Origin of the sequence: Paenibacillus rhizosphaerae (assembly GCF_014192015.1) — a bacterium.
Taxonomy (GTDB): Bacteria; Bacillota; Bacilli; order Paenibacillales; family Paenibacillaceae; genus Paenibacillus_AQ; species Paenibacillus_AQ rhizosphaerae.
On record NZ_JACHXJ010000003.1, the window covers coordinates 1,011,844 to 1,107,339 of the forward strand.

General features: G+C 54.3%; 103 protein-coding genes, 16 tRNA genes, 1 rRNA gene and 1 pseudogene (1 of these 121 only partly in view). 39 read left to right on the forward strand and 82 right to left on the reverse strand.

Going from position 1 to position 95,496, the window contains the following annotated elements; all coding sequences use genetic code 11:
- From ku to ligD, 3 genes are all read left to right on the forward strand, one after another.
- On the forward strand, window positions 1-275 hold the final stretch of the coding sequence (ku, locus tag FHS19_RS21490; RefSeq protein WP_183583800.1) for a non-homologous end joining protein Ku. Its footprint begins 634 nt before the window's first position; the window shows 275 of its 909 coding nt (coding positions 635-909); the start codon falls outside the window, past its left edge; its stop codon occupies window positions 273-275.
- Window positions 276-297: 22 nt separating this feature from the next.
- The gene (locus tag FHS19_RS21495) at window positions 298-1,239 is read left to right on the forward strand and encodes an ATP-dependent DNA ligase (protein WP_183583801.1); all 942 of its coding nucleotides are present in this window, start codon (window positions 298-300) and stop codon (window positions 1,237-1,239) included.
- Between the two features lie 93 nt (window positions 1,240-1,332).
- A complete protein-coding gene (ligD, locus tag FHS19_RS21500) occupies window positions 1,333-2,235 on the forward strand; it encodes a non-homologous end-joining DNA ligase (RefSeq protein ID WP_183583802.1) in 903 nt (300 codons plus the stop codon).
- A gap of 51 nt (window positions 2,236-2,286) precedes the next feature.
- Here ligD and FHS19_RS21505 read toward each other — a convergent pair whose 3' ends face one another.
- Entirely contained in the window at window positions 2,287-3,111 is an 825-nt protein-coding gene (locus FHS19_RS21505; protein ID WP_246426764.1) for a YitT family protein, read from the reverse strand.
- Window positions 3,112-3,369: 258 nt separating this feature from the next.
- On the opposite strand from FHS19_RS21505, the gene FHS19_RS21510 reads away from it, so the two are divergent.
- The gene (locus FHS19_RS21510) at window positions 3,370-3,693 is read left to right on the forward strand and encodes a YnfA family protein (protein ID WP_221224018.1); all 324 of its coding nucleotides are present in this window, start codon (window positions 3,370-3,372) and stop codon (window positions 3,691-3,693) included.
- 29 nt (window positions 3,694-3,722) lie between these two features.
- Here the strand turns inward: FHS19_RS21510 and cls are convergent, their stop codons facing one another.
- Window positions 3,723-5,159, reverse strand: a complete 1,437-nt coding sequence (cls, locus tag FHS19_RS21515) for a cardiolipin synthase (RefSeq protein ID WP_183583804.1) — start codon at window positions 5,157-5,159, stop codon at window positions 3,723-3,725.
- A gap of 198 nt (window positions 5,160-5,357) precedes the next feature.
- Between cls and FHS19_RS21520 the strand changes: the two genes are divergently transcribed.
- Together FHS19_RS21520 and FHS19_RS21525 are read left to right on the forward strand one after the other, a co-directional pair.
- Complete coding sequence (locus FHS19_RS21520) at window positions 5,358-6,353, forward strand: M23 family metallopeptidase (protein ID WP_183583805.1); 996 nt, start codon at window positions 5,358-5,360, stop codon at window positions 6,351-6,353.
- A 33-nt stretch (window positions 6,354-6,386) separates the two neighbouring features.
- Window positions 6,387-6,806: a bactofilin family protein gene (locus FHS19_RS21525; protein WP_183583806.1), complete on the forward strand. Its 420-nt coding sequence runs from the start codon at window positions 6,387-6,389 to the stop codon at window positions 6,804-6,806.
- A gap of 95 nt (window positions 6,807-6,901) precedes the next feature.
- On the opposite strand, the gene FHS19_RS21530 is transcribed toward FHS19_RS21525, so the two are convergent.
- The 5 genes from FHS19_RS21530 to FHS19_RS21550 form a co-directional block, all read right to left on the reverse strand.
- Window positions 6,902-7,681 (reverse strand): ABC transporter permease, encoded by a 780-nt coding sequence (locus FHS19_RS21530; protein ID WP_183583999.1) that lies wholly within the window; start codon window positions 7,679-7,681, stop codon window positions 6,902-6,904.
- Window positions 7,674-8,585: an ABC transporter ATP-binding protein gene (locus tag FHS19_RS21535; RefSeq protein WP_183583807.1), complete on the reverse strand. Its 912-nt coding sequence runs from the start codon at window positions 8,583-8,585 to the stop codon at window positions 7,674-7,676. Before FHS19_RS21535 ends, FHS19_RS21530 begins: the two co-directional genes overlap by 8 nt.
- Before the next feature lie 479 nt (window positions 8,586-9,064).
- A complete protein-coding gene (locus FHS19_RS21540) occupies window positions 9,065-10,021 on the reverse strand; it encodes an LCP family glycopolymer transferase (RefSeq protein ID WP_183583808.1) in 957 nt (318 codons plus the stop codon).
- Window positions 10,022-10,081: 60 nt separating this feature from the next.
- A complete protein-coding gene (locus FHS19_RS21545) occupies window positions 10,082-10,762 on the reverse strand; it encodes a sugar transferase (RefSeq protein WP_183583809.1) in 681 nt (226 codons plus the stop codon).
- A gap of 213 nt (window positions 10,763-10,975) precedes the next feature.
- Window positions 10,976-11,407 carry a hypothetical protein gene (locus FHS19_RS21550; RefSeq protein ID WP_183583810.1) on the reverse strand — a complete coding sequence of 144 codons (432 nt, stop codon included), beginning with the start codon at window positions 11,405-11,407 and terminating at the stop codon, window positions 10,976-10,978.
- A gap of 219 nt (window positions 11,408-11,626) precedes the next feature.
- Between FHS19_RS21550 and FHS19_RS21555 the strand changes: the two genes are divergently transcribed.
- On the forward strand, window positions 11,627-11,995 hold the full coding sequence (locus FHS19_RS21555; protein WP_183583811.1) for a helix-turn-helix domain-containing protein: 369 nt from the start codon (window positions 11,627-11,629) through the stop codon (window positions 11,993-11,995).
- A 231-nt stretch (window positions 11,996-12,226) separates the two neighbouring features.
- Here FHS19_RS21555 and FHS19_RS21560 read toward each other — a convergent pair whose 3' ends face one another.
- The 6 genes from FHS19_RS21560 to thpR all read right to left on the reverse strand — a co-directional run bounded on the left by FHS19_RS21560 (window position 12,227) and on the right by thpR (window position 20,755).
- Window positions 12,227-12,382 (reverse strand): hypothetical protein, encoded by a 156-nt coding sequence (locus tag FHS19_RS21560; protein WP_183583812.1) that lies wholly within the window; start codon window positions 12,380-12,382, stop codon window positions 12,227-12,229.
- Between the two features lie 336 nt (window positions 12,383-12,718).
- Complete coding sequence (gene gltB, locus FHS19_RS21565; protein WP_183583813.1) at window positions 12,719-17,317, reverse strand: glutamate synthase large subunit; 4,599 nt, start codon at window positions 17,315-17,317, stop codon at window positions 12,719-12,721.
- A gap of 387 nt (window positions 17,318-17,704) precedes the next feature.
- Window positions 17,705-18,190 (reverse strand): ferritin-like domain-containing protein, encoded by a 486-nt coding sequence (locus FHS19_RS21570; protein WP_183583814.1) that lies wholly within the window; start codon window positions 18,188-18,190, stop codon window positions 17,705-17,707.
- A 95-nt stretch (window positions 18,191-18,285) separates the two neighbouring features.
- Window positions 18,286-18,969, reverse strand: a complete 684-nt coding sequence (locus FHS19_RS21575) for a metal-dependent hydrolase (RefSeq protein ID WP_183583815.1) — start codon at window positions 18,967-18,969, stop codon at window positions 18,286-18,288.
- A gap of 55 nt (window positions 18,970-19,024) precedes the next feature.
- Window positions 19,025-19,882 (reverse strand): cell wall hydrolase, encoded by an 858-nt coding sequence (locus tag FHS19_RS21580; RefSeq protein ID WP_183583816.1) that lies wholly within the window; start codon window positions 19,880-19,882, stop codon window positions 19,025-19,027.
- A 255-nt stretch (window positions 19,883-20,137) separates the two neighbouring features.
- On the reverse strand, window positions 20,138-20,755 hold the full coding sequence (gene thpR, locus FHS19_RS21585) for an RNA 2',3'-cyclic phosphodiesterase (protein ID WP_183583817.1): 618 nt from the start codon (window positions 20,753-20,755) through the stop codon (window positions 20,138-20,140).
- Window positions 20,756-21,157: 402 nt separating this feature from the next.
- On the opposite strand from thpR, the gene FHS19_RS21590 reads away from it, so the two are divergent.
- Window positions 21,158-22,129 carry a D-2-hydroxyacid dehydrogenase gene (locus FHS19_RS21590; RefSeq protein ID WP_183583818.1) on the forward strand — a complete coding sequence of 324 codons (972 nt, stop codon included), beginning with the start codon at window positions 21,158-21,160 and terminating at the stop codon, window positions 22,127-22,129.
- A 308-nt stretch (window positions 22,130-22,437) separates the two neighbouring features.
- On the opposite strand, the gene FHS19_RS21595 is transcribed toward FHS19_RS21590, so the two are convergent.
- The 5 genes from FHS19_RS21595 to glpK form a co-directional block, all read right to left on the reverse strand.
- Window positions 22,438-23,388 carry a TRM11 family SAM-dependent methyltransferase gene (locus FHS19_RS21595; protein ID WP_183583819.1) on the reverse strand — a complete coding sequence of 317 codons (951 nt, stop codon included), beginning with the start codon at window positions 23,386-23,388 and terminating at the stop codon, window positions 22,438-22,440.
- Window positions 23,389-23,529: 141 nt separating this feature from the next.
- Complete coding sequence (locus FHS19_RS21600) at window positions 23,530-24,468, reverse strand: LLM class flavin-dependent oxidoreductase (RefSeq protein ID WP_183583820.1); 939 nt, start codon at window positions 24,466-24,468, stop codon at window positions 23,530-23,532.
- Window positions 24,469-24,496: 28 nt separating this feature from the next.
- The gene (locus FHS19_RS21605) at window positions 24,497-25,906 is read right to left on the reverse strand and encodes a deoxyguanosinetriphosphate triphosphohydrolase family protein (RefSeq protein ID WP_183583821.1); all 1,410 of its coding nucleotides are present in this window, start codon (window positions 25,904-25,906) and stop codon (window positions 24,497-24,499) included.
- A gap of 323 nt (window positions 25,907-26,229) precedes the next feature.
- Window positions 26,230-27,894, reverse strand: coding sequence for a glycerol-3-phosphate dehydrogenase/oxidase (locus tag FHS19_RS21610; RefSeq protein ID WP_183583822.1), 1,665 nt, complete (start codon window positions 27,892-27,894; stop codon window positions 26,230-26,232).
- A 56-nt stretch (window positions 27,895-27,950) separates the two neighbouring features.
- Window positions 27,951-29,441 carry a glycerol kinase GlpK gene (gene glpK / locus FHS19_RS21615; protein WP_183583823.1) on the reverse strand — a complete coding sequence of 497 codons (1,491 nt, stop codon included), beginning with the start codon at window positions 29,439-29,441 and terminating at the stop codon, window positions 27,951-27,953.
- Between the two features lie 96 nt (window positions 29,442-29,537).
- Between glpK and FHS19_RS21620 the strand changes: the two genes are divergently transcribed.
- From FHS19_RS21620 to FHS19_RS21645, 6 genes are all read left to right on the forward strand, one after another.
- Window positions 29,538-29,759 (forward strand): hypothetical protein, encoded by a 222-nt coding sequence (locus FHS19_RS21620; protein WP_183583824.1) that lies wholly within the window; start codon window positions 29,538-29,540, stop codon window positions 29,757-29,759.
- A gap of 102 nt (window positions 29,760-29,861) precedes the next feature.
- Window positions 29,862-30,227: a hypothetical protein gene (locus tag FHS19_RS21625; RefSeq protein ID WP_183583825.1), complete on the forward strand. Its 366-nt coding sequence runs from the start codon at window positions 29,862-29,864 to the stop codon at window positions 30,225-30,227.
- A 14-nt stretch (window positions 30,228-30,241) separates the two neighbouring features.
- Complete coding sequence (locus FHS19_RS21630) at window positions 30,242-30,418, forward strand: hypothetical protein (protein ID WP_163882478.1); 177 nt, start codon at window positions 30,242-30,244, stop codon at window positions 30,416-30,418.
- Window positions 30,419-30,802: 384 nt separating this feature from the next.
- Complete coding sequence (locus tag FHS19_RS21635; RefSeq protein ID WP_183583826.1) at window positions 30,803-31,324, forward strand: stalk domain-containing protein; 522 nt, start codon at window positions 30,803-30,805, stop codon at window positions 31,322-31,324.
- A gap of 423 nt (window positions 31,325-31,747) precedes the next feature.
- Window positions 31,748-32,008 (forward strand): hypothetical protein, encoded by a 261-nt coding sequence (locus FHS19_RS21640; protein ID WP_183583827.1) that lies wholly within the window; start codon window positions 31,748-31,750, stop codon window positions 32,006-32,008.
- A gap of 15 nt (window positions 32,009-32,023) precedes the next feature.
- Window positions 32,024-32,200: a hypothetical protein gene (locus FHS19_RS21645; RefSeq protein WP_163882478.1), complete on the forward strand. Its 177-nt coding sequence runs from the start codon at window positions 32,024-32,026 to the stop codon at window positions 32,198-32,200.
- On the opposite strand, the gene FHS19_RS21650 is transcribed toward FHS19_RS21645, so the two are convergent.
- The 21 genes from FHS19_RS21650 to FHS19_RS21750 all read right to left on the reverse strand — a co-directional run bounded on the left by FHS19_RS21650 (window position 32,184) and on the right by FHS19_RS21750 (window position 47,216).
- On the reverse strand, window positions 32,184-32,501 hold the full coding sequence (locus FHS19_RS21650; RefSeq protein WP_183583828.1) for a hypothetical protein: 318 nt from the start codon (window positions 32,499-32,501) through the stop codon (window positions 32,184-32,186). The genes FHS19_RS21645 and FHS19_RS21650 overlap by 17 nt on opposite strands.
- An 88-nt stretch (window positions 32,502-32,589) precedes the next feature.
- Window positions 32,590-33,333 carry a glycoside hydrolase family 73 protein gene (locus tag FHS19_RS21655; protein WP_183583829.1) on the reverse strand — a complete coding sequence of 248 codons (744 nt, stop codon included), beginning with the start codon at window positions 33,331-33,333 and terminating at the stop codon, window positions 32,590-32,592.
- Entirely contained in the window at window positions 33,330-33,599 is a 270-nt protein-coding gene (locus FHS19_RS21660) for a phage holin family protein (RefSeq protein ID WP_183583830.1), read from the reverse strand. The genes FHS19_RS21655 and FHS19_RS21660 overlap by 4 nt, the downstream gene beginning before the upstream one ends.
- Window positions 33,600-33,619: 20 nt before the next feature.
- A complete protein-coding gene (locus FHS19_RS21665; protein ID WP_312887285.1) occupies window positions 33,620-33,910 on the reverse strand; it encodes a hemolysin XhlA family protein in 291 nt (96 codons plus the stop codon).
- 201 nt (window positions 33,911-34,111) lie between these two features.
- Complete coding sequence (locus FHS19_RS21670; protein ID WP_183583831.1) at window positions 34,112-35,062, reverse strand: hypothetical protein; 951 nt, start codon at window positions 35,060-35,062, stop codon at window positions 34,112-34,114.
- A 16-nt stretch (window positions 35,063-35,078) separates the two neighbouring features.
- Entirely contained in the window at window positions 35,079-36,146 is a 1,068-nt protein-coding gene (locus tag FHS19_RS34615) for a hypothetical protein (RefSeq protein ID WP_204797552.1), read from the reverse strand.
- 16 nt (window positions 36,147-36,162) lie between these two features.
- Window positions 36,163-36,516, reverse strand: a complete 354-nt coding sequence (locus FHS19_RS21680; protein WP_183583832.1) for a hypothetical protein — start codon at window positions 36,514-36,516, stop codon at window positions 36,163-36,165.
- 15 nt (window positions 36,517-36,531) lie between these two features.
- Window positions 36,532-37,110 carry a YmfQ family protein gene (locus FHS19_RS21685; protein ID WP_183583833.1) on the reverse strand — a complete coding sequence of 193 codons (579 nt, stop codon included), beginning with the start codon at window positions 37,108-37,110 and terminating at the stop codon, window positions 36,532-36,534.
- A complete protein-coding gene (locus tag FHS19_RS21690) occupies window positions 37,103-38,221 on the reverse strand; it encodes a baseplate J/gp47 family protein (protein WP_183583834.1) in 1,119 nt (372 codons plus the stop codon). The genes FHS19_RS21685 and FHS19_RS21690 overlap by 8 nt, the downstream gene beginning before the upstream one ends.
- Window positions 38,221-38,679 (reverse strand): DUF2634 domain-containing protein, encoded by a 459-nt coding sequence (locus FHS19_RS21695; protein ID WP_183583835.1) that lies wholly within the window; start codon window positions 38,677-38,679, stop codon window positions 38,221-38,223. The genes FHS19_RS21690 and FHS19_RS21695 overlap by 1 nt, the downstream gene beginning before the upstream one ends.
- The gene (locus tag FHS19_RS21700) at window positions 38,672-39,082 is read right to left on the reverse strand and encodes a hypothetical protein (protein ID WP_183583836.1); all 411 of its coding nucleotides are present in this window, start codon (window positions 39,080-39,082) and stop codon (window positions 38,672-38,674) included. Before FHS19_RS21700 ends, FHS19_RS21695 begins: the two co-directional genes overlap by 8 nt.
- A complete protein-coding gene (locus FHS19_RS21705; RefSeq protein WP_183583837.1) occupies window positions 39,075-40,052 on the reverse strand; it encodes an XkdQ/YqbQ family protein in 978 nt (325 codons plus the stop codon). Before FHS19_RS21705 ends, FHS19_RS21700 begins: the two co-directional genes overlap by 8 nt.
- Window positions 40,049-40,684 (reverse strand): LysM peptidoglycan-binding domain-containing protein, encoded by a 636-nt coding sequence (locus FHS19_RS21710; protein ID WP_183584001.1) that lies wholly within the window; start codon window positions 40,682-40,684, stop codon window positions 40,049-40,051. Before FHS19_RS21710 ends, FHS19_RS21705 begins: the two co-directional genes overlap by 4 nt.
- Window positions 40,685-40,726: 42 nt before the next feature.
- On the reverse strand, window positions 40,727-42,382 hold the full coding sequence (locus FHS19_RS21715; RefSeq protein ID WP_183583838.1) for a hypothetical protein: 1,656 nt from the start codon (window positions 42,380-42,382) through the stop codon (window positions 40,727-40,729).
- Window positions 42,383-42,397: 15 nt separating this feature from the next.
- Window positions 42,398-42,541, reverse strand: coding sequence for a hypothetical protein (locus FHS19_RS21720; protein ID WP_167372919.1), 144 nt, complete (start codon window positions 42,539-42,541; stop codon window positions 42,398-42,400).
- Window positions 42,542-42,555: 14 nt separating this feature from the next.
- Window positions 42,556-42,990 (reverse strand): phage tail assembly chaperone, encoded by a 435-nt coding sequence (locus FHS19_RS21725; protein WP_076175084.1) that lies wholly within the window; start codon window positions 42,988-42,990, stop codon window positions 42,556-42,558.
- Window positions 42,991-43,301: 311 nt separating this feature from the next.
- A complete protein-coding gene (locus tag FHS19_RS21730; protein ID WP_076175086.1) occupies window positions 43,302-43,709 on the reverse strand; it encodes a phage tail tube protein in 408 nt (135 codons plus the stop codon).
- 74 nt (window positions 43,710-43,783) lie between these two features.
- Window positions 43,784-45,244 carry a phage tail sheath subtilisin-like domain-containing protein gene (locus FHS19_RS21735; RefSeq protein ID WP_183583839.1) on the reverse strand — a complete coding sequence of 487 codons (1,461 nt, stop codon included), beginning with the start codon at window positions 45,242-45,244 and terminating at the stop codon, window positions 43,784-43,786.
- A gap of 3 nt (window positions 45,245-45,247) precedes the next feature.
- Window positions 45,248-45,457, reverse strand: a complete 210-nt coding sequence (locus FHS19_RS21740; protein WP_183583840.1) for a YqzN/YkzM domain-containing protein — start codon at window positions 45,455-45,457, stop codon at window positions 45,248-45,250.
- 11 nt (window positions 45,458-45,468) lie between these two features.
- Window positions 45,469-46,308 (reverse strand): hypothetical protein, encoded by an 840-nt coding sequence (locus tag FHS19_RS21745; RefSeq protein ID WP_183583841.1) that lies wholly within the window; start codon window positions 46,306-46,308, stop codon window positions 45,469-45,471.
- 431 nt (window positions 46,309-46,739) lie between these two features.
- Window positions 46,740-47,216, reverse strand: coding sequence for an ArpU family phage packaging/lysis transcriptional regulator (locus FHS19_RS21750; RefSeq protein WP_183583842.1), 477 nt, complete (start codon window positions 47,214-47,216; stop codon window positions 46,740-46,742).
- A 267-nt stretch (window positions 47,217-47,483) separates the two neighbouring features.
- Here FHS19_RS21750 and FHS19_RS21755 point away from each other — a divergent pair, with 267 nt between their 5' ends.
- The 3 genes and pseudogenes from FHS19_RS21755 (at window position 47,484) to FHS19_RS21765 (ending at window position 50,322) form a co-directional block, all read left to right on the forward strand.
- The gene (locus FHS19_RS21755) at window positions 47,484-47,942 is read left to right on the forward strand and encodes a helix-turn-helix domain-containing protein (protein WP_183583843.1); all 459 of its coding nucleotides are present in this window, start codon (window positions 47,484-47,486) and stop codon (window positions 47,940-47,942) included.
- Between the two features lie 39 nt (window positions 47,943-47,981).
- Window positions 47,982-48,395: an ImmA/IrrE family metallo-endopeptidase gene (locus FHS19_RS21760; protein ID WP_183583844.1), complete on the forward strand. Its 414-nt coding sequence runs from the start codon at window positions 47,982-47,984 to the stop codon at window positions 48,393-48,395.
- A gap of 104 nt (window positions 48,396-48,499) precedes the next feature.
- Window positions 48,500-50,322: pseudogene (locus FHS19_RS21765) on the forward strand (5'-nucleotidase C-terminal domain-containing protein).
- 153 nt (window positions 50,323-50,475) lie between these two features.
- On the opposite strand, the gene FHS19_RS21770 reads toward FHS19_RS21765, so the two are convergent.
- Window positions 50,476-51,624, reverse strand: a complete 1,149-nt coding sequence (locus FHS19_RS21770; RefSeq protein ID WP_183583845.1) for a transglutaminase domain-containing protein — start codon at window positions 51,622-51,624, stop codon at window positions 50,476-50,478.
- Between the two features lie 39 nt (window positions 51,625-51,663).
- The gene (locus FHS19_RS21775) at window positions 51,664-52,119 is read right to left on the reverse strand and encodes a hypothetical protein (RefSeq protein WP_183583846.1); all 456 of its coding nucleotides are present in this window, start codon (window positions 52,117-52,119) and stop codon (window positions 51,664-51,666) included.
- Between the two features lie 365 nt (window positions 52,120-52,484).
- Here FHS19_RS21775 and FHS19_RS21780 point away from each other — a divergent pair, with 365 nt between their 5' ends.
- From FHS19_RS21780 to FHS19_RS21790, 3 genes are all read left to right on the forward strand, one after another.
- Entirely contained in the window at window positions 52,485-53,642 is a 1,158-nt protein-coding gene (locus tag FHS19_RS21780; protein ID WP_183583847.1) for an MFS transporter, read from the forward strand.
- 107 nt (window positions 53,643-53,749) lie between these two features.
- Entirely contained in the window at window positions 53,750-53,920 is a 171-nt protein-coding gene (locus FHS19_RS21785) for a hypothetical protein (protein ID WP_183584006.1), read from the forward strand.
- 176 nt (window positions 53,921-54,096) lie between these two features.
- Entirely contained in the window at window positions 54,097-54,456 is a 360-nt protein-coding gene (locus tag FHS19_RS21790) for a toprim domain-containing protein (protein ID WP_183583848.1), read from the forward strand.
- Window positions 54,457-54,513: 57 nt separating this feature from the next.
- On the opposite strand, the gene FHS19_RS21795 is transcribed toward FHS19_RS21790, so the two are convergent.
- The gene (locus tag FHS19_RS21795; protein WP_183583849.1) at window positions 54,514-55,125 is read right to left on the reverse strand and encodes an SCO family protein; all 612 of its coding nucleotides are present in this window, start codon (window positions 55,123-55,125) and stop codon (window positions 54,514-54,516) included.
- Between the two features lie 225 nt (window positions 55,126-55,350).
- Window positions 55,351-56,286: a heme o synthase gene (cyoE, locus tag FHS19_RS21800; RefSeq protein WP_183583850.1), complete on the reverse strand. Its 936-nt coding sequence runs from the start codon at window positions 56,284-56,286 to the stop codon at window positions 55,351-55,353.
- A 279-nt stretch (window positions 56,287-56,565) separates the two neighbouring features.
- Here cyoE and FHS19_RS21805 point away from each other — a divergent pair, with 279 nt between their 5' ends.
- Entirely contained in the window at window positions 56,566-57,549 is a 984-nt protein-coding gene (locus FHS19_RS21805) for a metal-dependent hydrolase (RefSeq protein ID WP_183583851.1), read from the forward strand.
- A gap of 235 nt (window positions 57,550-57,784) precedes the next feature.
- On the opposite strand, the gene FHS19_RS21810 is transcribed toward FHS19_RS21805, so the two are convergent.
- Complete coding sequence (locus FHS19_RS21810) at window positions 57,785-58,000, reverse strand: alpha/beta-type small acid-soluble spore protein (RefSeq protein ID WP_094595154.1); 216 nt, start codon at window positions 57,998-58,000, stop codon at window positions 57,785-57,787.
- Window positions 58,001-58,119: 119 nt separating this feature from the next.
- On the opposite strand from FHS19_RS21810, the gene FHS19_RS21815 reads away from it, so the two are divergent.
- Window positions 58,120-58,305, forward strand: coding sequence for a hypothetical protein (locus FHS19_RS21815; RefSeq protein WP_183583852.1), 186 nt, complete (start codon window positions 58,120-58,122; stop codon window positions 58,303-58,305).
- 31 nt (window positions 58,306-58,336) lie between these two features.
- Here the strand turns inward: FHS19_RS21815 and trpS are convergent, their stop codons facing one another.
- A complete protein-coding gene (gene trpS / locus FHS19_RS21820; RefSeq protein WP_183583853.1) occupies window positions 58,337-59,326 on the reverse strand; it encodes a tryptophan--tRNA ligase in 990 nt (329 codons plus the stop codon).
- A 451-nt stretch (window positions 59,327-59,777) separates the two neighbouring features.
- Here trpS and FHS19_RS21825 point away from each other — a divergent pair, with 451 nt between their 5' ends.
- Window positions 59,778-60,758: an aldose 1-epimerase gene (locus FHS19_RS21825; RefSeq protein ID WP_183583854.1), complete on the forward strand. Its 981-nt coding sequence runs from the start codon at window positions 59,778-59,780 to the stop codon at window positions 60,756-60,758.
- A 200-nt stretch (window positions 60,759-60,958) separates the two neighbouring features.
- The gene (locus FHS19_RS21830; protein ID WP_183584002.1) at window positions 60,959-61,198 is read left to right on the forward strand and encodes an alpha/beta-type small acid-soluble spore protein; all 240 of its coding nucleotides are present in this window, start codon (window positions 60,959-60,961) and stop codon (window positions 61,196-61,198) included.
- Window positions 61,199-61,463: 265 nt separating this feature from the next.
- Here the strand turns inward: FHS19_RS21830 and FHS19_RS21835 are convergent, their stop codons facing one another.
- The 3 genes from FHS19_RS21835 to FHS19_RS21845 all read right to left on the reverse strand — a co-directional run bounded on the left by FHS19_RS21835 (window position 61,464) and on the right by FHS19_RS21845 (window position 63,768).
- Window positions 61,464-61,871 (reverse strand): O-methyltransferase, encoded by a 408-nt coding sequence (locus FHS19_RS21835; RefSeq protein WP_183583855.1) that lies wholly within the window; start codon window positions 61,869-61,871, stop codon window positions 61,464-61,466.
- Window positions 61,872-62,246: 375 nt separating this feature from the next.
- The gene (locus tag FHS19_RS21840; RefSeq protein ID WP_183583856.1) at window positions 62,247-63,182 is read right to left on the reverse strand and encodes an anti-sigma factor; all 936 of its coding nucleotides are present in this window, start codon (window positions 63,180-63,182) and stop codon (window positions 62,247-62,249) included.
- On the reverse strand, window positions 63,145-63,768 hold the full coding sequence (locus FHS19_RS21845) for an RNA polymerase sigma factor (RefSeq protein ID WP_183583857.1): 624 nt from the start codon (window positions 63,766-63,768) through the stop codon (window positions 63,145-63,147). The genes FHS19_RS21840 and FHS19_RS21845 overlap by 38 nt, the downstream gene beginning before the upstream one ends.
- A 257-nt stretch (window positions 63,769-64,025) precedes the next feature.
- Between FHS19_RS21845 and FHS19_RS21850 the strand changes: the two genes are divergently transcribed.
- The 3 genes from FHS19_RS21850 to FHS19_RS21860 are packed head-to-tail and all read left to right on the forward strand — an operon-like array spanning window position 64,026 to window position 67,253.
- A complete protein-coding gene (locus FHS19_RS21850; RefSeq protein ID WP_183583858.1) occupies window positions 64,026-65,189 on the forward strand; it encodes a COG1470 family protein in 1,164 nt (387 codons plus the stop codon).
- Window positions 65,190-65,191: 2 nt separating this feature from the next.
- Window positions 65,192-66,202 carry an ABC transporter ATP-binding protein gene (locus FHS19_RS35855; RefSeq protein WP_183583859.1) on the forward strand — a complete coding sequence of 337 codons (1,011 nt, stop codon included), beginning with the start codon at window positions 65,192-65,194 and terminating at the stop codon, window positions 66,200-66,202.
- Window positions 66,168-67,253, forward strand: a complete 1,086-nt coding sequence (locus FHS19_RS21860) for an ABC transporter permease (protein WP_376771937.1) — start codon at window positions 66,168-66,170, stop codon at window positions 67,251-67,253. The genes FHS19_RS35855 and FHS19_RS21860 overlap by 35 nt, the downstream gene beginning before the upstream one ends.
- A gap of 234 nt (window positions 67,254-67,487) precedes the next feature.
- Here the strand turns inward: FHS19_RS21860 and FHS19_RS21865 are convergent, their stop codons facing one another.
- Window positions 67,488-69,287 (reverse strand): M3 family oligoendopeptidase, encoded by a 1,800-nt coding sequence (locus FHS19_RS21865; protein WP_183583861.1) that lies wholly within the window; start codon window positions 69,285-69,287, stop codon window positions 67,488-67,490.
- A gap of 136 nt (window positions 69,288-69,423) precedes the next feature.
- On the opposite strand from FHS19_RS21865, the gene FHS19_RS21870 reads away from it, so the two are divergent.
- Both FHS19_RS21870 and FHS19_RS21875 read left to right on the forward strand, forming a co-directional pair.
- Window positions 69,424-69,594 (forward strand): YycC family protein, encoded by a 171-nt coding sequence (locus tag FHS19_RS21870; protein ID WP_183583862.1) that lies wholly within the window; start codon window positions 69,424-69,426, stop codon window positions 69,592-69,594.
- Window positions 69,591-69,821 (forward strand): hypothetical protein, encoded by a 231-nt coding sequence (locus FHS19_RS21875; RefSeq protein ID WP_094595147.1) that lies wholly within the window; start codon window positions 69,591-69,593, stop codon window positions 69,819-69,821. The genes FHS19_RS21870 and FHS19_RS21875 overlap by 4 nt, the downstream gene beginning before the upstream one ends.
- 83 nt (window positions 69,822-69,904) lie before the next feature.
- Here the strand turns inward: FHS19_RS21875 and FHS19_RS21880 are convergent, their stop codons facing one another.
- Window positions 69,905-70,606: a DUF2225 domain-containing protein gene (locus tag FHS19_RS21880; protein ID WP_183583863.1), complete on the reverse strand. Its 702-nt coding sequence runs from the start codon at window positions 70,604-70,606 to the stop codon at window positions 69,905-69,907.
- Window positions 70,607-71,172: 566 nt separating this feature from the next.
- Here FHS19_RS21880 and spoVV point away from each other — a divergent pair.
- Window positions 71,173-72,405, forward strand: coding sequence for a dipicolinic acid transporter SpoVV (spoVV, locus tag FHS19_RS21885; protein ID WP_183583864.1), 1,233 nt, complete (start codon window positions 71,173-71,175; stop codon window positions 72,403-72,405).
- Between the two features lie 83 nt (window positions 72,406-72,488).
- A complete protein-coding gene (locus FHS19_RS21890) occupies window positions 72,489-73,292 on the forward strand; it encodes an NAD kinase (RefSeq protein WP_076175238.1) in 804 nt (267 codons plus the stop codon).
- Between the two features lie 33 nt (window positions 73,293-73,325).
- Here the strand turns inward: FHS19_RS21890 and FHS19_RS21895 are convergent, their stop codons facing one another.
- Together FHS19_RS21895 and lipA are read right to left on the reverse strand one after the other, a co-directional pair.
- Window positions 73,326-73,637, reverse strand: coding sequence for a YutD family protein (locus FHS19_RS21895; RefSeq protein WP_076175150.1), 312 nt, complete (start codon window positions 73,635-73,637; stop codon window positions 73,326-73,328).
- Between the two features lie 45 nt (window positions 73,638-73,682).
- Window positions 73,683-74,564, reverse strand: a complete 882-nt coding sequence (lipA, locus tag FHS19_RS21900; protein WP_221224020.1) for a lipoyl synthase — start codon at window positions 74,562-74,564, stop codon at window positions 73,683-73,685.
- A gap of 189 nt (window positions 74,565-74,753) precedes the next feature.
- Here lipA and FHS19_RS21905 point away from each other — a divergent pair, with 189 nt between their 5' ends.
- Window positions 74,754-75,845, forward strand: a complete 1,092-nt coding sequence (locus tag FHS19_RS21905) for a M23 family metallopeptidase (protein WP_246426712.1) — start codon at window positions 74,754-74,756, stop codon at window positions 75,843-75,845.
- A gap of 46 nt (window positions 75,846-75,891) precedes the next feature.
- Here the strand turns inward: FHS19_RS21905 and yunB are convergent, their stop codons facing one another.
- The gene (gene yunB / locus FHS19_RS21910) at window positions 75,892-76,731 is read right to left on the reverse strand and encodes a sporulation protein YunB (RefSeq protein WP_183583865.1); all 840 of its coding nucleotides are present in this window, start codon (window positions 76,729-76,731) and stop codon (window positions 75,892-75,894) included.
- 244 nt (window positions 76,732-76,975) lie between these two features.
- Here yunB and FHS19_RS21915 point away from each other — a divergent pair, with 244 nt between their 5' ends.
- The 5 genes from FHS19_RS21915 (at window position 76,976) to FHS19_RS21935 (ending at window position 81,332) form a co-directional block, all read left to right on the forward strand.
- Window positions 76,976-77,671, forward strand: a complete 696-nt coding sequence (locus FHS19_RS21915; RefSeq protein WP_183583866.1) for a sigma-70 family RNA polymerase sigma factor — start codon at window positions 76,976-76,978, stop codon at window positions 77,669-77,671.
- Between the two features lie 37 nt (window positions 77,672-77,708).
- Window positions 77,709-78,296, forward strand: coding sequence for an ATP-dependent Clp endopeptidase proteolytic subunit ClpP (clpP, locus tag FHS19_RS21920; RefSeq protein WP_183583867.1), 588 nt, complete (start codon window positions 77,709-77,711; stop codon window positions 78,294-78,296).
- Window positions 78,297-78,597: 301 nt separating this feature from the next.
- Window positions 78,598-79,272, forward strand: a complete 675-nt coding sequence (locus tag FHS19_RS21925; protein WP_183583868.1) for a GntR family transcriptional regulator — start codon at window positions 78,598-78,600, stop codon at window positions 79,270-79,272.
- A 121-nt stretch (window positions 79,273-79,393) separates the two neighbouring features.
- Window positions 79,394-80,494 carry a mannonate dehydratase gene (gene uxuA, locus FHS19_RS21930; RefSeq protein ID WP_183583869.1) on the forward strand — a complete coding sequence of 367 codons (1,101 nt, stop codon included), beginning with the start codon at window positions 79,394-79,396 and terminating at the stop codon, window positions 80,492-80,494.
- The gene (locus FHS19_RS21935; protein ID WP_183583870.1) at window positions 80,478-81,332 is read left to right on the forward strand and encodes an SDR family oxidoreductase; all 855 of its coding nucleotides are present in this window, start codon (window positions 80,478-80,480) and stop codon (window positions 81,330-81,332) included. The genes uxuA and FHS19_RS21935 overlap by 17 nt, the downstream gene beginning before the upstream one ends.
- Before the next feature lie 140 nt (window positions 81,333-81,472).
- Here FHS19_RS21935 and FHS19_RS21940 read toward each other — a convergent pair whose 3' ends face one another.
- A complete protein-coding gene (locus FHS19_RS21940) occupies window positions 81,473-82,270 on the reverse strand; it encodes a TrmH family RNA methyltransferase (RefSeq protein ID WP_183583871.1) in 798 nt (265 codons plus the stop codon).
- A gap of 78 nt (window positions 82,271-82,348) precedes the next feature.
- Window positions 82,349-83,011: a potassium channel family protein gene (locus FHS19_RS21945; RefSeq protein WP_183583872.1), complete on the reverse strand. Its 663-nt coding sequence runs from the start codon at window positions 83,009-83,011 to the stop codon at window positions 82,349-82,351.
- Window positions 83,012-83,225: 214 nt separating this feature from the next.
- Here FHS19_RS21945 and FHS19_RS21950 point away from each other — a divergent pair, with 214 nt between their 5' ends.
- The gene (locus FHS19_RS21950; protein WP_183583873.1) at window positions 83,226-83,459 is read left to right on the forward strand and encodes a small acid-soluble spore protein SspI; all 234 of its coding nucleotides are present in this window, start codon (window positions 83,226-83,228) and stop codon (window positions 83,457-83,459) included.
- A gap of 94 nt (window positions 83,460-83,553) precedes the next feature.
- Here FHS19_RS21950 and FHS19_RS21955 read toward each other — a convergent pair whose 3' ends face one another.
- The 3 genes from FHS19_RS21955 to FHS19_RS21965 all read right to left on the reverse strand — a co-directional run bounded on the left by FHS19_RS21955 (window position 83,554) and on the right by FHS19_RS21965 (window position 87,750).
- Window positions 83,554-85,137, reverse strand: a complete 1,584-nt coding sequence (locus FHS19_RS21955; RefSeq protein ID WP_183583874.1) for a peptide chain release factor 3 — start codon at window positions 85,135-85,137, stop codon at window positions 83,554-83,556.
- A 147-nt stretch (window positions 85,138-85,284) separates the two neighbouring features.
- Window positions 85,285-86,835 (reverse strand): glucose-6-phosphate dehydrogenase, encoded by a 1,551-nt coding sequence (gene zwf, locus FHS19_RS21960; RefSeq protein WP_183583875.1) that lies wholly within the window; start codon window positions 86,833-86,835, stop codon window positions 85,285-85,287.
- Between the two features lie 183 nt (window positions 86,836-87,018).
- Window positions 87,019-87,750: a YwmB family TATA-box binding protein gene (locus FHS19_RS21965; RefSeq protein ID WP_183583876.1), complete on the reverse strand. Its 732-nt coding sequence runs from the start codon at window positions 87,748-87,750 to the stop codon at window positions 87,019-87,021.
- 208 nt (window positions 87,751-87,958) lie between these two features.
- Between FHS19_RS21965 and FHS19_RS21970 the strand changes: the two genes are divergently transcribed.
- Entirely contained in the window at window positions 87,959-88,285 is a 327-nt protein-coding gene (locus FHS19_RS21970) for a hypothetical protein (protein WP_183583877.1), read from the forward strand.
- A 109-nt stretch (window positions 88,286-88,394) separates the two neighbouring features.
- Here the strand turns inward: FHS19_RS21970 and FHS19_RS21975 are convergent, their stop codons facing one another.
- The 24 genes from FHS19_RS21975 to FHS19_RS22090 form a co-directional block, all read right to left on the reverse strand.
- The gene (locus tag FHS19_RS21975; protein WP_145137197.1) at window positions 88,395-89,042 is read right to left on the reverse strand and encodes a response regulator transcription factor; all 648 of its coding nucleotides are present in this window, start codon (window positions 89,040-89,042) and stop codon (window positions 88,395-88,397) included.
- Complete coding sequence (locus tag FHS19_RS21980) at window positions 89,023-90,105, reverse strand: sensor histidine kinase (RefSeq protein ID WP_183583878.1); 1,083 nt, start codon at window positions 90,103-90,105, stop codon at window positions 89,023-89,025. The genes FHS19_RS21975 and FHS19_RS21980 overlap by 20 nt, the downstream gene beginning before the upstream one ends.
- A 15-nt stretch (window positions 90,106-90,120) precedes the next feature.
- Entirely contained in the window at window positions 90,121-90,768 is a 648-nt protein-coding gene (liaF, locus tag FHS19_RS21985; RefSeq protein ID WP_183583879.1) for a cell wall-active antibiotics response protein LiaF, read from the reverse strand.
- 173 nt (window positions 90,769-90,941) lie between these two features.
- Window positions 90,942-91,646, reverse strand: a complete 705-nt coding sequence (locus tag FHS19_RS21990) for a PspA/IM30 family protein (RefSeq protein WP_183583880.1) — start codon at window positions 91,644-91,646, stop codon at window positions 90,942-90,944.
- A 3-nt stretch (window positions 91,647-91,649) separates the two neighbouring features.
- The gene (locus FHS19_RS21995) at window positions 91,650-92,138 is read right to left on the reverse strand and encodes a PspC domain-containing protein (RefSeq protein WP_183583881.1); all 489 of its coding nucleotides are present in this window, start codon (window positions 92,136-92,138) and stop codon (window positions 91,650-91,652) included.
- Window positions 92,139-92,142: 4 nt separating this feature from the next.
- The gene (locus FHS19_RS22000; RefSeq protein WP_183583882.1) at window positions 92,143-92,817 is read right to left on the reverse strand and encodes a PspA/IM30 family protein; all 675 of its coding nucleotides are present in this window, start codon (window positions 92,815-92,817) and stop codon (window positions 92,143-92,145) included.
- A gap of 74 nt (window positions 92,818-92,891) precedes the next feature.
- Window positions 92,892-93,197 carry a LiaF transmembrane domain-containing protein gene (locus tag FHS19_RS22005; RefSeq protein WP_183583883.1) on the reverse strand — a complete coding sequence of 102 codons (306 nt, stop codon included), beginning with the start codon at window positions 93,195-93,197 and terminating at the stop codon, window positions 92,892-92,894.
- A 524-nt stretch (window positions 93,198-93,721) separates the two neighbouring features.
- Window positions 93,722-93,801: transfer RNA gene (locus FHS19_RS22010), tRNA-Leu, on the reverse strand.
- 18 nt (window positions 93,802-93,819) lie between these two features.
- Window positions 93,820-93,896, reverse strand: a tRNA-Arg gene (locus FHS19_RS22015).
- A 12-nt stretch (window positions 93,897-93,908) separates the two neighbouring features.
- Window positions 93,909-93,982 (reverse strand) — tRNA-Cys (locus FHS19_RS22020).
- Window positions 93,983-93,991: 9 nt separating this feature from the next.
- Window positions 93,992-94,066: transfer RNA gene (locus tag FHS19_RS22025), tRNA-Gly, on the reverse strand.
- A 6-nt stretch (window positions 94,067-94,072) separates the two neighbouring features.
- Window positions 94,073-94,147, reverse strand: a tRNA-Gln gene (locus FHS19_RS22030).
- A gap of 22 nt (window positions 94,148-94,169) precedes the next feature.
- Window positions 94,170-94,245: transfer RNA gene (locus FHS19_RS22035), tRNA-His, on the reverse strand.
- Window positions 94,246-94,277: 32 nt separating this feature from the next.
- Window positions 94,278-94,351 (reverse strand) — tRNA-Trp (locus tag FHS19_RS22040).
- A gap of 10 nt (window positions 94,352-94,361) precedes the next feature.
- Window positions 94,362-94,447, reverse strand: a tRNA-Tyr gene (locus tag FHS19_RS22045).
- Between the two features lie 3 nt (window positions 94,448-94,450).
- Window positions 94,451-94,526, reverse strand: a tRNA-Thr gene (locus tag FHS19_RS22050).
- A 22-nt stretch (window positions 94,527-94,548) separates the two neighbouring features.
- Window positions 94,549-94,624: transfer RNA gene (locus FHS19_RS22055), tRNA-Phe, on the reverse strand.
- 57 nt (window positions 94,625-94,681) lie between these two features.
- Window positions 94,682-94,758: transfer RNA gene (locus FHS19_RS22060), tRNA-Asp, on the reverse strand.
- Window positions 94,759-94,797: 39 nt separating this feature from the next.
- Window positions 94,798-94,871, reverse strand: a tRNA-Met gene (locus tag FHS19_RS22065).
- Between the two features lie 35 nt (window positions 94,872-94,906).
- A tRNA-Val gene (locus tag FHS19_RS22070) sits at window positions 94,907-94,982 on the reverse strand.
- Between the two features lie 93 nt (window positions 94,983-95,075).
- Window positions 95,076-95,150: transfer RNA gene (locus FHS19_RS22075), tRNA-Glu, on the reverse strand.
- Window positions 95,151-95,159: 9 nt separating this feature from the next.
- Window positions 95,160-95,251 (reverse strand) — tRNA-Ser (locus FHS19_RS22080).
- 4 nt (window positions 95,252-95,255) lie between these two features.
- Window positions 95,256-95,331: transfer RNA gene (locus FHS19_RS22085), tRNA-Asn, on the reverse strand.
- A 72-nt stretch (window positions 95,332-95,403) separates the two neighbouring features.
- A 23S ribosomal RNA gene (locus FHS19_RS22090) occupies window positions 95,404-95,496 on the reverse strand; the annotation flags it as partial.

Sequence of the window (95,496 nt, forward strand, 5' to 3'; positions counted from 1 at the left end):
ACCGCGAGCGTCTGCTCGATCTGATTGAGCACAAGGTGGCGGGCGAAGAGATCAAGATCGCTCCGGCGAAGCAGGAGACGAATGTCATCGACTTGATGGCCGCCCTGCAGGCCAGCATCGAAGCGGCCAAGCCCGTGGCGACCGACCCGGGCCCGGCCAAGAAGACCGCCAGGGGCAAAGCCAAAGCCAATCCGGCGGAACCTGCCGCCGCAGCCGGCGAAGGGCCCAAGCCGAAACGCCGCAAGACGGCCAAGAAAAACGAAACCGTCTCGTAACGGTTAGATCGGAGGATCATCGATGCCGTTTACCCCGATCATCCCTTTCGAACCCATCATGACGGACCTCCTCCCTTCCGGAGAGCAGTGGATCGCCCAGATCAAATGGGACGGCGTCCGGATGATCACCTATTACGACGGCGAGGAGGTCCAGCTCGTGAACCGCAAGGGGAACAACCGGACGCGCCAGTATCCCGAGCTGCTGGATATCGCTTCTTATTGCCGTGCCGATTCGGTCATTCTGGACGGCGAAATCATCGCCCTGGTAGACGGGGTGCCTTCCTTTCATCAGGTTATGAAACGGGACAGCCTCCGCTTAGAGCAGCAAATCAAAGCCCGCGTCCAGCAAGTGCCGATCGTCTATATGATCTTCGACATCCTGTATTACAACGGCGAATGGGTAACCGGGCGTCCGCTGCGCGAGCGTCAGGAGCTTCTTGCGGAAACCGTGATCCCCAGTGGACACATCCAGCTCGTGCCAAGCTATACGGACGTCCCGCTGCTGTATGACGTGTCGGTTCAGCACCGGCTTGAGGGCATCGTCATCAAAGACGTTAACAGCGTCTATGCCCTGGGCGGCAAGGACAAGCGGTGGCAGAAGCGGAAGAACATCCAGGATGTGAACGCCGTGGTCGGCGGGGTGACGTTCCGGGACGGCATCGTGAATGCGCTGCTGCTCGGCCTGTATGCCGGCGACGGGAGGCTGGTCTATATCGGCCATGCCGGAACGGGCAAGCTGAAGGTGGCCGACTGGCGCAGCATCACCGAGCGGGTCGCGGACATGGCGGTGAAGGAGCGCCCCTTCGTCAATCAGCCGGAGCGGCAGAAAGGGGCGGTCTGGATCCGTCCCGAATGGGTGGTTAAGGTGAATTTTCTGGAGTGGACCCCCGGCGGCACCCTGCGTCAGCCCAGTATTCAGGCGTTTGTGGATGTTTCCCCCGCGGACTGCCGGCTGAATCCGTAGCTTTCAAAGGATCACTGTGACAACCTAAGCCCGTGACGTTCCATCATGCAGGCCAGAAATGGCATCCCGCCTAAAAGTATTGGAGGTAACCGTATGCCGCGAACCGTGAAAGGCACGATTTCGATCGAGGGACAAGACATTCCCATCACCAATCCCGACAAGCCGCTCTGGCCGGAAATGGGCATTACCAAGGCCATTTATTTGCAAAAGCTCGCAGCGCTCGCTCCCTATTTGCTGAAGTACTGCCGGAACCGGCTGCTCACGACGATCCGCTATCCGCATGGGGTGCCGGGCGAATTTTTTTATCAAAAAAATGCGCCGGAGCCGCTGCCTCCCTTTGTGCAGACGGCCGAGAAGGACGGCATCAACTACATCCTGCTGAACGGCCTGCCTGAACTGCTGTGGCTTGGCAACCTGGCCGCGCTGGAGTTTCACCCGTCCCTCCATTACGCAGGTAGCACGCTCCCCTGCGAATGGATGATTGACCTCGACCCCTCGCGGGAGGTCGAACCGCGGATCATGGAAGCCGCGTCCATCGTCGGCAAAGTGCTGAGCTCGCTCGGACTGCAGTCGGTGCCGAAGACGTCCGGGGCGACGGGTATTCAGATCATCGTGCCGATCAATGAAGGCATCACGTTCGACGAGCTGCGCACGGTCGGACATTTCGTCGGCATGTTCGTGACCGAGAAGCACCCGGAGCTGTTCACCCTGGAGCGGCTCAAGAAAAACCGCGGCGATAAAATCTACTTCGATTACCTTCAGCACTATCAGGGAAAAACACTCGCCGCTCCTTACACCCCTAGGGCACGTCCGGGCGCAACAGTGTCAACCCCGCTGCACTGGGAGGAAGTGGACAGCAATGTTGCCCCGACCGATTTTCACCTGCTTAACATCGAAGAGCGGCTCGCCCGCCACGGCGACCTGATCGCCGCGCTTGCCCCGCAGCCGATCGAACAGGTTATCCGCCATTTAAGCGCAGCAAAGCCCGGAAGATAACCTTCCGGGCTTTGCTGCATTTCACGGGTCAGTCCAGATGCTGCTGCCCCGCTAATGAATATCTTTTTTCTTGAAACGGCCGCCCTTAACGTCATGGATATTACCAACCGCAAGGAAGGCATCCGGATCCCAATCACCGACGATGGCCTTCAGCTTGGCCTCTTCCAGACGGGTAATGACCACGAAGATCACTTTTTTGCTGTCCCCGGAGTAGGCTCCTTCCCCTTCCAAATACGTAACGCCGCGTCCCAGGCGCTGGGTGAGGGCATCACCGATGTCCTTGTATTTATCACTGATGATCCATACGGATTTGGACTGGTCGATCCCTTCGTTGGTGATATCAATCACTTTAAAGGCGATAAAGTAGGCGATCAGCGAATACATCGCGTTATTCCAACCGAAGACAAAGCCCGCGCTCGTCAGGATAAAGAAGTTGATAAACATGATGATCTCCCCGACGGAGAACGGCGTCTTTTTGTTGATGAGAATCGCAACAATTTCGCTGCCGTCCGTGGAACCCCCCGCCCGAATTACCAGGCCGACGCCCGCACCAAGGATAACACCTCCGAAGATGGCCGCGAGCAGCGGGTCGAACGTAATGGGCTTAACGGGTGCCAGTAATGCGGTGCCGACCGACATCACCAGGACAGCCGCCAGCGTGGAGAAGGCAAATGTCTTGCCGATTTGCTTGTAACCCAGAAACAAGAAAGGAATGTTGAGAACCGTAAGAAAAATACCGAGCGGCAGATGAAAAAGGTGGGAGAGCATAATGGAAATGCCCGTTATCCCGCCGTCAATGATGTTATTGTTTACGAGGAATACTTCCAGTGCAACAGAGACCAAGCCGGCTCCGATCAGCATGACCAGGATGCGCATGAACACTCTGGCTTTCGAGGTCGGCGCCTTGAGCGGCTGCAAATCCTGCGGCAGGTTTGGTCTATCCGTGGATTGCGGGTTTGAAGGTACAGCCATCGAATCCCCCCGATTCTATAGATTGTTGTAGCATAAAGGGACATGAAACGCCCGGGTAGCATCGTATACAGCCTTAGAAATCTGGACTTCCGTGATTATTCCCTTACTTTATTATATCATAGTTTTTAGCTGTATATTAATCAGGATGGGAGTTTTTCTATCATGAAATCCTTATTATTATTCATTGCAGCCGGGCTGGCTGAGATCGGCGGCGGCTACCTGGTGTGGCTGTGGATCAAGGACGCGAGGCCCTGGTGGTTCGGCGCGGCTGGCAGCCTGCTCCTGATCCTGTACGGGATCATTCCCACCCTGCAGAATTACCCTTCTTTCGGCCGCGTCTATGCTGCATACGGGGGCATCTTTATCGTCCTGGCCCTGCTGTGGGGCTGGTGGATCGACAAAAACACGCCCGACGCCTACGACTGGATCGGAGCGGCTCTGTGCATGGCCGGCGTATCCGTCATTCTATGGGCTCCACGGCACTAGGCTTGGAAGCATCATCAGGATCGCGCTGGTCATAGCAGCGGGGACAGCATCCGGCACAGAACTTCCGCCAGCTTGTGCCGAAACGGCCGGGCCTGAAACTCCTCGGTTACGATTTGATGGCTCTGGCGCATATCATCCTTGAAATCTTTCACCAGCCGGTCGATCGCGGATTGCTCGAACATCGCCGCCGTCAGCTCAAAATTGCAGAAAAAGCTCCGCATGTCCATATTAGCGGTACCTACCGAGGCCATCAGGTCGTCGACGATCATGACCTTGGCATGAATGAAGCCTTTCTGATATTGATAGAACTTCACTCCGGCCAGCAGCAGGTCTTCAATATAGGATAGCGAAGCCAGATGCACCAGCCTGGAATCAGCTTTGAGCGGAATGATGATCCGCACGTCCACTCCGCTGACCGCAGCGGTTTTAAGTCCTTCATAGATGCCCTGATCGGGAATAAAGTAGGGCGAGGTGATCCAAATCCTTTTTTTCGCGACTGTAATCGCGCCAAAGCACATCTCCTGGATGGCATTCCAATCCTGATCGGGTCCGCTGCTGACGATTTGAACCTGTTCATCGCTTTCGCATTGATGCTCGGGAAACAGGGCGGGGTCCGACAACCGCTCGCCTGAAGCAAGCTGCCAGTCGCTTAAAAACACGTTTTGCAAAAAATAAACGGCATCTCCTTCAATCTCCAGATGCGTGTCGCGCCAATACCCCATTTTCTGATACTTCCCCAAATAGTCATCGCCAACATTCAGCCCGCCGACAAAGCCTTTGGTTCCGTCTACGACTATAATTTTGCGGTGGTTGCGGTAGTTGATCCTTCGGTCGATCATCGCCAGAAGCGGCGGCAGGAAGAAGTGAAACTCCACGCCCGCTTCCTTCAGCTCCTGAATGAACCCGCGCCTGCGGCCAAGCCGGTAGCTGCCGAAGCCGTCGCAGATCAGCCTCACCTTGACCCCGGCTTTCGCCTTCCGCACCATGATGTCCTTGAACCGGTTCCCGATATCGTCGTCCCGGAAAATGTAAAATTGAATATGTAAGTGATCTTCTGCTTTATCCATGGCCGCGAGCATCGCGCCAAAGGTATCCTCCCCGTCGGTCAGCACCCGGCTCTTGTTGCAGCTCGTAATCGGGCTTTCGGACAGGTGGGACAACAAATTAAACAAGCGCTCCTGATGCTGAAAATCCTTGCTGTGCATATCCCCGGCACGCTTTACCAAGGACGCCTGACTCCATATCAAGGGACGAATCTCTTGAAACAGGCGCGACCCCTGCGTCCGGACCTTCTTCCTCGCCTTATAGTCTTGGGCCACAAAATAATAGACGACAAAACCGATCAGCGGGCAGCAAAATAAAATAAACAGCCAGGCGACCGTCTTGTAAGGATTGCGGAATTCCAGAAGCAGAATCGTTGCCGCTTGAAAAATAAATACGAGTAGTGCGATAAGCAGCCACAGCATACGTCAGCCTCCTTGCGGGTCAAAAGCAATCTGTATGTTCAGGATTGACCACTTTCAGCCTGCTTTATTCAGTATTTACCCGGATCGGCCTGGTGCAGACGCAGCGGCGGCAAAGATCACATTTTTGACATGTTTTAAGAGATCAGAGAATACATAGAAGATAAGACAAGTACAATCAAGCCGAGGAAAGGAGCCGCCATGAAAAATGCCAAAGCCAACGGGCGGGTGACGCTCCTGGTCATGCGAGACGCCCAGCATTCCGTCAAACAGCTGCATCTCTCCAAGCCCTTGATGATGGCCGTCCCCGCCGTGGCCGTTCTGTCGTTGTCCGGACTCGTTCTTGCGCTGCAGGCCCACTCGTCCCAGGTAATCTCCCAACTGGAGCAGAAGGTCACCGCCGAAAGCCGGAAGAACGTCCAGATGCAGCGGACGGTGAACAGCCGGGAACAGTCCATTGAGCGTCTGCAGAACGAAATCGTTAACCTGTCGAGCCAAGCCAAAGATATGAAGCAGAAGATGGATCGCGTGGATGAACTGGAGCACCAGCTGCAGCAGTTCATTGACAAGCACGGGACCACCAGTATGGCCGAGCCTGCTTCCGGGGCTAAAGCGTCTTCCCTGTCCTGGGATGCCTCGCAGCATGTCGGTGGCGAATATATCGCCGTGCATGAGAACGATATGCTGGACCTGGCCCAGGAGACGAAAGACGACTTTCAGGAAATGCAGACACTGCTGAAGTCCATGGAGAACCAGATCCCTTCGACCTTGAAAAAAGCGGAGGAAACGCAGGATCGGATCTCCGGGCAGCCCGACCTGTGGCCGACTGAATCCCGGGTGACGACCTCAAGCTTCGGCTATCGGACGGACCCTTTTACCGGCAGAGCGTCCTTCCATGCGGGGATCGACATTGCCGGGGATAACGGAAGTCCCGTGTATGCGGCGGGAGCGGGTACGATCGTGACGGCGGAAGATAGCGGCGGCGCGCGGGGACGGTATATCGTCATTGAGCATCCGAACGGCCTGCAAACCTGGTATATGCACCTCAGCAAAATCCAGGCCGATGTCGGCCAAACCGTCGAAAAAGGCGAACAGATCGCCGAGCTTGGCTCGACCGGGCGAAGCACCGGCCCCCATCTTCATTTTCAGGTCGTAAAGAAGGATAAGCCCGTTAACCCGCTGCCCTATATTCAGTAGAAGGATTTGATCGACAAAAGGAGGTTTTGCATAATGAGCAGATCCAAAGCGAACCGGCACCAGGCTGCAACGGACACTTTGATCGGCAAAGGGACGGAAATCGAAGGAACGCTGGCCTGTGAGGCCAATCTGCGCATCGAAGGCAAATTTAACGGCGTCATTGAGAGCAAAGGCAGCGTCATTGTCGGGGAGCAGGCGGTAGCCAGATCCCACATTCATGCCAAAGAGGTCATCATTGCCGGAAAAGTTTACGGCGATGTGACGACGCTCGGCCGGTTGACCATCACGGCGACCGGGCAGATGTTCGGGGACGTGCTGGGAGCGACGTCGCTGGTCATTACCGAGGGCGGCATTCTCCACGGATCCAGCAAAATGGAGCTGAAGGACGCCCCGGAGGAAATGGAGCAAGAGACCGCCTCCCCCCCGCGGTATTTGGAATCGGAAGCCGGCTGATGCGGCGGCTCATGACATGGTGAAAAAAACGCAGTCGCAAGCGAACGGATCACGTTCACATGCACTGCGTTTTTTGGCTTTACGATCGTGACAGGTCAGGCTGCGACGTCCCGTTTGCCGAACACGGTCCAGGCGATGGCCAGAAACAAGACATAGTAGACCGCCAGGATCAAAATCGAGAAGCCGAGCGTCACGCCTCCAGGTCCCACCGAAGAGGCCAGATACTGCGACAGGTCCATGTGCATGAACGGCAAAAATTTCGCCCAGCTGTATCGCTCGGGATTGAACAGCATATTAAAGATGCCCTTCGCAAACATGATAAACAGGGACAGCCCGATGGCGAGCCCGCTTGCCCGGAATACGGCCGAAAGCATGAAGGCCAGCGCCACGGTCATAAACAGGTCTACATAATCGCAAAGGATGATCAGCAAGTAATACCGAGGCCCGATGCGTTCGCCCATCATGGTCCCGCCCATTCCTCCCGAGAAGAATATAGCGGAGACCCCGTAAGACACGATGATCAGGAGCACCGTGCACAGCAGGCTGAACAGCACGACGGCAATATATTTGGAGAGCAGAATTTTCGATCGGCTCCATGGGCGGATCAGCAGCAGCTTGATGGTGCCCCAGGAGAATTCGCCTGCAACGGAATCCGAGGCGACCACGACCGAAAATATGGTGCATAGAAAAAAAGTAAACGCCCCGGTCTGAAGCGCGCTTTCCCACAGGCTGATATTGCCTCCGCCATCCGCCAAGTGGAACAGGATCGGCATCAGAAGGTTGACAATAGTCAGGATCGACAGCATGATCCACGTCCGGGCTCTCCGGTATATTTTCATATTCTCGTTCTGCACGAGACGGATAAAGCTACCCAATCTGATCACTTCCCGTCATTTCCAAGAATTGGTCCTCCAGCGACCGGGTTACCTTCTGAATCCCGTACACCTTGAACCCGCTCTGGACGAGCCGGGCATTCGTGTCGGCTATGCCATTCCGGTCGAGCCGGACGATGAGCAGTCCATCGCGCACCGTACCGCCCCCAAGCAGCTCCTGAGCCTGCTCCGGGCGGTCCAGCGCAAATGCCGTGTCCACGGTCGTCTCCTGCGCTCCCTCGACACCCGCCAGGGAGCGGACGTCGATCAACCGTCCGTTCTGGATAATCGCCACGGCGTCGCACATCAGCTCCATCTCGGACAGCAGGTGGCTGGAGACGAATACCGTCGTCCCCTCTTCCCTGCACAGCCGGCGCAGGTAGTCCCGCAGCTCACGGATCCCTTGCGGGTCCAGCCCGTTGGTGGGCTCGTCCAGGATCAGCAGCTTCGGACGGTGCAAAATCGCCTGGGCTACGCCCAGGCGCTGCCGCATGCCCAGCGAATACGTCCGCACCGGGTCCTGAATCCGGTTGCTCAGCCCCACGAGCTGAACCACTTCACGAATGCGCTCCTCGGTAATCCCTGACATCATCCGGGCAAAGTGCCGCAGGTTTTCATACCCCGTCAAGAACTTATACATCTCCGGGTTTTCCACGATCGCCCCTACATGGACGATGGCCTGCTCAAAATGATCCTTGATGCTGTAGCCGCAAATTTTAATATCTCCCTTGGTGATCTTGGTCAGCCCGACCATCATGCGGATGGTGGTCGTTTTTCCGGCCCCGTTCGGACCGAGAAAACCAAAGACCTGCCCGGGAGGGATGTCCAGCGTAACATCTTCAACCAATGTTTTGGATGAGACTTTCTTCGTGACACCTTCCAGCCGAACCACCGGTTCCTGCTGCATTTCTATCACCCCTTCTGCCCAAGTCTCGCCCCATTGTAGCATATTCGCCTTGCAGATGCCCATCATATGGGAAATCTGCCTCTGATTGTGTCTGCGAATAACATAGGGTACAGCAGCCAAGGGGAATCACTGTGCGGTAAAATCCCGTTCGGAACACAAGTGCCGTGTCCGGCATAGGGATGATCTGCTCACATCGCAAGCAGAATACGGATAGCTGACTGTTCAAGAGAATCGACTTCCCTTCCATGAAGTGTGTCTTTGCGCTTAAAAATTATGACCACCGACTTATCATAGATACATTCTGTAACATGCACACCAAGAAATCTACATGAATCTGCATTCTTTGTCAAGGAAACTGACGGTTTTCGTCGAAAAATAACCCCACAACGTGGGGCTTATGAATCACTTCGGGTTCAGAGACGCCGTCAAGGACAACGGAAATGAAAAAAGCAAGCGTGACATCAAGCCACGCCTGCCTCTTATTGTAAATGCTCTTTAATGACCTTATGGATTCGCTGCCGCTCCGCATCGCTGACCATGTAATACCAAATCCCGTTAATCATCTTGCCCTGGCCCTTGATCTCCACCTGCTCGATCTTCTTCAGGTCGGAACGGTAATCGGTCACGAATGTCTTCATATTGTCGAAGGTGATGTCGGTTCTAACGCTGTCGCCCACCTGGTTCAGGAGGGATTCGATTTTTACGACATTGGATATTTTGAGGGCATTATTGATCACCTGCTCCAAAATTTCCCGCTGCCGTGCATTACGCCCCAAATCCCCGCGCGGATCGTCATACCGCATCCGGGAGAAGGCCAGCGCCTCCGAGCCGTCCAGCTTCAAGTCGCCCTGCTTGAAATCATAACCTTCATACTGGAAGGCAAACGGATTATTCACTTCCACCCCGCCGAGCAAGTCAATGATTTTGGCGAAGCCCTCCATATTGACCTTGATGTAATAGTTGACCGGGTAACCGAGGAAGTGCTCTACCGTGGCAACCGACATGTTGACGCCGCCAAAGGCGTAGGCATGGTTGATCTTGTCGGTCGTTCCGTGGCCGACGATTTCGGTTCTTGTGTCGCGCGGAATGTTGAACATCAGAATGCTCTGCTTGGCTGGATTTACCGTAAGCAGGATCATTGAATCCGAGCGGCCCGGGTCATCCTCGCGCTGATCCACACCCATGACCAGAACGGTAAACGGCTCCCTTTCATTCAGATGAACCGCCGGCGGGTTTTCGGCGCTCTTGGACGTATCCGCCTGGCCGCCGGTCTTGCCGTCCGAGCTGACGGTCACCGGTACAACGGACGGTTCCCGCTTTTCGTACATTTCGTTAGCCGTCGCTTTGACCGAATTGTAAATATACAATCCGTATCCCGCGGCGCCGACCACCAGCACCGATACGACGGCGATGGTCGTCACGACCCATTTTTTCATGATGCATCTGCCACCTTCCTAATGGACACGGCTGCCCCTGCGCACTTGGACACTCAGCGATTAGTACGCATTATCCGCGCCGAACAGCACCTTGACCGTTTTACAAATGATGATCATGTCCATCCATATCGACTGCTCGTTTATGTATTTGAGGTCCAGCTCGACCATTTCCTGAAACCCCACATGATTCCTTCCGCTGACCTGCCACAAACCCGTACAACCCGGGACAACAAGCAGCCTCTGCATATCGTAGGAAGTATAGTCGCTTACTTCCCGCGGCAAAGGCGGTCTTGGCCCGACCAGGCTCATATTTCCTTTCAGCACATTCACAAGCTGGGGCAGCTCATCCATACTCGTTTTGCGGATGAACCGGCCGACCCGGGTGACCCGAGGATCGTTTTTCATTTTGAACATCGCTCCGGTCACATCGCTTTGCTGGATCAAATTGCCGAGCATCAGCTCGGCTCCGCTGACCATCGACCGGAATTTGTACATCTTAAACAGCTTGCCCCCGCAGCCAACGCGGATCTGGGAGAAAAACACCGCGCCTTTAGGATCCTCCAGCTTGATAAGCAAGGCGACGGCGAGAAATACCGGACATAAAAAAATCAGCCCTATAAGCGATAAGCTAATATCCAGGGTTCGCTTGGCCCACAGGTACAATATCCGGTCTTTCCGGGGAGTGATCGGGAGGGGCTTGCCGACGTCCACCGTTTTGTTCAGCGGATTTATGCTGCTCATGAGTGAACATCCTCGTCCCTTTGAAGCACCTGCATCCGGAAATCCAAGGTCAACGTATGTCCCATGACTGATCCATCCCCCGCTTTCAATATAAGTCCAACCGGACGATCAACTGACTGGCGTATACTTCAGCCTTTTTAAAGCAAAGCACTATGCAGCCCTTTGATAAATAGTGTAAAATGTCTGTATCCCATTACGAAAAAACGTAAGATTTTATGCTTTGATATCAAAATGATGTCCTGGGCCGGGGAAAGAATCGTGGTCGCAGGGACTTTCATACGGTGTGGAGGCCGCTCGGCCGCCTCGTTGCTGGCGGTTGTGGTGTTTTGTCATGCGCTCCGGCTCCTGATGCGGGGATTCGATACGAATGCCGTATTGGTGGGCCTTAAAGGAGATGCTGCTTTCTTTCCAGATCACTCTGCCGTACACCTGACGGGCCGGGGCATTAGGAACGTGGATGATGAACCCCAGCCTGAGCTCGGGCGCGACGGGGAGATCCAAGTCACTGATAATCACCATGCGGCTTGGCTCGTATTCCCATAGGATGACAGGACGGGTCCGATGCAGAAAAACCGTCTGGTTCCCGACCTGATGGATATACATATACGTTTGAAGATGTATGCCATGTGCTGTTAACATATTCATCGGATTATTCCTGCCTCATGGTATGAAAATCGGGATAACGCCTTATACTGCTAAGGGATACGATCCGTCTCAACTATTGATACAAAAGGTATCATTTCCAATTTTCACTTTACGATACATTTTGTAACTAGTCAATACTTTTTTCCTATATGAATCTATTTTTGCGACAATTTGTTTCTAATTTTATGTATTTTCCAGGTAATCGGAGGAGGTTAATTCATGAATCACGGTAATCGCATCGCAGAACTGCGGGACCAACGCGGCTGGACCCAGGAGGAATTGGCCCAATCCATAGGCATTACGCGAGCCGCACTTTCCCACTATGAAAAGAACCGCCGTAAACCTGATTTTGAGATTCTGACCAAGCTGGCTGACAAATTTGAGGTTTCCATCGATTATCTGATCGGCCGTACGAACCAGCCGAAGGTTGTCATGGATCCGGAGGTCCGGGATTTTGTGGATCAACTGGAGCTTTCGGACGAGGACTTGCTGGAGAAGTTCAATTTGACGATTGACGGCCGCCGCTTGTCTGAAGAAGAGGCCAAACGTTTTATCGCTTTTGTGCGGATGGAACGGTCCATGAAATAAGCAAACTTTCCTAAGAGACTGCTCAAATTAAAAACCTCAGCTTTCCTTGAAATAAGGACGGCTGAGGTTTTTATGGGTTCGGTTACCGTAATTCGACCGAATCCCCTTTCGGAGCATAAGGAAGACGGCTGCTGCAGGGTGGCCTTCCTGTCTAAAATCGGAATGATAATACGTTTTCTGTCCCTCCTTGTCGTTTTATGCTTAACCTTCGGACACGATAAACGGAACTTGCTATTCGTTCCCCTTCTCCATCTTTTGAACAAAGCGCTTCCAGTTGTCAGGATGAATCCCGCATTGCTCCAACACTTTCATGATGTCCAAATGGGTTTGCTCCGGAAGTTCTTGGTTGGACCGGGCCTCGGCACCGAACTTTCTCTCATCTCTCATCGAAGATACCCTCGCTCCACTCAACATATTATCCAAAATGATTTCCACGGCTACTCTTTTATTGACAATGCTACGTCTGCTCCAACTATGAATGTCAAAAATCAGCCAAGTGACTAGGTCTTTTTTATTATATCCCAAGCCTCTTCTGGATGTTGTCGTCTAATGGGACAATTGCTTTTTGAAGCAGGTTCTATTTTTGTCGAAAAAAATGGGCATACGATTTATGTCTCCAATTGAAAACATTTCGTATGCCCTTTCCAGCAAATCTTGCACAAATATGAAAATTTCAACCATGTTGATAGGAATTCTCTCTATATAACATCCCGTTTTGATGAACTAGTTGTTTCCTGCTCTCGCGAGCTCACGCATGTTAGCTTCGAACGCTGCCAGCAGCGCGGCTTCGCCGCTCAGTCCATTCTCCTGAACCTTGCGGATTTGCTGTGTCATCCGCTTGTAGTCCTTCGGAATGACGCGGACAAACTGGCCGAGGCTGTTCTCCCAATCTTCCAGCACGCGCTCGCCAACGGCACTTTCCGTGTAGTTGACGTGCTTCTCGATCATGCTCTTCAATTCGGCGGCTTCCCCTGCATCTTCAACGCGCTCCAGAAGAATCATTTCCAGGTTGCAGCGGTCGATAAACGTACCCTGCGGATCATAGACGTAGGCAATGCCGCCCGACATGCCGGCGCCAAAGTTACGCCCCGTTTCCCCAAGGATGACGACGCGGCCGCCTGTCATATATTCGCATCCGTGATCGCCAACGCCTTCAACGACGACATTCACGCCGGAGTTACGGACCGCAAAGCGTTCGCCCGCGATGCCGCGGATGTACGCTTCGCCGCTAGTCGCGCCGTAGAAAGCCGTGTTTCCGATAATGATGTTCTCTTCGGCCTTGAACGTCGACTTCGGCGACGGCTTCACGATCAGCTTCCCGCCGGACAGCCCTTTGCCGGTGTAGTCATTCGCGTCCCCAACCACGGTCAGCGTGATGCCCTTCGGAACGAAGGCGCCCAAGCTCTGGCCGGCCGTTCCTGTAAAGGTCAGCGAAACCGTATCTTCCGGCAGGCCGGCTGCCCCGTACTTCCGCGTGACTTCGCTGCCGAGGATCGTGCCTACGGCGCGGTCCACGTTCGTAATCGGAAGCTCGCCGGTCACTGGCGTTCCGTCTTCCAGCGCCGGTGCCGCCAATTTCAGCAGCTCGCGCATATCCAGCGTCTCTTCGAGACCATGGTTCTGGGTCTTCGTGCGGTAGCGCGTGCTTCCTTCCGGAAGCTCCGGTGTGTGCAGCAGAACGGACAAGTCGATGCCTTGCTTCTTCCAGTGGCCATTCGCCTCTTCCGCATCCAGGCAGTCCGTGCGTCCGATCATTTCTTCGATGGTACGGAAGCCAAGCTCGGCCATAATTTCACGCATATCTTCGGCCACGAATCTCATAAAGTTCACGACATGCGCCGGATCGCCCATGAAGTTCTTGCGCAGTTCCGGATTCTGGGTAGCTACCCCGACCGGGCAGGTATCCATCTGGCAGACGCGCATCATGATACAGCCAAGAGCCACGAGCGGAGCCGTGGAGAAGCCATATTCTTCGGCACCCAGCAGCGCTGCGACGGCCAAGTCGCGTCCGTTCAGCATTTTGCCGTCCGTTTCCAGGACGACGCGGTCGCGTAGGTTGTTCAGGATGAGCGTCTGGTGCGTTTCCGCAACCCCCAGCTCCCATGGAAGACCCGCATGGCGGATGGAGCCCTGCGGCGATGCGCCGGTACCGCCGTCATATCCGCTGACGAGGATAATGTCGGCACGGCCCTTGGCTACCCCGGCCGCGATCGTTCCGACGCCAACCTCGGACACGAGCTTCACGTTGATGTTCGCGCGCGGATTGGAGTTCTTCAGATCATAAATCAGCTCCGCCAAATCCTCGATGGAGTAAATGTCATGGTGCGGCGGCGGAGAAATCAAGCCCACGCCCGGCGTAGAGCCGCGTACTTCGGCAACCCATGGATACACTTTGCGGCCCGGAAGCTGCCCGCCTTCACCCGGCTTCGCTCCCTGCGCCATCTTGATTTGAATCTCGTCGGCGTTCACCAGGTAGTTCGACGTCACGCCAAACCGGCCGGAAGCCACCTGCTTGATTGCGCTGCGGCGGGAATCGCCGTTTGCATCCGGAATGTAGCGCGCCGGATCTTCGCCGCCTTCACCGGTGTTGCTCTTGCCGCCGATGCGGTTCATCGCAATCGCGAGGCTTTCATGCGCTTCCTTACTGATGGAACCGAAGGACATGGCACCGGTCTTGAAGCGTCTCATAATGGACTCGATCGGCTCGACTTCCTCAATCGGAACCGGAGCTCCTACCGGTTTCAGCTTCAGCAGCGAGCGGATCGTCAGATGCTTCTCGTTTTCACCCTGAACGAGCTTCGCGTACTTCTTGTACACCTGATAATCGCCGGTGCGTACGGCCTGCTGGAGCAGGTGGATCGTCTGCGGGTTGAACAGATGCTCTTCCCCGTCCTTACGCCATTGATAGTCGCCGCCGGAATCGAGCACTTTGTCGCTTCCGTCCTTGTCGGTAAAGGCGCGGTCGTGATGGGCCAGCGCTTCGGCCGCCACTTCTTCCAGGCCGATGCCGCCAATGCGGGACGGCGTACGGGTAAAGTACTTCTCGACAAATTCCTCTTTCAGGCCGACGGCTTCAAAGATTTGCGCGCCGCGGTAGGATTGGATCGTCGAGATGCCCATTTTGGACAAAATTTTCACCACGCTCTTCGTCGCGGCTTTGATATAGTTCTTAACGGCTTTCTCGTGCGTCACGCCGCGAAGCAGCCCCTGCTGGATCATGTCGTCCAGCGTTTCGAACGCCAGGTACGGGTTGACGGCGCTCACGCCGTAACCGAGCAGCAGCGCGTAGTGATGCACTTCACGAGGTTCGCCGGATTCGAGCAGAATGCTGACTTTGGTCCGCGTTCCCTGGCGGATCAAATGATGATGCAGGCAGGATACGGCAAGAAGCGCCGGAATCGCCGCATTTTCTTTGTCCACGCCGCGGTCGGACAAAATCAGGATGTTGTGGCCTTTCTTGATGACGCGGTCAGCCGCTTCGCACAATCCGTCAAGCGCCTTGCGAAGGCCTTCCGCTCCCTCATCTGCAGGGAAGAAGATCGGAATCGTCATCGACTTGAAGCCGGGACGGTGCACGTGGCGGATCTTCGCAAAATCCTCGTTCGAGAGAACCGGCGTGTCCAGACGGATCTGACGGCAGCTCTCAGGCTCCGGATGCAGCAGGTTGCGCTCCGGTCCGATGGTTGTTCCGGTCGCGGTGATAATCTCTTCGCGGATCGCGTCGATCGGCGGGTTGGTCACCTGCGCGAACATTTGTTTAAAGTAGTTGTACAGGCGCTGCGGCTTGTCGGACAACACCGCCAGCGGCGCGTCGTAGCCCATTGAGGCTACCGCTTCCTGGCCGGTCGAAGCCATCGGCTCCAGCACCTTGCGCAGATCCTCGAACGTATAGCCGAACGAGAGCTGCAGCTGCTGCACGTTGTCATGCTTCGGATTCGGCAGCTCCGGCGCGTCCGGAAGCTCATCCAGATTGACCAGATGCTCGTCGAGCCACTCGCGGTACGGCTGCTCGGCAGCAATCTGGGCTTTCACTTCCTCGTCGGAAATGATCCGTCCTTCCTTCGTATCCACGAGCAGCATTCTGCCCGGACGGAGACGGTCCTTGTACAGGACATCCTCAGCAGGAATGTCGAGCACGCCGGCTTCCGAAGAAAGAATGATCAGGTCGTCCTTCGTCACATAGTAACGGGACGGGCGGAGTCCATTCCGGTCAAGGATGGCGCCGATCTGGACGCCGTCGGTGAACGCCATGGCCGCCGGTCCGTCCCACGGTTCCATCAGCGTGCTGTGGTATTCGTAGAACGCTTTTTTCGTTTCGTCCATGCTTTCATGGTTGTTCCAAGGCTCCGGCACCATCATCATGGCGACATGAGGAAGGGAACGTCCGCTCAGGTACAGGAACTCAAACGTGTTATCGAACATGGCGGTGTCCGAACCGTCCGGATTGATGACCGGCTTGACCTTCTCCAGGTCGTCGCCAAATATATCGCTCTTGAACAGCGACTGGCGCGCATGCATCCAGTTCACGTTGCCGCGGAGCGTGTTGATCTCCCCGTTGTGAATCATGAAACGGTACGGGTGCGCCCGCTCCCAGCTTGGGAAAGTGTTCGTGCTGAAACGGGAGTGGACGAGGGCGATCGCCGTCTCCACCAGCTCGTTTCTCAGGTCCAGATAGAACTGCCCCACCTGATTGGTGGTCAGCATTCCTTTGTATACGATTTTCCGGCACGAAAGGCTGGAAATATAGAAGGAGTCCGCCTGCGGAGTGTCGCCATAACGGATGGCCAGCTCGGCGCGTCTGCGGATGATGTACAGCTTGCGTTCGAAGTCCATATCGTCCTTCACGTCGATGCTGCGTCCGATGAAAATCTGCCGTACGTACGGCTTGGCTTCCTTCGCGGATTTGCCCAGCATCTCGTCAAATGTCGGAACGTCGCGGAAGCCCAGGAACTGCTGTCCTTCTTCCCGAATGATGTCGACGAGCCGGCTCTCATGAGCCTCCCGAACGGCTTCGTCGTGGGAAAGGAACAGCATGCCTACGCCGTATTGCCCCGGTTCAGGCAGTTCGAAGCCGATCCGGGCCGCTTCTTCCGCAAAAAAACGGTGAGGAATTTGCAGCATAATCCCGGCGCCGTCACCGGAATTGGGCTCGCTGCCCTGTCCGCCGCGGTGCTCCATATTCTCGAGCATCGTCAGAGCCTGGCCTACGATCTCATGGGAGGCCCGGCCTTTGATATGAGCGACGAAGCCCATGCCGCAGGCGTCTTTCTCAAACTGCGGATCATAAAGTCCCTGCTTAGGGGGAAGTACCGTATGTCTCATGGAAAGCAACCTTTCTATCTTCAGAATAAAATAAATGCACGTAAATCCAGATACATCAAAATAAACCAGTACGAAGACGACATTGGCTACAAGAATAATGCTTCATGCTCACTAGGGGAATGGGGTATGCGATAACGGCGGAAATCCTCGTTGCATGGGGGAATGGTTTTCTTTTTGTTATAAAACGTCGATAATTATTCAAAATGAATTGGTTATATTATTTTAACACCCACTAAACCTCTTCGCAATTTAAACTTTTTATGAATGTGATAAGAAATGTTTTGCAGTGAAGCATTAAAGCGGCATGTTGTAATTAACCTGAAAAGTGTATGATTATTCATTTCAACTTGGTTTTTTCCAATATACAGAAAAACAGCCTCCCTCATCTCAAGAGGGAAGCTGTTTGTCGGCGATTCCGATGGTGCCTTTGTGCTTCATGCCGCCGTTTTCGTGGAAATAGTTGCTGTACAAAAACTGCAGCCGGCTGACCCAGCGCATTTCGCTATTCATCGCGCGCAGCATCAGCTTCTGGATCTTCGGGTCCGTAGCCGTCAGCATCAGGTCCGAATAATTCCACGCGGCTTCAAGTGCATCATCAACGGTCGCTTTCAGGCCGGATACATACGCCCTGGGCGTTTCAACCTTGCTGAAGACCGGGTAGCAGCCGGTATGCTCATAATAGATACGGGTCAGCTCGGCAAGGCGGCCCTGCCGCTCCTCCTCGACCACGCGGCTGAAATAGATCCGGTGGTCCGGGGGCGCCAGCTCCTGAAGCCTTCGTCCCTTACGGATCGCTTCGTACTCGCCCTGTACGGCTTTCTGGAGCTCGCCTGCCGGTAAATACTCGTTATGTTCACTCGTTCGGTAAAACAATCGACCCCCGCCTTTCCGATAGGCTAATGTTACGATACTGTATGCCCGGATACGGCAGGGGGTGTCATTTGTCAGAGCCACCGCTACATCAGCGGTTAAATCTCAATGCTCTCTCCCGGCTTGAGCGCGTGTCCTTCAATGCCTTCCTGATGAAGACGGTCGCAGAAGAGCGTACCATTCTGATCAATGGCAGGGAAAGTGTTGTAATGCACCGGAATGACGCGGTCCGCCCGGAGCCATTTGGCTGCCAGCAGCGCATCGTCCGGTCCCATCGTCAGCACGTCGCCGATCGGCAGCGCGGCAGCGTCGATCTGATTCATTTCACCGATAAGCCGCATGTCGCCGAACAGCGCCGTATCTCCCGCATGGAAGAACGTTTTGCCGCCCATCGTGAGCAGGATGCCTGCAGGTTCTCCGGCGTAGACCAGCGCGTCGCCGTCCTGTACCGCGGAGCTGTGGAAAGCCAGCGTGTATTTGACCTTGAACCCGTCGAACTGGTGCTGCCCCCCGATGTTCATAGCGAAGGTTTTCGCGCCCTTCTTGCGGCAGAACTCCGCCAGTTCGAACACAGCGACAATCGGACAATCATTTGCTTTGGCGATCTCCAGCGCGTCGCCGAAATGGTCGGAGTGCCCATGGGTCAGCAGCACCGCATCCACGCGGATATCCGCCGGCGCCATGCCCGATGCCGGATTCCCCGACAGAAACGGATCGATGATCACGCTCCGGCCGCCTTCCTCCACCACAACACAGGAATGACCATAATACGTAATTTTCATATGAACGCCACCTCCTCATTATCCTTTACCCATAAACATTTTAAACTTACGGGTTTTATTTGTAAAAGGAGTGGTTGCCGATCGTCTTAGCCAAGGTCCGCGTATGGTGAACCGTCAGGTCGTCGGCCAGCTTCAGCGACAGAAAATAATACGTATCATCCGAAACTTCCTTGCGTCCGTTAAGCGCCTCATTGACGGCATGAACCGAATCCTCGTTCGGCTTCACACGGTCAAAACGGCCGTTCGCCACAGGACTGAACTGATATCTCTGGTAAATGACTTTTCTAATCGTATCGGGAAAATTGGCTGACCGCAGCCGGTTCAAGACAACGTTGGCCACTGCCACTTTGCCTTGGTACGGTTCGCCTTCGGCTTCTGCCATCACGATTCTACGGAGCAGAAGCACGTCCTCAGCGGTTACCTTGTACTGTTTGGTCGCTTCCGACTTCTGGGAAGGACTAAGCAGTTTGGTCCGGCTGAAGAATAACGTGGTGGGGGGATTCAGTTTTGGGTCCAGCTTCGGCTTGGCTGCAACAGCAACAGCTTTCTTCACCTTAGGCTTCGCTTGTACAGCTTGGGCCTTCTTGGCGGCAGCCGGCGTTTGTGCTGAAATCCCTTCAACAAAAAGGGGTTGATGCTTAACATTCCATTTTTTCAATAAATTTACATTCAAAAGCTGCACGGAGTTTTCCGCGGTTAACGGGTGATTTGCCCCCTGTATGGATAAATGCTGCGGGCTTGCGCCTGCTTCATCGTTCTTGCTGTATGTTACGGCCCCCAGTTGATTCGTGCTGTCGTTATACTGCATTTTGTGCATCTGCTCGTTTTGCAGCAGCATGCAAATTGCAGAGAAACACACCAGAAGCACACCGATTAGTAGTGCCATCCAGCGGTTTTGACGTAATGTGTACATGTTTCTCCTCCTATATTTCCGGCACATTCCCTCTTTAAGTAACCAAAAATACAGGTTTTGAATAACCTTTGGAAACATTTTCAGTCAATTGCTGTATCCGAGAGCGTACAATAACTGACAAACAGGACAGTCTTTACAACACATGTTGCTTAGGAACGGCACAAACTTAATTCACAGGATACGGCAACAAAGGGAACTCGATATTCGATCATGTGCGGAAAAATATATTCGATTTCTATTGCTATTTATTTCAATCTACGAATCTTTCATTTGAACGGCCTCTAGTATCTCATACATTGGCTTTTCGTGCAAATGTGTGGAAAAAAGTACAAATTCATCGACCTCCCAAATCAGAGGCTGATCCTTCCTGTCGGAACCGGATTTTTCTACTGTCAAAGGCGGTAAATTTGGGCCTGGAAAAGGCGATTTCCCCGCGTATTTACGGGCAATCGTGACATGGGGACGGTAAGGCCTCGCCTCTTTTGCGAACCCCAGTTCCCCCATCTCGGAGGTGACCGCTTCATAGAGCTTGTCCAGGCCGCCGGATTGGTCAATTACTCCAGCCCATAACACCCGGGGAGACTCCGCTGTCCCGAAGGTGCCGAATGCTCCAAATTCCAGTTTAAATGGATCGATTTTCAAGGAGGCCCTTTTTAAGGAATCTGCGATTTCCGGTACTCTTCCAGCCTCAGCGTCTCCCAGAAACTGGACGGTTATATGATAGTCCTCCCGGTGTGTCCATTTTTTAAAAGCGAGCTCTTTCTCGTTCCGGTGCCTCCACGTTTCCAGTAACGATCGGATCGGTTCCGGTATCCGGACTGCGACAAATAGCCTTAATGGCTTATCTTGAACTTGTTCTTTTTTCATTTCCATGCAAATACATCCCCTTTCTTTCCCTTTGCGCCGTATGCAATTCTCCTGTAAAAATTGGTACCGAAGGTATAATTCGCATGAATTCCTTCATTAATATAGTTTCACCTTTCGGGCCCATCGTCATGCAGCAACGTTACGTAAAAGCATATCCTTCAAGAGGCCGTTGGCTTGATTGCAACTCTCTTTCATTCCATTGACCTTTCGGGCGAGTCTGTTGTATATCGTTTCAAATCTGTTATCCTGAATATATTCAACGATATATAGATTGAACTAAAGTTTAGCATGGAGCTCCCTGTTATAACGGCCCAATACGGCCTGCAGCATTCATTTCTTTAGTTTATTCTATCTAGAGTAGCAGAAACATCACATCAAGGGTACATACATGGAGGAGGCTGAAACGGTATGAAGCAAATTGTTTGTCTGCATTCCCTGACTCCGGAGCAGGCCGGCTTGATTGAACAAGCTGCTCCCGGTTATAAGCTCACCGTCGTCAAAAGCACCGAAGCGGATCCCGCGCTCGTGAGCGAAGCGGAAATTATGGTCGGCTGGTCCAGACAGATCGCCGATCAGGTGCTGAATCAAGACAGCCGGCTGAAATGGCTGCAAACCTGGTCTGCTGGCGTGGACACGCTACCGCTGGACAAGCTCGAACAGAAGGGCGTGCTCCTGACGAATTCCAGCGGCGTTCATGCGATTCCGATCTCGGAGACGATCCTCGGCATGATGCTCTCGTTCTCGCGCCAGCTGCACGTCTCGGTCCGCAATCAGCTCAAGCACCGCTGGGAGACGAATCTGGCCGCGCCGGGGCTGAGCACCTTGTCCGAGCTGCACGGCCGAACTGCCGTTATCGTCGGCGTCGGTGAAATCGGCAGCGAGACGGCACGCCTGGCCAAAGCGTTCGGTATGCGCACCGTCGGCGTCCGCCGGTCCGGCAGGGCCGATCCTCACGTGGACGAGATGTTCACCATGGACGGACTCCACAAGGCGCTGGGCCAAGGCGATTACATCATCAGCGTGCTGCCGCTTACCGATGAGACGCATCACCTGCTGAATGCCGATGCCTGGGCGGCGGCCAAGCCTGGCGCCTGCTTCATCAATGCGGGCCGCGGGCCGACGGTCGATACGGCATCCCTGCTGGATGCGCTCCGCAGCGGGCAGATCAGCTGCGCCGGGCTCGACGTGTTTGAGAAGGAGCCGCTTCCTGAGGATCATCCGCTGTGGGATATGGAGCAGGTTATCATTACGCCGCATGTTTCCGGAAGCACCGACCGGTATACCGAACGGGTCATCGATATTTTTGTCGAAAACCTGAAGGCCTACGTACAGGGAAAAGAGCTTCCGCGTAATCTCGTCAATTACGAGCGTGCTTATTAATACGGACATCTCTCTGCAGCAGTTCCCCACAGAGTGGAATTTTGCCTCCGGTGTTATCGGGATACTTTGCGTGCATTCCGATATCTTCGGAGAATAAAAAAGGCAGTCCCGCGTACCGGTCATTTCAGACCGGGTCGTGAGGCAGCCTTTTTTGCATGGGGTGATCGTGATGAACACCTGGATGATTAACTTCAACTCATAGTAATCTTTTTCTAATTTGTTAAGAAACTTCTACTTCATATGATGAGAATCTTTCTTCTATTATATAGTAGAAAGTATTTACATGCCGGATTGCTTACCCGCCGCTGTCACCCGCAGAGCCAAACGTTCCGGACAAAGCTGCCCTTCCACACCCGGGCGCTGTCCAGAATGGTAAAGCCCGCCTGGAGGATAGACTCAGCCGCTCCCTCTGTCGATACAATGACAGCCCGCTTCGCCATACGGCGCAAACTCTGCAGCATGACTAGGCGCTGCTCCGTGCTGAGCACCGAGCACAGGTTGTACGGCATGTCCAGGACGGCCGCATCGAAGCGTTCCGTCACCTGCGTCATGTCCCCGAGGGTTACCACCTCGGGATAGCCGAAGTGCTTCAGGTTGGCCCGGGCCCCCCGGATGGCCAGCGGATTGATGTCCCAGCCCCGGATGTCGATGCCCATCGACAGGGCTTCGATCAGCACGTTCCCCATGCCGCAGCAGGGATCGGCTGCCTGGATGCCAGCAGACTCCGGCACAAGGATGTTCACTAGCGAGCGGGCGGTCGTGACGCTGAGCCCGGTCGAATAATTGTGCGGCTTGTCCTTGCGCAGCCTCCATGTGCGTTCGGGATACCGGCACAATCCGAGCATCCACTGTCCCTCGGCGGATAGTAGGCCGAACTGCATATCCGGATGCTTCATCTCCGCCTTTCCCCGTATTCTGCTGCCGACGCGGCGCTCAAGCATCCGCTGATCCTCGTACGAACAGGGATCGCCGGATTTTACGTAAGTCACTTTGAACGTGCCGTCCCCAAGCTCTAACCCCGAGGCCTGCCGGGCAATCTCATCTACCGAGTCACCCTTTATCAGCACGTCCAGACGCATCGACACATACGGACTGCGGTCCGGGTCAAGCAACCGGGAGCTGCGCAGCATGGGACCTCTCCCTTTTAAAGGTTTCGCCTGCCCGAGCAGAGCATCCAGCTCCATCCGGCACAGCTCCGTTTCCGACTCATGGCTGGCGTACGTATAAATAAACTCCGATGGTTCGGATGTAAATTCCATAGTTCCTCCGTTCGTTCTTCCTATCTTTGGGCTCCATTGCAGTCTAACCGTCCAGCACCGTCCTTACTCCACATTTCCAAATTCCAATTTCCAATCCAGAACCGGATCTGCAGAATGGCAGGCGAACCGTCTGGCTCCCTTTTATAAGCACACCGACGCCAGCAGCCGGTAAGATTCCAGCCGCTCGGCATAACTCATCACCGGCGTGGTGACCAGGAACTCGTCGCACCCGAAGGAATCCGCAAGCTCCAGCAGCTTCGACTTCACCTGCTTGGGCGACCCGGTGATCAGCCGGGTCGCCGGCGGCTGCGGCTCGCCGGCCTCGGCGCCCGGCCGCTCAACTTCCGGCAGGGCCGACCGGCGGGACAGCGCCAGCGCCTCCTGCTCGGTCGCGGCGCAAATAACGCCGATGGCCGCGATGCTTCTCGGCCGCTCCAGCAGCGCGGACGGCTTGAATCCCTCCCGGTAGGCCGCCAGCACCTCGGCGCCGTCGCGGTCGCTCATGAACTGGCCGAACACGTAGCCCGTCCCGTTCTCGGCCGCGAAGCCGGCGCTCTTGTTGTTCGTCCCGAGCATCCACAGCTCCGGCTGGATCCGCGGAACGGGCTTGGCCGCGACCGGGACCTCCTCGTATGCATAGCGGTCCTCCAGCAGCTCGATCAGCGCGCGGACGCGGGCCGGCATTTCGGCCACATGCTGCAAATAATTACCGCTCAGCGCCATCGAGGCATGCGCCGAGCCGCCGGGCGCCCGGCCGATGCCGAGATCGACGCGGCCAGGGTAGAGCGCAGCCAGCATGCGGAAGTTCTCCGCGACCTTCAGCGGGCTGTAATGCGGCAGCAGGACTGCCCCCGAACCGATGCGGATCCGCTCGGTCCGGGCTCCGATATGCGCCAGCAGCACTTCCGGCGCGGCGCAGGACAAGTTCACCAGATCGTGATGCTCCGCCGCCCAATACCTGGTGTAACCCCATTGTTCTGCATGGCGGGCCAGGTTGGCCGCTTCCTGCAGTGCTTCCTCAAAGGACGCCTCTCCTATTTTTGGTACAAGATCCAGCACGCTAAGTTTAAGAGCGCCCATCCGGTCTTTCCTTCCCTTCTATGGCTGCCTAATCCAGGTCGTAAATGGAACCTACCTTCAATCCGTACAGCTCATTGTAAATTTTTTCAGCAAACGCATCCGTCATGCCCGCAATATAGTCGATCACCATGTGCTCCCACGTCCAGATCGGATTCGGCCCGGCCTGATCCTTCTCGAACCGCTGCAGCCAGTCGGAGGGGATAATCGATTTGGATGCGACCGGATCGAGAAAAGCGTCCCACAGCCGCTTGATCATCCATTCGCTGCGCTTCTGCAGCCGCTGCACCCGCAGGTCGCGGATCATCGTGACCCAGGCGAAGCTTTTCAGCACGCTGACGGTGCGGAGCATATCCTGATCCTCCTGGCCTTCCTTGACGAAGGTTACCTTCTTCCAGTCCCCGTCGTCAATGACGCCGAGGCTGCTGACGAACAGGCTTACCCAGTAAGCCTTGACCTCGCGGCGGGTACGGGAATAGTCAAACTCGCAGTATGGAAGCTTCTCATTCCACACTTTTAAAAAGGACGTCAGCACTTCCTCCACCTTGTAGCGGATATGCTCTTCCGGACAGTTATCCCAAAACGCGTCCTCCAGCGTCATGATTTTCTCAACGATCAGGCGCAAAATATGCGGATCCTTCAGAAAATGCTCGTGCACTTCGATTTTCCCGGCTTTGATGCCGTCTTCGAGGTCATGAGCCGAATAGGCGATATCGTCGCATAAGTCCATCAGCTGCGCTTCGAGTGTCTTTTTGCCGGCGGGAATGCCCCAGTCCTGGCGGATTTGCGAGATATAGCTCCATTCGTGCTGGTACAGCCCCTTTTTGAGCAGGGTGCCTGGATACGGATATTTGTTGATGCCAAGCAGAATCGCGTCGGACAAGTTCAGGCCGTCCACATTTTCCCGTTTCTCCAAAAACATGATCAGCCGAAAGTTATGCGCATTGCCTTCGAAATGCTCGTATTTCTTCCGCAGCCTTGCGCGGACGTCGCTCACCTCATCTGGGGACAGATGCAGCCCCTTCACAGCTTCTTTGGTCCGGTCCCGGATCAGCTGATCCAGAATACCGTCCAGCACCTCTTCCCCTTTATGTCCAAAAGGAGGATGGCCGAAGTCATGCGCGATCGCCGCGCACTCCACCACCTCCGGATCAATCACGAGCCCCGGATTGTCCGCCTGCTCGTCGCTGACCTCGGGATGCGCCCGCAGCAGGCTGCGTGCCGCTTCCCGTGCGATTTGCGCCACCTCAAGGGAGTGGGTCAGCCGCGTTCGGTAATAGTCCCCTGTTCCCGCGCCGAACACCTGGGATTTGCCCTGCAGCCTCCGAAACGTCGGCGAATGGATCAGCCGCGAATAATCCCGCTCGTATGGCGCGCGGGACGCGTCGGATTTCACTTGTTCGGGGTACTGCCGATGCTCTCTTTTTTCTTTAATGTTCATGTACAGCACTCCTCTCACGACAGTATGGTTTTTTTATTATAAGCGATTTTGCCGTAGGTGTACTAACATGGGACACGAGAGAGTGCCTTTTTTCCATAAAAATGCAAAGTTTATCGCAAATATCCGAACAATTGGTGTCAACATCACTGACAGCGGATGGACAGAAAGGCATCGTTTCGTTCTGATTCCCTATCTCTGCCGAGGTTGGGAAGCCTCCGGCCTTGATGAAGTCCCGCCCCACGCAAAAAAGGAACCCTTCATCGTTCAGATGAAAGGTTCCTGAAGGATTATGAACATGGCAGCATTCCATCCGCTGCATCCGCTCAATCGGCTTCCGCCGGCTCCACAGCCTCCAGCAGTGCGCGGTCTAGATCGGCCGCGTATGCTTCCTTCGCCGCCGGGCTCCAGTTCAGCACGCCGCCCATATATTCGATGACCGGTGCTTTCCAGGTGCGCACGAGCTGAATATCGAACAGCGTCGCGCCGAGCCGGCGGGTAAAAAAGTCCCCCGGCGTCGCCGCCATCTCCGCTTCCAGCGCATAGGCCAGCTGGCCGAACAGCATCAGCGGCAGCCCGTACGCTTCCGCCTCCGCCCGCTGGCTCTCGATCAGCCGGAAGACGCCGGATGCATTCGTGCCGTATTTGCCGGCGATCGCGAGCGCTTCATCCGGGGCCAGCCCCGCCTCGATCCCGGTCTGGGCGGTCTTCCGCACGAAAGTCTCATACTGCGCTGAGCCGCCGAAGTCCCCGCCCGAAATCGGCAGATGCTTCGTCTGGCATGCTTTAAACGGACGCCCTGTCTCTTGAGTCAGCTCCCGGGACAGCACGTCCACAATCGTCTCGGCCATCTTCCGGTAGCCCGTCAGCTTGCCTCCGGCGATCGTCAGCAGCCCCGAGCCGGACTCCCAGATCTCGTCCTTGCGGGAAATTTCCGACGGATCCTTTCCCTGTTCAAGAATGAGCGGCCGGACCCCGGCCCAGCTGGACTCCACATCCTCCGCTGTAATTTGCAGCTCAGGAAACATATAATTGATCGCGTTAATAATATAATCCCGGTCCTGATACGTCATCCGGGGATGCGCCGTATCCCGGTCGAAGAAAGTGTCTGTTGTCCCCACATACGCCTTGCCGTCGCGGGGAATGGCGAACACCATTCTTTTATCCGGTGTGTCGAAGTACACCGCCTGCTCCAGCGGAAACCGGGATTGATCGATGACCAGATGGACGCCTTTGGTGAGGCGCAGCGTTTTGCCCTCCTTCGACGCGTCCTTCTCGCGGATGCGGTCGACCCACGGCCCGGCGGCGTTAATGACCTTGGCGGCGTGGACTTCGTAGGTGTCCCCGGTCAGCTGGTCGTGAACCACGGCGCCGGACACGTTATTTCGAGCGTCGTACAGCAGCTCCTCCACCTTGCTGTAATTGAGCGCGGAAGCCCCGTGTGCCACGGCCGCTTTCATCACTTCGATCGTCAGGCGGGCGTCGTCGGTGCGGTATTCCACGTAATACCCGCCGCCCTTCAGCCCCTCTTTCTTGATGAGCGGCTCCTTCGCCAGCGTCTGCTGCGGGGAGAGCATCATGCGGCGCTCGGCTTTTTTCACGCCGGCCAAATAGTCGTACACCCGCAGTCCGAAGGACGTGCTGAATTTGCCGAACGTGCCGCCCTTGTGGATCGGCAGGAGCATCCACTCCGGCGTAGTAACATGCGGACCGTTCTCGTACACGACCGCCCGCTCCTTGCCGACCTCGGCGACCATTTTCACCTCAAACTGCTTCAGATAGCGGAGCCCGCCGTGCACCAGCTTCGTCGAGCGGCTGGACGTACCTGCGGCAAAGTCCTGCATTTCCAGCAGCGCCGTCTTCATCCCGCGGGTCGTGGCATCCAGCGCGATGCCTGCTCCCGTGATACCACCCCCGATGATCAGGACGTCAAACTTCTCCTGTTTCAATCTCTCCTTGATTTGTTCACGATTCGTATTGGACCATATCATCTGTGCTTATCTCCCTCCAGATCGAAAAAGAGACCCCCTAAGATAGGTTTCTGTGTTTATTTAAAAGCCATGGCTGCATGTACGGCTTTCTTCCAGCCTTCATACAACCCGGTTCGCTCCTTCTCTTCCATCACCGGCTGGAACTCGCGCTCGATCGCCCACTGTCCGGAGATGTCTTCCTGGCTCTTCCAGTAGCCGACGGCGAGACCCGCCAAGTAAGCAGCGCCCAGCGCCGTCGTCTCGTTAATGACCGGCCGTTCGACCGAGACGCCGAGCACGTCGCTCTGGAACTGCATCAGAAAATCGTTGTGCACGGCACCGCCGTCGACGCGCAGCGTGGTCAGCTTGATGCCCGAGTCGGCCTCCATCGCGGACAGCACATCCTTCGTCTGGTAGGCCAGCGATTCCAGCGTCGCCCGGATAAAATGCTCCTTGGACGTGCCGCGCGTCAGGCCGAACACCGCTCCGCGCACATCGCTGTCCCAATAAGGGGTGCCTAGACCGACGAAGGCCGGGACGACATACACGCCGTCCGTTGAAGCCACGCGTGAGGCATATGTCTCGCTCTCCTTGGATTCCTTCAGCATCCGCAGCCCGTCGCGCAGCCACTGGATGGCCGAGCCCGCCACGAAAATGCTGCCTTCCAGCGCATATTCCACTTTGCCGTTGATTCCCCAAGCGAGCGTCGTCAGCAGGCCGTGCTCCGAGCGGACCGCCGTTTCGCCGGTATTCATCAGCATAAAGCAGCCGGTGCCGTAAGTGTTCTTCGCCATGCCCTTGCTGTAGCACGCCTGCCCGAACAGGGCCGCCTGCTGGTCCCCCGCTACGCCGGCGATTGGCACCTCCGTGCCGAAGAAGTGATACGGTACCGTCAGGCCGTACACCTCCGAGGACGGACGCACCTGCGGCAGCATGGAGGCCGGAACCCCCAAAATCTCCAACAGCTCGTCGTCCCATTTTAACTCGTAAATGTTATACATCAGCGTGCGCGATGCGTTTGAATAGTCGGTCACATGCGCGCGGCCGCCGGTAAATTTCCATATCAGCCACGTATCGATCGTGCCGAACAGCAGCTTGCCCTGCTCCGCCTTCTCCCGGGCGCCTTCAACTTCGTCCAGAATCCACTTGACCTTTGTACCGGAAAAGTACGGATCGATCAGAAGCCCTGTTTTGGCACGGATGGTGTCGTCGAGCCCTTGGGCCTTGAGTTCTTCGCAAATGCCGCTCGTCTGCCGTGACTGCCACACAATCGCGTGGTACACGGGATCGCCCGTTTCCTTCTCCCACACCACCGCGGTCTCCCGCTGGTTCGTGATGCCGATCGCCGCGATCTGCTCGGGCTTTACGCCCGATTCCGACAGCACCGATGCGATCACTGACAGGACCGATCCCCAAATCTCGTTAGCGTTATGCTCCACCCAGCCCGGATGGGGAAAATACTGCGTAATCTCGCGCTGGGCCGTATGTACGGCTTCTCCTTTTTCATTAAACAAGATGGCCCGGGAACTCGTCGTCCCCTGGTCCAGTGATAAAATGTATGTTTCCATAGAACCCTCCCTGCTTCCGTCAGCGAACGATGCGCTCGTTGTGGTTGTGCACATTCGGGATGTTGCTGGATGTATATCCGGTAAGGAAGACAAACCATGTCGCTTGGTGACGTTTACATGGTTTTCCTTAGTGACATCATACTATATTTGGAGCGGGTTCGGGTTAACAAAATCGAAGATTGGCGAAGGAAATGGAGGGGAATGGATGAGGGGACTCGAAGGGAGCAGAGGAACGGATTTGAAGGGAAAAGAGAAAGCGCTATGAGGAGGAAGGAAAAAGGGAACAAAACAGTAAAGGGCATGTTGGGAGTTTTTTAGATAACAAAAAAGGTGAATGTTAAGCGATTCAATAATATTATATTGTAATGCGTATCGATACACTATATAATAAACAACAAATATCCAAGGAGGGTCTTTTGCATGAACTATTCGATTAACCTGTTCGGCTACCATGTGGACTGCAAGCTGAACGTCGAAGAAGACCGGCTGCAGCTGGACGTTGCCGAGGAGGACCAGAAGTCGCTGAAGCAGTATTTGATCCGGGTGTTGCCAAAATACGGCCGCGAAGCATCCCAGACTTCGACATTGGACGAGCTGGTGAAGCTCGCGATCGATGCGGAAAAAACGATGGAAGGCCACATGTCCGAGCCGAAGCTCAAGCTGCCTTACGAATTCCAGCCGGAAATCAAAGAGAAGCTGATCGATGCGGCGGCGCTTCAGGACATGTCCGCAACCCAACTGCTGATCCGGATTATCGAGCGTAAATACCAGGAAGTAATGGGTTAAAGGGGGTTTTGGTTATGCCATACGGCAACAAGGTTAAATTTCATTATGACGTGCCTGCCTACATCAAAAAGCAGCTTGCCGAAGCGGCCAAGAAGCTGAACATGACCGCTACGGAGCTGCTGTCCAAAACGATCGAGGAAGAATACGAGCGGGTCAAACGCGAGCAAGCTTCCGCTAACTCCGGGAAATAACCGGGATCTGGGCTGCGAACCTTTCCAAGGAACGGGCCTGTTCCACGGAGAGACTCAGGTATTCATAGTCCTGACCGATCCGGTCGCATGACAGCAGATGGCACTCTGTATAGTCGTCCACCGGATCGTGTTCCACCGAATCCCGTCGACAGCGTCTTGATCATCAAGGTGATTCGCTCTTATAGGGGAAGCCCTCTTCTAGATTGGATAAAGCCCCAAAATAGTTCCTGAGGCATATAAACAACCTAATAACCAGTAATGCATTTAGTACCATTTACACTCTCTAATAAATTTCACTTTTTTTATAATGATTAAAGTCAAATGTTAACTGACTGGGTAATAAACATAATGTGATGTAAATTAAACAAGGGAGAGATGGTACATATGAAAAAATTGATTATTGGACTTACTGTGGGGATGCTCATTGGTTCGTCTACCGTTGCCATGGCAGCCACATCCACCACCGTAAAAGCGACGATTGCCAAATACCGCGTGCTCATTAACGGGGTCAATAAACCAGTGGCTTCGAACCAACTTTTATACAACGGTAATACATATGTCCAATTGCGGGATGCCGGATCCATTTTCGGATATGATGTTAGCTACAAAGCTTCTGATAAGTCCATCAACTTTACTGTCAAGAACAGCCCTGATTCAAATTGGATCACCATTACCGATTTTGCGACAGCTAACGGTTATACCATTAAAGTGGATAACGCCTCTACGGACACATATAATATTCAAGCTAACAACTCAACGGTATTGGCAGTGAACATCAGCAATCTGAAAGAAAATGAAGAAAGAGCATTGACTTCAACTAATGGTAAGGTCGTCACGGTTAAAAGATATTTAGGATCCTACCTTCTGAATAAAACTGACCTCATTAGAGGCGGGTTTATGAACTAAGGTAATAACTTAGGTAGTCGGGAATACTCCGACTGCCTCTTTTTTATTTAAGGTAATGCCACACGAAATCCATTGCTCTTTTCAATACGAGTAAACTGGATCTGAATCTCAGCAAAGCGTTGACTTGTTACCCATAAACCGTTACATCACAGGGCCAGGATGGTGGCAGTTGCACCGTAATGTCTATTATTACCCCAATCTTTCCAGTAAGGGGTTGAACCATAGGTATAGGAACATAAGGGTCGTGGTAACTGAACAAATTTCATCCTAAGTCAGCATCAAACAGCCCAGTTCTTTGCCTGTGCTCTGTGCACTATACTGGCTCAAAAGTCATTATTTCAATGGCATCTAGATCAGATCTTATTAGCTCAATGTATGCCTAGAAATCCTGTCCTTTTGGCGACTCGAAATCTGTGAGCCATTATGCAGGGCTTAATCGGGGTGCTGCCAAAATACGGCCGCGAAGCGTCCCAGGATTCGACATTGGACGAGCTAGTGAAGCTCGCGATCGATGCGGAAAAAACGATGGAAGGCCACATGTCCGAGCCGAAGCTCAATCTGCCTTACGAGTTCCAGCCGGAAATCAAGGAGAAGCTGATCGAAGCGGCGGCGCTGCAGGATATGTCCGCAACCCAGCTGCTGATCCGGATTATCGAGCGTAAATACCAGGAAGTAATGGGTTAAAAGAAGGGTTTGGTTATGCCATATGGCAACAAGGTTAAATTTCATTATGACGTGCCTGCCTACATCAAAAAGCAGCTTGCCGAAGCGGCCAAGAAGCTGAACATGACCGCTACGGAGCTGCTGTCCAAAACGATCGAGGAAGAATACGAGCGGGTCAAACGCGAGCAAGCTTCTGCTAACTCCGGGAAATAACGGGAATCTGGGCTGCGAACCTTTCCACGGAACGGGCCTGTTCCACGGAAAGACTCAGGTATTCATAGTCCTGACCGATCCGGTCGCATGACACCAGATGGCATTCTGTATAGTCGTCCACCGGATCGTGTTCCAGGAGATACACGCGGATGCTCGGGTTCAGGTCCTCGATTTTGCAAAAAAACATTGCTTCCGGGGCAGCGTCCATAATTGCCTTGATGCGTTCCCGCACGCAGCACGGCAGCAGCGGCTCCAGCAGCGAAAACGTCTGGATGGTCGGTTGGTATTCGTAAATCAGCATAAGCGGATGCCTCCCTTTGGTATGAAAAAGATTATGATTTCCCTCCTGCCTGACTTATCTCTATCTATGGTAGGTACTCGCGTTTTCATTAGAGCACCTTCAGCCGCTGTAAAATCGTCAGCACCCTGTATAGATCGTAGCTCCCATTCACCGGGATGCTGATGATTTTCGCCTCAACCGCTGCGTTTACTGCGGATTCCGCCCAGGCTGGTACCTCCATTTGCTGCCGCGCCTCCAGCGTGGAGATCCGCTGCTCCACCTTTTGTAGAAGGACTTCAAGTTGGGTCAGGCGTTCCGCTTTTTTCTTTAAATCTTCCAGCTGCTGTGCCAGCTCCATGATGTTAACACTCATTTCGATGTGATCTCCTTTCCATGTGTCATATTGAGGCAGTCCATACTGCTCCATAATCGCGATCAGCTTGGATGGGTACTTCGGGTCGGTCGCGTAGCCGCCTTTCCAAACTGCTTCGGCCGCCTGCCGGTAGTCTGCGTGCAGCACGCCGTGATACCGTGTCGGCTTGTCCTTGGTACCGTTCAGAAAAAGCTTGGAATGGTCGGCAATGGACTCCGTCCAGGAGTGGTATTTGCGAAAAGACGCTGCCACCTTCACAGCCTTGTCGTTGACATACTCCGTGGTGGGTATCTCCACGCTTCCCGCTGTGCCTTTGCCTTTGATGCCAAACAAGTTGTTTGCCTGTCGGGCGAGACCGCTTGTCCCCCAATTGGATTCCAGAATCGCCTGAGCGATCGTTAAGGAAGCTGGAACACCGGTGGCCTGCATGTCGGCTATGGCGCAGGGTGCGAGGGTGGCGATGAATTCGGTTTGATTCACTCCGAGTCCCCTACTTTCTTCGTCTGCTTCACAACCTGGTGGCCGAATACGGCAAAGGCTCCCGCCAAAATCCCCTGGATGAACGTCTCCGCGTTCCAGCCATGCATCCAAACCGTTAGTAATACGGCGGCGATGACCACCATGTACACAATGCTCCAATCCGGCACCGACGGCGTCTGTTTCATGACATATCCCAAAACCCAGCACACAGCTACCACAATCAGGAGCTTCGGGTCGATCAACTGCCAAATCATATCCCAATCCATGTTTCATCCATCCTCCTCTTTTAATGTCCTGCAAGCTGAACGGCGGCTGCGATGGCACCCATCACGATCGTGATGGCCGCACCGCTGACCGTCCGCCACAGCCATTTTTGGCCGTCCTCGATCCGGTCCAGCCGTTGATGTGCTGACTTAACCGACTGCATGGCTTCCCGGGCGAGTTCCTTGGTTGTCTCAATCGTGGCGGCCAGCGTCGGCACTTGCTCCAAGGTTTTATCAATACGTGCGAGTTGAATTTGAATCTCCACCAAAGCTTTGGTCGCTTCCTCCACGTCACTCACCCTTTCGTGTGGCACGGCGTTCCCCTCCTTTTAACTGGTGAAATAAGATGCCCCCGGAGTGGTTCCGAGGGCAAAAAAATACGCCTTGCGGCGCTTCTGATTATCCCTCTTTTGGGGCGGTCGTGTTTTCCTCTGGTGCCTCCAGCTCAAAATAATATTTCATGTTGTACGGGTTTTTTCATTTTTCTTTATCCCCCTTGGATTTGTTTATGTTTCTTATCCCATTACAGCGTACTTAAATACAGTATTGTATGAGTCTACAGGCAATTTAAAGCCTGTGGTATCCGCCCAGAGGGCGGTGCTCTGTGCGTCGTCGTAAACATCGAAACCTATGAAACAGTACCCCGTTGACCTAATGTATATTGTCTTGTAAGCTGTCACGTTATCTTGACGCCAGAGAATGATGTACATAGGCGTTGACGGAAAGGACCTATTGACTTGTATATACTGCTTACTGGCTGCACTCCCGTTAGCCAGAACAAAGACGTTTGTATCCCCTGCAGAGGTCCCCGACCCCTCAACAATATAGCTACCCGGCGCTGTACCCACAACCCCGAAAATGTTTTTACCGGATACGATGTTCTCGGGTCTATAATCTTTCGTGTAATCCAGCAGGACCCCGCGACCTATAGGGCTTAGCCCGGCTTTGTAGTACCCGGTGGGCACGTTAATGTCAATGTTCCCCTGCCCGTCGCCCTTGATAGAAACAGGAGGTATATGATTATCGCCGTTCAGATAGGACGAATAATCTTTAATTGTCCCCGTTTGCCCTGCAATCGTCGTTCCCTCCAGGACTTTGTCTGTCGGAACCGTGACTGCTAAAACCTTACCATTTTCGTTGTGGTAGCCTGCAGGGATTGTCTGGTCTGCAGCTCCTGGGGTGATCGTAACCGCCCCGTTGTTCGGCATGGTCCCCGTGACCTTCACGCCCTTGACGTAGGCCGTCTGACCGCTGAGAATGTTCCCGGCTGCAGCTGTAGCGCCCGCCGTGTTATTGAAGTTGTTGTCCTTCACGTTCTTGACCAGGTCGACCATGGTCTCGTTGCCCGTGAGGTTGATCCCCCTGGACTGCAGCGCCTCTTTAAGGTCAGGAATTTGTGTAATACCTGTCAGGTCCTGCAGCTTGGCAATCACGTCCAGGAGCTTGGCTCTGCTTGGTAATGGCATGTGTTAGCCTCCTTTCTTATCCGACTGCGATCCAGGTGAAATAGGTATAGCTGTTGTCATATGTCGGGATTCGGAACCCTGATTGGTTGACGTATCCGTCCTGCCCGACAGCGTATATACTCATAGCTACCTGGATATTGCCGTCCTGAGTGTATACCATCGAATACCCGCTGTTGGTGGTTCTGTCTTGTCGATAGGCAATGATATATTTCGGTGTAGATGGGAAGTTGTAAGATACCTCCAGGTATTCCTCAGCGCTCGATTGCCCTGGGAGCAGCCAGAAGTTTTTCTTCGCACCCAGGGACCCCTGTTGCGACCCGGTTCTGATCCAGCTACTAGACGCTGTGCCCACAAGCCCGAAAATATTTTTACCGGATACAATGTTCGCAGCTATAAAGTTCGGGTCAGCCTGTGCTAGGTGGGCTTTTGTGATTCTGATTTCCCCGCCCCCAGGGCCTCCGTCCTGGTAGCCTTTTTCAGGATAGACAGCTAGGTCCCTATTATCGGGCCAGATTGTGATAGCTGCAGGGCTCCGAACCCCTGTAAGGTACGGCATGGTTCCTTTCTGCTGCGCTATTGTCGTGTCATTCAGAACCTTGGCCGTAGGTACGACAACCCCCTTCACGACTCCAGCGCCGTTGTGGTAACCTGCAGCGATCGTCTGGTCTGCAGCTGTAGGCGTGATCGTAACCGCGCCCCTGTTCGGCATGGTGCCCGTCTGTCCGGCGATCGTGGTCCATGCCAGGACGCTGGCTACCGGAACCGTGACCGCTGAGACCTTACCGCTGCCGTTATGATAGCCTGCATGGATCGTAATGTCATTGGGCCCTGGGGTGATCGTCTGCGCCCCTCTATACTGCATGCTGCCGATCGCTGCGCGGATCGTCGACCAAGAGGCTGCAGTTGTTAGGTTGAGCGCCGGGTTCAGTGCGTTCAGCTTGTTCACGACGTCCAGCTTGATTGCGTCGTTGTTCGCCTCGGCTGTGTTCGTAATGTCGATAAGAGCCGTCAGATCTTCTTGTTTGATCCCAGCGCCTCCGCTGCCAACCCCTCGCGCCCTAAGCGTGTCTGTAATGCTTGGCATGCTCTCTCCTCCTTCCTTAGCTGTCGGTGTACGTCTTGTTTACGACGTTCCCAGCGCTGTCGTAGGTCAGCGTCCATGTCCGTGTCTTGGTGCCCCCAGGCATGCCCAGCGTCCAGGTGTCCGTCGTGTATCTGCCACTGCTGTTCTTGTTCGACAGCTGACAGCTGATTGCGACGCTGCCATCTTCTGGCCGAAAGTATTGAACCTTTGTGTAGACCTGCGCGTCTGCGTCCCAAGACGATGTATCCACCTTCTCCTGGTATGGCCGGTTCAGAAAATCAATAATATCCAAGTTTGCATTGTATGCGGCCAGATTGTTATTATCAGAGCCCTCTGGTCGCTGGATACCGCTCGGTAAAGTATTAGCCATGCCTTATCTCCTCCTTTACGGTCTATATTTCTCCCATTCATCCCAGGTAAGATTGAGCGCATCTGTTTGATCCCAAGACTTCTTCGCTTTGTCCAGCTCGTCCCACGTTAAATAAGTGAATTTATACTCTAACGACATATGAGCAGGCTTTATTTCTTCCATGACTGCCTTCAAGTCTTCCAAATTCGCGGGTATACCTCGCGTACCAATAAAAGTAACGGTAATTTTATACTCACCCGGCGAAATCAGTACACTAACTTCCCCGCCGTCGTAGGCCTGTGCCACATTTTTGATCATCGAACCCGAAACCTTGCCGCTGCCTCTCAGCTTGGATTCAACATAAGAGCGTCTTTGATCAATCGGCTTATTCTTATCCGTAGGTATCCCCAGCTCCGCCTCCCACAGATCCAACCCCCACGTCGCTGTCTTCACAAAAAACTGCTCCAACGTCTCATTCAGAGCTGAATAAAGAGCATCCATCTCCGCGCCTTTTGCATCCACATCAGCTCGAATGACCCGGCTGAATTCGTAGTAAGCTGGCAGATAGGAGAACAGTTCGGCACCACGAGAGCTTGTAAATGTAGCGTCACTCATGAACGTCCACCGCCCCCAATACGGCTACTTCCCCAGGACTGATTTGGATATTCGTATCCACGGCGCCGTTGACCGTCAGATTGGAATAATCAATAATCGGCGGGATATCAAGCAGAATGGCAGCAATTCGGGTAAAGCGGACAAGCGGATCGGCAAAAGCCAGCTGTTTCAGATAAGCGGTAATCCCCCCGATCATCTGCTCCTTGACCATGTCTAAGGTTGCACCGTCAGCCAAAGTGAGCTGGACCGAGATATCGATCGGTACCTCTTTTGCGGGCATCACCGTTACAACCGGTCCAGCTGGAGCTTTTCCTTCCCCCTGACCGTCCATGGTTGGATCAATATACTGCTGAACAGCTTCAACGATCGCCGAACTGGCTGCGCGCTTGTCCATATCGACCAAATAAATGCCTACGGTCCCCGGACCCTGCCATAACGGAGCGACCTGCACTCCTCCCACGCCGGGAACCTCATTGGCCCACTGGATATATTGTGCTTTGTTGCCGCTGGTGCCCTGGTTTCGGATTTCGGCATAGTATCGTTCCAATAAGGACTCATCCGACTCCTCATCGGCGCCGCCAGTTACTGCTGCCGGATTGGTTACCGAAATGATGCCGCTGGTTGGAACCAGCATCACCTCAATGACGCCTGCCGGGACATTCCCCTGGCTGCCCGCCACTAAAGCAGTGATAGGCGCCAGGCCCTCGCCGCTGCTATCCAGCGTCACGTCGGCGGTTGTTTGATACTCAATACTGGACTCTCCCGTGATTTCGTCGGCCGGCGTGGCAATCAAAGTTCCCTTCGCCAGTTTTTTTCCCGGCTGCCCCATAAACTTCACGATCCCGGTCGCAGGCACCGCTGCTCTCCGGTTCACCCCGCGCTCTGCCGTTCTTAAGGTCAGGTACTCTCCAAAGGCCGTTCTCGCAAACCCCCGCCTCAGCACCTCCTGTGCCCACAGCGCCGCCTCGGACAGCATGAACGCCACCGGCGCCTGCGCGTCCCAAATAAAAGAGCCCTCGGACTTGTCGATATCCGAAGGCACCTTCGCCAGCATGCGGCTCATAATGTTCTCTTCCGTCTGATCCTGCAAAAAAAGCGGCAAGTCCGCCATCAGATCACCACGCTTTCTATGATTTCAATCTCGTCCCGGACGCTCTGAATGCGGCAGCTGAAGCGGCAGGCCTCGCCTTCCCACGCAAACTCGAACTGATCCACGCTCTCCGTCCGCGCATCCGCCAAGAGCGCCTCGGAAACCATCCGCCGGATTTCGCTCTCGAGAAGAGCATGATCGTAGCCGCTGCCAACCAGATCCTCCAGTTCGCTGCCGTAGTCCCTGGAATAGATGAGATGGCGGTAGCGCGGGGTACGGATGGCTTTTTCGCACCAGGTTACCCAGGCTTCCCTTTCATCCGCGACGGCGATTTTACGGGTGGGAGACATGACGAATTCCCCGGCGTCAAAATCGAACCGCCAGCTCCTTCCAAACACCGCCCCGCTCCCCTCCAGGAGTTCCGTCTCCGCATCATCGGTCCACACCATGTCTTCCGTCTCCGGAAACAAATTAGCCACGGCCGCTCACCACCCTACAGACGACGACCACGTCATCCCCACCGTTTACGCGGACGGCCAGCACCCGGTCTCCGGGCTTAAGCCCGGCACTCAGCTTCAGCGCAGCATCCGGAACTTCGGTCTCGTCAAAATAAAATGACGTAGCCATCGCCACGCTCCCCCAGTTCGGGGAATCTGTCCGTACCCCAGATGCTCCAATTGCCATATAACGCGGCAGCGCAAGCAGCCCGGGCAGCTCGGCCACCATGTAGCCCTGCATTTCATGCTTGAAATCGTCCAGCTTCAGCCCCGTCGACGTGATCGTCCCCAGCACCGCCCCGACGCCGCCGAGCGCCTGTCGCGTGTGCTTGCCGACCGAAGCGTACAATGAGGATGCAAGCTGTCCATACGGGTCTTTATTCAAGGTAAAACCTCCTTTTGACGTCGTCGTAGGTTCCGAGCTCCAGCGACATGCTGCCCGGGTTGCCCAGCTCGCGGCTGACCGAGATGACGATCAGCTGCACTTGGCCCAGCATGACCGCATCGCCTGCGCGGATCGTGTTGATATCCGGTACGTTGACGGTGATCGTCTCCTGGATGCCGCGCAGCTTGCTGCGGGCGAGCTCGCGGGCGGCTGCTCCGTTTTTCACCTCGTCGTCCTGGATAATCGCCTGGAGCTGGCCGTACTTGGCTACGTCCTTTTCTTCAATGGCGAGGACTATGGAAGGAACCTCTTTGCCCGTCTCGCTCGCCGTGGTCGCCAGCACCTTCACCTTCGTCGCCGCCCCTTCCAGCGTACGCGTCTGCATCGTATCGGTTACCGCCTCAAGAACGTACACGTCCGGGTTCGTACCCAGCTCGTACAGCTCCAGGCCGGAGGCGATCATCCGAGGATGATACAGCTTCCCGCCAGCTTTAGCGGTCGCCCGTAAATCAGCAAACATGCTGGCATACAGCGACTGCGTCCGGTATACTGCCCGGCCCAGCTCCTTGCCGGTATCCGGCAGCTTGGCGATTTTCAAATTCCAGTCGGCGGCATACTTTTTAAAGCGCTGCGTCGCCGTCTGCTTCGCCGGGAACAAATACTCGTCCTCCGATTTGTCCAAATAAACGGTCCGGTCGTACAGTGTTATAGTCATCCGCTTCATGCCGTTGTTCGTCGTCTCGACCTCCCACACGACCGCAGGATGGAGCAGGGTGACGTAATCCTTTTTCCCGTAAGGAATGCCGCTGATGCGGATCGCCATGCCCGGTGTGATCGGGGGCAAATCCGGCGTCACCACCAAGTTGACCGTGCCCTGGTAAGCGATCTGCTCCAGCGAATCGCGCAGGTTGATCGCCTCCACCAATGGGGTCAAATCGTATTTGTCCTGCAAAATCACCTTGTAACTCATGACAGCACCAGCTTCTGCCCCGGCTTAATGGCGTTCGGATCTTTGCCGATTGCCTTCTGGTTCAGCTTGTAGATCTGATTCCACTTTGAGCTGTCGCCGAGCTCCAGTTTGGCAATTTTGGAAAGGGAGTCTCCCGCCTTGACCGTGTAGGTTTTGTTTTCCTCCTTCATGTCAGTGCGCTGCTTTTTGTTGACTGCCGTCCCGCCGCCGGTGCCGCTGGCAGCCGTTTTCGCCACCTTAAGCTCTCTCCACGTGCGGAGCGTGATGTCGAAATACACGTCCCCCGGCTCCCCGCCCCGGAACGTCGTTTGATGGGAGGCCACGAACACGGGCACATTGATCCCGGCTTCGCTGATGACAAACCGGAGCGGGGTTTTCATCACCAAAAAATCGTTCAGTTTGTTCATCGCCACCTGCGGATCAGGCAGCTCGCTCTCTCCCCCTTTGCAGAAGGATTCGTCGTACACTTTCGGAAAAAAGGAGGAAAACGAGATTTCCTTAATCCGGTCCCCCTGCGGAAAATCGAACTCCCCGGACGAGAGAATGTTGGCGGTATCGTAGCCCTTTTGCCTGGAAATGATCACTTCCTCCGGATTGACCGGAAACGTGAATCGTTCACCTTTCCCGGTCATTAACACCAAATCCAAAGCAGTTCCTCCTCTCTGGAAACGTCGTTACACATATGCTTTCGCCCCCGGTTTGCGGTTCTGCGCAGCTTTGGCAAACTCCGAACGCAGGCGCTGCCCGATCTGGAGGATCAGGCCCTCCACATCTATAGGCGTCTCTTCATGCACAGTCACCTGCACTGCACCGGCCGGGAGATTGTAGTTGGTTTCCGTTTTAAAATCCTTCAGGAACCCCGACAGCGCGGACATCTGCTCCGGACTGATCTGCACGAGCTGCGGCGTCGTTTTGCCGCCTCCGTTGCCCCCAATTCCCGGTTTCCCGCCTCCGGTTGCAGCCTGCAGCCGTGGGCCTGTTCCCATAGGAACGGCCGGGCCTTGGACTCCGGGAAGGTAGGGACCGTAGGTTTTGTAGGATGGCGGGAGGGGGGAGGGTGGGGGAACATACCTGTTCGGGTAGATCATTCCCGGTAACCCTTTTTGGGCTTTCCATGCAGGTGAAGCATATTGTCCATACGGCATTACTATTGACACAGCCGGTGCAGATCCTATGCTGGATTCAGGTTCTACGGAAGCCGGCTTGTCCTTTTTCTTCTTTTTCGAGAACAGGCCCGAGACCCAGCCGCCAACCTTGTCTCCTAAATAACCTCCGGCTGCACCACCCAGCATTGCTCCGACCGCCGTTCCTCCACCAGGAATAACCGATCCTAAAAAGCCTCCCAAAACCGTTCCGACGCTGCTCCCGACGGAGGACCCAATGGCTTGAGCCCGCTCTTTCCCGGTCTTTGCGGTCATAATGGATATGGCATCGGCTACGAATCCAAGGACCCCCGGCAGATTTTCGCCTGTGCCCTTGGCGGCTGAAGTCATAATTCCACTGCTTCCAATAGCTTTTACGGTAGAAGCAGCGATCCCGCTGCTTTGGGCAGCTTTTGTAACTGAATTGGCGATTGCACTGTTTTTACTGCCACCGAAGAATTCCTTTCCACTTTCCCACAACCCCTGTATTCCGCTGATAACGCCTTCACCAGCAGAACCAATGGTACCGATGAAATCACCCGCTGCGCCCATCGTTTTCCACGCTCGGCCCAAGGTCTTTTTCCGCTTATAAGTTTCTGTCCTTAGAGGAGTTTCCCTTTTGGCAGCATCAGGGTCGGCCGCCAGGTCCTTTTTCTCCTTATCCTTGTCCTCGCCTTTCCAAGCCTTTTTGATGGCTTTGCCTTTATCCGGGATTTCCCCTGCGCTCTTCAACCCTCCGCCAAAGTTTTTTAGTGCAGAAAATACATCCTTGATTTTGTCAGAAGTGGACTTTGGGCCGTCCTTCTTCTCCCCACCGCCGATCTTCAGCTCCCCTATCGTTTCCGTGAGCTTTTTGACAGCGGCCGAGTTTTCCTGAAGCGCTGTAACGAGAGTGGAAAAATCAATCTTTCCGCCTAACGCTCCCCCACCTACTGCAACATCTACAGTCGCCGTCGCCCGGATAACCTGCGATTTCACGCGGTTGATTTTTTCCAGCAGGCTGTCCAGCCCTTTCGAAGCAGTGTCCTTCAGCGCAATTTCGGGAACCATACGGGTTCTCCCGATCTTCAGCACCCGCCCCTGAATCCGTTCAAAATACCGCTCCATCGCCCGCAGCTCCCGGTTCGCCTTGATTATGTTTTTCGGATCGATCACGAGATTCAGCCGGTAATTTAACGTTTCTGCCATGAATTCTTCACCTCCTTAACCTTGATTCATGGCTGCCATCTGTTCGATTTCTTCCTGGGAAAAAGCGAGCAGCAGCAGCCGCTCCCCGCGCGGGAGCCGCCAAAACTCTCCGGGACGAAGGTGATGCCGGGCCCACAGGTGGTACAGCATCGTCGTCATTCCCCCGGAGCCGATCAGTTTTTTAGGTCAGCGATCTCGACCCCGAAACCGGACAGCTCCAGCACCTTGTCGCCGACGGCGTCCAGCTCCCCGGCCAGCAGCATGCGGCGTACCGCCTGCTCCCCGCCCGACAGCTTCAATCGGCTTGTGATCCGCGGATCGCCCCAGCCGTTTAGCGTAAGCCCCTTCACTTCCAGCTTGCCGGTAGCTTCGGAGATAAGCAGCGCGTTGAACGTTTCGGTATCGACCTTTTCGTCCACCGCCCCTTTCACCGTCCGGCGGACCGTACACCGCTCACGGATGCTGTCCACCTTGCTCGAAGTCAGGCCGTGCAGCACGATCTGCATATCCAGGCGCTTGATGCGCACAGTCTCCTCCGGCAGCTTCTCCGCCGCCTCAAACAGGCTGTCCAAAATTTGTTCCTCGCTCCAGTTATCCTGCAAGCTCATGCGTCTTCCTCTCCTTCATTTGCTGAATGGTTTATGTCCCTAAAGGGATGATGTTGAGAGTTTTACTCCTTGAAAAGATTACTTACTCAGCCCTTTTGCGTATCCAATCAGGCCGTACGATAGGTGCGCCAGTTCTGGTTCACGAAAAGAACACCCATAAGCGCAAAAGTGCAGCTTCATTTCCGGCCAACCCGCCATTTCGCGAATTCCACCAGAAGTCAGTGCACTTTTGCTTCTATCTTCTTCTAAAATGGTGACTTCGGGTGGATGAAGTAAACTTTTTCAGTTTTGCAGCTATTTCTCTGAACTCCTTAGTCCGCCGTGATCGGGTCCAGCAGCTCGTACCCTTCAAAGGTAAACGTCGTTTCCTCCTGCACTTCCTCGCCGGCGGTCCAGTTGGCCAGCTGGATTTTGTCAGGCATGCAGCGGATCAGGCGGACGCGCTCGTGTCCGTAGGACTCGGGATCGTCCAGCTTGGAGATGATTTCAAACTTCGTGAAGCCGCGGTTGATCATGTCCGAGGTCACTTTGTAGCCGCTCATCGTGCCGGTTCCTTTTTTGCTGCCGCTTTTGTGGACCGTCCAGTCGCTGCCTACCAGCTTGAGCTCGCGCTTTTCGATTTCGACGCTGGCTTCGAGCTTGTTAATGTGCGTCTGCCATACACCGTCGATATAGGCCTGGCCGTACGTGCCGAGAATGACTTTTGAAGCATCCAACATAGGGGTTCCTCCTCAGAGTTATTCATAGTTTTTTCATAGCTTGCATGAGTTAAAAAAAGACCGCGGCTCTTCCATCACTGCACGTAAAAGGTGCCGAACAGCTGCTCCATCACGTCCGTCAGCTTTACGTTCCACTGCAGGAACACCTGATCCGGCTCCGGCTGCTTCACCGCGGAATCGCCGTAGTAGGCCGGATCGAGGATGACGTCATAGCCATCCGACTCAATGACGCTGCTCAGTGCCAGCTGGCCGAGGTACTCCTTGACCGCGCCGATCAGGGCGAGGCGCCCTTCTTCCGTGTTGTTCACGCGGCCGATGTACGTCTGCTCCGCCGCCCGCTGCAGATCCGCATTGATCGCGTCCATGACGCGGATGGAGCGGATCTTCTTCCAGGCGCTGCTCTGGCCCTCGGCCGGCGTCGCCAGAGTGTTAATGCCGCGCAGCGCCTTCACCTGGCGGCCGTCAAAGAAGAGCAGGAACACGCCGCTCTTCACGGCCTGCTCCTGCTCGGAGCGCGTCCAGCGCCGGGTAACGTCCTCGAACGGCGTGACCGCGTACGTCGCGGACTGGTTCAGGCGCTGGCCCGCGATCAGGCCGGCCACATAAGCGGCCGTCTGCGCAGAGCTGTAGTCCGTCCCGGACAGACGGACGCCGGTGCCCACGTTGACGATGCCCTCGTGGTTCAAGGCCAGGGAGCGGGCCGCCGCCAGATCGGCCGCATCCTTCGACACGTCATCGGCCGCGCTGCTTCCGAAGACGGCCATGACGCCGCTGCCTTCGCCGCGCAGCCGCTTGATCCAGGCGGCAAAGCTCTGCAGCAGCGCCATGTCGGCGGCATAGTCGAGCGCCAGCAGGTCGAAGTCCTGGCCTTCGGCGGCCTCCTGCATGGAGACGTAATCGGCGTTCGTCAGGCCCCCGATGCCGCTCGCGCCGCCGGTCAGCGCCAGTCCGCTGACGTCTGCCGGTACACCGCCTCCATCCACTGCCTCGGCAGTGACCCAGTCATTGCCGCCGTTGATGCTCGCGGCCAAGGAAGCGGCCGTGCCGTCGGCGCCGGTGAAGGTGCCGAGCAGCTTGGCGCCTTCATACAGGCGCAGCTCCTTTGCGGCCGGATTCCCGAGCGCAGGCTGCACCGTCACGGTGAAGCCGTTGCCGCGGCTGCCCGGGTGCTTCGCCGTCAGCTTCAAGACGGCGGCAGGCGCAGCATCGCCGCTCTGCAGCGTCACGGCCGCCGCCTGGGCCGTATCGTCCGCCAGGCGGTAGGCCAGCAGCTTCTTCGGACCGCCGAGCAGCGCCAGATAGAGGGCCGCGTAGGCGGTCGCCCCATTTTCGCTATCCGCGGCAAACGTCGCAGCAATCGCCTGCTCGCTGCCGATCTCCACGAACTCGCGGACCGGACCCCAATTGGCTTTGACCGGCACGATCACCGTTCCGCGGCTGCCGCCTTGAATGGCCGACGTTGCCGCTGCTTTAAAGTTCATATACAATCCCGGTAGCACCGGTTGATTTGTGCTTTCCCAAGTTCCACCTGCCATAAGTTAGACCACCTTCGCTTTCATGAATTGTTGGATCTTTCCCTGTACCTCGGCAATCGAAAAATGCTGACCGTCCGTGTCATGCATAGCAGCTGCCACGACCTCTGCCCGGACCCCGAACAGCTCCTTGGCCTGCGCCTTCAGTTCATCGAGCTCATACCTCGGCATGCCGCTTCCGGCTTCCGGGGTTTTCGAAATTTTCTTTACGCCCATATCGGGCCACCTCATTTCATGATAGGTTGAACGGCAACGCGGCGGATCAGCGCCGCTTCCTCCGCAGGACGCATCCGCCGCTGCACCAGGGTCAGCTTAAGCTGCCCATCCAGTATGGCGTCGGCCTGCATATTCGCGGAAACTTCCGCTACTGAAAGGTAGCGGCGTTCCCCGTCACCAAGCGGCAGTTGGGTCTGTGCCCCCAGCTCCTCCACCAATACGACCGAGGCATGATGCTCGGTCTCCGGGAACGGTGCCGCCAAATGCCCCACAAACGTCTTGCGGATCTCGTACATCGAAGCCCCCGCCATCTTCGTCTCACAGCCGGCCAGGCGCCACAATACGGCATGCTCCTCCCGGTCCGCGGGCCATGACGTTTCGTAGACCTGCCACAGGTCAGCCAGCTTGCCCCGTGTCCATCCCGCCAAGGCGCTGAGCCATGCATCCGGCGGAGCAGGCGTTTCGGCTCCCGAAGCCTCCGGCAGGTACGCACCGAACCTGAGGCACCGGATGATGCCGCCGGAGGCCGGATCAAGCGCGTCCGCTTCCGGAACGCCCAAGTAGTGCAGCAGGATCGCTTCCGGATCCGGACCTGCTATTCTTTGGCGCTGCAGCCCCCGAACCAGCTGCTGTGCCCAGGCATCCAGCTGGGATATCCCGGCACTGCCGCTGTAGAGCTTTACTCGCACCACCTGCCGGTAACCCGCCCAGGCCGACTTCCAAATCTCCTCACCCAGGGTGAGAACAGCGCATGGCCCGTCGTCCCCTTCTGCTCGCGGCTGCACATCGTAGATCCGGCCTTCCAGCTCGGGAATCAAGGCGGCGACTGCCTGTTTAACGGCTTCCCTCATACTACTACCCGCCGATCCGTTTCTTTTGCGTCACAGCCCCTTCCATTCTTATGTGTCTGCTGAATCTGTATCAACTCGGCCCCCTCCTTTCTCCTGTATCAAAGCCATCGGGCAACGAAGTCCGCAAAAAAACCAGCCATTCCGGCCAGCTTAACATCCACTGATTGTGTTCGGTACGTCCCTTTGCTTCATTCCCGATGATATAATCTTACACCCCGGATTTGAAAACGCTGACGGCGGTTCGGACGGTTATCGGCGGAAAATAGTACGAATGTATGTTCGCATTTTTACATCCTTTTTATTCCAAATGAAAATGTGAGGATCAGCACTTCTGCGGCCGATTCATCCCCCGAAACTCCCGCTCCCCATTAGATAAAGAAAAAAAGCCGCAGAACCTCCGGTCCCCGGCTTGTCCCGCTCATAAGCGGCTTTCATTTGGAATTGCAGGCTTTGGCTTTTTGAAGCTCGGACAATGTCAGCAGCCCGCGGTCCGCAAACGCCAGCGCCATTTTATAGAAGGCACGCGTTCGTATTTTCGTGTACGTGTCCTTACTGACCGGCGGATCGAGCACGTAATTGTAGACTTTATAGTCGAAGACGTCGTCTTCCTTCATGTACCGTTCGCGGATCAGCATCTGTTCCCGTTCGCTCAGCCGTTCCACGATCGCCTCGATCATCCGGCAGTATGCCTGGCGGACCGCAGGCGCTTCTACATTGTATACGGCGACCTGCGCCGTCTGGTCCGAGGTCACATTGGTCGGTCCGTGAAACCGTTCGGTATAGGAGGCGGTAACGCTCGCTTCCCTGACTTCAAACGTAATCGTTTTATAGATCCGGTATTTCTCCAAAACCGCTTCAACGGCGGCCTGCGTCTTGCGGCGGTCCAGCTGCGGCAGCATTTGATCCATATTCAAACACGCTCCTTCATGGATGTTTACCTAAAAAAACAGTGGCTTGTTCGCATTTTTGTTCGTATAATGATGTTAACATACCACTTTTTGGGTATCTCGTAAAATCCGAAAATCACGGCATAACCACCGTCTCGCTTCGAATTCCTTTTTCTTTTATGCCATTTGGTATCTATATCATTCTATTGCTTTACCTTTTGGCAACATTACTTTATAGTAACGGATAGAAACAGATATCCATATCGTCATAGAAGGAGTGGCTAAACCGTGGAAAAAGAATTCGGAGCCGTGCTTAAGCGGCTGCGCGAACAGAAGGGCATGACGATCAACCAGCTTGCCGAAGCATCGGGCATCAGCAATTCGCAAATTTCCCGCATGGAGAACGGGATTCGGGGCGTGCCCAAACCGCCGACCATCCGGAAGCTCGCGGACGCGCTGGAGGTTCCTTACGGCGAACTGATGAGCGCAGCAGGGTTTTGGGAAACAGACGGGGCTCCTGAAGGATTGCAGGAGGAAGTGCCAGCATGGGCGACCTATAAGGACAAGCGGGATTTCAAGAAAATGCTGGAGGAAGACGGGGAGCTGATGTTCGACGGCATTCCGCTGGACGCCGAGGACAAGCAGCGCATCAAGGATGTCCTCACCGGGCTGTTCTGGGAAGCGAAGCAGATGAATAAGCGGAAGAAGAAGGAACCAGATTCTCCGGACAGCCCCTCTTCTTCCTGATGGGTGGGACGAACAATCCACAACTTGCAGGTGAATCCTATGGATGAAATGATTCGAAAGTTAATCCGAAAATATAAGACCAGCTGCCCTTTCGAACTTTCCCGGTCCCTTGGCATTCATATCCGTTACCTGGATCTCGGCAAATCCACCAAGGGGCTCTATTACCGGAAACTGCGACGGCGGTTCATTGTGATTCACAGCGAGCTGTCCCCCGAGTGGCAGCGGTTTGTCTGCGCGCATGAGCTCGGCCATGACCGCCTCCATAAGGGGATCAACCGTTTTTTTCTGGAGGAGCATTCCTACTTTGCCCCCGGCAAGCTGGAGCGGCAGGCCAACCGGTTTGCCGTCGGCCTTCTCTCTGCGGGAACGGCGATGCTGCAGGGCGAAACGGCTGAAACCTACTGCAAGCGTGTCGGCATTCCGCCGGAAATGCACATTTATATTCAACCTTAGGCCAAAGAATGATTCATAAGTCTTATTTCACCGCTCCGATAGTTTATTAGAATAAAAGGGAGGGAAAATTTATCCATTACTCGATTTAGGAGGTTATGAGATTCATGATCCCAAGGAAATGGTTTACCTCCCTTCTGTTCAGCGCTGTGCTGTTGGCCGGTTCGGCACAGGCAGCGGCGGCAGAGGATACGACCGGGAGTTCCCCGGAGCCATCCGCCCCGTCCGGCAAGCATATTACGATTCTGCACACGAATGATATGCACGGCCGTGCGGTGGAAGCATCCCCTGAAATGGGATTTGCCAAGGTCACTGGAATCTTTAACCAATATCGCAGCCAAAATCCGGATACGCTCGTTCTTGATGCGGGTGATGCCGTACACGGTACGCCGTTTGCCACGCTCGTACAAGGCGAGAGCAGCGTGAAGGTCATGAACGAAATGGGTTATGACGCCACGGTTCCGGGTAACCACGAATTCAACTACGGCTGGAAGTATCTCGTGGAACTCTCCAAGGGTTGAAGTTCCCGATGTTGAGCGCGAACGTCATCCAGACTGACGGCACCACCCTCTTCAAGCCTTACATAATCAAGGAAGTCGACGGCGTCAAGTTCGGCATCATCGGCCTCAGTACGCCGGAGACCGCATATAAAACGAACCCGACCAACGTCACCGGGCTGAAGTTCGCCGATCCATCGGCCGAAGCGAAAAAATGGGTGAACGAAATCCGCGGGCAGGTCGACGTCGTTGTCGTGGTTGGCCACCTCGGTCAGGACAAATCGAGTGTCGACACCAGCCTTAAGGTCGTCAAGGAAGTGCCCGGCATCGACATTTTCATCGACGGACACAGCCATACGGTTCTGGAAAACGGCCTGATGGCCGACAACAACACGCTGATCGCCAGCGCCGGCGAATACACAAAATATGTCGGCGTCGTCGATCTGTGGCTCGACAACCATAAAGTCGTGAAGAAGGAAGCCACGCTGATCGATGAGAAGGAAGCTGCCGATATCAAGCCGGACCCGAAGGTCGCCGATCTGGTCGCTTCCATCCAGAAGGAGCAGGAGCCGATCCTGAAGGAAAAAGTCGGCGAATCGCCTGTGAAGCTGGAAGGCTCCCGAGAGAAGGCACGCACCGGGGAGACCAACCTCGGTGACCTGCTGGCCGATGCGATGCGCGATGTGAGCCAATCGGATGTGGCCATCACGAACGGCGGAGGCATCCGCGCCTCGATCGAAGCCGGCACAATCACCAAGGGCGACGTCGTGACCGTCCTGCCGTTCGTCAATCAAATCGTGCAGTTGAAGGTCAAGGGCTCCGATATTAATGCGGCCCTCGAGAACGGCGTATCCGATTATCCGCAGTCCAAGGGAGGCTTCTCTCAGGTTTCCGGCGTGACGTTTAAGATTGATACGTCCAAGCCCAAAGGAAGCCGCGTTCACTCCGTGAAAATCGGCGATAAAGCGCTCGATCCGGACGCCACGTATTCGCTCGCGACCAATGACTTTATGGCTGTCGGCGGCGACGAATACACGATGTTCACAAAGTATCCGCAAGCCGGCATGTACGGCGCCCTGGACGAAGCCTTGATCAACTATATCCAGCAAGGCAAGCCGATTCCGGAGGGACCGGCCGGTCGAATTACCGAAGGTCCTGCCCCTGCGGAAACGACGGCCTCCGAACCTGCACCAACGCCGGCCAAACCGGAATCGCAACCGCAGACGCCATCAAAACCGGCGCCAGCCAAGCCGCAGCCTGAGGTCAAACCGGCCCCTGCTCCGTCCGCGAAGGTCTATATCGTAAAGAAGGGTGATACACTGTACAGCATTTCGCTGAAATACGATACGACCTGGCAGACGCTGCGCGACCTGAATCATATCAAGAACGCCAACCGGATTTATCCCGGTCAGCAAATCAAGCTGCCTGCGTAACCTTAACGTTAAACTAAAGAAGCTGTGCGATTCGGAAGCAAAGCTCGGACATCCGGATTACAGCGCTCATCCTTCCATACAAAAATCCCCCTGCCCATAACGGGCAAGGGGACTTTTTCAATGATCCTATTCCAGAAGATATACCTGCTGCAATTACAGCATCTGCTCCTTAATGTGCGTCTCCGCAAATTTTGGAGGATTGAACCAGTCGCCGCTCTGCGCCCATGTCGGGTCCAGCGGCACCCACTTGTTCTTTTCGGACAGATACACTTCATTCCAGGCATGCGGTCCATATCCGCCTTGGCCGTCATAGCCTTGGCCGGTGACCACCTTCACCTGCAGGCCCTGGGACCGGGCCATCACCGCATACAGTCTGGCATAATCGATGCAGACGCCCTTCTTCGTGTTGAACGTATCCTGCGGCGTCTGCTCATGCCAGATTCCCCGCTGCTCGTAATCATCAACCTTGCCATAATCGTACTGAACCCGGGTGCCGACCCAGTCGTACAATTTTTGCGCCTTTTCCTCGTCGGTATCCGCACCTTTGACGATCTCGGCGGCGGCCGCCTCGATATCCGAAGGAATCGCGTGGTCGATCACTTCGTATTTGCGCTGCATGATGCCGTTCAGCTCTTTTTCGACAGCTTTCGTGAATACCGGAAGCTTGTCTTTTACCAAGTGACCCGACAACGGCTCGATGACCCGCTGCGCTCCTTCTTTATAGATCGGCGACGCCTCTACGTATTGGGTAAACGAGGTGTGCGGATACAGCGATACGTACACGAACAGCAGCGCCACGACGACGATGCACCGCCCCGCCCCGATCAAGAGGCCGATGCACGCACCGGCCAGACGGCTCAGCAGCGAAGCGGAAGGCTTCCCCGGGTTAAAGAGCGCGCCGCTCCCGCCGAAGATCAGCACCGTCAACCAGCGGATCAGGAAACGGATGATGCTGTAGCTCACGATAAAGATGACAGCGAACCGCATCAGCGGAAAATCGGCCATAGACGTAATGAACGTATAGTAAATCTGCTCCCACATTTTCAAATCCCGGTTCGGGAGCTGACTGGCATAATCGGCGAGCCATTCCTGAACTCTGGGTGATACCCACAAGGTAAAAGGCACCGCGAGCACCAGACCCAGCAGGATAAAGACGCTTTCCCTCAGCAGGGACAGCAGCCTTCCCGCAGAGCGGGATGCGCCCCGGCTCCAGCCCTGAAGCAGGGACACCAGCAGGATCAGCAGCAGCAGGATGCTGATGATGTTAAATTCCTTAAGACTTTCTATCCATGATTGCAGCATAAGATGACCCCCTCCACGTTGGTGCATGGATTAAGTCCTTTATTTTCCATTTGAACCGCCCGCCTGGCTTTGGGATTCGGTGATAAACGATTTGACCGTATCGTTGATCTTCCACTGCCCGAGGGGTACGCCGCGGAACGTGACATCCACTTTGTCGCTGCCCGAGGTCCCCTTCATTTCCAGGTTTGGCGTCGTGATCGTAAACGTCCCGTCCCCGTTGTCTGCATACTTCGCATCCTTGGCTTCCTTCATCATGACATCCATAGCCTCGCTCTTCAGCGTATCTACGGTCTCGTCCTTCACGGTCGTCACGACCTGGTTGATCTGCTCCAGGGAAATCCCGCTGTATACGACAAGCGCCAACACGATGATGATGACTAGCGCCCATTTGACCATCGTCTTGACCAGATTGAGGACGATAAACAGCACGACAAGGGCAATCACAATCACCAGCCAGTTTTGCTGCAGAAAATCGGACCATACCTGCATATCCATTTCAAACACACACTCCCATCGACCTGAAGGGCTTAATCCACCCTATCAAGTGATTTAGAAACTTCCATTCGATTATACATGATCCGGACATCGGCTGTCAGCCAGCCCTTAGACGGGGCTTTCCGTCGTTCCCGGGGCGTAGGCGCCTCCAATATCAAGAAACCCGTAACCTGTCCGGTATACAGCAGGCCCGACTTACATATCCTGCAAAGCTATCGATTTGCCCGTCCCAAAAAAGAGGGTCTACGCCGCCAAGTAGAAACGTACACGTAGATTGATGAACGAATGGTTGTCTTATCCGCTGGCCAACCCCCGTTCCATATCGAACGTACAGATGATAAATCTGCGAAAAAGGAGCTGCTCACGTGAAAACTGCCATTTGGCTGTACATGTTTTTGTTTCTCGCCTTCTTCGACCTTCACGCCCAGTACCCCATACTCACGCCATTCGCGGTCTCTTTGGGAGCAGCGCCAGTCTTCATCGGGTGGATGATGGGTATTTATGCGCTCACTCATTTGCCCGGCAATTTGATTGCAGGCACGGTCATCGACAAGCATGGAAGCCGGCGTTATATCATATTCAGCCTCGTGTCGGCCGGCATCGTCCTCCTGCTGCAGGCCCATGTGCAGTACCCTTGGCAGCTGCTGGTCCTGCGGTCGATCAGCGGCTTTGTGCTGGCCTTCTTGTCGCCGGCCTGCCTCGCACTGCTTGCTTCCCTGTCCAAAAACGAGGTGACTCAAGGGAAATATATGTCCGGTCATGGCGTTGTGCATACCCTGGCCTCGGTCGTGTCGCCGGCTGCGGGAGCCTTTATCGTGGCACATACCGGTTATTCGACAACGTTCCAGGGGCTCGGATGGCTGCTGATTGCAACCGGCGTAATGGCGGTCTTCAGCGTCCCGAAACCGGTCAAGGCGATGACGGATGCCCGCGGCGGAAATGAAGAAGCTGCACTATCGCCCCCTGCCCCCAGCGTATCCTGGCGCTATTTTATCCTCCCCTTTGTCGTTTCCTGTTCCCAAGGGATCCTGTTCTTTGAGCTGCCGCTGCGCGATACCGGGGTGGAAGGCATTAAATCGACCGGCATCCTGTTCTCCGTCTTGAGCATCGGCGCCCTGGTTACGCTGAGCATGCTGTTTATCAACCGCTACTCTCCCTATAAGAGGGTCATCGCGGGCGTCTTATTGATGGCTCTTTGCTTCTTTGGCATGGCCGCGTTTCCCCGTGTACCGCTGGTCTTCATCCTGTTTATTCTCGGTTCGGCAAAAGGCATTATCTTTCCTGGACTTGCCTCCATGTTTATCCAGCTCAGCGGCGGCAGTAAGCTGGGGAGGATCTTTTCGCTCCAGTCCATCGCCATGTCCATAGGCTCCTTCATTGGTCCAATCGCCGCCGGCCAACTGAGAGGATCCGTGTCTCCATACTACATCGCTTTTGTCCTCCTCATGGCGGGACTGATGATGATCCCCATCAACCGCAAGGGATCAGCGCTTCGTCCCCACATGAACGAAAATCCCGTGTAGGTATAAGCCTAAAAATCGAGAGATAGGCCCCTGCACAATAATTCCTGCACTCACCCACATAAGATGGATTGTGTTAACCGACCAGGCAAGAAAGAGGGGTGATCTCGATGGGTCTGTATTCTCACTGCGGCTGTGGTCCAGCAGTAGCACCGGTGGCCGCACCTGCAACCAAGGTAGCTCCCGTAGCGGCAGCTCCGTGTGTGCCTTACAGTAATGTAGGCGTCGTACTGGTACTGTTTATCCTGCTTATCATCATTTTGCGTGCATTCTGGTGCTAGAACGGCGATCTTCCCATATTAAACGGTCTGTCTACCCTGCTGGACAGATCGTTTTACTTTTTTTTGCATGGCTTGCCGAAAACAAGCTACACTATGATTACCCGGACCTCAAGCTTCAACATTTCCCGGGGAATTTCGAGACAAACATCCTTCTCTTTAGTCCGAGGTGAGCCATCATGCCGATTTATATTATTGTCGAGGGAAAAAACGACCGCAGTAAGGTCCGCCGCCTGCTGGATCCCGAGATTCAGATTGTGTGCACATACGGAACGTTAAACACGACAAAGCTCGAGTCTTTGCGCAAGGAGATTAGGGACAACGAGGTCTATCTGTTTATGGACAACGATAGCTCCGGCAAAAGGATTCGCGGCGTTCTCCGGGACGCCTTCCCGGATGCCGGACATATCTATACGAGACGAGGATACCGGGGAGTTGAAGGCACGCCGGATGAATATATCATTTCCCAGCTGGAAAAAGCGGGGCTTGAAGAATTTATCGTTTATCCCGACTCCTACACCGTGTGGTCCAAAGATTAAAAAAAGGCGCCCACCCCTCCGGAGCATGCCGGGATTCGTGGCGCCTTCCTGTTTTCATTATTCCTTGGTCAGGGCCTCAACGTCCTTGGCAAGGGATTCTGCGGTAACTTCATCCGTGTTGTTGGCGTTATACAGCTTGCGTACCTGATTGTCCCGGTCGACAAGTGCGATAATGTTGGCATGGGAGAAGTTGTCCTTGTTGTCTCCCATAATGGCGATCTTGAATGACTTCTCGGCCAGATCGCGGATCTGCTGATCTTCGCCTCTTAGGAAGTACCAGCCATTGTAATCGACATTGAACTTGTCCCCAAACTCTTTGATCTTCTCCCGGGTATCTACCTTCGGATCGAAGGAGATCGAGACAAACTCGGCTTCCTTGCCGAAGGTTCCGTCCTTGACGAGCTGCTTCTGCGTCTGCGACAGCATGAAGGTCGTTACCGGGCATACGTCCGGGCAGCTGGTATAGAAGAAGTAGAACAATCGGACCTTGCCTTTGGTATCGTCCAGGCTCACCGTTTTGCCATCCACATTTTCAAACGAAAAATCTCCGACCTGGCTGATGACCGGCAGCTTCTCTTTGCCGAATCCCATGGCGTTATATACCAGGTACCCTGCTCCAATCAAGATCACCACCAGCAAAATCCATGTCCATTTGTAGCGCTTCAACATCGTTCGTTCCCCTCTCCCTAATCACGATTCCTGACGTCCCTTATGCCGAGCGGACATCTTAGATGCCGAACCGCCTCCCCAGGACTACAGGCAGTAGTTTGTTATGTACCACCGATGTGGGACCATCCGCCTCGCGGCCGGGTGCCCCGCTTGTGCCCGGTGAACAGGCTTTCATTTCTTCTTTTTAAAAGAATCCCATGATTCCATGGGATTCTGGGTAAGAACTTAGTGAGTTGTGTTCAAAATCATTGCGATCAAACTTAGGGTCAAGTAGTTTATCGAGAAGAAGAACGTTTTCTTAGCCCATGCTTCATCGTCTTTGGCGGTAAATCCCTTCATGCCATAATACAGCCAGATCAGGGACAGCAGGAGCGAAATGATCATGAAGTAAATGCCCACATAACCGTATGCATACATTAATACCGGTACCGGAACCAGCAGCACCAGGTAAGGAATACATTGAATCTTGGTCCGCTTAACGCCTTTGACGACCGGCAGCAGCGGGAATCCAGCCACTCTGTATTCTTCGACACGTCGGATGGCAAGCGCCCAGAAGTGAGGCGGCTGCCACAAGAACAGCATCGCAAACAGCAGAACCGCGCCCATATCGACCGTGCCTGTTACGGCGACATAGCCGATGACCGGCGGCATAGCCCCCGAGATCGCGCCGACGGAAGTACTCCAGGTGGACGTCCGTTTCAGCCACATCGTATAAACGACCCCATAGACGAACATACCGATAATCCCGAAGATGCCGGCCATAACCCCTGAAAAAATAAAAAGGTCAGCTAGTCCCAGCACGCCTAATACAAAGGCATACCAGAGTACAACTGCTGGCTTTATGCGACCGGCCGGAAGCGTACGTTTACGAGTCCGTTCCATCTTCATATCCAGTTCACGATCATAATAATTGTTATAGACACAGGCGGAAGCCATAACCAGCATGGTTCCCAGTAGAGTCAGAATCATCTTGCCTATATGAATATCCCATTGGGATGCGACCCAGAAACCTGCAAATGCAGCAATTAAGTTAGACCGGAGAATACCGGGTTTAGTTAATGTAATAAAATCTTTCCAAGTTGCCGATGGATTGGGTGGCGTTTGATTGATGGAAAGCGCTGCGGAATCCGAAGGAGCTTGGTAAGTCAAGTGATTATCCACGCCTTAAGATCCTCCTTAGTTCTGTCATTATGGAGGAACTTGCCCTCCGCTATAAAGTTTATCATATCAAAAGGTAAAAGTGTTTGACAATCCTCTCCAAAATCATTCACCAATTTGACAATTTAGTGACACGTATTAGCGACACGTAATAGTATGGTCAAACACTAATAAATTCATCCAATATTGGGTAGTAACTATATTGAGGCATTATGCCGGAAAGGAAATCAGCTTTCGGGTTTGTTACAATAGAATAAAGATCAACAAGAAGGAGACATGGTAATGGATACTGCCACACATTTTGTGATTGGACTCAGCCTGGCCGGTCTCGCCTACGTCGATCCGGCGGTTGCCGCGAGTCCCACGCTTGCCGCCGCGGTGCTGCTGGGCACCGTCATCGGTTCGCAGGCCCCGGATTTTGACGGCCTGCTGCGGTTCAAGAGCAATGCCCTCTATGTTAAAAATCACCGGGGAATTACTCATTCCCTGCCGTTTCTCGTCATCTGGACCGCTCTGATCAGCGGCATCCTGTCCCTTCTGTTCAGCGGTGTCCCATCCGGACATATCGTGCTCTGGACCGGCATCGCCGTCTGTCTGCACGTGTTCAGCGATCTGTTCAACACGTACGGAACCCAGGCCTTCAGGCCCGTGACAGAAAAGTGGATTTCGTGGAACATCATTCATATTTTCGACCCGTTTATTTTCACGCTGCATGCCCTGGCCGTTCTGCTCTGGAGTACGGGAGCGGTACAGCCTGCGCCGCTGTTCACTGTCGTCTATATCCTGACGGTGTTTTATTATATTTGGCGGACCGGCGCCCATTCGATGCGTACCCGGGAAGTGATGCGGCTGGATGAGACCCGTAAGCCGGGAGAACATTACTTCGTCATTCCGACCATTTCCTATAATAAGTGGCATGTCGTCAAGTCCCATCCTGACGGCAGCTATCAGATCGGCGTGCTGAATGGGCATAACCTCGAATGGAGAAAGCATGCCGTAACCGAGTCCCACCCGGCTGTCGAGCATTCGCGAAAGCATCCTGACGTGGAAGCCTTCCTATACTTCTCCTCCTTCGCGGTGGCCGAGGTCGAGCCGCTGCCCTGGGGCTACGTCGTCCGCTGGGCCGATGTGCGCTATCGGCACCGCAGGCAGTATCCGTTCGTCGCCGTGCTCGTCATGGATAAAAACTATCAGCCGATCAATACTTACGTTGGCTGGCTGAGCTCCAAAAAAATGAACAAGCGGCTCTCCATCAATTCAGGCTGAGCGCCGTGTGTGAGCAGGAAGCATAAGAAAAAGGGAGCTGCGGAGAATTCCGCAGCTCCCTTTTTTTACCGTAATACCTTGTATCCTTCCACCGTAAGGTATTCAGCAGCCCAGACGTATGGAAACAGCCTGCCTCTTGACGTATGCTGCCGGATAAGAGAGAATCACGGTAGCTGCAAGACAAAATCCGAAGCACCTGCGGCGCTCCGGACCTAAAATACTTTCCTGTATGGAACTATTTGCCTTGGCCGGAAAGTTGCTGCTCAGCCAATTGAACCAGACGTTTTGTAATGTAACCCCCGAGAGAACCGGTTTCACGGGAAGTGTAGTTGCCCATGTATCCGTCTTGCGGCATTTGAACGCCGAGCTCCTGAGCTGCTTCCATTTTCAATTGCTGCAGTGCAGCGTTCGCCTGAGGTACCACCAGATTGTTAGAACGAGATCTAGCCATAATAAGAGTCTCCCTTCAATTCTGCGTCTTATTGAAATGCAAGCTTGCAAGCTTAGTATGGCTCGCAGCGACACAGTTATACAAGAAAGTTTCTATATATTAAATGGAGGTTTTTGCCAATGAGTAAAGGCTTGTCTTTATGGTTTGCTGCCTCGTCCATCCTGCTTCTGATGGCATGCGCCGTCTCCATCAGCTTTAACGGCTGGGTAGCCGTGCTGCTCGGCATTCTCGCAATTCTCAATATCGGGTGGGGCTTCGTGGTCAAAGCCCGCAAGAATCGGCTTCAGCAGCCCGACCACCGGTAAAGCCGCTAGGCATCGCTGGCCGCCGGGGAAGTTATTTCTTGGCCGGGAGAAATCCCATTCTTTCTTTGACGTCGGCCACGGTGCGGGATGCCTTCTCCATGGCCTGCTCTGCGCCCTGCGCCAATATATCATGAATTTGACCGGACTTGCGGATTTCGTCATATCTTTGCTGCAGCGGCTCGAGTGTCGCTACGATGACTTCTCCCAGGTCCTTTTTAAATCCGCCGTACATTTGACCTTCGTATTTATTTTGAATTTCCTGCAGGGACATGCCGGAGCATTGCGAGTAAATACTCATCAAATTGCTGATTTCCGGTTTTTCATCCGGTGCGTAGCGGATTTCTTTTCCGGAATCGGTTGTGGCCCGGCTGATCTTTTTGCGGATGACATCCGGCGGATCCAAGAGGGCGATATAGCTTCCCGGGTTCGGATTGCTTTTGCTCATTTTTTTCGAAGCGTCATCCAGCGACATAATCCGCGCGCCCACTTCGGGGATGTACGGATCCGGAATGGTAAAATAGTCGCCAAAGCGGTGATTAAAGCGTCCTGCCAGGTCGCGGGCAAGCTCCAAGTGCTGTTTCTGGTCTTCACCTACGGGAACCAGATCCGCATTGTACACCAGAATGTCCGCCGCCATCAGAGCGGGATAGACAAACAACCCGGCCCCTACGGAGTCCTTGCCGGCCGATTTGTCTTTAAACTGGGTCATACGCTCGAGCTCGCCCATCGAGGTGAGCGTCGTCAATAACCATCCCAGCTCGGCATGCGGCGGAACATGCGATTGCATATATATGTTCGCCTTTGCCGGATCGATACCTGCTGCGATGAACAAGGCGGCTACCGCCTCGGACTGCTCTCGAAGCGCCTCGGGTTCCTGGGGTACCGTAATCGCGTGTAGATCGACGACCATAAAGTTGCACTGATAGTCGTTCTGCAGCTTTACAAAGTTTTTCATGGCTCCGATATAGTTGCCGAGCGTCAGCTTGCCGCTGGGTTGAATGCCGGACAGTACGGTTTTCATCAAGAATCCCTCCAACTTTAAAAATGGTAAAAACAAAAAAGGCCCCACGCCCGCAAGGGACGTGAGACCGTGGTGCCACCCTTATTTGCTGCAAGCCGTCCATATTGAAACGACGCTGTCAGCCTTTCTGCTTCCGTAACGTGGAATCGCCGGCCGGTCTACGCAGGAAGTCATGGTTCCTTCCGTTCAACGCGGCACTCAAGGGTCCATTCGGCAAAATCGGCTCCACCGGTTCGCATCAACCACCGGCTTTCTGAAGGTTACGCCGTCTTTGCTTACTTGTCCCTGTCATCGTGTTTACATAATCATTGAAAGCCTTTTGCAATGCCTATGATAAAGCTCAGATCGTCGAATTGTCAAACCCCTTTTTTACGAAACGCCATCAAATCTGTTATGATATGGGTTAGATATTTGAAGGCTAAATGAATTTAGAGGAAAAAGGAGCAACGATATGAAACAAGTGACCAAAGGGCAATGGAACGGATACGATACTTATATCCTGCATAGCCGTGAGCTTGAAGTCACACTGCTGCCATCGCTTGGAAACAATGTCATTTCCATTTTAGACCATACCCTAAACCGGCAGGTTGTTCGGAGACCTGATGACAATGATCTGGAATTCTACCTGCAAAAACCTTATCATTTTGGCATGCCGATGCTGATTCCCCCTGGACGAATCCGCGGCGGCCATTTTGAATACGAAGGCAGATCGTATCAGTTCGACCGAAATACCGCCGGAGACAACCATATTCACGGACTCCACCGGACGCAGTCCTGGAGAGTCAGCGATATTGAAGAAGACGAAGAAGGCTGTGCAGTGACCTCGGAGTTCCTGACCTTAGACGATCCACACTGGATGGAGCAGTTTCCCGCACCGCTGAAGCTGGAAATGACGCTTCGCCTTCAAGGGTCCAAACTGACCCAGCATTTAAAGGTTACCCACCTGGGGGACCATCCGATACCTTTCGGCATCGGTTTTCATACATGGTTTTTGCTTGACGGGCAGCCGGAGGAATGGACGCTTACCCTGCCTGTAAGTGCGGAATATGCGCTGGATAAGGATTTAATTACGACTGGCGACCTCCTCCCGCTTGGACCACTCGATCAGCTCAATCGCGGACTTAATCTGGCTGGGACCAACTTCGACACTCCGCTCCGGATCGGGGAAGGACAGCCTGCGGAGGCCCTTCTGATGCGCAGTGACGGATACGGACTGAAGTATTCGGCGGATCCGAAATACTATAAGCATTGGGTTCTCTATACGAAAGGCGAAGCGGACGAGTTTTTGTGCATCGAGCCCTATACCTGGCTGCCGGATGCGCCCAACCTTGCCGCTGGACCGGATCTGACGGGCCTGATCCGGATCGAGCCGAAGGCATCGGTCGAGATGGACCTGACGCTGGACATGATCTATCCTTCTGAAGAAAATTAGGCGGATTCCTCAGAATCAGGCATAGGAAAACGCGGATTTTCAAATTCACAAAATAACAGGGCCGTATGCTTCTTGAAGCATGCGGCCCTTTTTGCGGTATCCTCTATTTACCAATTTATATCTCCATTCTTGCTGCATGTTTTCAAATCTTTCGCACCATAATAACACCATAAAGTTCAAAGGAGGTGACAAACATGGGTATGGGTCAAGGTCAAAACCAAGGACGCGGAAACCGCTCGAACAACCTGGTGGTTCCACAAGCTAACGCTGCTCTCCAACAACTGAAGATGGAAGCTGCTCAAGAGCTTGGCGTTCAAATGCCACAAGACGGATACATGGGCAACTACACTTCCCGTGAGACTGGTTCTTTGGGAGGTTACATCACAAAACGTCTGGTACAACTGGCAGAGCAGCAATTATCGGGTCGTTCCGGCCAATAATCTGCATTTGTATACGTTGATATCATGATGAGCCGGGCCCGGCGCGAGCCGTCCCCGCCTACAAAAGGCAGCCTCTGGATCACTCCAAGGGCTGCCTTTTTATGACGATAGAATTTATAAACTTTCAGCGGAGCTGAACCATTCGATAATCGCAAGAAAAACTAAGTGCGGTCTGTCTTCTGTGCTAATCAAACTATTCGGATCTTTATCGATAAAGTCATACTACAAAGGCAAGAAGGAATGATAACAATAAGTCCATGCCGAACTACGACAATTCTGTTCCTGTTTCAGGATATGTATGTCTCGGATACCGGATCATCAGGTTGGCCATGTTATAGTTGGATTCCAAGATGGCATCCACCGCAATGAGCCCCTGCCGGATCGTAAATTCGTAGCTGATTTCGCCGTGAGTCCAGTGGCGCTTGTATTTCAGACTTTCTAAAGCCATGAGACGAAAAGACGAGTACTGTACAGGAGTCAGGCCGGAATCCTGGGAATGAATTTCCCCGTTCCGTCCTTCCAGCGGATGATGCCGGATACCAAATTTACCAATGATATTATTTCGTATTTGCACAAACACAGTGCCGGATGATAGTCCTGACAGCTCTTCTTCCAGTTCCTTAAACACTAAATCCAATTGCCTTGCCAAAGATAACTGCTCGGTTTTGATCATCTTTTTCCCCCTCTCCAAAATTCGCCAAAACTCATAGGGCTTATGACTCATTATAAGACAGTATGTGGTATCATACAACAACATCAAACATAATTGGGTAATAATTCCTATTATTTTCGTTAAAGTATTTTTATTTTCGGCAACAAATCGCTATATTTCTGTTTATTTTGACAAAATGTGATTTCCCCAATACCATTTCAGAAACAGCGCGAAAAACCACGAATCAACTCCAATGAACGTTATCCCGAAACCATTTCATGATCAATTCCCCCCTCAAATACCAGCAAGTTTAAAGCGAGCATCCCGAGCTTCCGTGAAATTTGAAAAGAAAAAAAGGCCTGAGGGCATTTCAGATCCCCAGGCTGATGCTACTCCTTACTCCCTGTTATGATCCACAGACACCCTTAGTGCTTCGGGTCCTGTCGGAACCAGGCTGCCGCCCTTAGGTTCCAGACTGATCACGATTTGGTCCGGTTCCATGGTCCCGTATCCGTAATAATAACCTTTTCCCTCGGCTTTCCCCGTCAGCAGCATCCCCATGCTGATCGACCGCTGCTCATGCTGCAGCCAGACTTGGTAGGCCTTTTCTTCGGGTGGCTGAAGACCTTCGATCACGATCAGCATCTCGCCTGAATGCCGGTCGATCCACACGCCCCCTGATCCGTGGAGCGGAGGAAGCGGCGAAATCCGGTATTGATCGTAATTGGCTGACTGCATAACGGCAATTTTGGACGTAAAGGCTTGATCAATGGAATCGGCGGCCGGCATCTCCCGATGCTTGAAGGAGAACAGTCCGGCAACGACACAACCCGCAACAACCGCTGCCGCTGCGGCAGGCACAAGGTAACGCCGTTGACGGGCCAATCCTTTTTCCACGGAGCGTAGCCGGGCCAACATCCGCAGTTTGCGGCTCAAGCGGGCAGAGGGAGCAGAAGCTGCGGATGAGGCCGCAAATGGGCCAGCTATCCCGCGGGAGGCCGGCCAAGCCGTCTCTGTTGCGGTTTTCTCCTCCGCACCGGCGCCCCGTATCGGCGATTCGGGCATAGGCGTGCCAAACGCTGCAGCGTTTGGCTGACCTTCCAAATCTGTTGGCTCGCTCACGATTTCCGGGCCGCCCAGCGCCACCGACTGCGTCACCGCCTCCCACTCGGCAAGGCGATCCCTGCAGTGGGGGCAAGCGGCGGCATGAACCTCGACGCGGATACGTTCGTGCTCTTCCAGCTGCCTCATCGCGTAATCGACCAGCTTCTCCTCGGGCAGCTCGGCACAGCCTTCAGGATTGCTCCCATTTTCCCGAATGGATAACCGCATGCGGTTCACCTCCCTCGCCGGCCTGGTTGACCTGGCCCTGCTCCAATCTGCTGCGCAAATTCCGGATGCCGTAGCGGATCAACGACTTCACGGTTCCGACCGGCTTCTGCATCTTGTCTGCCAGCTCGCGGTGCGTCAGTTCCATCATATAGCTCCCGTAGAGCGCCATTCGCTGCATGGGCGGAATGCTGCGCAGCGCAGTCCTCACCTGCTCCTGATCCAGGTGCCGGAACGCCTCGAACTCCGCCGATTCAAGGGTCCACTGCCAGCGCAAAACCGCCGACTCTTCCTGCGTCCGTTGCAAGGCGGCCATCCGCTGCTTTTGCCGGAGGCGGTCCATGGCCCTGCTTCGGACGCGAACCGCCAGCCAGGCTTCTACACTGCCCCTTTCGGGATCGTACTGCCCTGCCTTTTCCATCACTTCGATAAAAATTTCCTGACAGACATCTTCCGCTTCCACCCGGTCCTTCATCCAATATTCCGCAAGCCGGTAAACCATCGGAGCAAACGCATCATAGAACCGGTCGAAGGCTGGAGCCGAGCCCTCCGCAATACCCTTCAACCATGCTTCAGGACGGTCCTGCATGATGGAGTATCCCCCCTTAGTTTCTTCATTCCCTTGATCCGGCCTGCCCCTGCACCCAAGGTTTCGAAGAGAGAGCTGGCCGCGATTTTTACAGCAACATTCTAGCAAAAGAATTCCGTTTCCGGATTCTTCTCTTGCGTGATTTTATCCATTTTTAAGCAAATTTTTATCTACTTTTAATCTTCCGGTAAATCCGGTTGCGCCTCTTCATTCGTACCCCAGATGATCACAAACACACTTGAGGAGGGTTCTGTTTCATGACACGTTTCTTGAGGATCATTACACATGCCGGCCTGGCGCTGATGCTCTGCATCGGCTTCCTGCTCGCCAGCACGGGAAGTCCGGTCCATGCGGCCGGAGGTCTGACGCTGTACACCACCTACACTTCCATTTCCGTGCCTCCCGGAGAGTCACTGAATTACAGCGTGGAGCTGAAAAATAACTCCGGCGGCGTCATTACAGCCCCGTTATCCGTTACTGATCTGCCTGAAGGCTGGACGGCCAAAATTTCGGGCGGCGGCTGGGACCTGAACGAAATTTCGGTCATGCCGGATTCTTCGCAAACAATCTCCCTGGACGTGACGGTTCCGATGCAAATCGACAAGGGAACCTATCGCTTTACGTTGTCGGCGGGCAGCCTTGCATCTCTCCCCCTTTCGGTCAACATCACGGAAAAAGGCACCTATCAAACCGAACTGACGACCGATCAGGCCAACCTGGAAGGACACTCCGACGCAACCTTTACCTATTCGGTGAACCTGTCCAACCGCACCGCCGAAAAGCAGACGTATGCGTTAACCGCCCAGGCTGCGACGGGATGGGACGTGACATTTACCGCCGACAGCAAACAGGTCTCTTCCGTTGAAGTGGACCCGGGGGCCGACAAATCCATTACCGTCGATGTAAAGCCCGCCGAAAACGTGACGAAGGGTACCTTTAAAATACCGATCCGCGCTTCCAACCAGACGACGAATTCCGAGCTGGAGCTCGAAGCCGTCATTACCGGCAAGTACAGCATGGAACTGACGACGCCAAGCGGATTATTAAGCACCGACATTAAGGCAGGCGGAGATAAAACCGTTGAGCTGCTGGTCAAAAATACCGGTACCGCCGACTTGACCAACATCAACTTCACCTCCACGGCGCCAACCAACTGGGAAGTCAGCTTTAATCCCAAAACGGTCGATAAGCTTGCCGCCGGCAAGTCCACCACGGTGGAAGCGAAATTGACCGCAAGCGGCAAAGCCATCGCCGGGGACTATGTGACCGATATTACCGCCCAGGCTGCGGAATCTTCATCCAACGCTTCTTTCCGTGTTGCCGTTAAAGGCTCCGTCCTGTGGGGCTGGATCGGCGTGCTGATCATCCTGGTCATTTTGGGCGGCATCTATGTACTCATTCGTAAATACGGGAGGAGATAACGTTGGCGGAGACAGTCATCGACATTCAGCAGTTGACCAAAAGCTACGGCACCCATAAAGCCGTGGACCATCTGTCCCTTCAAATCCGCCGCGGGGAAATCTTCGGCCTGCTCGGCCCAAACGGCGCAGGCAAATCGACCACCATTCTGATGCTTCTCGGCCTAAGCGAACCGGACGGCGGAAGCATTAACGTGCTGGGGCTGGATCCGACGCGGCGGCCGATTGAAGTCAAACGCCGCGTCGGTTACCTGCCGGACGACGTCGGTTTTTACGAAGACTGGACCGGCCTCGAGAACTTAAAATTGACCGCCCGCCTTAACGGCATTTCTGACAAGGAGGCGGAGGAGGGTTCGCTCTATCTGCTGAAGGAGGTAGGGCTGCAGGATGCCGCCCACAAGAAGGCCGGGAATTACTCCCGCGGGATGCGGCAGCGGCTCGGTCTCGCGGACGTCCTGATCAAGCGGCCGGAAATCATCATCCTCGACGAGCCGACGCTCGGCATCGACCCCAAAGGGATCGATGAGCTCCTCGGCCTCATCCATGGCCTCAGCCGGGACCAGGGCCTGACGGTGCTCCTCTCCTCGCACCAGCTTCACCAGGTTCAGCAAATCTGCGACCGCGTCGGTTTGTTCGTCAGCGGCAGGCTGCTGGCCGAGGGAAACCTGGAGACGCTGTCCCGCGTCCTGCTGACCGACACGCCGCTCCTGATCACCGCCGAGGTGGACCGGGCGGATGATGCGCTGCTGGCTGACCTCCAGAGCGTGGAAGAGGTCAGCTCCGTCCGGATCGCGCACGGGGATCAGGACTCGATGAGACCGGCGGAGGGCCGGGTGCGCCTGGAGATCGGCGTCAACGCCGACTGCAGCCCGGAGATCGCCCGGACGGTCGTTGCGTCGGGAGCGGCCCTTTACGGCCTGCAGCGCAAGGAATACGGCCTGGATGAAATCTACCGGCGATATTTTGCGGGAGGTGAGGAACTTGGAAGCAAGCGTTCTAAAAGAGCAGCTAAATAAAGCCTGGGACACGGTCCGCTCCCCATTTAAGGACGGCATTGGTCGGCTGCGGGGTACTGTTCCCTCCGACCGGGAGCGGTTCAGCCGGGGGAATGCGAACCCGGCCGCATTCCGCGTCCTGGTGCGTAAGGAGATTTCCGATCATGTCCGGAGCTGGCGTTTCCTGCTGCTCCTGGCGATCATCTTTCTGACTTGCGTCGCCTCGCTGTATACGGCGCTGAACAGCCTGCAGGACGCTATCAAATCCACGGACGGCTACAGCGATTTTGTCATCCTGAAGCTGTTCACCACCTCTGACGGGACTTTGCCGTCGTTTATCGGATTCATCGGCTTCCTGGGTCCGCTGCTGGGTATCGGCCTCGGTTTCGACGCCGTCAACAGCGAGCGGAACAAGGGCACTCTGAGCCGAATCATGGCGCAGCCGATTCACCGCGACGATTTGCTAAACGCCAAATTTATCGCGTCCCTCACCATTATCGGCTTCATGTTTCTCTCCCTTGGGCTGCTGGTGCTAGCCCTCGGTTTTCTGATCGTAGGACTGCCGCCTTCATTCGAGGAGCTGCTGAGAATCCTCAGCTTCCTGGTCGTCACGATCGTCTATATCGGATTCTGGCTGAACTTATCCATCCTGTTCTCGGTTAAATTCCGCCAGCCCGCCACGTCGGCGCTGTCCGGCATCGCCGTATGGTTGTTCTTCAGCTTTTTTTACGATATGATCCTGAATCTGATTTCCTCGGGGTTTGCGCCTAACAGCGACACGGCTTCGGTGGACGACATGGTTCACCATGTCAGCTTTATGCTCGGACTGAGCCGAATTTCACCGTACACGCTGTTTAATGAGGCGACCTCGACGCTGCTGATGCCGACGGTGCGCACGCTGGGGCCGCTCACGACGGAGCAGGCCTACGGCGCGATTGACAGCCCGCTGCCCTTCGGGCAGAGCCTGCTGCTGATCTGGCCGCAGGTGACCGGACTGATCGCGCTGACGCTGGTCTGCTTTGCGATCTCGTATGTCATGTTCCTGCGTCAGGAAATCCGCGGACGTTCCTAGATATGCCCCGCTTGATGCATTACGGAGGCGGACATCTGACAAAGTTTACATGTTGCTTGCAGCCCCATAAGAATCGGATTTAGCGGCCGTCTTCTTGCGATGCGATATAAGGAAGCCTTCCCTCCCAAACTAATGTATGATCAAAAAAGCAGTCCCTTTGGGGAGTATTACCCTCCAAAGGGACTGCTTTTTATTGATGCGATCTGGTATGCTCTTCCGAGTCGTCCGTCTGGATTACACCAGATGGTCGGTCATGGCCAGGAACTGCTTTACATCTTCTGCCGTCAGATCCGCAGCGCTCTGCCAGAAATCGCGGCCCGTCAGATCGGCGTTCAGGTGCTTCTTCGCCAGCTCCTCCACCGTCATGACGCCCGTATCGCGAAGCAATGCGTTGTATTTATCGGCAAAGCCCGCGCCTTCCTGCAGCGCGCGCGCATAGATGCCGGTGCTGAACATATAGCCGAAAGTATACGGGAAGTTGTAGAACGGCACGCCTGTAATATAAAAATGCAGCTTCGACGCCCAGAAATGCGGATGGTAAGACGACAGGGCCTCGCAGTACGCTTCCTTCTGCGCTTCTTCCATCAAGGCGTTCAGCTCCTGCACGCTGAGCAGACCGTTCTTCCGTTTCTCATAGAAACGGGTCTCGAACAGGAAGCGGGCATGGATGTTCATGTAGAACGCCACGCTCCGCTGGATTTTGTCTTCCAGCAGCGCCAGCTGCTCCTGCTCATCGGCAGCCGATTTTACCATTGCGTCCGATACGATCATCTCCGCGAAGGTAGATGCCGTCTCCGCAACATTCATCGCGTACCGCTGGTTCAGGATCGGCAGCTCGTTCATCAGGTGCTGGTGATAGCCGTGTCCGAGCTCATGCGCCAGCGTCGAGACGTTCGAAGCCGTTCCGCTGAACGTCATGAAGATCCGCGTCTCCTTGCTTAGTTTCAGCGAGGTGCAGAACCCGCCAGGACGCTTGCCCGGACGGTCTTCCGCCTCGATCCAAGACTTGTCGAAGGCCATCTCGGCGAAGTCGGCCATGCGCGGGCTGAACTTGCGGAACTGCTCCACGATCGTTTCCGCCGCTTCCTGGTAAGAAATCGTGCCCGAGGACTTGCTGATCGGCGCTTCCACATCCACCCAGCTCAGACGGTCCTGGCCGAGCAGCTTAGCCTTACGCTCCATATACTGCAGCAGCATCTGCTTGTTGTCCTGAATGACATTCCACATGGCGTCCAGCGCCTCACGCGACATGCGGTTGATTTCAAGCGGCTCCTTCAGCACTTCGTCCCAGCCGCGGCGTCCGTACAGCTTCAGGCGGAATCCGCCGAGGTGATTCAGCGTATCCCCGCAGAAGTCGGCTTTGTCCGACCAGGCCTGCTCCCACTTCACGAACATCGACTCGCGGGTCTCCTTGTCCGGACTGTCCAGCTTATTGGCCGCCTGCCCGGCCGACAGCGACACGGTCTCACCGTTTTCTTCAAACGGAATTTGGATATGGCTGACGATCGTATCATACATGCTGCTCCAGCCGTGATATCCGTCGATGGCCAAATCGAGCGCGAGGCTCTCCATGTCCGGACTCATCATTTCGCGGGCTTGGTCGCGGCTTTCACTAAGGACGAAGGCCAGCTGCCGCACCTGATCCCGGCCGATCCACTGCGCAAACGTCTCGTCATCGGTCGAGCGGAGAATATGGTCAAAGTCGGTCATGATTCCATTAATGAGCGCCCGAAGGTTCGCCAGACGGCCGCCCAGCTGAACGGCTTTCTTATCCTGCTGGTTCTGTGCCTGCAGGCAGCTGACGAACGCGCTGGCTTCGGAGAGGCGGGCAATAGTGCCCTGCAGCGCTTCAATAAACCCGTCAAACGACTCGGTCTCTTTGAGGCTCGCCGGTGCCTTGGCCGCCTTGATTTCACCCTGAAGGCTCTTCAGATCCTGCTCCAGGGATTGAAGGAAGGTATCGAACTCGGCGGAAGCGGAGCCGCCCGGAAATACGGATTCAAGATTCCAAGTTAATTTCAGGTCTTTGTTCATGTTCGAATCACCTTTCTCATCATAAATTTTATTTTATTTGATTGGCCTCATGGTAAGGTGTATAACTATAAAGACGAAACCATCATGTTTCTGCCCGGCAAAACGGGCTTATTCATACAGAGGAGGGATACTCACCATGAGACCATTGCAAATTTCACCCGAGACCGCCGTGAAACTATCCGAGAAGCTGGGGGTTCCCCTGGAACATCTGATGCACATGCCGCAGCATATCCTGCTGCAGAAGCTGGCGGAGCTCGCCAAGGAAGATGCCGGCAAACAGGACGGCGATGAAGGAACCAAATCATGATTCCGTTCTCCAGAACCTGGCCTTACGACAAAGTGATGGGCGATATCTATGTACATGAATGTCCGTTCTGCGGAGCGAACAATGTGAGGCTTCCCCTCAAGCCGGCTGAGCTTCGCAGCATTCATGAAGGAAAGAAAAAGCTGCTCGTCTTTCCCTGCTGCAACAACCGGCTCCACATCATTGACACGGACAACGATTATTTGCTGTTCGACCAGGATGTCCGCTGATAGAACCGGCTGATCAGCTCCGGAAAGAAAACACGCGAAGGCATGCCGTGATGGACACGGTCTCCTTGGCGTGTTTTTTACGTTCAGGCAGGGTTCATCTCGCCCGGCAGCTCCATTCGCTTGTCCAGCATCTGCTGCCGCAGCACGCCCCACTGCTCGCGTGAAGCGTGGATCATGGCTGAATCCACGATATGTTTATCATTGATGACTCTGGAGAACCACTTGACCGCCTGATGGAAATCGCCTGTTCGGCGGTTCAGTTCCCCAATCAAATAAAGTAAGCGCGCGTTGTTCGCTCCTACGCCTTCCAGCTCATATACCCGAATATATGAATCCAGGCAGTATTTCAAAAAACGCTGTTCCTGCTCCTCGTCGCCCTTATACCGGTAGAGCCAGGCAATATGGTGCAGAAGGCTTGCGATAATCCGGTCCTTTTCCCCGATTGTCTGTGCGCACAGCAAGGCGAGCTTGTAAGTCTCCAGCGCATTTTCCCAATCCCGGTGTCCGCTGTAGTCCCGCTCGATCCAGCGCTTGCCGATTTTCTCGGCAAACTGCTTCTTCTGCACATCGCTCAGCCGTTCCGTTGAGTGCTCCGTAGAGGCAAAGCCGCACTTCGGGCACACCCTGACCACATAATAGTCGGGATTCTCATTGTTATAATAAGCACAAAAATCCGCATCCGTACGCACAGCCTTCTTAAAGCTCGGACGCACCCGCGACGTGGAGAATTGATGCTCGCAATTACAGCATACTACGTTGATGGAGTAAAGAGGTTCCAATGCCACATCCATACATTCCTTTCATGCCCAGTGTCCTGATCGCTTCTTGTCTCTTTCCGGGCCTGCCGCCGCTGCTCCCGCGAATGAATCATCAAAATGCAAAGTACATATTATTTCCATTATATCAAAAAACAAAAACAAAATAACCCACAAAGTGGGCCTTGAGCTTCAAATCGGGTCTTTAGATCCTCTGCTGGAACTTACGGAAGGATACAAGCACCCTACTCACAAAAAAAGGCGCTAAACGTTAAGTTTAGCACCTTAGGACATATTCAGTAACTGCTCCAATCCTCTTCGCCGGGATGGACCAGTGAGGCGCGAATGACATACACGAAGGCGCAGACAAGGAGACCGGCGACAATACTCATGTTCTCATCACTCCATCCATATATTTTAAACTTGAAATGAAGTTAGTTGTTGTACTGTATATTTTACCATATCTCCACCAAAAATACAGCATTTATTGTAAACGCTTTCCCAACTTTTTTGTACTGTTTGTCCGATGACATTCATAAAATCTAGGAACATAGGTGTGATTCTCATGTCCCATATTCAGAAGGGAGGCTGCGAATTTGTCCGTAAAAAGGCTGGGTTTACCACTCATGATCGCGTCTATGGCCGGATTGCTAGTGCTGATGCTGTGTTACCCCGGCCCTTATTTGGAATCCGCCCTGCGGGGCTTGGCCATTTGGTGGGACGTCCTGTTTCCGTCGTTATTTCCCTTCTTTATCATTTCCGAAATGATGCTTGGTTTCGGCATCGTTCACTTGTTCGGAACGCTGCTCGATCCGCTGATGAAGCCGCTGTTCCGCATTCCCGGAAGCGGGGGATTTGTAGCCGCGATGGGGTATGTGTCAGGCTATCCTATTGGGGCCAAGCTGACGGCCAAGCTGTGGGAGCAGAAAATGCTTAACCGGGAGGAAGGCGAACGGCTGGTAGCCTTCACAACCTCATCGGATCCGATTTTTCTGATCGGCGCCGTGTCTGTAGGTTTTTTCCATTACCCCAAAATCGCGACCATTCTGGCGCTTTCCCATTACGGCGGCGGATTTCTGATCGGCCTCCTCATGCGCTTCCATGGCAAACGGGGCTCGGTGACCGAGATGCCGGCTTCCGAAGCCCCCGTTCGCGGCAGCCGGCTGCGGCGGGCGTTCAACGCCATGCACGAAGCGAGAATGAACGACGGCCGAAGCGTGGGCGAGCTGCTCCAGCAGGCGGTTGAATCCTCGCTGAAGCTTATTATTGTCGTGGGCGGACTGGTTGTATTCTTCTCCGTCTTTTTAGAGATACTTACCGAAGCGGGAGTTATGGCGTTCTTCTATCATCTGCTGGAAAACGGCCTAACGGCCCTTAGGTTCCCTCCATCCCTCTCGGAAGCGCTGGTTGGAGGCTTATTTGAGGTCACCCTGGGCGCCCGTTCGGCGGGTGAAGCCGCCTCCTCCGTTCCGCTGCCCTTTAAAGCGGCTGCAGCGGCCTTTATCCTGTCCTGGGGAGGGCTTTCCGTGCATGCCCAGATCGCGAGCATTCTGCACGCCACCAATCTGCGCTATTTGCCCTTCATGATGGCACGCTTGATTCATGGTTTTGTGGCTGCTTTCCTGGTCTTGTTTTTATGGGAACCGGTGATGGGACGGTATACCGATGCGCCTGTCTTCGCAAGCCAAAACTTCGGCTTTCTGGCCTCGGCCCAAGGCATCCGGGACTGCCTCGTCCTGTTGTGCATCCTGCTGGCCGGGATGACGGTGCTCTCCCTTCTGATCAGCTGGATTCAGTCCTTGTGGCGCGGCGTTCGCCGGATCTCCTGATCATTGAACATGAAATGGACGTTGTGTTATCCTCCGATATTGTTTATGATTCTTATAAACCCATTACAAAGGAGCTTACACCCTTGAGATACTATGTTCTGGATCGCGGGGATCAGTTATCCGTAGATTTAAGCGAGCAGTTCCATAAGCTTGCGGCGCAACGGGGATTTCAGTTGGATGCCGAATCACCGGAGATTGTCATTTCCATCGGCGGGGACGGCACCATGCTTCATGCCTTTCATACGTTTATTGACCATATTCCTGACATTGCCTTCGTAGGGGTTCACACCGGACATCTGGGATTCTATGCGGACTGGAAAGCGGACGAGCTGCCGCAGCTGATCGAACTGATGAGCTCTGCGGCCAATTCGGGCTCCATTCGTCCGCGAATCGTCAAATATCCGCTGCTTGAACTTGAAATCCATAGAAAATCGGGCAACGCTTCCTATATCGCCTTGAACGAGTTTACCCTGAAAGGCGTCGACGGAACGGTAGTGGCCCAGGTGGACATCAACGACCAAACCTTTGAAATGTTCCGCGGCGACGGGATCTGTGTCTCCACGCCATCCGGAAGCACGGCATATAATAAAAGTCTTGGAGGCGCCATGGTGCATCCGACCATCGAGGCACTGCAGATCGCGGAGATCGCCTCGATCAACAACCGCGTCTTCCGGACGATGGGCTCGCCCCTTCTGCTGCCCAAGCACCATCACTGCGACATTTTCTCCCGCAAGGAGCAGCGGCTCTTACTCTACATCGATCATGTCAATCTGCAGGTGGACGACCTCATCTCGGTTCGCTGCCAGGTAGCGAAGGAGAAGGTCAGCTTTGCAAGATACCGCCCGTTCCCTTTCTGGAACCGGGTGCGGGAAGCCTTTCTGGGATAGATCAGCGAACAAACGGCATAACAAAAGCGGCTCCTATACGGAACCGCTTTTTGTTTTCTCTTTGGGCTGCGACTCCCGGCTCTTCTGCAGTACAAAGTACGCGCAGCCGAAGTTGCAGTATTCGTTGATGTAATCCATCATGCCGGAAATGGCTGTGTCCTTGGTTGCTTTGGGATGCTTATCCCGGTAAAACCCTTTAAGCCGGAGCTGGCTGTAGCCCCAATCGCCGACAATATAGTCGTAGCGGTCCAGCACTTCACTGTATCGTTCACGAAAGGCTTCAAGGTTCCAACCGTCTTTATGATCTTTAAGCACCTCATAATTTTTTCCGCCGATCAGAATCAATGAACTACCCCTGCCTTTCTGCCTGAGGTTATCGTATAATGGCGCCTATTTATGCTGTGCAGCAGATTGTACCTGCTCATGGGCATGGTAGGAACTGCGCACAAGCGGACCGGACTCCACGTGGCTGAATCCCCGCTTCATGCCTTCTTCCTTCAATGCGGCAAACTCATCCGGATGATAATATTTAACCACATTTAAATGCTGCGGAGAAGGCTGCAAATATTGCCCGATCGTCATAATGTTGCAGTCCACGGCGCGAAGGTCGTCCATCGCCTGCAAAATTTCATCCCACTCTTCGCCGACCCCCAGCATAATGCTGGACTTCGTCGGAATATTCGGCTGCATTTCCTTCGCTCTGCGCAGCAGTTCCAGGGAGCGGTCATACTTCGCTTTGGCGCGCACACGATTCGACATGCGTTCCACCGTTTCAATGTTATGGTTCAAAATATCCGGCTTCGCGTCCATTACGATCTTCAGGGCGTCCCAATTGCCCATAAAGTCCGGAATCAGCACCTCCACGCTGCACAGCGGTAGACGCTTGCGGACAGCTTTGATCGACTCGGCGAAAATGGATGCACCTCCGTCGGACAGATCGTCCCGGGCCACACTGGTGATGACGCAGTGGCGCAGACCCATATTCTCCGCCGCTTCAGCGACACGTTCCGGCTCCTGGAGGTCCAGCTCCGTCGGTTTTCCTGTATTTACTGCACAAAAACGGCAGGCCCGCGTACAAATATCGCCGAGAATCATAAACGTGGCGGTACGATTGGCCCAGCACTCATATATGTTAGGGCAACGTGCTTCTTCACATACCGTGTGAAGGGTCTTAGAGCGCATCATGCTCTTGATTTCCTGGTAATTGTCACCGGTTGTCAGTTTGATGCGAATCCAATCCGGCTTCGGCTCCTTGATGGTATTCGTAGGCAATGTTCTGACCTTCTTTCGCTATCATGGTTAGCTGCTGCATGTTCCATATTATATCATGAAATCAGCCAAAATACTTCCATTTCCACGCACGGATAAATTCCAGGTTCTTGATTCACTCTAAGGCTATGTCGGTCCAGTCCTAATTATCCAAGCGTGGACTGTACCAAACTGGCAGGAGGTAGAGAACCGATGAAATACATTGTTCCGCATACACGGTGGTTCAAACGTTCGCTGACAGGTATGCTCGCATCGGCGCTGCTGCTGGGTTGCTTCCAATTTCCCGTTAAGGTGGAGGCGGAACCGGCGGCTCCGGAGCCAGACCAAGCCACGAAATCGTTAGATCAGCTGAGCCGGACCGAAATCCTGGATTCCAGAAAGGCACTCTATGCGAGGATCAGCAAAGCCACCAGCATTCCTTGGTACAGGATTGCCGCGATCGATCAGTACGAACGGACCCTGACCAAAGCCCACCCGAAGGACCGCAAGCACCCGGAGCGCCTCACCGGCATCCTCATCACGGAACCGGCCTGGTCGGGGGTGTTCAATCCGGAACTGAACGATCATAACCCGCGGTCTATTTCCATCTTCGACGGATACGGACGCGACGGCTCCGGCGACGGGCGCGCAGATCCCAACAACGACCTCGACGTGCTCTACAGCATGGCTCATTATTTGCAGCGGTTCGGTAAATCACAGGAAGATTTCAACATCGCAATGTGGGAATATTACCATAACAGCCGCTCGGTTCAACGGATCGAACAATTTTCCAAGCTGTATGAAAAATTCGGTACGCTGGATTTATCCGGGCATGCCTTCCCTCTCCCCATCAGCAGCAGCTACTCGTACCGGAGTACCTGGGGAAGCGGGCGGAGCTGGGGCGGTTACCGGATCCATGAGGGCACGGACATCTTTGCGAACTACGGCGTTCCCGTGCGAAGCACCTGCTACGGCGTCATTGAGCTCAAGGGGTGGAACCCGTTCGGCGGCTGGCGTATCGGCATCCGTGATCTGGATAACCATTACCATTACTACGCCCATCTTCAAGGGTTTGAAAAGTCCATAAAACAGGGAGATATCGTCGCGCCTAGCCAAACGATCGGCTGGGTCGGCAGCTCCGGCTACGGAAAACCCGGTACGCAGGGAAAATTCCCCCCGCATCTGCACTACGGCATCTACCGCGACAGCGGCCTGGTCGAATGGTCGTTTGACCCTTATCCGTCCCTCCGTCACTGGGAAATGGAAGAGCGCAAAGCGCTGAAAAAGAAAAAGGGATCCTCCTGAACCGCGTGTTCGGGAGATCCCTTTTTCTTTTGCATGAACCGTTCGATTAGTGCTTCCCTGTTTCCCCCGTTACCCCGCCGGTCGAATCCGTTCCGGGACTCTCCCCTCCCGGATTGACGTTGGACGGAGTTCCGGCCGCCGCCGGGCTTCCGCTTTGCTGGCTTTGCGCTCCGGCTCCGGGCAGCGCGATGCTTGGGGCTGCGGGCCCGTTCTCCCCGACCGGCGTGCCCTTGCTGTCGTAATAATACATCGGCACGTTGCCGACGACCATCAGGTAGGAGACCGGAATTTCCGTATCAACGATTTCCGGCTCCATATCGAACGGCACGACGACCCCTACTTCGACCGTTACATGAATATAAATCTCTACGAGCACCATATTGATCCCCGCATCTTTTTCCCTCGTCTTCAGATCCACCTTGACCGCACCTTGAGGTTCAACCCGAATCGGGATATTGGGACCGAAGGAAGCGATAATCGGGCTGCCGAGCGCCTGACCCAGCGGAATGCTCTCGGCCAGCTTATGTTTGTCCTCCAGCGTGGACTGAACCACCTTGAAGGTGCTGGAGGTAATTTTCATATGCTCTGCGTAATTCAGCATAAAGCCGGATACTTTGCCGGCCGTATCCATTTTCCAATCGATCAGGTCATCCGCGTTCTCGCCTTCAGCCACCTGCGCAGCCACCGCTTCATTAATGGCGTCGGTCGCTATCTGCTTCATGCGGATTTTGGCCAAGTACATGATGGGCGGCTTCAGATGATTTTCGACATAGGCGAAGGCCTGGAGCATAAGAATAAGCAATACCAATGCTCCGATCAGCCATACCCTCCGCCGGCTCCGGGGCCTGCTCGCCCCTCTGCTGCGCCATCTGGCCCTTCTTTTCATGCCGGAACCCCTCCTTCGAAGCCGTAGGTTACCTTATCAGCATATGCCCGGGCTTGGCAAAAAAGAAGAGCAAGCCCAGCTCCTGCCAGGGAGCAGCCTCTTCCTTATTTTGTTATACTGGTATCAGCATTGGAGGAAGATCATTATCCCCAATCTCATATTTTAAAAAAGTTGAGCATCCCGTATCCTTTTCCCCCTGTTCAAACGTTATCTGTATAGAGGCCTCTACAGGAGTGTGATTAACATGTTAATCCGTCAATTCCATGACACCGGATATCATCGCGAGGATATTTCGGAGCTGTACCCAAGTCTGAAAAAATACTGCCTGAGCGTCACCCGCAACCGCTGGGATGCCGAAGATCTGGCACATGACACGATCGATAAAACGCTGCGCTTCTGCCTGAAAGATCCGTCTTCTCAGCGGCAGCCCAGCCTGCCGTTGATGATGACGATTGCCCGCAACCATTGGATCGATCTCGTCCGCAAAAGGTCGCGCGAGTCGGCCGAACCGATGGTTGAGCCGCAATCTGCCGATCACCCGATCGAGATGCTCCTGTCCGGGCTCGACACCTTAATGGAGAAGCTGACGCCAAAGCAGCTGCTGGTGTTCGTGCTGAAGGACGTGTTTGAGAGCCGGGTGTCGGATATCGCCAGCATGCTGGAACTGAATGAAACGACAGTCAAATCACTGCTGCACAGGGCGCGCCGCAACCTCAGCGGAGACACCGGCGAAGCGGCTTCGCCGGACCCGCACTGGAAGGACGTGGAGCAGGAGGAGTTTCGCCATCTCCTGCTGACCGCCATCCGGCAGGAGAAGCCTGAGCTGCTCCAGCGGCTAATGATAGCTCTGCAGCCGGCAACGGACCGGGCCCCAGTGGTCGGTTTCGGCCGGACCCGGATGTCCTCCGGAGCGGGTATGTCCCTGCGCTGTGCGGCGTAGATCCTTTGTGCCTTCCCATATAAAGGAGGCCTTGAACATGAACACGATTCCTTACGTTGTGGAACAAAGCCGGCTTGGCGAGCGTTCCTATGATATTTATTCGCGCCTTTTGAAGGACCGGATTATATTTCTCGGTTCCGAAGTGAACGACGTGGTGGCCAACAGCATCATCGCACAGCTGCTGTTCCTGGCCGCCGACGATCCGGAGAAAGATATATCCCTGTATATCAACAGCCCAGGGGGCTCTACCTCGGCAGGCTATGCCATTCTGGACACGATGGACTACATCAAGCCGAAGGTCAGCACGATTTGCATGGGCTTCGCCGCCTCCATGGGCGCCGTGCTCTTCCTCGCCGGTGAAAAGGGCATGCGTTATGCCCTCCCCAACAGCGAGTTCATGCTGCATCAGCCGCTCGGTGGAGCCCAAGGTCCCGCCGCCGATATCGATATCTCGGCGCGCCGGATTTTGAAGCTGAGAAGCAAGATCAACGATTTTATCGCGGAGAAGACCGGACAGCCGCTCGAACGCATCGAAAAGGACACGAACCGTGACTTCTTCCTCTCCGCCCAGGAAGCGTTGGAATACGGCATCGTGGACCGGATTATTACACAGCCGGTGAAATAGCCGTTTCTCAGTAAGCCGGTAAAACTTCGGCTTAAGCCGCCCCACTACCATGTACATCAGAAGGTTCTTGCTTAAAAGCCGACGGACTTGTCCGCCGGCTTTTTTGCTGTCCTTTACACGGCACCCTACCCTGCATTCCCTTTTCCATCACAGACAATCAAAGATTTATCATACCTGCCGCCTCCTGTCGGCTTTGTGTTCTATTGCCCTGCTTCTAATATCCAGGTCAGTCAGCCGCAAATTTTCGTTCCGTCTGCCATACTTGTATGGTAGTATGGAAGTGTCAGGAGGTATGCATGAAATGGATGAAATTATGCTCCAATCCGGTTCAGCCGGAAATATCGTGTACCAACAGCTCAAGCAGCAGATTGTCAGCCTGGAGCTTCCCCCGGGGACGGCCCTGTCCGAGAAAGAAACGTCCCTGACTTTCCACGTCAGCCGGACGCCGGTTCGGGAGAGCTTCGTACGCCTGGCCCAGGAAGGCCTGCTGCTGGTGCTGCCTCAAAGGGGAACCCGTGTCTCGCTGATCGATCCGGACATGGTGGAGGAAGCGCGGTTCATGCGCGAGCAGCTGGAGAAGGCCGTCATCCGTCTCGCCTGCGAATCCTTTCCCGCAGACAAGCTGCAGGAAATGGAGAACAATCTCATGATGCAGCAGGAGAGCATGGAGCGGCATGACGGCAAAAGCATGTTCGAGCTCGATGAGGCTTTTCATCGGATCCTGTTCGAGGGCGTCCGGAAAATGGGCACCTGGAACGTCATTCAGCAGATGAACGCGCATTTAAACCGCACCCGCGTGTTGTGGCTGTCGCAGGATCCGCACTGGGGGCATCTGTTTGGGCAGCACAGGGAAATGATCCAGGCGATCCGCAGCCAGAATGCGGACCTGGCCGAACGGATCATGAAGGAGCATCTGACCCTCAGCATTTCGAACCTCCCGGTCCTGAAACAGCGTTACCCGGAATATTTCAAGTAAGTCATTTTGGCCTCTGTAGCAAGGCCGCCAGAGCATGCCGTACCGGTACCGGCAATGGTGCCGATGAGATGGCAGCAGCTTCTTTCAGCAAAACAACACAATGACAAGGCGGTGTATGGGATTGCGTATGGTATTCCGTTGGTTTGGCGAAGGCAATGACACGGTCTCGCTGGATCATATCAAACAAATTCCCGGTGTCGAAGGGATCGTGTGGGCGCTTCATGACGTCCCGGCCGGAGACGAATGGCCGATGGAGAAGATCATCGCTGTTCGGGATCATGCTGCAGCACATAACCTTCATATTGACGTGGTGGAAAGCGTTAACGTCCACGAGGATATTAAGCTGGGGCTGCCAACCCGGGACAATTATATCGACAATTACATCAAAACGATCGAAAAGCTGGCGCAGGTCGGCGTGAAAGTAATTTGCTATAACTTTATGCCGGTGTTCGACTGGGCGCGGACGGATCTCTACAAGGGGCTGGAGGACGGCTCAACGGCACTCTTTTTTGAAAAATCCAAAATACACGGCATTGACCCGTTCGACCTTGTGCAGACGATCAACCAGAACACCTCCCTGACGATGCCCGGCTGGGAACCCGAACGTCTTACGCATTTGACCTCTCTGTTTGAGGCATATCGGAATGTGACGTCCGAGGATTTATGGGACCATCTCGCCTATTTCCTGGAGGCGATCATTCCAACCGCAGAACGTTGCGGCATTACGATGGCCATTCACCCGGATGATCCGCCATGGCCGATTTTCGGGCTGCCGCGCATCATGACCGGTCAGGACAGCCTGCGGCGTCTGCTCTCCCTGATGGACAGCCCGTCCAACGGCATTACGCTCTGCAGCGGCTCGCTGGGGGCCAATCCGGACAACGACATCATCGCCATGATCCATGAGTTTGCGGACCGGATTCCGTTTGCCCATATCCGCAATGTGCGTGTGTATGAGAACGGCGACTTTATCGAGACTTCGCACCGGACGCAGGACGGCACCGTCGATATCGCCGGCATCGTCAAGGCATATCACGACACCGGCTTTACCGGTTATGCCCGCCCGGACCATGGCCGACATCTATGGGGCGAGCAGTGCCGGCCGGGATACGGCCTGTATGACCGTGCCATGGGCATTATGTATCTCTGGGGGCTGTGGGACGCCTACCAGAAGCTTCAACCTACCGCAGAAAAGAGGGATACGCATGAAAGCATTGCCTAACCACCCTGCCTTACATGGAAAAACAGCCGTTGTTACCGGCGGCTCCGGGGTTCTCTGCAGCGCGATGGCGCTGGAGCTCGGGCGCCAAGGGGTGAAGGTCGCGATTTTGAACCGGACGGCGGAGAAAGGCGAAGCCGTTGCCCGTCAAATCCGCGAGGCGGGCGGCCAGGCGCTTGCCGTGGCCTGTGACGTGATGGTGCCTAGCAGCGTGCAGGCGGCGGAGCGCCAGGTCCGCGAGGCCTTCGGTCCGTGCGATATCCTGATTAACGGAGCGGGCGGAAATCACCCCAGTGCCAACACGACGGAAGAGGTCCATAAGCCGGAGCACCTTGGACAGCCGGGGATCACAACGTTTTTTGATTTGAGCATCCAGGGTTTCCAGAACGTGCTTGGCCTCAATATGATCGGCACCCTCATCCCGACCCAGGTCTTTACCGGGCAGATGATCGGCCGTCCTGGCGCGGTTGTGCTGAACATATCTTCCATGAGCGCACCGAGCCCCATGACCAAGGTGCCCGCGTACAGCGCAGCCAAGGCTGCGATTAACAACTTTACGCAGTGGCTGGCGGTTCACCTGGCCGAATCGGGCATTCGGGTCAATGCCATTGCCCCCGGCTTTTTCCTGACGGAACAGAACCGGAATCTGCTGACCAACGAGGACGGGTCCCTGACCGAGCGTTCCCATAAAATCATCAGCCACACACCGATGCGCCGATTCGGCGTTCCGGAGGACCTGCTGGGTACCCTGCTCTGGCTGGTGGACGACACCACCTCGGGTTTTGTCACCGGCACAGTAGTGCCCGTTGACGGCGGATTCATGGCTTATTCGGGCGTGTAACGAACGCATAAGGCTTTTCTTGGCTGGGTAGATGTGAAGCAATTTACGTCAGTACTCCTCCCGGCAGCACGCAAAAAAGGCAGTTCCGCATCGTACGCCGATCGGAATTGCCTTTTATTTTGATCCACAGGCAGGCAGGCTCAAGCAAAATGCCGCTGCCGCATCGCCTCGAACAGCATCAGCGTCGAAGCCATCGCCACGTTCAGCGATTCGGCCTGTCCCCGCATCGGAATGATGAGCGCGTCATCCACCAGCTGCTGCGCCTGCCCCGATACCCCTTTGGCTTCGTTGCCGACGAGCAGCCAGCAGGAGCCCTGCCGGAAATCGTAGCTGTAGCACGTGTCCCGCGCCTGCAGGCTGGTACTGATCACCCGCGTGCCGCGCTGCTTCGCCTCCGGCAAAATTTCCATCAAATCCCCCTCCACCACGGGGAGATGGAACAGCGACCCCATGGTCGAGCGGATCGTCTTCGGGTTGTACAGGTCGGCCGACCCGCGCCCCAGAATGACCCCGTCCGCCCCCGCTGCATCGGCACTGCGGATGATCGTCCCCACATTACCGGGGTCCTGCACGCCGTCCAGCACGATGACCAGGCTGCCCTCCAGGCTCATCAAAGCGTCCAGCCCTGCCGCGGTCTTGGGCTTCCGGGCAACGGCAAAGACCGGCTGCGGTGTTTTGGTATCCGTGCACTTTGCGATTACCGCAGGCGATACGCCGATCCACTCCGCAGATTCCCCGCCGGCAAGGTGGGCAAGCTCGGACGGAACCCCCTGCTCCAGATCGAAAGCGACGCATTCGAGGTCTGCACCGGCCGTCAGCGCCTCCTGCACGAGATGAATGCCCTCGATGATATATTTATGATGCTTATCCCGGTGCTTCTTCTCGAGCAGCTGCGCCCATTCCTTGACCCGGGGGTTTTGCGGTGAAATGATGTCCATCCTTAACCGTCCTTCTCATGATTCATCTGTCGAACTGCTCCTTTGCCCCAGGACGAGGTTCTCGCGCTGAGGATCGGATCACTTCGGATAAGCCAGCTCCAGCTTGGTCAAATCGCTTTTCTCGCCGACGATAACGAGCACGTCGTCTTCGCTCAGCGGAGCGTCGGCATACGGCGAAATATCCATCTTCGTGCCGTGCTTGATCGCCATGACGTTGCACCCAAAGCGGGCGCGAATGTCGAGTTCCCTCAAGTTTTTGCCGACCATGTCCTGCGAAGCCTTTAATTCCAGAATGCTGTAGTCTTCGGAAATTTCAATGTAATCCAAAATATTCGGCGAAGTGAGATGGTGGGCGACCCGCATGCCCATATCCCGCTCCGGAAATATCACTTTATCGGCGCCGATCTTTTCCAAAACCTTGCCGTGCAGTTCATTTTGCGCCTTGACGATGATCGTTCCGACCCCAAGATCCTTCAGGATGAGCGTCGTCAAAATGCTGGATTGAATGTCTTCGCCGATGGCGACAACCACCACATCAAAATTGCGGATGCCCAGGGCGCGAAGCGCCTCTTCATCCGTTGAATCCGCTGATACGGCATGCGTAACCATATTTGATACCGCCTGGGTGCGCTGTTCATCCGAATCGATGGCAAGCACGTCAAACCCCATCTCGCTCAGTGTGTTCGCGACACTGGAGCCAAAGCGCCCCATACCGATGACGGCGTACTGCTTTTTTGCCATATGTTAACCTCCACGACTATAAGAAGTCTATCCTGATTATTATATCACAGCGGGTGAAAAACTTGAATTTTGCCACCTGCCTCGGGGCACATTACTATAGAATATCATTACAATTCAGACTGAGCCCTGAGAGCGGCACGTCTTTCGCATCGATTTCGGAGCGGACCGGCTCGAATTGAAGGGTTCAAACTTTCAGCCTGGAGGGAAAACGATCATGTCAATTCTTCTCGACCTGCGCCAAGCCATTGTCCATAAGGTCCATGATTCCAATGAAGCCGAGCTTCGTGAAATGATTGAAGGCTCCGTCGACGGTCCGGAGCAGGCGCTCCCCGGCTTGGGAGCGATCTTTGAGATGATGTGGAAAAATATCGACACGAAACAGCAGAACGAGCTCGTCCATGTGGCCCATGAGCACCTCAAGACGATTAAGCCGGGTCCACTGTCTTAAAAAAGACGCCAGCGATTTGACCGCAATGAAAAATACCCCTCGGCCGGGAAACAGCTGAGGGGTATTTCCTATATAACAAAAGCTTCAGCAGCCCTTAAGGCGCAGTCTCCAGAAACTTCGCGGTCGGATTCTTTTCCATCGCGGTACGCATCGCATATTCGTTTTCGAACAGCACGACATAGTTGCCCTTCTTATCCTTCACCAGCGTCGAATTGATGCGGAATTTGCTCGGATCGATCTGGTCGTCCACGATCCAGCGGGCGAACTGGTACGGCATCCGCTGCAGCTGCACATCCACGCCGTACTCGCCTTTCATCCGGTATTCGAATACTTCGAACTGCAGCTGGCCGACAACGCCGAGAATCGTATCGTCGAAGCTGACTGTATGGAACACCTGAATGGTCCCTTCCTCCGTCAGCTGGTCGATCCCCTTCTGGTACTGCTTGTGCTTTAGGGCATTCTTGACCGTCACCTTGGAGAAAATCTCCGGCGAGAACGTCGGCAGCTCGTCAAAGACAATTTCGCTGCCTTGGCTCAGCGAGTCGCCGATCCGGAAAATGCCCGGGTCAAACAGCCCGACAATATCGCCCGGATATGCTTCATCGACGATGTCGCGGTCCTGTGCCAGGAACTGCTGCGGCTGCGACAGCTTGATGTCCTTGCCGACCCGCACATGCTTGACGCTCATGCCGCGCTGAAACTTGCCGGACACGATCCGCATGAAGGCGATGCGGTCCCGGTGCGCCGGATTCATGTTCGCCTGGATTTTGAAAATATAACCCGAGAACTTCTCATCCGTCGGCTCGATCAGCCCAACCGTGCTGCGGCGCGGCTCCGGCGGCGGGGCCAGCTGCAGGAAGTTCTCCAGGAACGTCTGCACCCCGAAGTTGTTGATCGCGCTGCCGAAGAACAGCGGCGTCAGTTCGCCCTTCTGTACCTTTTCCAGGTCAAATTGGTCCCCCGCTACGTCCAGCAGCTCCAGGTCCTGGCACAGCTGATCATGCAGGTAATCCCCCGCCATCTCACGGATCACCGGGTCGTTATAGTCCTCCACTTTCTGTACCTGAATGGTCGAGTGATCGTTCCCCTGGAACAGCTCGACCTGATTCTTCATGCGGTCGTAGACACCGCACAGCTCGCGTCCGGTCCCGATCGGCCAGTTCATCGGCACGGAGCGGATGCCCAGCACCTGCTCCAGCTCCTCCATCAGGTCAAACGGACTCCGTCCTTCCCGGTCGAGCTTGTTGATAAACGTAAAAATCGGAATGCCCCGCTTCGCGCAAACCTGGAACAGCTTGATCGTCTGGGCCTCGACCCCTTTGGCCACGTCGATCAGCATGACCGCGCTGTCGGCAGCAGTCAGTGTCCGGTACGTATCCTCACTGAAGTCCTGGTGACCCGGGGTGTCCAGAATGTTGACCCGATGTCCATTATAATCGAACTGCATCACCGACGAAGTAACCGAGATCCCCCGCTGCTTCTCGATTTCCATCCAGTCACTGGTCGCGTGCTTGCTCGCTTTGCGCGCTTTGACCGTACCGGCCAGCCGGATCGCGCCGCCGAACAGGAGCAGCTTCTCCGTTAATGTCGTTTTGCCTGCGTCCGGGTGGGAGATAATCGCGAACGTCCGGCGCTTCTCCACTTCCTGCTGCAGCGTATCATCTATCGCTTTGCTCATTTCACTATTCCCTTCATCACTAAAGTCATGTCTATTATTGTATCACATTCTCTACGCAAATCACCCCCATGCAGAGGCTGCATGAGGATGATTTCATTTCAGGCTATGTCTTTAGTGAAACATACGGCAAGCACCGGTACAACGGTTTTATTTGCCAATCTGCCACACGACGTTGTCCTCTTCCTGGCCGTTCACCGGCCACCAATGGAAGCCGTCCGCTTTCAGCAGTTCGTCCGTTTCCTTCGGTCCCCAGGACCCGGCAGGATAATAAGCGATATCGCCCTGATTTTGCGCCCAGGCTTCGGCGATTTTATCGACGAAGGACCAGGCCGACGCCACTTCATCCCAGCGGGTGAAATACGTCGATTCGCCGCGGGCTGCATCATGCAGCAGGCGCTCATACGCTTCTGGCGAGTTGATGCCGACCATGCAGCTCTGGCAGAAGTCCATCGCGAGCGGCTCGATTTCATTTTCGGAGCCCGGCTTCTTCGCGTTGATCTTTACGTAGATGCCTTCCATCGGGTTCACCCGGATGACCAGCAGGTTCGGTTCGAGCTTGTATTTTTTACCCAAATACACATTGTTCGGCATGCTCTTGAATTCCACGACGATTTCCGTCGTTTTGACCGGAAGGCGTTTGCCAGTCCGGATGTAGAACGGTACGCCCGCCCAGCGGAAATTATCCACGAACAGCCGCGCCGCAAAGTACGTCTCCGTATTGGAGTTCGGGTCGACCTTGTCCTCCTCACGATAGGCCGGCAGGTCTTTACCGCGGGCAGAGCCCTTGATGTACTGGCCTCGGATGACGTTCTTCTTCACTTCTTCCGCTGTCTCGTATGGCCGGAGCGAACGGAGCACCTTCACCTTCTCGTCGCGGATGTCCTCCGGCAGCAGGCGGCTTGGCGGCTCCATCGCGATCATCGTCAGCATCTGCAGCATATGGTTTTGTCCCATATCGCGGAGTGCGCCGGCGTGGTCGTAGTACCCTCCGCGCTCTTCCACGCCGACGGTTTCGCTCAGCGTAATCTGCACGTTGGAAATATGCTTGTTGTTCCACAGCGGCTCGAAAAACGCGTTGGCGAACCGGATGACTTCGATATTCTGTACCATTTCCTTGCCCAGGTAGTGGTCGATCCGGTAAATCTCTTCTTCTTTAAAAACCTGGCGAATCTGTTCGTTCAGCTCTTCAGCCGATTTCAGATCGTAGCCGAACGGCTTCTCGATGACGAGGCGGTTCCAGCCTTCAGCATCCAGCATGCCGCCCTTTTGGAGGTTGAACGATACGCTGCCAAACAGCTCCGGCGCCAGGGCCAGGTAGAATAGTCGGTTGCCCGGAATGCCGAACTGCTTCTCAAGCTTCACTGTCTGTTCGTTTAGTTCACGGAATCCGTCGACGTTGTTAATATCGAGGGATTTATATTCAAAATGCTGCGCAAACGTCTTCCAATGGTCGTTGTCCTCCGCCTTGTAACGGCAAAATTCCTGAATCGACTGGAAGATGTCCTCACGGAACTCCTCCTGGGTACGCGGACGCCGCGCGACGCCGATGACCGCAAAATCCTCGGCTAATTTACCTTCACGGTACAAACTATAAATGGCAGGAAACAGTTTGCGTTTGGCCAAATCCCCGGTTGCCCCGAAAATAAAAAATACAGCACCAGGTGTTTTGAGTGCTTCAAGATTTTGATTTTCAGTCATGGCTCCTCATTCTTTCTATGTCGTATTTTGGTCCCAACAAAATCCCGATTTTACACCATAATTTGGCTGGCATAAAATGATTGATGTCATTTTAGCATATTCATCCGCATCATGCTATCCGTTTAACTTTGTGGAAAATCAAAAATTTCTTTCAATAACCCTGGCAGAACGCTGCTCCAGGGTCTAATACTCAATCGTAATGACCGGAAGCCCGATCGTCACCCGGCTGCTGCCGGTCGATTGATCCTCATGGACCGCCACCTGCATGTTCAGCACCTTTCCCCCACTTTGGATACCGGACCGCAATGTAGGCACCTCATAAGCGTTGCTGACCGTCGTCGCGTCCTCATAGGATTCCGCCTTTGTCGCCGCCATATTTTTGAAAATGCCTTCTTCTACCGTTTTCATGGTCGATCCGGCAGTGCGCTCCCCTTTAACCGTTCCCTGCAAAGAGGCATTCCATTCAGCATGGATGCCGTTTTCGTGCAGCGCCTGTCCGTATTCCGACTGGAGCTTGGTCAATGCGCTCAGCTGCTCATCACCAGCCGCCTCCATTTGAATAATAATATAACTGCGATTCTCCGAAATCTCCTGCCAGTTGAACCGTACGTTAACGCCATTTTTCGTATCCACGACCCGGTACGTCAAGTGACCGCCCTCCGTCTGCTGCTGTACTCCCGGCAGATTCAGCGATTGGGACAGCTCCTCGGCCGCCTCGTATGCATCCTGGTTGCCGTTGGCTTCCCAGTCTCCCTGCCACTTCACAACGATACGATGCGGAACGTCCACCACTTCATTTCCCAGCTTCAAGAGGGTGCGCAATTCTTCCGGATCCTGATGGGACGGCGCCGACGTCTGATTCGCGCTGTACCACAAATACCCCATCCATACCAAAGCCGCTATGCATACTGCCAAACCTAAACCTGCCCATCTCCGGACTGCCATCATCCCTCATACATCCCTTCACTAGGAAATCTATCAATCTACTAAAAGGATGTCCGTTTCCAGGGCGATTATACCTAAAACCACACGATAGGCGAAATTGGGTGAATGACCATAGCCGCGTCCATAGGCGGTGAATACACTGGTTAATAAAAATGATAAGGGAGGTTCGCACACTTCCATGATCCCTATTTACCCATTAACAGAGGAAAATATTCGGCGGCACTGCGGCAAAATGGTCGCTGCCTGTATGTATGACGGCAGAGTATATACCGGAAAGCTGACCGAGTGCAAAGACGGCCATATTATTCTGAACGGGCCGGAAGGCACCCAGCTGCATGGCGCCAAGGTAAAGGGCAGCCATAAAAAACGCGCCAAGGGGCCGGTAGCCAAAGCTCCGCAAAAGGCCAATATCCGCGCCTTCTTTCCCTATTATCCGTATGGATTCGGCTTCGGGGCCGGCCTGGCACTGAGTCTGGCTACCCTCGGGCTGCTGTTTTTGATTTAGCGGTTTTCAAAACTCACACATTCTTAATCTAAAAAAGCCCCTGGAAGCTATCCGCTCCTCAGGGGCTTTTCATCTGCTCTTGATTAAATTGCTCTTGATTTAATCCCAACTATTCCGCCAGACCGTTCTTATAAGCGTAGATCGCCGCCTGCGTGCGGTCGTCAACGCCTAACTTCGCCAGGATGTTCGTCACATGGAACTTGACCGTTTTAATACCAATGATGAGGTCATCGGCGATTTCCTGGTTGGACTTGCCCTGTGCCAATAGGCGGAGCACATCCATTTCGCGGTCGGTCAGCTCCTTGTGCGCCGGGGCTTCCACCTCCGGATGTCGGAACCGGTTCATCATCTTGGAGGCGACCTGCGATTCCAATACCGATTGGCCGCGCGCCGCGGCGCGGATGGCGTCGGCGATTTCGCTTGCGCGCGACGTCTTCAGCAGGTAGCTGAATGCCCCGGCTTCGATAACCGGGTACATTTTCTCGTCGTCCAAATAGCTTGTCAGCACGATCACCTTGCAGTCGGGGTACAGCTTCAGCAGCTGCCGCGTCGCTTCGATCCCGTCCATGCCATCCATCACCAGGTCCATCAGGACGACGTCGGGCTTGTATTCCCGGGCAAGGCGGATGCCTTCCTCCCCGCTGCCTGCCTCGCCGACGACTTCGATGCCGTCTTCGGTCCCCAGTACGGCCGCCAGGCCGATCCGCACCATCTCGTGGTCATCGACGAGCAGCACTTTAATCATGGGTGTTTCCATTTCCAAGATCCTCACTCCCTGCTTTGTCTTCAGATACAATCGGCACGGTAATTTCGATTCGCGTTCCCTTGCCGGGCGCCGTAATCATCTGGATCGATCCGCCGATTTCATTGACGCGTTCCTGCATATTGGAAAGGCCATAAGAAGCCTGTTTTGTCTCGTTTAGTTCAAAGCCCTGGCCGTCGTCGCGCAGCATGACCCAAACCATGTCTTTCTTTTGGTGAATCCGGATTTCCATCTTATCCGCTTTGGCATGCCGGAGCGTGTTAGACATCGCCTCCTGGATGATGCGGAACAGGTGGTTTTCGATTCCTTTTACCAGGTGGATGCCTTTGTCCATTTCAAACACGATTTCCATCGGGACCTTCACTTTGAGCTCTTTGATCAGCTCGCCCAGGCCTTGCTCCAGCGGCTTGCCTTCCAAATAGACCGGCCGGAGATGCAGCAGCAGCGCCCTCATTTCCGATTGGGCCACAGCGGCCATCTCTTCGATGAGCGCCACCTGGCGCTGGGCCTTGTCAAAATCCTTCTCAAGCGTCCTCCCCACGGCCGTCGCCGTCATCGATATCGCAAACAGCTGCTGGGATACCGCATCATGCAGCTCCCGCGCCAGACGCTGCCGCTCCTCTACGATCGCCGATATCCGCGCCTTCTCAGCCAGCTGGGCATTGTTCGTGGATAAGCGCTGAAGGGAGTTCACCTGCTCCTCCCACTTTTTGCTGATGCGCCCAAGCTGCTCGCCAAGGCGCCCCACCTCGTCGCTGCCAAGCTCCGGCACGGAGCGGGCGACGTTCCCTTTTTCCCAGGAGAGCAGCGTTTCCCGCAGACGCTCCAGCTTCATTTTAACCCGGTAGCTTTGATAAAACCCGAAGATAGCGCCCAGACCGATCGGCACGAGGATCAGCGTAGCACCGGCCTGCAGCGTTTTTTGCCAAGAATCAAAAGGGGCCAAATAACCATATGTATAAAGTACGTAAAAAATGATCAGGAGCATAACAAAAGAAAGAAGGGCCCCCTCGCCCATGCTCCGGGAGACCATATTAGCCGGTTTTCTGGTTTTCATCAGGGAACCCTCCTCCTATGACAGATCAATATCAACATCTCCTACCAGGTAGGAAATATGGAATTTAACTTTGTATTCACTGGTCTCATAATTGGGCGACTTCCAGTTCAAACGGTTCATCAAGCCGTTATCCCGTTGCCCTCTGAAATCGATCGCGCCGAACAGGACGAACACTTCAAGCTCCACCCCGTAATACTCCGGAATTTTAATATCCGTATCCCCCATGATGCCTTGAAACATCATAACCGTACGGTGTTCCTCGGGGATCGCAAGCGACAAATCCAGATCGGCCTCATTGATGACATGCCAGACGCTCTGGCTTCTCATAACCCATGGGACCTGGTCCCAATTATAATGACCCGAAAATCCCTGCTTCTGCAGGTACCCGTCCCGGTTCTGCACCTTCCTTGCTTTTACAAAAAACCATCCCAGGGAGATCAGCGCAATGCCCAGCACGATCAGCAAATGATCAATCAGCAGCAGGATGGCTCCCACCGCCACGAGGCGGTAACCTCTCTTCACTTTTCCGCCGCGAATCGTATAAATTCCCATAAGAATGAATAAGAGGGCGACGATGGTAAAAAAGCCGACCCACCTGCCGAAGAGCATGAGGAGGCCGATCCCGATGAGAATCAGCGCAATGAAGCGATTTCTTTTTTCCATGCCGCACCTCCTTATGATGTCTTGATTGATCGGAAAAGTAAGATCGGAAAAGCCATAGGGTTGTGACGGGCACACTCCTTATGGCTTCACCGGGTTCCAGGAAGATGTGAATGAGGTCTCGCGCCCTTATTCCATTCTTCCTAGCATATCATATTGTCCGCAGAATTGAATACTTATTCTTTATTCGATTTGGAAGGAGCGGCAGCCGGCGGGTTCAGCTTGCTTTTCAGCGCGCTGAGCTGTTCTTCCACCTTCAGCTGCTTCTCCGCATCGACCGGGCTGGTGAAAGCGGATGTTTCCGGGCGGTAAGGGGCACGCATCACGTCAGCTTCAGCTTCCATTTGCATGATCTTTTCTTCCATGCGGTGGAATCCAAGGGACGCGCTGCCGCTTTCGATCGTATGCAGGCTGCTGATTTGCGACATTTGCTTTTTGGCTTTCGCCATTTGCGCACGGGCTACGAGCTCGTTACGCTTGTTCCGCATTTTGTAGAACTCGTCTTTCATGTCATGGAGCTGCTGTACCAGTTCTTTGGCTTGCACCTCGGATTGAGCATGCAGTTCTTGGTACTCGGACAGTTTTTGGTCAAAATAAATCTTTTCCTCGAGCAGCTTGCGCGCTACTTCTTCCTGACCGTTACGAAGTGCCAGTTCAGCTTGAGCCTCGCGTTGGCCGGCCATCTTCACGGCTTCTTCCACGCGCTGCTTCATGCGGCGTTCATTGGCCATTTGCTTCGCTACAGTAACTTCCGCGTCATGGATTTCTGCCTCCATATCACGCAGATACTGGTTCAGCATAATTACCGGATCTTCAACTTTATCCAATACCTCGTTCACCGATGCTTTTGTCATATCCTTAATTCTTTTAAATACTCCCATGTTTTACACTTCTCCCTTCTCGTACTTGGATAATTTTTTTTTCAATTCCTCAAGCTCTTTCTTCATGGCTTTCTTCTCGATATCTTCCATCATGGCGTCCAGGTCGGATGCGGACGAGCTGTATCCGCCCGGTCTGCCTCCGCCGTAGGGCGAACCGTTGTATTTGGCTCTTGGGTCAAAAGATTGGGCACCATAAGCGCCGTTGCCTTGCTGACCGTTACCGTAGTAGCTGCCGGACCCCATATTATTGCCGTAGTATCCGCCCCCAGCTACCCCCGGTCCCGGTCCATATGGATTAAAAGGGGTTGTTGGTTCTTTAGGGATGACCAATGCCGCGATAAAGTAGATGAACAGCGTGGTTCCACCGGTAAACGGGATACTGATCAAGAACAGGATCCGCAGCAGCGTGGAATCGATGCCCAGGGTATCGGACAGACCGCCGCACAAACCGGTGACCATTTTATCGCGGGTCGATCGGTATAACTTGCTCATGACGTTACTCCTTTCCGCTGTTGTTCAGCTTTTCCTTCAGGCGGGCCAGCTCCCTTTCCAGCACGCTGGATACCGTTCCGCTGGCTTGCTCGAACAGTTCCTGACCACCGCGGCGCAGGTCACGCAGACTGCGTGCTTCAAACTCCCAATCGGAAATGCGGTCTTCCAGACGGTTGAACATCTTGGGAACATCCTGCCCACCAAAACCTTCCATCCGCTGATTCATCCGCTGCTGAAGTCTGAGGGTTTCCATCCGTGCTGCATAGTATTGACGTTTGCTGTACACGGTTTGGTATTCCAGTTTCAGATCGTTCAGCTGATTTTCCAGCTCGGTGAGAGACTGGCGTGTTGTATCCAGCAGTCCCCCATATTGCTCGAGCTTTTCTTCATAGATAATTTTTTCCTGAAGCGCGAGCTTGGCTAGATGATCCTCGCCGGCCTTGAGAGCCAGCAGTGCCTGCTCCTCACGCTTATCCTTCATATTGGATGCCTGATCCACTTGCTGCTTCAGCTGTCTCACATGAGCGGAGTACTGCTGAACGAGCTTCTCGGCTTCCATAATATCGTCACGCGTTGATGCTAAAAACTGATCGATCAACCGTACCGGGTCCTGACTTTGTTCCAAACGTTCGTTTAATGTCGCTACGGTGATATCCCGTACCCTGCGAAATACGCTCATCTGTTTTGCTCCCTCCTTATAAGCTGTGATCGCCTATTCGTTTAACTGTATTTATTGAAGATTCCTTGTTACCTTTACATCCACTTCGACGACTTCTTACCTTTCAGCAGCATAATCCCGAACACTACCAGGGCAATTCCCAGCAGCGGTCCGATGATCCAGGACAGTTTCGCCAGAAGTCCCATGACACCGAATGCGAGGATAATCGTACCGATAACCACCTTACCTCTGCGAATTCCATAATAGCCGAGCACGATCATCAGGATCGGGAAGATCAATCCGATCAGCTTGCCGAATAATGGAGCGAATACCCCCAGAAGCATCAGGGCTCCGAGTGCGATCAATACGATCGCCCAACCAGAAGTTTTATTTGTTCTCATGCATTTGTCACCGCCTTTCGTTTGTATCAACCTTATGACTCTATTTTAGGTTCTATCCGGGTTTTCCAAAACGGACCGTAGACGGTTTTTGATCCTAGACCTAAGTCGGGGGAAGGCTTGGACCTTAGACGAAGCAAGCTTTTTCCTGCATATTAACGCTGGCAGCGCATATCCTCCACAGGCAGCTCTAATAGCCCGTTAATAGAGCATAAACGACACACTTTGGCGCCTTAATGAATAGCTAACTCATACAATGCTTGGAACAGGAATCGTTGGCGGGACTGGGCCAGGGACGCAGCTCTTAGCTAAAGACATATGGAGCTTGTTTAACCCGGCTAAAGCGAGCTGGAATTGTATATCTTCATTAAATAAGGATGAGGAAATGTGGGCACGTCGTATAAAGAAGATATCTATACGGAGAGGACATCCATTATAGCGAGATAAGAGGTTAACGGCGGCTCGGTTTACCATTAAGCTTATACAAGAAAAAGCCTTGGAAAGATATCCAAGGCTTTTCTCTATGATGCCGGTGAAGGGACTCGAACCCCCACGGTTTCCCTCACGATTTTGAGTCGCGCGCGTCTGCCAATTCCGCCACACCGGCATATTCAGTTAAAAAAAATGGCGCGCCCTAAGAGATTCGAACTCCTGACCTTTTGATTCGTAGTCAAACGCTCTATCCAGCTGAGCTAAGGGCGCATATGAAGTTTATGGAGGCGCCACCCAGATTCGAACTGGGGATAAAGCTTTTGCAGAGCTGTGCCTTACCACTTGGCTATGGCGCCGAAATAAAATGGAGCGGACGACGGGAATCGAACCCGCGACCCTCGCCTTGGCAAGGCGATGCTCTACCGCTGAGCCACGTCCGCTTAAACTGGCTGGGGATATAGGATTCGAACCTATGCATGACGGAGTCAAAGTCCGTTGCCTTACCGCTTGGCTAATCCCCAACAAGATTGTCATTAAAAGTTATGGGGCGATCGATGGGACTTGAACCCACGAATGCCGGAGCCACAATCCGGTGCGTTAACCCCTTCGCCACGACCGCCATAATAAAAAAACATGAAGCTGTATTTCGAATGGCAGGGGCAGCAGGAATTGAACCCACACTAACGGTTTTGGAGACCGCTGTTCTACCTTTAAACTATGCCCCTATAATAAAACTGGTGGAGGCTGATGGATTCGAACCACCGAACTCGTACGAGAACAGATTTACAGTCTGCTGCGTTTGGCCACTTCGCTAAGCCTCCATATGGTGCCGGCGAGAGGACTTGAACCCCCAACCTACTGATTACAAGTCAGTTGCTCTACCAATTGAGCTACACCGGCTTTTATGCTTTTTTATAATTCATGGTGGCTCGGGACGGAATCGAACCGCCGACACGAGGATTTTCAGTCCTCTGCTCTACCGACTGAGCTACCGAGCCTAATTTTGTTTCTACTAAGAGTATTATTGCACCAAAGCAATCACTCAAGAAAATAAATGGCGGAACCGACGGGATTCGAACCCGCGATCTCCTGCGTGACAGGCAGGCATGTTAGGCCTCTACACCACGGTTCCACGGCCTATTATGTATCTCCATTTAGGAAAGGAGATAAATTGCGGGGGCAGGATTTGAACCTGCGACCTTCGGGTTATGAGCCCGACGAGCTACCGGACTGCTCCACCCCGCGTCATTAAAAATGCATTTATTCTCTTTGAGTAAACATGGTGGAGGCTGAGGGGATCGAACCCCCGACCCTCTGCTTGTAAGGCAGATGCTCTCCCAGCTGAGCTAAGCCTCCATAAGAAACACTTTTAATATCTTAGCAGATAAACCACTAAAAATGCAAGCATTATTTCCTTGGGACTCTCATCCCTGATGATATTAATAAAAGTGGTGACCCGTATGGGATTCGAACCCATGTTACCTCCGTGAAAGGGAGGTGTCTTAACCCCTTGACCAACGGGCCAAACTATAATGGCGGAGAGAGAGGGATTCGAACCCTCGAGACGCTTTTGGCGCCTACACGATTTCCAATCGTGCTCCTTCGGCCAACTCGGACACCTCTCCATTATGGCTCCCCGAACAGGACTCGAACCTGTGACAACTCGATTAACAGTCGAGTGCTCTACCAACTGAGCTATCAGGGAACAATATTTAATTCAAGTGTTTGATCACTTGAAAACTAGATACGAAACGAATCTGTGTTTCAATGAATATTTTTGGATAAGCCCTCGACCGATTAGTATTGGTCAGCTCCATGCATTGCTGCACTTCCACCTCCAACCTATCTACCTCGTCGTCTACAAGGGGTC

What these genes read in the sequence shown, in the direction of transcription:
- FHS19_RS21785 (WP_183584006.1), top strand. Translation starts at nt 53,750, where the DNA reads ATGGGTCTGTATTCTCACTGCGGCTGTGGTCCAGCAGTAGCACCGGTG.
- FHS19_RS21870 (WP_183583862.1), top strand. Translation starts at nt 69,424, where the DNA reads ATGAGACCATTGCAAATTTCACCCGAGACCGCCGTGAAACTATCCGAG.
- FHS19_RS21740 (WP_183583840.1), bottom strand. Translation starts at nt 45,457, where the DNA reads ATGGGCGTAAAGAAAATTTCGAAAACCCCGGAAGCCGGAAGCGGCATG.
- FHS19_RS21510 (WP_221224018.1), top strand. Translation starts at nt 3,370, where the DNA reads ATGAAATCCTTATTATTATTCATTGCAGCCGGGCTGGCTGAGATCGGC.
- FHS19_RS21945 (WP_183583872.1), bottom strand. Translation starts at nt 83,011, where the DNA reads ATGGCAAAAAAGCAGTACGCCGTCATCGGTATGGGGCGCTTTGGCTCC.
- FHS19_RS21560 (WP_183583812.1), bottom strand. Translation starts at nt 12,382, where the DNA reads ATGAGAGATGAGAGAAAGTTCGGTGCCGAGGCCCGGTCCAACCAAGAA.
- FHS19_RS21980 (WP_183583878.1), bottom strand. Translation starts at nt 90,105, where the DNA reads ATGAAAACCAGAAAACCGGCTAATATGGTCTCCCGGAGCATGGGCGAG.
- FHS19_RS21825 (WP_183583854.1), top strand. Translation starts at nt 59,778, where the DNA reads ATGAAACAAGTGACCAAAGGGCAATGGAACGGATACGATACTTATATC.
- FHS19_RS21630 (WP_163882478.1), top strand. Translation starts at nt 30,242, where the DNA reads ATGCCATACGGCAACAAGGTTAAATTTCATTATGACGTGCCTGCCTAC.
- FHS19_RS21525 (WP_183583806.1), top strand. Translation starts at nt 6,387, where the DNA reads ATGAGCAGATCCAAAGCGAACCGGCACCAGGCTGCAACGGACACTTTG.
- FHS19_RS21590 (WP_183583818.1), top strand. Translation starts at nt 21,158, where the DNA reads ATGAAGCAAATTGTTTGTCTGCATTCCCTGACTCCGGAGCAGGCCGGC.
- FHS19_RS21745 (WP_183583841.1), bottom strand. Translation starts at nt 46,308, where the DNA reads ATGAGGGAAGCCGTTAAACAGGCAGTCGCCGCCTTGATTCCCGAGCTG.
- yunB (WP_183583865.1), bottom strand. Translation starts at nt 76,731, where the DNA reads ATGAAAAGAAGGGCCAGATGGCGCAGCAGAGGGGCGAGCAGGCCCCGG.
- clpP (WP_183583867.1), top strand. Translation starts at nt 77,709, where the DNA reads ATGAACACGATTCCTTACGTTGTGGAACAAAGCCGGCTTGGCGAGCGT.
- FHS19_RS21730 (WP_076175086.1), bottom strand. Translation starts at nt 43,709, where the DNA reads ATGTTGGATGCTTCAAAAGTCATTCTCGGCACGTACGGCCAGGCCTAT.
- FHS19_RS21680 (WP_183583832.1), bottom strand. Translation starts at nt 36,516, where the DNA reads ATGGCTAATACTTTACCGAGCGGTATCCAGCGACCAGAGGGCTCTGAT.
- FHS19_RS21735 (WP_183583839.1), bottom strand. Translation starts at nt 45,244, where the DNA reads ATGGCAGGTGGAACTTGGGAAAGCACAAATCAACCGGTGCTACCGGGA.
- FHS19_RS21580 (WP_183583816.1), bottom strand. Translation starts at nt 19,882, where the DNA reads ATGTACACATTACGTCAAAACCGCTGGATGGCACTACTAATCGGTGTG.
- FHS19_RS21640 (WP_183583827.1), top strand. Translation starts at nt 31,748, where the DNA reads ATGCAGGGCTTAATCGGGGTGCTGCCAAAATACGGCCGCGAAGCGTCC.
- FHS19_RS21725 (WP_076175084.1), bottom strand. Translation starts at nt 42,990, where the DNA reads ATGAGCTTGCAGGATAACTGGAGCGAGGAACAAATTTTGGACAGCCTG.
- gltB (WP_183583813.1), bottom strand. Translation starts at nt 17,317, where the DNA reads ATGAGACATACGGTACTTCCCCCTAAGCAGGGACTTTATGATCCGCAG.
- liaF (WP_183583879.1), bottom strand. Translation starts at nt 90,768, where the DNA reads ATGGAAAAAAGAAATCGCTTCATTGCGCTGATTCTCATCGGGATCGGC.
- FHS19_RS21575 (WP_183583815.1), bottom strand. Translation starts at nt 18,969, where the DNA reads ATGAAAATTACGTATTATGGTCATTCCTGTGTTGTGGTGGAGGAAGGC.
- FHS19_RS21865 (WP_183583861.1), bottom strand. Translation starts at nt 69,287, where the DNA reads ATGAACAAAGACCTGAAATTAACTTGGAATCTTGAATCCGTATTTCCG.
- FHS19_RS21670 (WP_183583831.1), bottom strand. Translation starts at nt 35,062, where the DNA reads ATGCCATTACCAAGCAGAGCCAAGCTCCTGGACGTGATTGCCAAGCTG.
- FHS19_RS34615 (WP_204797552.1), bottom strand. Translation starts at nt 36,146, where the DNA reads ATGCCAAGCATTACAGACACGCTTAGGGCGCGAGGGGTTGGCAGCGGA.
- FHS19_RS21850 (WP_183583858.1), top strand. Translation starts at nt 64,026, where the DNA reads ATGACACGTTTCTTGAGGATCATTACACATGCCGGCCTGGCGCTGATG.
- FHS19_RS21660 (WP_183583830.1), bottom strand. Translation starts at nt 33,599, where the DNA reads ATGGATTGGGATATGATTTGGCAGTTGATCGACCCGAAGCTCCTGATT.
- FHS19_RS21975 (WP_145137197.1), bottom strand. Translation starts at nt 89,042, where the DNA reads ATGGAAACACCCATGATTAAAGTGCTGCTCGTCGATGACCACGAGATG.
- trpS (WP_183583853.1), bottom strand. Translation starts at nt 59,326, where the DNA reads ATGAAAACCGTACTGTCCGGCATTCAACCCAGCGGCAAGCTGACGCTC.
- FHS19_RS21690 (WP_183583834.1), bottom strand. Translation starts at nt 38,221, where the DNA reads ATGGCGGACTTGCCGCTTTTTTTGCAGGATCAGACGGAAGAGAACATT.
- FHS19_RS21600 (WP_183583820.1), bottom strand. Translation starts at nt 24,468, where the DNA reads ATGGGCGCTCTTAAACTTAGCGTGCTGGATCTTGTACCAAAAATAGGA.
- FHS19_RS21845 (WP_183583857.1), bottom strand. Translation starts at nt 63,768, where the DNA reads ATGCAGGACCGTCCTGAAGCATGGTTGAAGGGTATTGCGGAGGGCTCG.
- FHS19_RS21720 (WP_167372919.1), bottom strand. Translation starts at nt 42,541, where the DNA reads ATGACGACGATGCTGTACCACCTGTGGGCCCGGCATCACCTTCGTCCC.
- thpR (WP_183583817.1), bottom strand. Translation starts at nt 20,755, where the DNA reads ATGGAAATGAAAAAAGAACAAGTTCAAGATAAGCCATTAAGGCTATTT.
- FHS19_RS21535 (WP_183583807.1), bottom strand. Translation starts at nt 8,585, where the DNA reads ATGCAGCAGGAACCGGTGGTTCGGCTGGAAGGTGTCACGAAGAAAGTC.
- FHS19_RS21810 (WP_094595154.1), bottom strand. Translation starts at nt 58,000, where the DNA reads ATGGCTAGATCTCGTTCTAACAATCTGGTGGTACCTCAGGCGAACGCT.
- FHS19_RS21955 (WP_183583874.1), bottom strand. Translation starts at nt 85,137, where the DNA reads ATGAGCAAAGCGATAGATGATACGCTGCAGCAGGAAGTGGAGAAGCGC.
- FHS19_RS21795 (WP_183583849.1), bottom strand. Translation starts at nt 55,125, where the DNA reads ATGTTGAAGCGCTACAAATGGACATGGATTTTGCTGGTGGTGATCTTG.
- FHS19_RS21710 (WP_183584001.1), bottom strand. Translation starts at nt 40,684, where the DNA reads ATGACCGGGAAAGGTGAACGATTCACGTTTCCGGTCAATCCGGAGGAA.
- FHS19_RS21550 (WP_183583810.1), bottom strand. Translation starts at nt 11,407, where the DNA reads ATGAATATGTTAACAGCACATGGCATACATCTTCAAACGTATATGTAT.
- FHS19_RS21790 (WP_183583848.1), top strand. Translation starts at nt 54,097, where the DNA reads ATGCCGATTTATATTATTGTCGAGGGAAAAAACGACCGCAGTAAGGTC.
- FHS19_RS21840 (WP_183583856.1), bottom strand. Translation starts at nt 63,182, where the DNA reads ATGCGGTTATCCATTCGGGAAAATGGGAGCAATCCTGAAGGCTGTGCC.
- FHS19_RS21995 (WP_183583881.1), bottom strand. Translation starts at nt 92,138, where the DNA reads ATGAGCAAGTTATACCGATCGACCCGCGATAAAATGGTCACCGGTTTG.
- FHS19_RS21915 (WP_183583866.1), top strand. Translation starts at nt 76,976, where the DNA reads ATGTTAATCCGTCAATTCCATGACACCGGATATCATCGCGAGGATATT.
- FHS19_RS21705 (WP_183583837.1), bottom strand. Translation starts at nt 40,052, where the DNA reads ATGAGTTACAAGGTGATTTTGCAGGACAAATACGATTTGACCCCATTG.
- cls (WP_183583804.1), bottom strand. Translation starts at nt 5,159, where the DNA reads ATGCTGTGGCTGCTTATCGCACTACTCGTATTTATTTTTCAAGCGGCA.
- FHS19_RS21520 (WP_183583805.1), top strand. Translation starts at nt 5,358, where the DNA reads ATGAAAAATGCCAAAGCCAACGGGCGGGTGACGCTCCTGGTCATGCGA.
- FHS19_RS21815 (WP_183583852.1), top strand. Translation starts at nt 58,120, where the DNA reads ATGAGTAAAGGCTTGTCTTTATGGTTTGCTGCCTCGTCCATCCTGCTT.
- FHS19_RS21925 (WP_183583868.1), top strand. Translation starts at nt 78,598, where the DNA reads ATGGATGAAATTATGCTCCAATCCGGTTCAGCCGGAAATATCGTGTAC.
- FHS19_RS22000 (WP_183583882.1), bottom strand. Translation starts at nt 92,817, where the DNA reads ATGAGCGTATTTCGCAGGGTACGGGATATCACCGTAGCGACATTAAAC.
- FHS19_RS21685 (WP_183583833.1), bottom strand. Translation starts at nt 37,110, where the DNA reads ATGAGTGACGCTACATTTACAAGCTCTCGTGGTGCCGAACTGTTCTCC.
- FHS19_RS22005 (WP_183583883.1), bottom strand. Translation starts at nt 93,197, where the DNA reads ATGAGAACAAATAAAACTTCTGGTTGGGCGATCGTATTGATCGCACTC.
- FHS19_RS21645 (WP_163882478.1), top strand. Translation starts at nt 32,024, where the DNA reads ATGCCATATGGCAACAAGGTTAAATTTCATTATGACGTGCCTGCCTAC.
- FHS19_RS21625 (WP_183583825.1), top strand. Translation starts at nt 29,862, where the DNA reads ATGAACTATTCGATTAACCTGTTCGGCTACCATGTGGACTGCAAGCTG.
- FHS19_RS21540 (WP_183583808.1), bottom strand. Translation starts at nt 10,021, where the DNA reads ATGAAAAAATGGGTCGTGACGACCATCGCCGTCGTATCGGTGCTGGTG.
- FHS19_RS21605 (WP_183583821.1), bottom strand. Translation starts at nt 25,906, where the DNA reads ATGAACATTAAAGAAAAAAGAGAGCATCGGCAGTACCCCGAACAAGTG.
- FHS19_RS21935 (WP_183583870.1), top strand. Translation starts at nt 80,478, where the DNA reads ATGAAAGCATTGCCTAACCACCCTGCCTTACATGGAAAAACAGCCGTT.
- FHS19_RS21495 (WP_183583801.1), top strand. Translation starts at nt 298, where the DNA reads ATGCCGTTTACCCCGATCATCCCTTTCGAACCCATCATGACGGACCTC.
- FHS19_RS21750 (WP_183583842.1), bottom strand. Translation starts at nt 47,216, where the DNA reads ATGGATCAAATGCTGCCGCAGCTGGACCGCCGCAAGACGCAGGCCGCC.
- FHS19_RS21940 (WP_183583871.1), bottom strand. Translation starts at nt 82,270, where the DNA reads ATGGACATCATTTCACCGCAAAACCCCCGGGTCAAGGAATGGGCGCAG.
- FHS19_RS21775 (WP_183583846.1), bottom strand. Translation starts at nt 52,119, where the DNA reads ATGGATATGCAGGTATGGTCCGATTTTCTGCAGCAAAACTGGCTGGTG.
- FHS19_RS21715 (WP_183583838.1), bottom strand. Translation starts at nt 42,382, where the DNA reads ATGGCAGAAACGTTAAATTACCGGCTGAATCTCGTGATCGATCCGAAA.
- FHS19_RS21835 (WP_183583855.1), bottom strand. Translation starts at nt 61,871, where the DNA reads ATGATCAAAACCGAGCAGTTATCTTTGGCAAGGCAATTGGATTTAGTG.
- FHS19_RS21970 (WP_183583877.1), top strand. Translation starts at nt 87,959, where the DNA reads ATGATCCCTATTTACCCATTAACAGAGGAAAATATTCGGCGGCACTGC.
- FHS19_RS21905 (WP_246426712.1), top strand. Translation starts at nt 74,754, where the DNA reads ATGAAATACATTGTTCCGCATACACGGTGGTTCAAACGTTCGCTGACA.
- FHS19_RS21760 (WP_183583844.1), top strand. Translation starts at nt 47,982, where the DNA reads ATGGATGAAATGATTCGAAAGTTAATCCGAAAATATAAGACCAGCTGC.
- FHS19_RS21595 (WP_183583819.1), bottom strand. Translation starts at nt 23,388, where the DNA reads ATGGAATTTACATCCGAACCATCGGAGTTTATTTATACGTACGCCAGC.
- ligD (WP_183583802.1), top strand. Translation starts at nt 1,333, where the DNA reads ATGCCGCGAACCGTGAAAGGCACGATTTCGATCGAGGGACAAGACATT.
- FHS19_RS21620 (WP_183583824.1), top strand. Translation starts at nt 29,538, where the DNA reads ATGTCGCTTGGTGACGTTTACATGGTTTTCCTTAGTGACATCATACTA.
- glpK (WP_183583823.1), bottom strand. Translation starts at nt 29,441, where the DNA reads ATGGAAACATACATTTTATCACTGGACCAGGGGACGACGAGTTCCCGG.
- FHS19_RS21650 (WP_183583828.1), bottom strand. Translation starts at nt 32,501, where the DNA reads ATGCTGATTTACGAATACCAACCGACCATCCAGACGTTTTCGCTGCTG.
- zwf (WP_183583875.1), bottom strand. Translation starts at nt 86,835, where the DNA reads ATGACTGAAAATCAAAATCTTGAAGCACTCAAAACACCTGGTGCTGTA.
- FHS19_RS21830 (WP_183584002.1), top strand. Translation starts at nt 60,959, where the DNA reads ATGGGTCAAGGTCAAAACCAAGGACGCGGAAACCGCTCGAACAACCTG.
- FHS19_RS21950 (WP_183583873.1), top strand. Translation starts at nt 83,226, where the DNA reads ATGTCAATTCTTCTCGACCTGCGCCAAGCCATTGTCCATAAGGTCCAT.
- FHS19_RS21635 (WP_183583826.1), top strand. Translation starts at nt 30,803, where the DNA reads ATGAAAAAATTGATTATTGGACTTACTGTGGGGATGCTCATTGGTTCG.
- FHS19_RS21990 (WP_183583880.1), bottom strand. Translation starts at nt 91,646, where the DNA reads ATGGGAGTATTTAAAAGAATTAAGGATATGACAAAAGCATCGGTGAAC.
- FHS19_RS21545 (WP_183583809.1), bottom strand. Translation starts at nt 10,762, where the DNA reads ATGAGCAGCATAAATCCGCTGAACAAAACGGTGGACGTCGGCAAGCCC.
- FHS19_RS21875 (WP_094595147.1), top strand. Translation starts at nt 69,591, where the DNA reads ATGATTCCGTTCTCCAGAACCTGGCCTTACGACAAAGTGATGGGCGAT.
- FHS19_RS21505 (WP_246426764.1), bottom strand. Translation starts at nt 3,111, where the DNA reads ATGCGCATCCTGGTCATGCTGATCGGAGCCGGCTTGGTCTCTGTTGCA.
- FHS19_RS21555 (WP_183583811.1), top strand. Translation starts at nt 11,627, where the DNA reads ATGAATCACGGTAATCGCATCGCAGAACTGCGGGACCAACGCGGCTGG.
- FHS19_RS21610 (WP_183583822.1), bottom strand. Translation starts at nt 27,894, where the DNA reads ATGATATGGTCCAATACGAATCGTGAACAAATCAAGGAGAGATTGAAA.
- FHS19_RS21770 (WP_183583845.1), bottom strand. Translation starts at nt 51,624, where the DNA reads ATGCTGCAATCATGGATAGAAAGTCTTAAGGAATTTAACATCATCAGC.
- FHS19_RS21805 (WP_183583851.1), top strand. Translation starts at nt 56,566, where the DNA reads ATGGATACTGCCACACATTTTGTGATTGGACTCAGCCTGGCCGGTCTC.